The sequence below is a fragment of the Enterobacter sp. PL1 genome (assembly GCF_945957325.1).
GTDB lineage: Bacteria > Pseudomonadota > Gammaproteobacteria > Enterobacterales > Enterobacteriaceae > Enterobacter > Enterobacter roggenkampii.
In genome coordinates this window covers 55,560-170,124 of sequence record NZ_CAMFKT010000001.1, presented here as the reverse complement: position 1 = coordinate 170,124, position 114,565 = coordinate 55,560, and the positions used below count along the sequence as shown (strand labels likewise).

General features: G+C 55.1%; 108 protein-coding genes and 7 pseudogenes (2 of these 115 only partly in view). 40 read left to right on the top strand and 75 right to left on the bottom strand.

Annotation, left to right across the window (positions count from 1 at the left end; all coding sequences use genetic code 11):
* The 4 genes in view from N6P30_RS00900 to N6P30_RS00885 are tightly spaced (at most 28 nt apart) and all read left to right on the top strand, a layout consistent with a single transcriptional unit that may run on beyond the window.
* Positions 1-378 carry the 3' portion of an ABC transporter ATP-binding protein gene (locus tag N6P30_RS00900; RefSeq protein ID WP_023292329.1) on the top strand. It extends 342 nt beyond the left edge of the window, so 378 of the gene's 720 nt are visible here — the last part of the coding sequence; its start codon lies off the left edge, out of view; the stop codon is at positions 376-378.
* Between the two features lie 28 nt (positions 379-406).
* The gene (locus N6P30_RS00895; RefSeq protein ID WP_023292328.1) at positions 407-1,564 is read left to right on the top strand and encodes a branched-chain amino acid ABC transporter substrate-binding protein; all 1,158 of its coding nucleotides are present in this window, start codon (positions 407-409) and stop codon (positions 1,562-1,564) included.
* A gap of 17 nt (positions 1,565-1,581) precedes the next feature.
* Positions 1,582-2,064 carry an L-2-amino-thiazoline-4-carboxylic acid hydrolase gene (locus N6P30_RS00890; protein ID WP_021240208.1) on the top strand — a complete coding sequence of 161 codons (483 nt, stop codon included), beginning with the start codon at positions 1,582-1,584 and terminating at the stop codon, positions 2,062-2,064.
* Positions 2,061-3,287 (top strand): Zn-dependent hydrolase, encoded by a 1,227-nt coding sequence (locus tag N6P30_RS00885; protein ID WP_023292327.1) that lies wholly within the window; start codon positions 2,061-2,063, stop codon positions 3,285-3,287. The genes N6P30_RS00890 and N6P30_RS00885 overlap by 4 nt, the downstream gene beginning before the upstream one ends.
* Before the next feature lie 66 nt (positions 3,288-3,353).
* Here the strand turns inward: N6P30_RS00885 and N6P30_RS00880 are convergent, their stop codons facing one another.
* Positions 3,354-4,841: an MFS transporter gene (locus N6P30_RS00880; protein WP_023292326.1), complete on the bottom strand. Its 1,488-nt coding sequence runs from the start codon at positions 4,839-4,841 to the stop codon at positions 3,354-3,356.
* 117 nt (positions 4,842-4,958) lie between these two features.
* On the opposite strand from N6P30_RS00880, the gene N6P30_RS00875 reads away from it, so the two are divergent.
* From N6P30_RS00875 to narI, 6 genes are all read left to right on the top strand, one after another.
* Positions 4,959-5,534, top strand: coding sequence for a TetR family transcriptional regulator (locus N6P30_RS00875; RefSeq protein WP_021240211.1), 576 nt, complete (start codon positions 4,959-4,961; stop codon positions 5,532-5,534).
* Between the two features lie 207 nt (positions 5,535-5,741).
* Positions 5,742-7,130, top strand: coding sequence for a NarK family nitrate/nitrite MFS transporter (locus tag N6P30_RS00870; RefSeq protein ID WP_023292325.1), 1,389 nt, complete (start codon positions 5,742-5,744; stop codon positions 7,128-7,130).
* Positions 7,131-7,157: 27 nt separating this feature from the next.
* Positions 7,158-10,898 carry a nitrate reductase subunit alpha gene (locus N6P30_RS00865; RefSeq protein WP_023292324.1) on the top strand — a complete coding sequence of 1,247 codons (3,741 nt, stop codon included), beginning with the start codon at positions 7,158-7,160 and terminating at the stop codon, positions 10,896-10,898.
* The gene (gene narH, locus N6P30_RS00860) at positions 10,895-12,439 is read left to right on the top strand and encodes a nitrate reductase subunit beta (protein ID WP_008501747.1); all 1,545 of its coding nucleotides are present in this window, start codon (positions 10,895-10,897) and stop codon (positions 12,437-12,439) included. Before N6P30_RS00865 ends, narH begins: the two co-directional genes overlap by 4 nt.
* Positions 12,439-13,134: a nitrate reductase molybdenum cofactor assembly chaperone gene (gene narW / locus N6P30_RS00855; RefSeq protein WP_023292323.1), complete on the top strand. Its 696-nt coding sequence runs from the start codon at positions 12,439-12,441 to the stop codon at positions 13,132-13,134. Before narH ends, narW begins: the two co-directional genes overlap by 1 nt.
* Positions 13,131-13,811, top strand: coding sequence for a respiratory nitrate reductase subunit gamma (gene narI / locus N6P30_RS00850; RefSeq protein ID WP_023292322.1), 681 nt, complete (start codon positions 13,131-13,133; stop codon positions 13,809-13,811). The genes narW and narI overlap by 4 nt, the downstream gene beginning before the upstream one ends.
* A gap of 86 nt (positions 13,812-13,897) precedes the next feature.
* On the opposite strand, the gene N6P30_RS00845 is transcribed toward narI, so the two are convergent.
* Both N6P30_RS00845 and nhoA read right to left on the bottom strand, forming a co-directional pair.
* A complete protein-coding gene (locus N6P30_RS00845; protein WP_023292321.1) occupies positions 13,898-14,347 on the bottom strand; it encodes a hypothetical protein in 450 nt (149 codons plus the stop codon).
* A gap of 46 nt (positions 14,348-14,393) precedes the next feature.
* Entirely contained in the window at positions 14,394-15,239 is an 846-nt protein-coding gene (gene nhoA, locus N6P30_RS00840; protein WP_023292320.1) for an N-hydroxyarylamine O-acetyltransferase, read from the bottom strand.
* A gap of 108 nt (positions 15,240-15,347) precedes the next feature.
* On the opposite strand from nhoA, the gene N6P30_RS00835 reads away from it, so the two are divergent.
* The gene (locus tag N6P30_RS00835; protein WP_023292319.1) at positions 15,348-15,920 is read left to right on the top strand and encodes a flavin reductase family protein; all 573 of its coding nucleotides are present in this window, start codon (positions 15,348-15,350) and stop codon (positions 15,918-15,920) included.
* A gap of 35 nt (positions 15,921-15,955) precedes the next feature.
* Here the strand turns inward: N6P30_RS00835 and fusA are convergent, their stop codons facing one another.
* Positions 15,956-18,055 (bottom strand): elongation factor G, encoded by a 2,100-nt coding sequence (gene fusA, locus N6P30_RS00830; RefSeq protein ID WP_023292318.1) that lies wholly within the window; start codon positions 18,053-18,055, stop codon positions 15,956-15,958.
* A gap of 160 nt (positions 18,056-18,215) precedes the next feature.
* On the opposite strand from fusA, the gene N6P30_RS00825 reads away from it, so the two are divergent.
* Positions 18,216-18,515 carry an ArsR/SmtB family transcription factor gene (locus N6P30_RS00825; RefSeq protein ID WP_008501755.1) on the top strand — a complete coding sequence of 100 codons (300 nt, stop codon included), beginning with the start codon at positions 18,216-18,218 and terminating at the stop codon, positions 18,513-18,515.
* Here N6P30_RS00825 and N6P30_RS00820 read toward each other — a convergent pair.
* Together N6P30_RS00820 and N6P30_RS00815 are read right to left on the bottom strand one after the other, a co-directional pair.
* Entirely contained in the window at positions 18,508-19,149 is a 642-nt protein-coding gene (locus N6P30_RS00820) for a helix-turn-helix domain-containing protein (RefSeq protein ID WP_023292317.1), read from the bottom strand. The two genes, N6P30_RS00825 and N6P30_RS00820, sit on opposite strands and share 8 nt — an antisense overlap.
* Before the next feature lie 121 nt (positions 19,150-19,270).
* Positions 19,271-20,602, bottom strand: coding sequence for a 2-hydroxycarboxylate transporter family protein (locus N6P30_RS00815; protein ID WP_023292316.1), 1,332 nt, complete (start codon positions 20,600-20,602; stop codon positions 19,271-19,273).
* A 415-nt stretch (positions 20,603-21,017) separates the two neighbouring features.
* On the opposite strand from N6P30_RS00815, the gene N6P30_RS00810 reads away from it, so the two are divergent.
* Positions 21,018-22,703, top strand: a complete 1,686-nt coding sequence (locus tag N6P30_RS00810) for an NAD-dependent malic enzyme (RefSeq protein ID WP_023292315.1) — start codon at positions 21,018-21,020, stop codon at positions 22,701-22,703.
* 44 nt (positions 22,704-22,747) lie between these two features.
* Here N6P30_RS00810 and N6P30_RS00805 read toward each other — a convergent pair whose 3' ends face one another.
* The 11 genes and pseudogenes from N6P30_RS00805 to N6P30_RS00755 all read right to left on the bottom strand — a co-directional run bounded on the left by N6P30_RS00805 (position 22,748) and on the right by N6P30_RS00755 (position 33,019).
* Positions 22,748-23,749: a Kdo(2)-lipid IV(A) acyltransferase gene (locus N6P30_RS00805; protein ID WP_023292314.1), complete on the bottom strand. Its 1,002-nt coding sequence runs from the start codon at positions 23,747-23,749 to the stop codon at positions 22,748-22,750.
* Positions 23,750-23,933: 184 nt separating this feature from the next.
* Positions 23,934-24,164: a tautomerase PptA gene (gene pptA / locus N6P30_RS00800; RefSeq protein ID WP_008501760.1), complete on the bottom strand. Its 231-nt coding sequence runs from the start codon at positions 24,162-24,164 to the stop codon at positions 23,934-23,936.
* A 38-nt stretch (positions 24,165-24,202) separates the two neighbouring features.
* Positions 24,203-24,820 carry a glutathione S-transferase family protein gene (locus N6P30_RS00795; RefSeq protein ID WP_023292313.1) on the bottom strand — a complete coding sequence of 206 codons (618 nt, stop codon included), beginning with the start codon at positions 24,818-24,820 and terminating at the stop codon, positions 24,203-24,205.
* Between the two features lie 40 nt (positions 24,821-24,860).
* Positions 24,861-25,748, bottom strand: a complete 888-nt coding sequence (locus N6P30_RS00790) for a transporter substrate-binding domain-containing protein (protein WP_058673361.1) — start codon at positions 25,746-25,748, stop codon at positions 24,861-24,863.
* Between the two features lie 9 nt (positions 25,749-25,757).
* On the bottom strand, positions 25,758-26,531 hold the full coding sequence (locus N6P30_RS00785) for an amino acid ABC transporter ATP-binding protein (RefSeq protein WP_023292311.1): 774 nt from the start codon (positions 26,529-26,531) through the stop codon (positions 25,758-25,760).
* Positions 26,515-27,441, bottom strand: a complete 927-nt coding sequence (locus N6P30_RS00780) for an amino acid ABC transporter permease (RefSeq protein ID WP_023292310.1) — start codon at positions 27,439-27,441, stop codon at positions 26,515-26,517. Before N6P30_RS00780 ends, N6P30_RS00785 begins: the two co-directional genes overlap by 17 nt.
* A gap of 9 nt (positions 27,442-27,450) precedes the next feature.
* Entirely contained in the window at positions 27,451-27,960 is a 510-nt protein-coding gene (locus N6P30_RS00775; protein ID WP_008501765.1) for a GNAT family N-acetyltransferase, read from the bottom strand.
* A 9-nt stretch (positions 27,961-27,969) separates the two neighbouring features.
* A pseudogene (locus tag N6P30_RS00770) lies at positions 27,970-30,233 on the bottom strand (NtaA/DmoA family FMN-dependent monooxygenase).
* A 16-nt stretch (positions 30,234-30,249) separates the two neighbouring features.
* Positions 30,250-31,371 (bottom strand): amidohydrolase, encoded by a 1,122-nt coding sequence (locus N6P30_RS00765; RefSeq protein ID WP_021240231.1) that lies wholly within the window; start codon positions 31,369-31,371, stop codon positions 30,250-30,252.
* Positions 31,368-32,369 carry an LLM class flavin-dependent oxidoreductase gene (locus N6P30_RS00760; RefSeq protein WP_023292307.1) on the bottom strand — a complete coding sequence of 334 codons (1,002 nt, stop codon included), beginning with the start codon at positions 32,367-32,369 and terminating at the stop codon, positions 31,368-31,370. The genes N6P30_RS00765 and N6P30_RS00760 overlap by 4 nt, the downstream gene beginning before the upstream one ends.
* A 110-nt stretch (positions 32,370-32,479) precedes the next feature.
* On the bottom strand, positions 32,480-33,019 hold the full coding sequence (locus tag N6P30_RS00755; RefSeq protein WP_058673360.1) for an AAA family ATPase: 540 nt from the start codon (positions 33,017-33,019) through the stop codon (positions 32,480-32,482).
* Between the two features lie 341 nt (positions 33,020-33,360).
* Between N6P30_RS00755 and N6P30_RS00750 the strand changes: the two genes are divergently transcribed.
* On the top strand, positions 33,361-34,896 hold the full coding sequence (locus N6P30_RS00750) for a methyl-accepting chemotaxis protein (protein ID WP_023292305.1): 1,536 nt from the start codon (positions 33,361-33,363) through the stop codon (positions 34,894-34,896).
* Here the strand turns inward: N6P30_RS00750 and N6P30_RS00745 are convergent.
* The gene (locus tag N6P30_RS00745) at positions 34,893-35,291 is read right to left on the bottom strand and encodes a cupin domain-containing protein (RefSeq protein ID WP_023292304.1); all 399 of its coding nucleotides are present in this window, start codon (positions 35,289-35,291) and stop codon (positions 34,893-34,895) included. The genes N6P30_RS00750 and N6P30_RS00745 overlap by 4 nt on opposite strands.
* Before the next feature lie 108 nt (positions 35,292-35,399).
* Between N6P30_RS00745 and N6P30_RS00740 the strand changes: the two genes are divergently transcribed.
* Positions 35,400-36,314: a LysR family transcriptional regulator gene (locus N6P30_RS00740; RefSeq protein WP_023292303.1), complete on the top strand. Its 915-nt coding sequence runs from the start codon at positions 35,400-35,402 to the stop codon at positions 36,312-36,314.
* Positions 36,315-36,618: 304 nt separating this feature from the next.
* A complete protein-coding gene (gene ansP / locus N6P30_RS00735) occupies positions 36,619-38,115 on the top strand; it encodes an L-asparagine permease (RefSeq protein WP_008501774.1) in 1,497 nt (498 codons plus the stop codon).
* A 93-nt stretch (positions 38,116-38,208) separates the two neighbouring features.
* Here the strand turns inward: ansP and N6P30_RS00730 are convergent, their stop codons facing one another.
* A complete protein-coding gene (locus N6P30_RS00730) occupies positions 38,209-39,270 on the bottom strand; it encodes a YncE family protein (protein ID WP_023292302.1) in 1,062 nt (353 codons plus the stop codon).
* 241 nt (positions 39,271-39,511) lie between these two features.
* Between N6P30_RS00730 and pqqU the strand changes: the two genes are divergently transcribed.
* Complete coding sequence (pqqU, locus tag N6P30_RS00725; RefSeq protein ID WP_023292301.1) at positions 39,512-41,626, top strand: TonB-dependent receptor PqqU; 2,115 nt, start codon at positions 39,512-39,514, stop codon at positions 41,624-41,626.
* Between the two features lie 119 nt (positions 41,627-41,745).
* Here pqqU and N6P30_RS00720 read toward each other — a convergent pair whose 3' ends face one another.
* The 3 genes from N6P30_RS00720 to N6P30_RS00710 form a co-directional block, all read right to left on the bottom strand.
* A complete protein-coding gene (locus N6P30_RS00720) occupies positions 41,746-42,414 on the bottom strand; it encodes a GntR family transcriptional regulator (protein ID WP_023292300.1) in 669 nt (222 codons plus the stop codon).
* 255 nt (positions 42,415-42,669) lie between these two features.
* Positions 42,670-43,710: an NADP-dependent oxidoreductase gene (locus N6P30_RS00715; RefSeq protein ID WP_021240240.1), complete on the bottom strand. Its 1,041-nt coding sequence runs from the start codon at positions 43,708-43,710 to the stop codon at positions 42,670-42,672.
* Positions 43,711-43,775: 65 nt separating this feature from the next.
* Positions 43,776-44,351, bottom strand: coding sequence for a helix-turn-helix domain-containing protein (locus N6P30_RS00710; RefSeq protein ID WP_008501301.1), 576 nt, complete (start codon positions 44,349-44,351; stop codon positions 43,776-43,778).
* A gap of 148 nt (positions 44,352-44,499) precedes the next feature.
* Between N6P30_RS00710 and N6P30_RS00705 the strand changes: the two genes are divergently transcribed.
* Together N6P30_RS00705 and N6P30_RS00700 are read left to right on the top strand one after the other, a co-directional pair.
* A complete protein-coding gene (locus N6P30_RS00705; RefSeq protein WP_023292298.1) occupies positions 44,500-45,018 on the top strand; it encodes a GNAT family N-acetyltransferase in 519 nt (172 codons plus the stop codon).
* Entirely contained in the window at positions 45,015-45,464 is a 450-nt protein-coding gene (locus tag N6P30_RS00700) for a DMT family transporter (RefSeq protein ID WP_023292297.1), read from the top strand. Before N6P30_RS00705 ends, N6P30_RS00700 begins: the two co-directional genes overlap by 4 nt.
* Positions 45,465-45,467: 3 nt before the next feature.
* On the opposite strand, the gene N6P30_RS00695 is transcribed toward N6P30_RS00700, so the two are convergent.
* Both N6P30_RS00695 and N6P30_RS00690 read right to left on the bottom strand, forming a co-directional pair.
* Complete coding sequence (locus tag N6P30_RS00695; RefSeq protein ID WP_023292296.1) at positions 45,468-45,701, bottom strand: YdcY family protein; 234 nt, start codon at positions 45,699-45,701, stop codon at positions 45,468-45,470.
* 100 nt (positions 45,702-45,801) lie between these two features.
* Positions 45,802-47,400 (bottom strand): ABC transporter substrate-binding protein, encoded by a 1,599-nt coding sequence (locus tag N6P30_RS00690; RefSeq protein ID WP_023292295.1) that lies wholly within the window; start codon positions 47,398-47,400, stop codon positions 45,802-45,804.
* Positions 47,401-47,683: 283 nt separating this feature from the next.
* Between N6P30_RS00690 and N6P30_RS00685 the strand changes: the two genes are divergently transcribed.
* From N6P30_RS00685 to N6P30_RS00675, 3 genes are read left to right on the top strand one after another with little or no spacing between them, the layout of a single operon-like run.
* Positions 47,684-49,033: an SrfA family protein gene (locus N6P30_RS00685; protein WP_023292294.1), complete on the top strand. Its 1,350-nt coding sequence runs from the start codon at positions 47,684-47,686 to the stop codon at positions 49,031-49,033.
* A gap of 4 nt (positions 49,034-49,037) precedes the next feature.
* Positions 49,038-52,019 carry a virulence factor SrfB gene (locus N6P30_RS00680; RefSeq protein ID WP_023292293.1) on the top strand — a complete coding sequence of 994 codons (2,982 nt, stop codon included), beginning with the start codon at positions 49,038-49,040 and terminating at the stop codon, positions 52,017-52,019.
* Entirely contained in the window at positions 52,016-54,193 is a 2,178-nt protein-coding gene (locus tag N6P30_RS00675; RefSeq protein WP_023292292.1) for a virulence factor SrfC family protein, read from the top strand. Before N6P30_RS00680 ends, N6P30_RS00675 begins: the two co-directional genes overlap by 4 nt.
* Before the next feature lie 70 nt (positions 54,194-54,263).
* Here N6P30_RS00675 and N6P30_RS00670 read toward each other — a convergent pair whose 3' ends face one another.
* From N6P30_RS00670 to N6P30_RS00630, 9 genes are all read right to left on the bottom strand, one after another.
* The gene (locus N6P30_RS00670; RefSeq protein ID WP_023292291.1) at positions 54,264-55,019 is read right to left on the bottom strand and encodes an alpha/beta fold hydrolase; all 756 of its coding nucleotides are present in this window, start codon (positions 55,017-55,019) and stop codon (positions 54,264-54,266) included.
* An 86-nt stretch (positions 55,020-55,105) separates the two neighbouring features.
* Positions 55,106-55,279 (bottom strand): GhoT/OrtT family toxin, encoded by a 174-nt coding sequence (locus N6P30_RS00665; RefSeq protein WP_013096478.1) that lies wholly within the window; start codon positions 55,277-55,279, stop codon positions 55,106-55,108.
* A gap of 182 nt (positions 55,280-55,461) precedes the next feature.
* A complete protein-coding gene (gene patD, locus N6P30_RS00660) occupies positions 55,462-56,886 on the bottom strand; it encodes an aminobutyraldehyde dehydrogenase (RefSeq protein WP_021240249.1) in 1,425 nt (474 codons plus the stop codon).
* Positions 56,887-56,910: 24 nt separating this feature from the next.
* Positions 56,911-57,717, bottom strand: a complete 807-nt coding sequence (locus N6P30_RS00655; RefSeq protein ID WP_023292290.1) for an ABC transporter permease — start codon at positions 57,715-57,717, stop codon at positions 56,911-56,913.
* Entirely contained in the window at positions 57,707-58,651 is a 945-nt protein-coding gene (locus N6P30_RS00650) for an ABC transporter permease (RefSeq protein ID WP_023292289.1), read from the bottom strand. Before N6P30_RS00650 ends, N6P30_RS00655 begins: the two co-directional genes overlap by 11 nt.
* 1 nt (position 58,652) lies before the next feature.
* A complete protein-coding gene (locus N6P30_RS00645) occupies positions 58,653-59,666 on the bottom strand; it encodes an ABC transporter ATP-binding protein (protein ID WP_023292288.1) in 1,014 nt (337 codons plus the stop codon).
* Positions 59,667-59,683: 17 nt separating this feature from the next.
* On the bottom strand, positions 59,684-60,829 hold the full coding sequence (ydcS, locus tag N6P30_RS00640; RefSeq protein ID WP_023292287.1) for a putative ABC transporter substrate-binding protein YdcS: 1,146 nt from the start codon (positions 60,827-60,829) through the stop codon (positions 59,684-59,686).
* A gap of 271 nt (positions 60,830-61,100) precedes the next feature.
* On the bottom strand, positions 61,101-62,510 hold the full coding sequence (locus N6P30_RS00635) for a PLP-dependent aminotransferase family protein (protein WP_021240253.1): 1,410 nt from the start codon (positions 62,508-62,510) through the stop codon (positions 61,101-61,103).
* Between the two features lie 82 nt (positions 62,511-62,592).
* On the bottom strand, positions 62,593-62,781 hold the full coding sequence (locus tag N6P30_RS00630) for a hypothetical protein (protein ID WP_008501286.1): 189 nt from the start codon (positions 62,779-62,781) through the stop codon (positions 62,593-62,595).
* A 459-nt stretch (positions 62,782-63,240) separates the two neighbouring features.
* Here N6P30_RS00630 and N6P30_RS00625 point away from each other — a divergent pair, with 459 nt between their 5' ends.
* From N6P30_RS00625 to hslJ, 6 genes are all read left to right on the top strand, one after another.
* Positions 63,241-63,612, top strand: coding sequence for a hypothetical protein (locus tag N6P30_RS00625; RefSeq protein WP_023292286.1), 372 nt, complete (start codon positions 63,241-63,243; stop codon positions 63,610-63,612).
* Positions 63,609-64,103, top strand: a complete 495-nt coding sequence (locus tag N6P30_RS00620) for a YbjP/YqhG family protein (RefSeq protein WP_225828769.1) — start codon at positions 63,609-63,611, stop codon at positions 64,101-64,103. Before N6P30_RS00625 ends, N6P30_RS00620 begins: the two co-directional genes overlap by 4 nt.
* Positions 64,104-64,224: 121 nt before the next feature.
* Positions 64,225-65,625: a cytochrome ubiquinol oxidase subunit I gene (locus tag N6P30_RS00615; protein ID WP_021240254.1), complete on the top strand. Its 1,401-nt coding sequence runs from the start codon at positions 64,225-64,227 to the stop codon at positions 65,623-65,625.
* The gene (gene cydB, locus N6P30_RS00610; protein ID WP_023292284.1) at positions 65,625-66,635 is read left to right on the top strand and encodes a cytochrome d ubiquinol oxidase subunit II; all 1,011 of its coding nucleotides are present in this window, start codon (positions 65,625-65,627) and stop codon (positions 66,633-66,635) included. Before N6P30_RS00615 ends, cydB begins: the two co-directional genes overlap by 1 nt.
* A complete protein-coding gene (locus tag N6P30_RS00605; RefSeq protein ID WP_008501283.1) occupies positions 66,635-66,763 on the top strand; it encodes a DUF2474 domain-containing protein in 129 nt (42 codons plus the stop codon). Before cydB ends, N6P30_RS00605 begins: the two co-directional genes overlap by 1 nt.
* 126 nt (positions 66,764-66,889) lie before the next feature.
* Positions 66,890-67,327, top strand: coding sequence for a heat shock protein HslJ (gene hslJ / locus N6P30_RS00600; RefSeq protein WP_008501282.1), 438 nt, complete (start codon positions 66,890-66,892; stop codon positions 67,325-67,327).
* Here hslJ and N6P30_RS00595 read toward each other — a convergent pair whose 3' ends face one another.
* Complete coding sequence (locus tag N6P30_RS00595; RefSeq protein ID WP_008501281.1) at positions 67,328-67,594, bottom strand: DUF333 domain-containing protein; 267 nt, start codon at positions 67,592-67,594, stop codon at positions 67,328-67,330.
* A 272-nt stretch (positions 67,595-67,866) separates the two neighbouring features.
* Here N6P30_RS00595 and nifJ point away from each other — a divergent pair, with 272 nt between their 5' ends.
* Together nifJ and ompC are read left to right on the top strand one after the other, a co-directional pair.
* Positions 67,867-71,391 (top strand): pyruvate:ferredoxin (flavodoxin) oxidoreductase, encoded by a 3,525-nt coding sequence (nifJ, locus tag N6P30_RS00590; protein ID WP_023292283.1) that lies wholly within the window; start codon positions 67,867-67,869, stop codon positions 71,389-71,391.
* Between the two features lie 388 nt (positions 71,392-71,779).
* Positions 71,780-72,889, top strand: coding sequence for a porin OmpC (gene ompC, locus N6P30_RS00585; RefSeq protein ID WP_021240257.1), 1,110 nt, complete (start codon positions 71,780-71,782; stop codon positions 72,887-72,889).
* Between the two features lie 338 nt (positions 72,890-73,227).
* On the opposite strand, the gene N6P30_RS00580 is transcribed toward ompC, so the two are convergent.
* The 7 genes from N6P30_RS00580 to N6P30_RS00550 form a co-directional block, all read right to left on the bottom strand.
* Positions 73,228-73,305, bottom strand: a complete 78-nt coding sequence (locus N6P30_RS00580; RefSeq protein ID WP_223239581.1) for a hypothetical protein — start codon at positions 73,303-73,305, stop codon at positions 73,228-73,230.
* 68 nt (positions 73,306-73,373) lie between these two features.
* Entirely contained in the window at positions 73,374-73,796 is a 423-nt protein-coding gene (locus N6P30_RS00575) for a GFA family protein (RefSeq protein ID WP_008501278.1), read from the bottom strand.
* Positions 73,797-73,798: 2 nt separating this feature from the next.
* Positions 73,799-73,996, bottom strand: a complete 198-nt coding sequence (locus N6P30_RS00570) for a hypothetical protein (RefSeq protein WP_008501277.1) — start codon at positions 73,994-73,996, stop codon at positions 73,799-73,801.
* Between the two features lie 39 nt (positions 73,997-74,035).
* Positions 74,036-74,485, bottom strand: a complete 450-nt coding sequence (locus N6P30_RS00565) for a hypothetical protein (protein WP_023292282.1) — start codon at positions 74,483-74,485, stop codon at positions 74,036-74,038.
* A gap of 178 nt (positions 74,486-74,663) precedes the next feature.
* The gene (locus N6P30_RS00560) at positions 74,664-75,017 is read right to left on the bottom strand and encodes a DUF1294 domain-containing protein (protein WP_032676794.1); all 354 of its coding nucleotides are present in this window, start codon (positions 75,015-75,017) and stop codon (positions 74,664-74,666) included.
* A 94-nt stretch (positions 75,018-75,111) separates the two neighbouring features.
* Positions 75,112-76,635, bottom strand: a complete 1,524-nt coding sequence (locus tag N6P30_RS00555; protein ID WP_023292280.1) for a cyclic diguanylate phosphodiesterase — start codon at positions 76,633-76,635, stop codon at positions 75,112-75,114.
* Between the two features lie 202 nt (positions 76,636-76,837).
* Complete coding sequence (locus N6P30_RS00550; protein WP_126287803.1) at positions 76,838-77,047, bottom strand: hypothetical protein; 210 nt, start codon at positions 77,045-77,047, stop codon at positions 76,838-76,840.
* 288 nt (positions 77,048-77,335) lie between these two features.
* Between N6P30_RS00550 and N6P30_RS00545 the strand changes: the two genes are divergently transcribed.
* Positions 77,336-77,746 carry an ASCH domain-containing protein gene (locus tag N6P30_RS00545; RefSeq protein WP_032663431.1) on the top strand — a complete coding sequence of 137 codons (411 nt, stop codon included), beginning with the start codon at positions 77,336-77,338 and terminating at the stop codon, positions 77,744-77,746.
* A 33-nt stretch (positions 77,747-77,779) separates the two neighbouring features.
* Here the strand turns inward: N6P30_RS00545 and N6P30_RS00540 are convergent, their stop codons facing one another.
* Entirely contained in the window at positions 77,780-78,295 is a 516-nt protein-coding gene (locus N6P30_RS00540; protein ID WP_023292278.1) for a GNAT family N-acetyltransferase, read from the bottom strand.
* 94 nt (positions 78,296-78,389) lie between these two features.
* Entirely contained in the window at positions 78,390-79,124 is a 735-nt protein-coding gene (locus N6P30_RS00535; RefSeq protein ID WP_023292277.1) for a YnfC family lipoprotein, read from the bottom strand.
* Between the two features lie 133 nt (positions 79,125-79,257).
* Between N6P30_RS00535 and N6P30_RS00530 the strand changes: the two are divergent.
* Positions 79,258-79,347, top strand: a pseudogene (locus tag N6P30_RS00530) (hypothetical protein); the annotation flags it as partial.
* A gap of 35 nt (positions 79,348-79,382) precedes the next feature.
* Positions 79,383-80,318, top strand: coding sequence for a tRNA 2-thiocytidine(32) synthetase TtcA (gene ttcA / locus N6P30_RS00525; protein WP_008501267.1), 936 nt, complete (start codon positions 79,383-79,385; stop codon positions 80,316-80,318).
* A gap of 42 nt (positions 80,319-80,360) precedes the next feature.
* On the opposite strand, the gene dbpA is transcribed toward ttcA, so the two are convergent.
* From dbpA to N6P30_RS00505, 4 genes are all read right to left on the bottom strand, one after another.
* Complete coding sequence (dbpA, locus tag N6P30_RS00520; RefSeq protein ID WP_023292276.1) at positions 80,361-81,734, bottom strand: ATP-dependent RNA helicase DbpA; 1,374 nt, start codon at positions 81,732-81,734, stop codon at positions 80,361-80,363.
* 27 nt (positions 81,735-81,761) lie between these two features.
* Positions 81,762-81,926, bottom strand: coding sequence for a hypothetical protein (locus tag N6P30_RS00515; RefSeq protein ID WP_304665500.1), 165 nt, complete (start codon positions 81,924-81,926; stop codon positions 81,762-81,764).
* A gap of 291 nt (positions 81,927-82,217) precedes the next feature.
* Complete coding sequence (gene zntB / locus N6P30_RS00510; RefSeq protein WP_023292275.1) at positions 82,218-83,201, bottom strand: zinc transporter ZntB; 984 nt, start codon at positions 83,199-83,201, stop codon at positions 82,218-82,220.
* A 155-nt stretch (positions 83,202-83,356) separates the two neighbouring features.
* Positions 83,357-84,499: a methyl-accepting chemotaxis protein gene (locus N6P30_RS00505; protein ID WP_023292274.1), complete on the bottom strand. Its 1,143-nt coding sequence runs from the start codon at positions 84,497-84,499 to the stop codon at positions 83,357-83,359.
* A 457-nt stretch (positions 84,500-84,956) separates the two neighbouring features.
* Here N6P30_RS00505 and N6P30_RS00500 point away from each other — a divergent pair, with 457 nt between their 5' ends.
* The 4 genes and pseudogenes from N6P30_RS00500 (at position 84,957) to N6P30_RS00485 (ending at position 89,293) form a co-directional block, all read left to right on the top strand.
* The gene (locus N6P30_RS00500; RefSeq protein WP_008501262.1) at positions 84,957-87,080 is read left to right on the top strand and encodes a putative bifunctional diguanylate cyclase/phosphodiesterase; all 2,124 of its coding nucleotides are present in this window, start codon (positions 84,957-84,959) and stop codon (positions 87,078-87,080) included.
* 92 nt (positions 87,081-87,172) lie between these two features.
* Positions 87,173-88,407 (top strand): annotated as a pseudogene (locus tag N6P30_RS00495) (diguanylate cyclase).
* Positions 88,408-88,481: 74 nt separating this feature from the next.
* Positions 88,482-88,622 carry an Ecr family regulatory small membrane protein gene (locus tag N6P30_RS00490; protein WP_021240268.1) on the top strand — a complete coding sequence of 47 codons (141 nt, stop codon included), beginning with the start codon at positions 88,482-88,484 and terminating at the stop codon, positions 88,620-88,622.
* Between the two features lie 422 nt (positions 88,623-89,044).
* Positions 89,045-89,293, top strand: a complete 249-nt coding sequence (locus tag N6P30_RS00485; protein WP_019705237.1) for a DinI-like family protein — start codon at positions 89,045-89,047, stop codon at positions 89,291-89,293.
* Positions 89,294-89,700: 407 nt separating this feature from the next.
* Here the strand turns inward: N6P30_RS00485 and N6P30_RS00480 are convergent, their stop codons facing one another.
* Both N6P30_RS00480 and N6P30_RS00475 read right to left on the bottom strand, forming a co-directional pair.
* On the bottom strand, positions 89,701-90,123 hold the full coding sequence (locus N6P30_RS00480; protein WP_032717765.1) for a hypothetical protein: 423 nt from the start codon (positions 90,121-90,123) through the stop codon (positions 89,701-89,703).
* Between the two features lie 77 nt (positions 90,124-90,200).
* Positions 90,201-90,371 (bottom strand): annotated as a pseudogene (locus tag N6P30_RS00475) (helix-turn-helix domain-containing protein); the annotation flags it as partial.
* A 17-nt stretch (positions 90,372-90,388) separates the two neighbouring features.
* Between N6P30_RS00475 and N6P30_RS00470 the strand changes: the two are divergent.
* A pseudogene (locus N6P30_RS00470) lies at positions 90,389-90,484 on the top strand (hypothetical protein); the annotation flags it as partial.
* Between the two features lie 172 nt (positions 90,485-90,656).
* Here N6P30_RS00470 and N6P30_RS00465 read toward each other — a convergent pair.
* Together N6P30_RS00465 and N6P30_RS00460 are read right to left on the bottom strand one after the other, a co-directional pair.
* Positions 90,657-90,875 (bottom strand): annotated as a pseudogene (locus N6P30_RS00465) (hypothetical protein); the annotation flags it as partial.
* Positions 90,876-91,295: 420 nt separating this feature from the next.
* Positions 91,296-91,970 (bottom strand): annotated as a pseudogene (locus N6P30_RS00460) (IS1 family transposase); the annotation flags it as partial.
* A gap of 222 nt (positions 91,971-92,192) precedes the next feature.
* On the opposite strand from N6P30_RS00460, the gene N6P30_RS00455 reads away from it, so the two are divergent.
* Positions 92,193-93,038: a glycosyltransferase family A protein gene (locus N6P30_RS00455; protein ID WP_071549009.1), complete on the top strand. Its 846-nt coding sequence runs from the start codon at positions 92,193-92,195 to the stop codon at positions 93,036-93,038.
* A gap of 1 nt (position 93,039) precedes the next feature.
* On the top strand, positions 93,040-94,983 hold the full coding sequence (locus tag N6P30_RS00450; RefSeq protein ID WP_025713551.1) for an HAD family hydrolase: 1,944 nt from the start codon (positions 93,040-93,042) through the stop codon (positions 94,981-94,983).
* A 418-nt stretch (positions 94,984-95,401) separates the two neighbouring features.
* Here N6P30_RS00450 and N6P30_RS00445 read toward each other — a convergent pair whose 3' ends face one another.
* The 24 genes from N6P30_RS00445 to N6P30_RS00330 form a co-directional block, all read right to left on the bottom strand.
* Complete coding sequence (locus N6P30_RS00445) at positions 95,402-95,872, bottom strand: tail fiber assembly protein (protein WP_228707679.1); 471 nt, start codon at positions 95,870-95,872, stop codon at positions 95,402-95,404.
* A gap of 1 nt (position 95,873) precedes the next feature.
* Positions 95,874-96,539 (bottom strand): hypothetical protein, encoded by a 666-nt coding sequence (locus N6P30_RS00440; RefSeq protein WP_053090488.1) that lies wholly within the window; start codon positions 96,537-96,539, stop codon positions 95,874-95,876.
* 52 nt (positions 96,540-96,591) lie between these two features.
* Positions 96,592-97,188: a YmfQ family protein gene (locus tag N6P30_RS00435; protein ID WP_025713554.1), complete on the bottom strand. Its 597-nt coding sequence runs from the start codon at positions 97,186-97,188 to the stop codon at positions 96,592-96,594.
* Positions 97,185-98,333, bottom strand: a complete 1,149-nt coding sequence (locus tag N6P30_RS00430; protein ID WP_073546086.1) for a baseplate J/gp47 family protein — start codon at positions 98,331-98,333, stop codon at positions 97,185-97,187. Before N6P30_RS00430 ends, N6P30_RS00435 begins: the two co-directional genes overlap by 4 nt.
* Positions 98,323-98,772, bottom strand: coding sequence for a phage GP46 family protein (locus tag N6P30_RS00425; RefSeq protein ID WP_047719064.1), 450 nt, complete (start codon positions 98,770-98,772; stop codon positions 98,323-98,325). The genes N6P30_RS00430 and N6P30_RS00425 overlap by 11 nt, the downstream gene beginning before the upstream one ends.
* Positions 98,769-99,350: a phage baseplate assembly protein gene (locus N6P30_RS00420; RefSeq protein WP_073546087.1), complete on the bottom strand. Its 582-nt coding sequence runs from the start codon at positions 99,348-99,350 to the stop codon at positions 98,769-98,771. The genes N6P30_RS00425 and N6P30_RS00420 overlap by 4 nt, the downstream gene beginning before the upstream one ends.
* On the bottom strand, positions 99,347-100,432 hold the full coding sequence (locus N6P30_RS00415) for a phage baseplate assembly protein (protein ID WP_073546088.1): 1,086 nt from the start codon (positions 100,430-100,432) through the stop codon (positions 99,347-99,349). The genes N6P30_RS00420 and N6P30_RS00415 overlap by 4 nt, the downstream gene beginning before the upstream one ends.
* Positions 100,429-101,829, bottom strand: coding sequence for a DNA circularization protein (locus tag N6P30_RS00410; protein ID WP_049268058.1), 1,401 nt, complete (start codon positions 101,827-101,829; stop codon positions 100,429-100,431). Before N6P30_RS00410 ends, N6P30_RS00415 begins: the two co-directional genes overlap by 4 nt.
* Before the next feature lie 46 nt (positions 101,830-101,875).
* A complete protein-coding gene (locus N6P30_RS00405) occupies positions 101,876-103,729 on the bottom strand; it encodes a hypothetical protein (RefSeq protein ID WP_049268059.1) in 1,854 nt (617 codons plus the stop codon).
* 141 nt (positions 103,730-103,870) lie between these two features.
* Positions 103,871-104,149, bottom strand: a complete 279-nt coding sequence (locus N6P30_RS00400) for a phage tail assembly protein (RefSeq protein WP_049268061.1) — start codon at positions 104,147-104,149, stop codon at positions 103,871-103,873.
* 1 nt (position 104,150) lies between these two features.
* Positions 104,151-104,522, bottom strand: coding sequence for a phage tail tube protein (locus tag N6P30_RS00395; protein WP_000896639.1), 372 nt, complete (start codon positions 104,520-104,522; stop codon positions 104,151-104,153).
* Positions 104,523-104,525: 3 nt separating this feature from the next.
* A complete protein-coding gene (locus N6P30_RS00390; RefSeq protein WP_073546089.1) occupies positions 104,526-106,037 on the bottom strand; it encodes a phage tail sheath subtilisin-like domain-containing protein in 1,512 nt (503 codons plus the stop codon).
* Positions 106,034-106,219 carry a DUF2635 domain-containing protein gene (locus N6P30_RS00385; protein WP_021543312.1) on the bottom strand — a complete coding sequence of 62 codons (186 nt, stop codon included), beginning with the start codon at positions 106,217-106,219 and terminating at the stop codon, positions 106,034-106,036. Before N6P30_RS00385 ends, N6P30_RS00390 begins: the two co-directional genes overlap by 4 nt.
* Positions 106,220-106,221: 2 nt before the next feature.
* Entirely contained in the window at positions 106,222-106,767 is a 546-nt protein-coding gene (locus N6P30_RS00380; RefSeq protein ID WP_073546090.1) for an ATP-binding protein, read from the bottom strand.
* On the bottom strand, positions 106,764-107,123 hold the full coding sequence (locus N6P30_RS00375; protein ID WP_049267342.1) for a hypothetical protein: 360 nt from the start codon (positions 107,121-107,123) through the stop codon (positions 106,764-106,766). The genes N6P30_RS00380 and N6P30_RS00375 overlap by 4 nt, the downstream gene beginning before the upstream one ends.
* 4 nt (positions 107,124-107,127) lie before the next feature.
* The gene (locus tag N6P30_RS00370) at positions 107,128-107,508 is read right to left on the bottom strand and encodes a hypothetical protein (RefSeq protein ID WP_223362246.1); all 381 of its coding nucleotides are present in this window, start codon (positions 107,506-107,508) and stop codon (positions 107,128-107,130) included.
* Position 107,509: 1 nt separating this feature from the next.
* Entirely contained in the window at positions 107,510-108,559 is a 1,050-nt protein-coding gene (locus N6P30_RS00365; RefSeq protein ID WP_021543308.1) for a major capsid protein, read from the bottom strand.
* 98 nt (positions 108,560-108,657) lie between these two features.
* The gene (locus N6P30_RS00360) at positions 108,658-109,065 is read right to left on the bottom strand and encodes a head decoration protein (protein ID WP_073546092.1); all 408 of its coding nucleotides are present in this window, start codon (positions 109,063-109,065) and stop codon (positions 108,658-108,660) included.
* Positions 109,065-109,655 (bottom strand): hypothetical protein, encoded by a 591-nt coding sequence (locus tag N6P30_RS00355; RefSeq protein WP_073546093.1) that lies wholly within the window; start codon positions 109,653-109,655, stop codon positions 109,065-109,067. The genes N6P30_RS00360 and N6P30_RS00355 overlap by 1 nt, the downstream gene beginning before the upstream one ends.
* Before the next feature lies 1 nt (position 109,656).
* The gene (locus N6P30_RS00350; protein WP_073546094.1) at positions 109,657-110,523 is read right to left on the bottom strand and encodes a S49 family peptidase; all 867 of its coding nucleotides are present in this window, start codon (positions 110,521-110,523) and stop codon (positions 109,657-109,659) included.
* A complete protein-coding gene (locus N6P30_RS00345; protein WP_073546095.1) occupies positions 110,520-112,157 on the bottom strand; it encodes a phage portal protein in 1,638 nt (545 codons plus the stop codon). The genes N6P30_RS00350 and N6P30_RS00345 overlap by 4 nt, the downstream gene beginning before the upstream one ends.
* Complete coding sequence (gene gpW / locus N6P30_RS00340) at positions 112,157-112,420, bottom strand: gpW family head-tail joining protein (protein ID WP_000483310.1); 264 nt, start codon at positions 112,418-112,420, stop codon at positions 112,157-112,159. Before gpW ends, N6P30_RS00345 begins: the two co-directional genes overlap by 1 nt.
* Before the next feature lie 8 nt (positions 112,421-112,428).
* Positions 112,429-114,555 carry a phage terminase large subunit family protein gene (locus N6P30_RS00335; RefSeq protein ID WP_073546096.1) on the bottom strand — a complete coding sequence of 709 codons (2,127 nt, stop codon included), beginning with the start codon at positions 114,553-114,555 and terminating at the stop codon, positions 112,429-112,431.
* Positions 114,497-114,565: the end of a hypothetical protein gene (locus tag N6P30_RS00330; RefSeq protein ID WP_099721601.1), read on the bottom strand. 513 nt of this gene lie beyond the right edge of the window; the window shows 69 of its 582 coding nt (coding positions 514-582); the start codon falls outside the window, past its right edge; the stop codon is at positions 114,497-114,499. The genes N6P30_RS00335 and N6P30_RS00330 overlap by 59 nt, the downstream gene beginning before the upstream one ends.

Genomic DNA, 114,565 nt, shown 5'->3' with positions numbered 1-114,565 from the left:
GAGATGAACGAAATTTTCGAGCGCTTCCCGCGTCTGGGCGAGCGCCAGCATCAGCTTGCCGGGCTGCTGTCCGGCGGCGAGCAACAGCTGCTGGCCCTTAACCGCGCCCTGCTCAGCCGCCCGCGCCTGCTGATCCTCGACGAGCCGTCAATGGGCCTTGCCCCGAAGATGGTCGAGAACATATTTGCCGTTATTGCCGGGCTGCGCGAGCGCGGCGTCGCCCTGCTGCTTATCGAACAAAACGCCCGGCTCGCGCTGGAAGTGACCGACAGCGCGTGGGTAATGGACAGCGGCAGCATTGTTCATCATGGCGAATCGACAGCGATGCTCAACGACGACCAGATTGCACAGATTTATTTGGGCGAAATGCCCGTTTAACCACACCAGCCAACATCAGGGAAATACAATGAAAACAGTAAAAATCAGTGCGCTCAGCGCCGCTATTCTCCTCGGTGGTTTTGCCTCAACGTCCGCGTGGGCCGCTGACGGTGAAACCGTGGTCATCGGTCTGGCAGGCCCGCTGACCGGCCCGTCTGCCCGTATCGGGAAAGATCTGGAGAACGGCGCGCAGCTGGCTATCGATGACATCAACAAGCAGCACCCGACCATCGGCGGCAAAGCGGTGACCTTCAAACTGCAGTCCGAAGACGATCAGTCCGACCCGCGCACCGCCGTAGCCGTCGCGCAGCGTCTGGTGGACAGCGATGTGGCGGGCGTGGTCGGCCACTGGAACACCGGCACCAGCATTCCGGCGGCCCGCATTTATCACGATGCAGGCATCGCCCAGGTGGCGCCGGTCGCAACCGGTCATGCCTATACCCAACAGGGTTTTGACACCAGCTTCCGCGTGATGGGCCACGACGATGACGGCGGCCAGCTCGCCGGTCAGTACGCGGTTAACACCCTGAAAGCCAAACGCATTGCGGTGATCGACGACCGTACCGCATTTGGTCAGGGTCTGGCAGACCAGTTTATTAAATCGCTGGAAGCGCAGGGCGTGAAAATTGTCGATCGTCAGTACGTGGATGACAAAACGGTCGATTTCAGCGCCGTACTGACCGCCATCCGCAGTAAAAACGCCGATCTGATCTTCTTCGGCGGCGTCGACAGCCAGGCCGCACCGCTGGCGCGCCGCATCAAACAGCTGGGCATGAACGCCACGCTGATGGGCGCAGGCGGATTCGTCAGCCAGACGTTCCTCAAGCTGGCGCAGAAAGAAGGCGAAGGCGTTGTGGCGCTGGAGCCGGGTCTGCCCGTTGACCAGATGCCGGGTGGTAAAGCGTTCGAGCAGGCGTACCAGTCCCGCTACCACACCCATATCGAACTGCACGCCCCGTTCGCCTATGACGCCACCCGCGTGCTGGTGGCGGCGATGGAAAAAGCAGACTCCGTTGAGCCGTCCGACTATCTGCCCGCCCTGCGCGCCATCAGCTATTCCGGCGTCACCGGACAGATCGCGTTTGATAAAGAGGGCAACCTGAAATCGCCGTCGTTCACGGTCTATAAGGTTGTCGACGGCAAATGGCAGCCGCAGACCGTGCTGGGCGGCGCAAAAGCGAAGTAACGCAGCGAGGCAATGTGATGAGTGATAATAACGAGCTGGGCATTCTCGCCCGCCGCAAAATTGAAGCCGAAATTATTAAGCCAATTTATGAAATCCTGGTGCGCGAGATAGGGAAAGCCCGCGCCCAGGCGGTGATTGGTGAGGCCATTGAGCAGGCCGCGATTGACGCTGGCAAAGGGTTTGCCAGCAAAGAACCCAACGGCGCAAACATCAAGAGCTTTATCGCCCTGCAGTATCTGTGGGAGAAAGATAACGCCCTGGAGGTGAAGGTGATTGACGCCGACGACCAGCAGTACAACTACAACGTGACCCGCTGTCGCTACGCGGAGATGTACCACGAGATGGGGCTGGGCGAAATTGGTCACCTGCTCTCCTGCGCGCGCGATGAAAAATTCATCGTGGGCTATGCACCCGACGTAGAGCTAACCCGCACCACCACCATTATGCAGGGCGGCGCGTGCTGTGATTTCCGTTACCGCAGCAGTAAGGACAAGCCATGATCCGCGTCAACGCCGAACGGCTGTGGTCAACGCTTGAGATGATGGCGCAGATCGGCGGCACGCCCGCCGGTGGCGTCACCCGTCTGGCACTGAGCGAGGAAGATCGCGTTGCGCGTCATCTGCTGCGCGACTGGGCGCTGGACGCCGGTTTTACCTGTGACGTCGACAGCATGGGCAATATGTTTATCCGTCGTGCGGGGAAAAATCCGCAGCTTGCCCCGGTCATGACCGGTTCGCACGTGGATACGCAGCCGCTGGGGGGGAACTACGACGGGGTTTACGGCGTGCTGGCCGGGCTGGAGCTGCTGCGAACGTTCAACGACCATCACATTGAGACGGAACGTGACGTTGTGCTGGTCAACTGGACCAACGAAGAAGGCGCGCGCTTCGCGCCAGCCATGCTCTCTTCAGGGGTCTGGACGGGGCAATTTAGCGAAGCGTACGCCCATGCCCGCGCCGATCACGATGGCATCACCGTGGGTGAAGCCCTGGATAACATCGGCTACCGGGGTGAAGCCCCTGCCCGCGCGTTTCCGGTTTACGCCTGCTACGAGCTGCACATCGAGCAGGGCCCGATTCTGGAGGACGAAGGTCTGGATATCGGGCTCGTCCGCGCGGCAATGGGCCAGCGCTGGTTCACCCTGACGCTGGACGGATTTGCCGCCCATGCAGGAACGACGCCGATGCACAGCCGCCGCGACGCGCTGACCGCCTTCGCGGAGCTGGCGCTGAAGGTGGAGGAGATTGGCTATCGGCATGCGCCGGACGGACGGGCGACGATCGGTATGGCGCAGGTTACGCCAAACTCGCGCAACGTCGTGCCGTCTCGGGTGGTCTGCAGCGTGGAGTTTCGCCATCCGGCGCAGACGGCGCTGGAAGCCATGGAGGCAGCGCTGCATAAGGTGGCTGAAAGCCTGAGCCTGCGCGGGGTGGCGGCTGTCGTTGAGCGCATCTTTGACTACGCGCCCATCGCGTTTGATGCCGAATGTCTGGCCCGCACGGAGAAGGCCGTGGCGGAACTGGGCTACTCGGCGAAACCGATGGTCTCCGGCGCGGGACACGACGCCTGCTATGTGAGCAAAATTGCCCCTGCCAGCATGATTTTTATCCCCTGCGTGAAGGGCATCAGCCATAACGAAGCGGAAAGGATCCTGCCGGAGTGGTCGGAAAAAGGGGCGAACGTGCTGTTGCACAGCGTGTTGGCCGCGGCCCAGGAACAATAAACCGAGTGGCGCGGCTCGGACAACCGCGCCCGTAGGCCCGGTAAGCGCAGCGCCACCGGGCGTGTTTTACCCCTTCGGCACCTTCGCCAGGCTGAACCAGATCCCCACTGCCAGCAACAGCAGCATTCCGCCCGCACTCCCCAGCGCCACGCTGTGGGAAGTAATAAACGCACTTTTCGCCGCCTCAATCACCGGCTCCGCGAGGGACGGCGTCAGATCCTGCGCCACCTTCATCGCTTCACCAATCGATGACGAGGCTTTATCGACGAGCGAGGCATGCAGCCCCTGCGGCAGCGCAATCGACGCCGAGAAGCTGCGGGTCAACAGCAGGCCAAAAATGGCGATCCCCAGCCCGGCCCCCAGCTCATAGGACATGGTTTCAATGGCTCCGGCGGCAGCCGCCTTCTCTTTCGGCGCGGCCGCCATAATGGCCGAGGTCGAGGCCAGCAGCGCGCTGGCGGCACTGAAGCCGAGCAGCACCATCAGCCCCCACGCCTGCCACTGCTGCGTGCTGAAGTCGAGCGTCGACAGGCCGATAAAGCTGACCGCGCTCAGCCCCATGCCACCCGCAGCGACAATGCGTAGCCCCAGACGGCCCACCAGCACACCGGCAATCGGCCCGCTGAATCCGCTGGCCACCATTACCGGGAGCATAAACATGCCCGCCTCGAACGGCGTAAAGCCATGGACAAACTGCAGCTCCTGCGCCATCAGCAATTCAAAGCCCACCAGGGCGATCATCGCCGTCATCGCCATTACCACGCCGCTTAAAATGATGCGGTGACAGAACAGGCGCATGTCGATCATCGGCACGCGGGCGCGAAGCTGGATGCGCACAAAAATAAACAGCATCACGGCACCCGTCAGCAGGGTACACGCCACCAGCCACGGCGCCAGAGCGCCCTTAAGCGCGGTTTTGGCGCTGTAGACCAGCAGCAAAATCGCCACAATCAGCATGATGGCATGGCTGATATTCAGCGGCTGCTCCGGTCGGCCCTGCTGACGGGGGACAAAACGCGCGGCCAGCGACACCACCACCAGCACAATCGGTACGTTGATCAAAAACACCGATCCCCAGTAAAAATGCTCCAGCAGCATACCGCCAATCAGCGGGCCAAACGCTGCCCCGCCGGAACCGACCGCCGCCCAGACGCCGAGCGCGATGTTGCGATCTTTCGCGTCGGTAAAGAGCGTGCGGATCCCCGCCAGAGTGGCAGGAATGATCATGGCCGCACCAATCGCCAGCGAGGCGCGCGCCGCGATCAGCCACCCTGCTGAGGGGGCAAACGCTGCCGCCAGCGATGACAGGCCAAACAGCGTGCTGCCGATCATCAACAACCGTTTAAAACCGATGCGGTCACCCAGGGCGCCCATCGGCAGCACCATTCCCGCCATCACCAGCGAGTAAATATCGATGATCCACAATAATTCATTGCCGCTGGCGCCCAGCGTCATGCTCAATGTCGGCGCCGCTACGTGCAGCACCGTCGCGTCAATCGCCACCGGGATATACACCAGCACGATAATCACTAACGCTAACCACTGACGAAACATAAATTTCCTTTTCATCTCAAACCTGGACACATGTCCAGATTGCGATCCTACGTAAAGTTGAACGCGCGTCCAGCTTTTTGTTACACTCGTTTCATTCCTATTGAGAGTAGTGAAAAAATGCAATATTTGAGCAAGGAAGAGAGACGGGAAGCGATCCTGCAGGCCGCGATGCGCGTGGCGCTGGCCGAGGGGCTGGCAGCCATGACGGTACGGCGAATTGCCGCTGAAGCGGGCGTCGCGACCGGACAGGTCCACCACCACTTCGCCTCCGGCGGCGAGCTAAAATCGCTGGCCTTTGTGCGCGTGATCCGCGAGCTGCTGGATGCCGACGTGGTGGGTGAAAACGCCAGCTGGCGGGAACGGCTGCACAGCATGCTCGGCAGTGACGACGGCGGGCTTGAGCCTTACATTCGCCTCTGGCGGGAAGCTCAAATTCTCGCCAGCCGGGATCCTGAAATCAACGCGGCTTACGCCCTAACCATGGAGATGTGGCATCAGGAGACCGTGGCGATTATCCGCGCCGGGGCGGAGGCCAACGCCTTTACGCTTACCGATCGCGCGGAAAATATTGCCTGGCGATTGATCGGGCTGGTTTGTGGGCTTGATGGGATCACGATTTTAAATATGCCCGAAATGGACGATGCGGCGTTTAATAAGCATCTCGATAAACTTATCTCCCTCGAATTGGGTTAATACTCCCAACGGAGTATTATTTACCGCGAGTTTTACAATTAGTAACACATTAAGCGAACCCATATTTCCTTTCGAATCTCAGGGGTTCGCTTTTTTATCTATCCTTTCAGTTGTATCCAAAAACATCCAATAAACCAACCAGCGCACTCACATCTATCTAACTGTTTTCATTTGTTTTCTCTTCATTCTGGCGAGCAAGAGGGTGATATGTCACAACAAAGTGAGAAGAGTAATCCGCATCTGTTAAGTAACTGGAAACCGGAAAATGTGCAATTTTGGGAAAACAAAGGAAAACATATCGCGCGAAGAAACCTGTGGATTTCTGTCGCCTGTTTGCTGTTAGCGTTTTGCGTCTGGATGTTATTTAGCGCCATTGCCGTCAATCTGAATAAAGTCGGATTTAATTTCACCACCGATCAACTTTTTATGCTAACGGCATTACCTTCTCTCTCCGGCGCGATATTGCGCGTCCCCTATTCGTTTATGGTGCCCATATTTGGCGGACGCTACTGGACGGTATTGAGTACCGTCATCCTGATCATTCCCTGCGTCTGGCTGGGGATGGCCATTCAGAACACCGCGACGCCTTACTGGATCTTTATCGTGATTGCCCTGCTCTGCGGCTTTGCAGGCGCCAACTTTGCCTCCAGCATGGGCAACATCAGCTTCTTCTTCCCCAAGGCAAAACAGGGTAGCGCGCTCGGTATTAACGGCGGGCTCGGCAACCTGGGCGTCAGCGTGATGCAGCTGGTCGCGCCGCTGGTGATCTTCCTGCCGATGTTTACCTTCCTGGGCGTGGAGGGCGTACCGCAGGATGACGGTTCCACCCTGTGGCTGGCCAATGCGGCCTGGATATGGGCGCCGCTGCTGCTGCTGGCCACCCTTGCGGCCTTCTTTGGAATGAACGATATCGCCAGCTCCAAGGCCTCTATCGCCAGCCAGCTCCCGGTGCTGAAGCGCTTTCATCTCTGGCTGCTGAGCCTGCTCTATCTGGCGACCTTCGGCTCGTTTATCGGTTTCTCGGCGGGCTTTGCCATGCTGTCAAAAACCCAGTTTCCGGACGTCAACATTCTGCACCTCGCCTTCTTTGGCCCTCTAATCGGTGCGCTGGCGCGTTCGGCGGGCGGAATGGTCTCTGACAGGCTGGGCGGCGTGCGCGTCACGCTGATTAACTTTGTTTTTATGGCCCTCTTCAGCGCCCTGCTCTTCCTGACGCTGCCCGGTTCTGGCTCCGGCAGCTTTGTCGCGTTCTATCTGGTCTTTATGGGGCTGTTCCTCACCGCCGGGCTCGGCAGCGGATCGACCTTCCAGATGATCGCGATTATCTTCCGCCAAATCACGCTCGACCGCGTCAAAAAACAGGGCGGCACGGACGAGCAGGCGCAGCACGAAGCGGTGACAGAGACCGCCGCCGCGCTGGGCTTTATCTCCGCTATCGGCGCCGTTGGCGGGTTCTTCATTCCCAAAGCCTTTGGCACCTCGCTGGCGATGACCGGATCGCCGGTCGGCGCCATGAAGGTGTTCCTCGTGTTTTACATCGTCTGCGTGCTCGTTACCTGGCTGGTGTATGGCCGCAAATCCGCAAAACAAGAATAACTACACGTCCGAAGCAGGAGAAATGTCATGAGCAAACTGTTGGATCGCTTTCGTTATTTCAAAACAAAGGGGGACAGCTTCGCCAACGGGCACGGGCAGGTATATAACACCAACCGCGACTGGGAGGACGGCTACCGTCAGCGCTGGCAGTTCGACAAGATCGTGCGCTCCACCCACGGCGTGAACTGTACCGGCTCCTGCAGCTGGAAGATTTACGTTAAAAACGGCCTCGTGACCTGGGAAACCCAGCAGACCGATTATCCGCGCACCCGCCCTGACCTGCCCAACCACGAACCGCGCGGCTGCCCGCGTGGCGCAAGCTACTCGTGGTATCTCTATAGCGCCAACCGTCTTAAATACCCGCTGGTGCGCCGCAGGCTGATTGAGCTCTGGCGCGAGGCGCTGGCGCAGCATACCGATCCGGTGCTGGCCTGGGACGCCATCCAGAGCGATCCGCAAAAGGCGCAAAGCTACAGGAAGGCGCGGGGTAAAGGCGGGTTTATCCGCTCGAACTGGAAAGAGCTGAACCAGCTGATTGCCGCCGCCAACGTCTGGACCATCAAAAACTACGGCCCGGACCGCGTGGCCGGTTTTTCCCCTATTCCGGCGATGTCGATGGTCTCCTACGCCGCCGGCACGCGCTATCTTTCCCTGCTGGGCGGTACCTGCCTGAGCTTCTACGACTGGTACTGCGACCTGCCGCCGGCGTCGCCGATGACCTGGGGCGAGCAGACCGACGTGCCGGAGTCCGCCGACTGGTACAACTCCAGCTACATCATCGCCTGGGGCTCGAACGTGCCGCAGACCCGAACCCCGGACGCCCATTTCTTCACCGAGGTGCGCTACAAGGGCACCAAAACCGTCGCCATCACGCCGGACTTCTCGGAAGTCGCGAAGCTGAGCGACCAGTGGCTGTCCCCCAAACAGGGCACCGACAGCGCCCTCGCCATGGCGATGGGCCACGTGATCCTCAAAGAGTTCCACCTCGATAACCCGAGCGATTACTTCCTCAACTACTGCCGCCGCTATACCGATATGCCGATGCTGGTGCTGCTGGACGAGCAGGAAGACGGTCGCGTGGTGCCGGGACGTATGCTGCGCGCCTCGGACCTTGTCGACGGGCTGGGGGAAGCCAATAACCCGGAGTGGAAGACCGTCGCCTTTGATATTGCCGGAAACCTGGTAGTACCAAACGGCTCCATCGGCTTTCGCTGGGGAGAAAAAGGCAAATGGAACCTGGAGCCACAGGCTGCGGGCCACGACACCGAACTGACGCTGTCGCTGCTCATTACCCACGACAGCGTGGCCGATGTCGCCTTCCCCTACTTTGGCGGCAACGAGAACCCGCATTTCCGCAGCGTGAAGCAGGATCCGGTGCTGACGCGCCGCGTGCCGAGCAAAACCCTGACCCTCGCCGACGGCAGCGAGAAACGGGTAGTCAGCGTTTACGATCTGGTGCTGGCGAACTACGGTCTCGATCGCGGTCTGGAGGACAGCAACGCCGCAGAGAGCTATGACCAGGTCAAAGCCTATACCCCCGCCTGGGGCGAGCAGATCACCGGCGTGCCCGCCCGGCTGATTGAAAAAATCGCCCGCGAGTTTGCCGACACGGCGCACAAAACCCACGGCCGGTCGATGATCATTCTCGGTGCAGGGGTGAACCACTGGTACCACATGGACATGAACTACCGCGGGATGATCAACATGCTGGTCTTCTGCGGCTGCGTCGGGCAGAGCGGCGGCGGCTGGTCGCACTATGTCGGCCAGGAGAAGCTGCGCCCGCAAACCGGCTGGCTGCCGCTGGCCTTCGCGCTGGACTGGAACCGTCCGCCGCGCCAGATGAACAGCACCTCCTTCTTCTACAACCACGCCAGCCAGTGGCGCTACGAGAAGCTGACCGCGCAGGAGCTGCTCTCCCCGCTGGCGGACGCCTCGAGGTTCACCGGCCACCTGATTGATTTCAACGTCCGCGCCGAGCGCATGGGCTGGCTGCCGTCGGCGCCGCAGCTCAACCTCAACCCGCTGCACATAAAGGCCCGCGCGGACGCGGCGGGCATGACGCCGCAGGAGTACACCGTTCAGGCGTTAAAATCGGGCGAGATCCGCTTCGCCTGCGAGCAGCCGGACAGCGGTAAGAACCACCCGCGCAACCTGTTCGTCTGGCGCTCTAACCTGCTCGGCTCGTCCGGGAAAGGCCATGAGTACATGCTGAAATACCTGCTCGGCACCGAGAGCGGGATTCAGGGCGAGGATTTAGGCTCGACCGACGACGTGAAGCCTGAGGAAGTGGAGTGGCAGACCGCCGCCGTTGAGGGCAAGCTCGACCTGATGGTGACGCTCGACTTCCGCATGTCCAGCACCTGCCTGTTCTCGGATATCGTCCTGCCGACCGCCACCTGGTATGAAAAAGACGATATGAATACCTCGGACATGCATCCGTTTATTCACCCGCTCTCGGCCGCCGTCGACCCGGCGTGGGAGTCCCGCAGCGACTGGGAGATCTACAAGGGCATCGCCAACGTCTTCTCCGAGGTCTGCGTCGGGCATCTCGGCACCGAAACCGACGTGGTGCTACAGCCTCTACAGCATGACTCCCCGGCGGAGCTGTCGCAGCCGTTTGATATTCAGGACTGGCGCAAAGGGGAATGCGATCTGATCCCCGGTAAAACGGCGCCGAACATCGCGGTGGTCGAGCGTAACTATCCGGAAACGTACGAACGCTTCACCGCCCTCGGCCCGCTGATGGACACGCTCGGCAACGGCGGAAAAGGCATATCGTGGAACACGCAGAGCGAGGTCGATTTCCTCGGCAAGCTCAACTACGTCAAGCTCGACGGCCCGGCGAAAGGCCGCCCGCGTATTGAAACTGCCATTGACGCTTCAGAGGTGATCCTCGCCCTTGCGCCGGAAACCAACGGCCAGGTGGCGGTGAAGGCCTGGGAAGCGCTCGGCGAGCTGACAGGGCGCGATCACACCCATCTGGCGCTGAACAAGGAAGACGAGAAGATCCGCTTCCGCGATATCCAGGCGCAGCCGCGTAAAATCATCTCCAGCCCGACCTGGTCCGGCCTGGAGAGCGAGCACGTCTCCTATAACGCGGGCTATACCAACGTTCACGAGCTGATCCCGTGGCGTACCCTTTCCGGCCGCCAGCAGCTGTATCAGGATCATCCCTGGATGCGCGCGTTCGGAGAGAGCCTGGTGGCCTATCGTCCACCGATTGACACCCGCAGCGTCACCCATATGCGCGAGATCCCGCCGAACGGCTTCCCGGAAAAAGCGCTCAATTTCCTGACGCCGCACCAGAAATGGGGCATTCACTCCACCTACAGCGAAAACCTGCTGATGCAGACCCTGTCGCGCGGCGGGCCGATTGTCTGGATCAGCGAAACCGACGCCCGCGAGCTGGGCATTGAGGACAACGACTGGATCGAGGCCTTCAACGCCAACGGCGCCCTCACCGCCCGCGCGGTGGTCAGCCAGCGCGTGCCGCCGGGCATGACCATGATGTACCACGCTCAGGAGCGCATCCTGAACATTCCGGGCTCAGAGGTGACCGGACGGCGCGGCGGGATCCACAACTCTGTCACACGCGTCTGCCCGAAACCGACGCATATGATCGGCGGCTACGCCCAGCTGGCGTACAGCTTCAACTATTACGGCACCGTCGGCTCCAACCGCGACGAGTTCATCATGATCCGCAAAATGAAAAACATTAACTGGCTGGACGGCGAAGGTCGGGATCAGGTCCAGGAGGCGAAAAAATGAAAATACGCTCACAGGTTGGCATGGTTCTGAATCTCGATAAATGCATCGGCTGCCACACCTGCTCGGTCACCTGCAAGAACGTCTGGACCGGGCGTGAAGGGATGGAATATGCGTGGTTCAACAACGTGGAGACCAAACCGGGGATCGGCTACCCGAAAAACTGGGAGGATCAGGAGGAGTGGCAAGGCGGCTGGATCCGGGGCATTCACGGCAAGCTGACCCCACGCCTCGGCGGCAAAATGGGCGTGCTGTCGAAGATTTTCGCCAACCCCGTCCTGCCGCAGATTGACGATTATTACGAACCCTTCACCTTTGACTATCAGGATCTGCACCGCGCCCCGGAGGGGGATCACCTCCCTACCGCCCGCCCGCGCTCGCTGATTGACGGCAAGCGGATGGACAAAATCGTCTGGGGCCCCAACTGGGAGGAGCTGCTGGGGGGCGAGTTCGAAAAACGCGCCCGCGACCGCAACTTCCAGAAGATCCAGAAAGAGATGTACGGCCAGTTCGAAAACACCTTCATGATGTATCTGCCGCGCCTGTGCGAGCACTGTCTCAACCCGAGCTGCGTGGCCACCTGCCCGAGCGGCGCGATCTACAAGCGCGAAGAGGACGGCATTGTGCTGATCGACCAGGACAAATGCCGCGGCTGGCGCCTGTGCATCAGCGGCTGTCCCTACAAGAAAATCTACTTCAACTGGAAGAGCGGCAAGTCAGAAAAATGCATCTTCTGCTACCCGCGCATTGAGTCCGGCCAGCCGACCGTCTGCTCGGAAACCTGCGTCGGGCGCATCCGCTACCTCGGCGTGCTGCTGTATGACGCGGACCGTATTGAAGAGGCGGCCAGCACCGAGCATGAAACCGATCTGTACGAGCGCCAGTGCGACGTGTTCCTCAACCCGAACGATCCGGCGGTGATTGAGGAAGCGCTGAAGCAGGGTATTCCGCAGAACGTGATTGACGCCGCCCAGCGTTCCCCGGTCTACAAAATGGCGATGGACTGGAAGCTGGCTCTGCCGCTGCACCCGGAATACCGCACCCTGCCGATGGTCTGGTACGTGCCGCCGCTGTCACCGATTCAGTCCTACGCGGATGCTGGCGGCCTGCCGCAGAGCGACGGCGTTCTTCCCGCAGTCGAAAGCCTGCGCATTCCGGTGCAGTATCTGGCGAACATGCTCAGCGCGGGCGATACCGGCCCGGTGCTGCGCGCGCTGAAGCGCATGATGGCAATGCGTCACTACAAGCGTTCCCAGACCGTGGAAGGTGTGACCGATACCCGCGCCATTGAAGAGGTCGGCCTGACCGAAGCGCAGGTTGAGGAGATGTACCGCTATCTGGCGATTGCCAACTACGAAGACCGCTTCGTGATCCCGACCAGCCACCGCGAAATGGCGCGCGACGCCTTCCCGGAGAAAAACGGCTGCGGCTTCACCTTCGGCGACGGCTGCCACGGCTCCGATACGAAATTCAACCTCTTCAACAGCAGCCGCATCGACGCGATCAACATCACCGAGGTGCGCGAACACGGGGAGGGAGAGTAATGCAGATCCTCAAAATCATCGCGCTGCTGATCGAGTATCCCGATGAGACCCTGTGGGAAAACCGTGATGAAGCGCTTTCGTTAATTGCGCAGGACGCGCCCATGCTGCTGCCGTTTGCCCGCCAGCACCTGAGCGCCCCGCTGCTGGATAAACAGGCCGAATGGTGTGAGGTGTTTGAGCGCGGTCGCGCAACATCCCTGCTGCTGTTCGAGCACGTTCACGCCGAGTCCCGCGATCGCGGCCAGGCGATGGTCGACCTGATGAGCCAGTATGAGAAAGCGGGTCTTGAGCTGGACTGCCGCGAGCTGCCGGACTACCTGCCGCTCTACCTGGAATACCTGAGCATCGTATCCGATGACGAAGCGCGTGACGGGCTGCAAAACGTCGCACCAATTCTGGCGCTGATCGGCGGCCGCCTGAAGCAGCGAGGCGTGGCGCACTATCAGCTGTTTGACGCCCTGCTGGCGCTTGCGGGCACGCGGCTTTCCAGCGACAGCGTGGCGAAACAGGTGTCCGGTGAAAAACGGGATGATACCCGTCAGGCGCTTGACGCCGTGTGGGAAGAGGAACAGGTGAAGTTTATCGAAGACAACGCCACATCGTGCGACAGCTCGCCGATGCAGCAATATCAACGACGCTTTAGCCAGGACGTCGCGCCGCAGTACGTGGACGTCAGCGCCGGAGGCCCAAAATGACACACTACCTGAACGTGTTTTTCTATGATATTTACCCCTACATCTGCGCCACCGTCTTTTTCCTCGGCAGCTGGTTGCGCTACGACTACGGGCAGTACACCTGGCGCGCCTCGTCGAGCCAGATGCTCAGCAAGCGCGGGATGAACTGGGGTTCTAACCTGTTTCATATCGGGATCCTGGGGATTTTCTTCGGGCACCTGTTCGGCATGTTAACCCCGCACTGGATGTACGCCTGGTTTTTACCCGTCGCGGTTAAGCAGCAGCTGGCCATGATTGCGGGAGGGATCTGCGGCGTGCTGACGCTGATTGGCGGGTCGATGCTGCTGATTCGCCGCTTGTTCAACCAGCGGGTGCGTGCCACCTCCACCACGCCGGATATCATCATTATGAGTATCCTGCTGATACAGTGCATTCTGGGGCTATCGACCATTCCTTTCTCCGCGCAATATCCTGACGGAAGCGAGATGATGAAGCTGGTGGGCTGGGCGCAGGGGATCGTGACGTTTAAGGGCGGTTCATCAGAAATGCTGAGCGGCGTGGCGCCGATCTTCCGCGTGCATCTGGTGTTGGGGATGACGATCTTCCTCATCTTCCCCTTCACCCGCCTGGTGCACGTGTGGAGCGCGCCGTTTGAGTACTTTACGCGGCGGTATCAGGTGGTGAGATCGCGCCGTTGATTTGTCGGGTGGCGGCTACGCCTTACCCGACCTACGTTCACACGCCCGTAGGCCCGGTCAGGTGTAGACGCCACCGGGCCGCAATGTCAGAACAAAGCACTTCCGCTGACGACTGAAATAACCAACAGCAGCAGCAAGACTGTGACAATCAGACCAAAAGCCAGTAACGCCGCATGAAAAGCGAGCGTGGCCCCGGAAAAAAACAGTGCACCACTCACCCCCCATCTGTTCTCTTTGCGCATCCCAGCCGTGAAGGCAAGCCCTAATGCCACAACGGATAAAATTATTCCGCTATTGATAAGAATGCTGTCGATATCGAACGCTTTCTTTTTTGCCTCAACGACCGGCTGTTCTCCCTTTATGCCAGCAATGATCCCTTTTTTTACCGCCGAAACCTTTTCAGCCACAACAATTTCAAGGGTCGTCGATTTTGTCGAAAAAGGACCAAAGGTGAACTGCACTAATGAGAGAAGCAGTGCAATAACCCCGAGTAACATTCCCACTGAACTGAATTTATTCCGCAACAAGATTTCCATATCAGCATGCCTTTGATGATGTTTAAACTAACCTGCCGGGTGGCGGCTATTTCCCGGCCTGCGGATGCGTATCAAACCCCGCCATCACCGCCGTCAGCTCGGCCAGGGTAAAGCCGTGCTTCGGGTCATCAACGCCCAGGCCAAACCGCTCCTGCAGCAGCTTATACAGCGCCTCCGCATCCGGCAAATGAATCTGCTCCTCCACATGACCGTTCTGCCAGTGGGTAAAGTTGAAGTTGGTCAGCGTCAGCTTGCCGCCGTCCGGCAGATGGCGGCACATCAGCAGATGATGGCGGAAATGCGACTGCGGCCAGTGCGCCGACCAGAAATTTCCCATCACGTAATCACTGAAATACTGCGTCGTCAGGTCAAAGTGGTACATCGACTGCCAGTGCTCGTGGTGACGGAACTGCAGCACCCAGTCGTTGCCTTCGCTCAGCAGACGATACAGACCGTGCGGCGTCCCCTGCTCCTCGTTAGCGAGTAAACGAATCGGCGCCGTCAGCGTCTGGCCGCCAAACCCCACGTCGGCGATCCAGCGCTCGCCGTTCAGCTCAACCAGCAGCAACCGGTGCGTGCGTGGCGGCATTTGCGGCGGGCTCGCTAATACCACGCGCCCCAATACGCTGCGCACGGTAAACCCGACGTCACGCAATACCCGCTCAAACAGGCCGTTTTGCTCAAAGCAGTATCCCCCACGACGGGCGGTCAGCAATTTGTCGACCAGACACTGGTCTTCGAGATGAATTTCGCGCGGCAGGACGACATCGATATTCTCAAACGGGATCGCGCAGTTGTGATGTAAATGCAGTGCGCGCAGGGTGTCTATATCAGCAGAAGCCGGTTGCTTCCAGCCGATGCGGGCGAAATAGGCGGTCAGAAAGGGGGACATATATCAGTTTCCTTTGATAGTGATGCTGTGTTTATAAACTAATTCTACGCGCTCACTTTGATTTACGTGCTTTTTCGTCATACTCATCGTTACAGATGAGGAGATCCTATGAGCCACTTTCGCCCTGTTGAATTACGTCATGCCAGCCGTCTGCTCAACCACGGTCCTACCGTACTGATTACCAGTCGTGATGAAACGATCGACAGACGTAACGTTATGGCCGCCGCATGGTCCATGCCCGTTGAGTTTGAACCGCCACGCATCGCGATAGTCGTGGATAAAAGTACCTGGTCACGCGAGCTGATCGAACGCAGCGGGAAATTTGGCATCGTCATTCCCGGCGTGGCGGCGGCCAACTGGACTTACGCGGTGGGCAGCGTCAGCGGGCGCGACGAGGACAAATTCAACTGTTACGGGATCCCGGTCGTGAATGGCCCGGAGCTCGGCCTGCCGGTCATTGAAGAGAAATGCCTGGCGTGGATGGAATGCCGGTTATTACCCGTGACCTCTGCGGCAGAGAAATACGACACGCTGTTTGGTGAAGTGGTTTCAGCGGCAGCGGATGAGCGGGCGTTTATTGCCGGACGCTGGCAGTTTGACGGGGATAAGCTCAATACCCTGCATCATCTTGGAGCCGGGACGTTTGTGGCGAGCGGGAAGATGGTGAAGGCGCTGGATTGAGAAAACCCTCCCCCTATTGGGAGAGGGTGACCGTACTACTTCGCACGCCGTGCAATAATCTCATCCGCAACATTCCGCGGGGCTTCCGCAAAATGGTGGAACTCCATCGTATACGTCGCGCGTCCCTGGGACATCGAACGCAATGTCGTGGCATAACCAAACATCTCCGCCAGCGGCACGTCAGCGCGGATAATCTGGCTGCCGTACTGCTCTGCCATCCCCTGCACTATGCCGCGTCGGGATGAGAGATCGCCCATGATGTTACCGGCGTACTCTTCCGGTGTTTCCACCTCCACATGCATGATCGGCTCAAGAATCACCGGATCCGCCCTGCGGGCCCCCTCTTTAAAGCCGAGGATCGCCGCCATGCGGAACGCCATCTCCGAGGAGTCGACGTCGTGATACGAGCCAAACGTCAGCGTCGCTTTGACATCAACGACCGGATAGCCCGCCAGCACGCCGCTGTTCATCGCTTCCCGCAGCCCTTTCTCAACGGAAGGGATATACTCGCGCGGCACCACGCCGCCCTTGGTGGCATCTTCAAATTTAAAACCACTTCCGGGCTCCAGCGGCTCCAGACTCAGGACCACATGGCCGTACTGCCCTTTACCGCCGGACTGTCGGACAAATTTGCCTTCGATGTCCTTCACCGTTTTACGCAGGGTTTCACGGTAGGTCACCTGCGGACGACCGATATTTGCCTCGACGCCAAACTCACGCTTCATGCGGTCGACGATAATCTCAAGGTGTAGCTCACCCATCCCGGAGATAATGGTCTGACCGGACTCTTCGTCAGTGTGCAGGCGGAAAGACGGATCTTCCGCCGCCAGACGCTGCAGCGCGATCCCCATTTTCTCCTGGTCGCCTTTGGTTTTCGGCTCAATCGCCAGCGAGATCACCGGGTCCGGGAACTCCATGCGTTCAAGCGTAATGACGGCGTTCGGATCGGTGAGCGTGTCGCCGGTGGTCACGTCTTTCAGCCCCACGCAGGCCGCGATATCCCCGGCGCGCAGTTCATCCACCTCGTGGCGATCGTTGGCATGCATCAGTACGATTCGCCCGATGCGCTCTTTCTTCCCTTTTACCGGGTTATACACCGCGTCGCCTTTACGCAGCACGCCAGAGTAGACGCGGATAAAGGTTAGCTGCCCGACGTACGGATCGCTCATCAGCTTGAACGCCAGCGCCGAGAACGGCTCATCATCGCTCGGGTGACGCTCCGCGTGCTGCCCTTTTTCATCCACGCCATCAATGGCGGGGACGTCCAGCGGCGACGGCATCAGTTCGATCACGGCATCCAGCATGCGCTGCACGCCTTTGTTTTTGAACGCGCTGCCGCACAGCATCGGCTGGATTTCCCCGGCAATGGTGCGAATACGTAGCCCTTTGATAATTTCCGCTTCCGTCAGGTCGCCGGTTTCCAGGTATTTGTCCATCAGTTCATCGCTGGCTTCCGCCGCCGCAGAGACCATTTTTTCCCGCCATTCCTGGGCGGTACTGACCAAATCGTCCGGCACGGGGGCATAGGTAAACACCATGCCCTGCGTCGCATCGTCCCACAGAATGGTGCGCATCTTGATGAGATCCACCACGCCGGTGAAGTGATCTTCGGCCCCCACCGGGATGACAATCGGCACCGGATTGGCCTTCAGGCGTTCCTGCATCATCCGCACGACGCGGAAGAAATCGGCACCCGGACGGTCCATTTTGTTGACGAAGGCCAGACGAGGTACGTGATATTTATTGGCCTGACGCCAGACGGTTTCCGACTGCGGCTGCACGCCGCCCACGGAGTCATACACCATCACGGCACCGTCGAGTACGCGCATGGAACGTTCCACCTCAATGGTGAAATCCACGTGCCCCGGGGTGTCGATGATGTTAATCCGGTGCGGCTCATAGCCTCTGTCCATGCCTGGCCAGAAGCAGCTAACCGCCGCGGAGGTAATGGTGATCCCGCGCTCTTGCTCCTGCGCCATCCAGTCAGTGGTTGCCGCGCCATCGTGTACTTCACCCAGCTTGTGGCTCATCCCGGTATAAAACAGGATGCGCTCGGTGGTGGTGGTTTTACCGGCATCGATATGCGCGGAGATACCGATGTTGCGATAACGTTCGAGAGGGATGGGTCGGGGCATGATATTTCCTTAGTCAGTATGACGTGTTTGTGACGACCAGGATGGTCGTGCATTCGTTCGTTTGCTATAATAGTCCTATTGTACGAGTATTATCGAACTATTTTTTAAGGGTTGACCTATTGTTGATATAGCTCAATCTGACGCCATACGCAGGAAAACGATGATCCCTAACCACCCTGAAACTGAACAAATACTGCTGGAAAATGTGCTCTTTGCCCTCGGCAACCCGCTCCGGCTATCGATTATTCGCCGGCTCGCCGACGGCAGCGAACTGAGCTGTAACGCGCTGCGCCCGGAGGACGTGGTGAAGTCCACGATGACCCATCACTGGCGCGTATTGCGCGACAGCGGGGTCATCTGGCAGCGTCCGCAGGGACGCGAAAACATGATTTCATTGCGACGAGACGATCTGGATACCCGTTTTCCAGGGCTGATGGCGATCCTGCTGCAGGTTAAGTAATTTGAGTCCCTTCCAGGCGATAGACCGGGACCTGCCGGGTTGTTTTGGTAAGCGTATCGAACACCTCGGCGTTGGACGTCACGATCCGCATCCCTGTTTTGCGTAACCGTTGTACATCAGCCGCGATGCGCTGAATGCCAAACCAGAAAAGCCCGTCAAGCGCGGTTACAGACAGCCCCTTGTCCAGCGCCAGTTTGAGGCGTTCCTTTGGCGCTTTCACCTGCTGGGCAATTTGTCGGTAAGACGCTTCCGTCGCGCCCGTGGCGTCACTGCGCTGGATCCGCGTCTTCAGGTGATAGGTAAACTCGTCAGGTATGCCGTCCAGATCCCGTTTAAGGCTGTAGACGCAGCCAAAGCGCTTGCCGTTAAAAAGAACATTTTTCTGACTGAGCTGAAGCTCTTTCCTGACGGCATCAATCAACTGGGGCGCACGGGTGAGAAGCAGCCTGAAGGGCAGCTCGAAGCTGGTGACGTAATCCACATTAAGCAACGCGAGGCGCAGCCGCTCCTCTGCACCGGCCTTTTGCTCACGACACTCCTCCAGAACCTCTGCCCACTGGCGCGTCAGGCGCTCCGGTTCGGCAGCTTCGGTCAGGAGATATTTTTCAATCTGATAATCAACTCTTCCGGTCATCGTGTGGTATCCCGTCGCTGTGGCTGCGGTAATTCTATACAGCGCGGTGAGTTTTATAAAGGACTGAACCGCAGCGACACGCTGTAAATGTCGTTGCGATTCAGTATCCTGCCGATTCGAATCAGTGCGCCATAATCCAGCCCATCAGCAGCGTGGCGAAAATCACCGTTGAGGCACCGCCAATACGCGTCGCGATCTGCGCGAACGGCATGAGCGACATGCGGTTGGAGGCGGACAGAATGGCCACATCTCCCGTACCGCCCAGCCCACTGTGGCAGCAGGTCACAATTGCCGCTTCCACCGGATACATATTCAGACGCGACGCAATCACGTAGCCGCTCAGCGCCATCGCAATCACCACCGATCCGCATACCACTACATAGCCCACCGAGAAGACCGACACCACGCTTTCGAGCGGCACGTATAGCATCCCGAGGCCGATCATCAGCGGCCAGACCAGCGCAGCCGAAACGAATTTATAGCAGCTGTGCGCCCCCTGCTCCATTGAGGCCGGGATCACCCTGAAGTATTTACACAGGACGGCAATCAGGATCATCAGCACCGGGCCGGGAATATGGACCAGTTTTTCAAACAAGCCTCCGACGATGAAAAACGCGCACACCATCAGCAATCCGCCGCCCATCAAATGAAAATCCGTCTGCTGAGCGCCAGGCGCCCCGGCGAACAGGCTGGCGTCGTCTTTACTCCGCGTGAGCATGCCGTTTCCCGAAAGCGAAGGACGTTTCGTCCCGAGACGCGCCAGCGAGCCGGCGCAAATAATGGCGAAGATATTTCCGACGACCGCAGCGGGAGCCAGCTGCGCCACGTAGACGTCCGGCGTCTGCCCCAGGATTGCCGAATAGGCCAGAGACAGGGGCAAAATCCCCTCGCCAATTCCGCCGCCAATGATGGGCACAATGATAAAGAAGAACGTATGGTAAGGCGTAAACCCAAACAGCGTTCCCACAATAAGCCCGCTCAGCACGGCCATCAGTGTCCCCGCCACCAGCGGAACAAACATGCGCATCATGCCCTGGATCAGCAGCACCCGGTTCATCCCCAGAATGCTGCCGACCACCAGGCAGGCGATGACGAAATAGAGCAGATTCGCCTCCTTCATCAGCAGATGCACCGTATCAAGGGTTTGTTTCCCGAATGCGCCAAAATAGACCAGCACGGAAGGCACCATCAGACACAGGATCGCCGGGCCGCCGATGTCCTTCAGCACGGGGATTTGACGGCCCACTTTGGCAAACGCAAAACCAAGGGTCATGATGACCGCCAGTCCGCCAATCATATTTTTCGGCAGCAGCCCTGCCCAGGCGGACGTCGCCACAATCGCGGCAATCCCGACGAACAGCATCAGCGGAACCGCGCCCACCTCGGTCGTGTTCAGCCCAAAAGCAAAACGCGAGGTCGACAGCGCGGAAGTCGGTACAGGATTATCTTTCATATAATCACCTGAAATTTGTGTTCGGATATACAGAGTAAGGAATAAGCGGAAAACTATTCCTGATTCGAATAAATGTTCTTAAATAGAAAATAATGACTTTGGTGGCCTTTTCTCAAAAACAGGCTCAGCGTGAAATTAACATGGGCTTTCGAAGAGAAATGTGAACACAACAGCCCTTTCCTTTTAAATAATTTAATTCATTATTATGTAACTAAAGTTATTCATGACATTCAATGCAATTCTTTTGAAATTAATAAAACCAGAAATAATGTGACCCTTATCACTCCTGCTACGTTAGCTAAGCGCTAAATTAGCTCCCCAACAAAACACAGAAAACTCCGTGTCTTTATCATCCTTAAAGTCACTGTTTCTGCTCGTCTTATTTCTGTTTCGTTTAAATATTCAGGAGTTAACCATGTCTCGTAAAGACGTTCTGTACACGCCTTATAATGGCGCCGTACTGCTGGAAAACCCGTTATTAAATAAAGGCCTCGCCTTTATTAAGGAAGAACGGGATAATTTTAATCTGCATGGATTATTGCCGCATAACGTTGAAACCATTGAGGAGCAAACGGAGCGTGCCTGGGTGCAGTTCTGCCATTTTAAAAGCGATATTTCCCGCCATGTTTATTTGCGCAATATTCAGGACACCAATGAAACCCTCTTTTACAACCTCTTGCGTTCGCATCTGAAAGAGACGTTACCGATTATCTATACCCCGACGGTGGGTGAAGCCTGCGAGCATTTCTCCACGATTTATCGCCGCGCGCGCGGCTTGTTTATTTCATGGCCTAACCGCCACCGCATTGATGAGATGCTGCAAAGTTTCTCGCGCAACGACGTTCGGGTGATTGTGGTAACGGACGGAGAACGCATTTTAGGCCTCGGCGACCAGGGTATCGGCGGTATGGGCATACCGATTGGCAAGCTGTCGCTGTATACCGCCTGCGGAGGGATCCATCCGGCCTCCACCCTGCCGATTATGCTGGATGTCGGCACCAATAATCAGCAACACCTCGACGACCCGATGTACATGGGCTGGCGTCACCCGCGCATCAGCGATGACCAGTACGCTGAATTTATGGATATGTTTATCAGCACGGTTAAGGCGCGCTGGCCCAACGTCCTCCTGCAGTTTGAAGACTTTGCGCAGAAAAACGCCACCCGACTTCTGCAGCGCTACCGCGACCAGCTGTGCTGCTTCAATGATGATATCCAGGGCACGGCAGCCGTCACCGCCGGTACGCTGATCGCGGCGGCGCACGCGGCGGGGACGCGCATTCGCGACCAGCGCGTGGTGTTCCTGGGCAGCGGCTCTGCCGGATGCGGGATTGCTGAAAAAATTGTGGCGCTGATGGTCGATGACGGCCTGAGCGAGTCGGAAGCCCGCAGCCGGATCTTTATGGTCGATCGCTTCGGCCTGCTGACCGACGATATGACCAACCTGCTCGATTTCCAGAAAAACCTGCTTACCGCGCGCGACGCCGTTAGTCGCTGGCAGGTAGACTCGCAAAATATTTCCCTGCTGGACGTGGTGAAGAACGCGCATCCCACGGTGATGATCGGCGTTTCAGGCCAGCCGGGGCTGTTCAGCGAAGAGATCGTCAAAGAGATGCATCGCCACTGTCCGCGCCCGATTATCATGCCGCTCTCGAACCCAACGTCACGGGCGGAGGCCCAGCCGCAGGACCTAATCGCCTGGACCCAGGGTGCCGCGCTGGTGGCCACCGGCAGTCCGTTCGCCCCGGTATTCTGGGAGAATGCGCACTATGAGATTGCCCAGTGTAACAACGCCTATATCTTCCCGGGCCTTGGGCTTGGCGTGCTGGCCTGTAACGCGCGCCGGGTGACGGAAGAGATGCTGATGGCAGCAAGCCGCAGCCTGGCCGCGCAGTCTCCGCTCGTGACCACGGAAAGAGGAGGATTGCTGCCGCCGGTAGATCAGATTGAAACGGTCTCACGCCAGATTGCCGTTGCCGTCGCCCGGGCCGCCATTGAACAAGGCGTGGCGCCAGCGTTAGATGATGAAACCCTGATGGCGCGTATCGAGAAAACCTGGTGGCAGGCGGACTATGCACCGTACCGCCGATCCGCGCTGTAGCGTCGGTCATGCCCTCACCGCAGGGTGAGGGCATCGCTGTGGTGTCAGTGCTGTATGCCTGAACGGTCAGAAAAATCGCTGGCGGTGAGACTTTCACCCCGAGTTGCCGCCTGTTTCAGACGGGCATACCGGTCAGGTACCCCTTCAGGACGGGTTTTGAAGCGACGGTGCAGCCACATATATTGTTCAGGCGCCATGCGTACGGCCTGCTCAATTGCCCTGTTCATCTGCGTCGCCACGGCTTCTTTATCGCCGCCCTGCATCGCCTCGCTGATATCCTCCAGAATAATCAGCTCGTAACCGGTGCCATCCGCCCTGCGGCGCGGCACAAAGGGGATAACGGCAGGGTTAGCGCTTTTGACCAGCATATAGCTGCCCGCCGTCGTCGCGGCATCCGGCACCGCAAAGAACGGCACAAACACGCTGTTGGTTTTGCCATAGTCGTGATCCGGGGCGTACCACAAAATTTCATTCTGCTTCAGCGCGCGGATCATGCCCTTTAAATCATGGCGATCGAGCATGGTTTTGTTGGAGCGCAGGCGCCCGCGCGTCTGAAGCCAGTCCAGCAGAGCATTGTTATTAGGACGATAGACCCCGATACCGGGGTTAAGCAGGCCAAATATCCGCGCGCCCAGCTCAAGGGTCAGAAAATGTATCCCTACCAGCACCACGCCTTTTCCCTGCGCCCTCGCCTTTTCCATGTGCTCATAACCCTGCACGGTAAAACATTTCTTTACCCGCCAAGCAGGCCAGAACCATGCCATTCCGGTTTCGATTACCCCCATTCCAACCGATTCAAAATTACGCTGCAGCAATGACTCGCGTTCATCCTTTTTCATCTCCGGGAAACAAAGCTCCAGGTTGCGGCGGGCAATCTCAACGCGGCGAGGCAGTAAGCGCATCGCCAGTCGACCCAGGCCATGACCGATTCTGAACAGAAGCGGATAAGGGAGCAGCATGATGAGCCACAGAGCCGCAATGCCGGCCCAGCTTAGCCAGTAACGGGGATGAAGAAAGGCGAATGAAAAACGGGGTAATTTTGTCATCAGAAAATTATCCTTTAACGTGTCTGTCCTTAATTGATTCTGTTGGAGATCTTTCCTAAGGATGAATAATATGCCAGTCAGAAACGTTAATTGTAGCGGATAAGACAAAACGCATTTTTATCGATTTTTGCGAAAAACGGGAAGACGAGCCGGGAAGGATTTATCCGCTCCCCGGCAGAAGATCTTACATCGAATACCCGGGCTTCTTAATAAGCTCCTCCAGCTTCGGTCCAATTTCGGTATCCCAGACCTGCGCCTTCCAGTCTTCAGGCGCGATCTGCTTCAACGCCACCGACACGGAACTGTCTTTGCTGTTGAAATGGCGAATAATCACGTCAGCAATATCTGCCGCCAGGGCAGCTTTCTGTTCGTCGTTTAAATCACGGGGAAAACATTTAATATCTACGTGTGGCATGTGCAGGCTTCCGGTTGTGAAATGTGGGTTCCACGTTATCAGATAATTTTGTTTGCCTTTAACACCTTGTGCAGTTCCGGTCGCTGGCATACGGCGTCCGCAATCGCCGTGAATTTAGGGGTATTTTCGGCAAACCAGGCGTGACGGGGCCCCCAGGTGCGCGCCACCGCAATATACACATCCAGCAGCGTCAGCCGTTCCCCCAGCGCAAACGGGGCAGCCTTAAGCTGGCTTTCGAACCACAAATAGAGGGATTTCCGGTATTCGATGCAGTTTTTCTGCAGCTGTTCCGGCGCATCCGGCACCCAGCGTTCGGGATAGTCTGCATAGGTAAACGTGGGATAGACGTTGGCTACGAACCAGATGAGCAAACGCTGAAACGGCTGACGTTCAGCCTGCCCCACGGGCGGGGCGAGCTCGGGACACCGGTCGAGCACCATCAGGGCAATCGCCGCCGTTTCGGTCATGATGGCGCCATTTTCCAGCTCCAGCGTCGGCACCTGACACAGCGGATTGAGCTTGTGCAGCAATTCACGCTGGGGACCGGGCTGGTCAAACCCGTCCACGTTGATAAATTGATAAGGGATATCAGCCAGGGTCAGCATCACCTCACTGATTGCCGAGCCCCAGCCGGGTACGCCATAAAGTTTAATCATGTTGCCCCCTCAGGAGTGAAATCCTAAGTGTAGAGCACCATTAGTATGTTATCCCAGGCGGGTTGACCTCCGATTGCGTCACCGCTTCGCCCTGCTCGCCCCAGCGCGCCAGCACCTTCTGGTACTCTCCGCGCTCAATCGCACCGTTCAGCGCGGCCTGCAGGGCATAAACCAGTTGATTGCCTTTTTTGGTCGTGGTGGCGACATAAGCTTTCTTCGGCCCTAAACCGACCACGCGGGTTTTACCGGTGAGCGCCGCTTTGTAAGCTGAAACCGACTGGGGGCCAAAGAACACATCCGCCCTGCCGGACTGGATATAGAGATTGCCCGAGGCATCGTCGTGAAGATAGACCGGCAGCGCAGGCACCCGCCCCGCCTTTTTATTTTCTTCGTTCCAGCCCAGCAGGATGCGCTCCTGATTGGTACCCGAGCCGACAATCACCCTTTTCCCGGCCAGATCTTCCGCGCTTTTGATTGACTGAATCTCGCTGGTGGATTTCACCGAAAACGCCAGCGAATCGACGCGGTAGGTCGCAAAATCAAACTTCTCTTTACGCTGTTCGGTCACCGCAATGTTCACCAGCGCCACGTCGTAGCGCCCGGAAACGATCCCCAGCGGCCAGTCTTCCCACGCCGTCGGCACCAGCTTTAGCTTCAGCCCCAGGCTGCCCGCCAGCAGGCGGGCAATATCCGGGTCGCTGCCGATCCGCGTGCGGTTATCGCTGGCCAGCAGCGCCAGCGGCGGGGAGTTCAGCATCGAGACGGCGACCGTCAGCGTACCTGGCTCAACGAATTTATAACCGGCGGGGATCTTCGCCACGGCCTGCCGATCCACCGTCACCGGCAGCGGCTGCTCGTTGGCTTTCAGATCGATGCTGGCGTGGCTCGCCGTCGTAAAAAGCAGTCCTGCCAGAAGGCCATATTTCATCTGCGCTCCTTACAGCACTTTTGACAGGAACTGGCGCGTTCGCGCGTGCGACGGGCGGTTCAATACCGCGTCGCTGCTGCCCTGTTCCACGATTTTTCCGTCGACCATAAACACCACCTGATCCGCCACTTCCCGGGCAAAGCCGATCTCGTGAGTGACCACCACCAGCGTAGTGCCGGACCGGGCCAGTTTTTTGATCACGTCCAGCACTTCCCCTACCAGCTCCGGATCCAGCGCCGAGGTGGGTTCATCAAACAGCATCACGCGGGGACGTAACGCCAGCGCGCGGGCAATCGCAATGCGTTGCTGCTGGCCGCCGGAGAGATGGCGGGACCAGGCATCGGCTTTGTCCCGCAGCCCGACCACGTCCAGCAGGCTGTACGCTCTTTCCACCGCCTCTTTTTTGCTGAGCTTTTTATGCGCGATGGGCGCCTCAATCAGGTTTTCCAGCACCGTGAGATGGGGAAAGAGATTGAAGTTCTGAAACACATAGCCCACGTTGACGCGCTGTTTGAGGATCTCTTTCTCCTTCAGCTCGTAGAGCTTGTCGCCCTGGCGACGGTAGCCAATGTAGTCCCCGTCGATCTGAATAAAGCCTTCGTCGACGCGCTCCAGGTGGTTTATGGTGCGCAGCAGCGTCGATTTTCCCGACCCGGACGGCCCGAGGATGACCGTCACGGACCCGGGTGGGATCTCAAGCGACACGTTGTCGAGCGCCTTATGGCGACCAAAATACTTGCTGACGCCAGTGATTGAGATATGTCCTTCAGGAGAGGCTTGCATGGATAGGCTCCTGTGCTGGCGTGGTGGTGACAGAACGGGTACGACGGGCGGCACGGTTCTGATTAACCGCAGAGCGGCGTTCGCTGCGGGCAAGTGCGCGTTCAACACCGTACTGGATAGCGGACAGGACGGTGGTGATCGCCAGGTACCAGGCGGCACCGACCATCAGCAGCGGGATCACCTCCTGCGTGCGGTTGTAGATCATCTGGATGGTATAAAACAGCTCCGGCATTGCCAGGACGTAGACCATCGCCGTGCCCTTGGCGAGGCTGATGATTTCATTGAACCCCGACGGCAGGATGGTGCGCAGCGCCTGAGGCAAAATGATGCGCACCGTGCGGCGCCAGGCCGGCAGGCCGAGCGCGGCGGCGGCCTCATACTGCCCGTGATCGACCCCGAGGAAACCACCGCGAATGATCTCGGCGGTATAGGCGCTCTGCACCAGCGTTAGCCCCACCACGGCGGTAGAAAATTGCCCCAGCACGTTGATGGTTTCAAAGCTGCCCCAGGTGATGCCGGTGAACGGCACGCCGAGCGAGAGCGTGTCGTAGAGATAGGAAAAGTTGTACAGGATAATCAGCACCACGATCAGCGGCAGCGACCGAAACAGCCAGATGTACGCCCACGCCAGGCTGCTCAGCAGCCAGGATGACGAGAGTCTCGCCAGCGCCAGCATGCCGCCAAACACCACGCTCAGCGCGGTGCCGATCAGCGTCAGCAGCAGGGTCTGCCCGACGCCTTCGAGGATCACCGGGTCGAAGAACCAGCGGGCGAACACCGCCCACTCCCAGCGCGGGTTAAAGGCGACTGACTGAATCACGACCGCCAGGACAAACAGCGACACCGCGGCTCCGACGGCCCGCAGCGGATAACGTGCCGGGACCACCTTAATGGTTTCAACGTTGCTCATCGTCGTTCCTCATGCGGTTTTACTAAACGCTTCACGTACCAGCGTTTTGGTGAAACGCAGCCGACCGTCAAACGGCGGCTGGCTATACTCTTCCGGATCGCGGTTCAGATCGAACTGCGGCTGATAGCCCTGGCTAAGATAGAGCCTGACCGCTTCCGGCTGACGAAAGCCGGTTGTCAGGTAGATCTGACTGTACCCTGCCAGCACCGCCCTGCGCTCCAGCTCCTGCACCACGCGCCCGGCAAGCCCCTGCTGACGCAGGGTTTTGTCCGTCCAGATGCGTTTGATTTCCGCGGTGCGTTCGTCGAACGGTTTGTACGCGCCGGTGGCGATAATCTTCCCGTCGCGCTCCAGGACGATAAACAGCCCCTGCGGCGCCAGATACCACTCGGTGAGCTCCACTTCCGCGTCTTTAGAAAAGTAGTCCCCGTAGCGGGCCGCATATTCACCGAACAGCCCCTCGATAATGGGCTGAAGCTCGGCATCTTCCGGTGAAACATCACGAAATCGTTCGCTCATCACGCCTCCTTAATCGCCCAGGCCCGCCGGGTTCACTTCGGACTGCGGAATGCGTTCAACCCCTTCACCCCAGCGGTTCAGCACTTTGTCGTAATCGCCGTTTTTGATGACGCCGTTCAGCGCGGTCTGCACCGGCTCAACCAGCCCGCTGCCTTTTTTCAGCGTCACCGCAATGTGCGCCGCCTTCGGCCAGCCGCCGTCGACGCTGCCCACCAGTTTGGTTTTCCCGTTCAGCGCCGCTTTCCAGGCGCCAATCACGTTCGGGCCAAAGTAGGCATCCGCGCGCCCGGACTGCAGCGCCAGGGTTTGGGCCGCATCGTCTTTGGTGTAGATCGGGGTAAAGGGCTTCAGTCCCTTCTTCAGGTTTTCGGCATTCCACGCCAGCAGGATGGCCTCCTGGTTGGTGCCGGAGCCGACGATAATCTTCAGCCCGGCGATGTCTTCCGCCTTCTGCAGCGACGTAATCGGGCTGGTGGATTTCACGTAAAAGCCGAGGGAATCCTTACGATAGGTAGCAAAATCAAACTTCTGTTTGCGCTCTTTAGTGACGGTGATGTTGCTGATGGCGGCATCGTATTTCCCGGACGCGACGCCCAGCGGCCAGTCTTCCCAGGAGGTGGGCACCACGTTCAGCTCCAGCCCAAGGCTGTCGGCCACCAGACGGGCGACGTCAACTTCGCTCCCCAGCAGCGTTTTGTTGTCGTCGGAGAAGACCGTCAGCGGCGGCTGATTGAGTCCCGCCACCGCCACGGTAAATTTCCCCGGCACGGCAAAGCGATAGTCTTTCGGCAGCTGTGCCACCGCCTCGCTATTTTTCGCGGTGTTAATCGGCGTTTTATTGGCCTCGATGCTTACACCGGTGCCGTTAATATTGACGTTCTCTGCCCAGACGGCAGGGGTAAAGGCCAGCGCGAGCGCCAGAACAAGCGATGATTTCTGCATAGCGGGGTTCTCTTTTATTGTTGTATGTACTGGTTTTTCGGTTGGTCTAAGCCAAGGCTTTCGCGCAGCGTGGTGCCCGGGTAGTCGGTACGGAACAGGCCGCGAGACTGAAGAATCGGTACCACCTGCTCAACAAAGCGCGGGAAGGTGTCCGGCGTACCGCCCTGAATGATGAAGCCGTCTGCGGCATAACCTTCAAACCAGGCCTGAAGGCCGTCAGCCACCTCCTCCGGCGTGCCGGAAAAGCGCGGGCGCGGCGAAGCGGCTTCAAGCGCCACCTGACGCAGGGTTAAGCTGCGTTCTCGGGCGTTACGCTTGATTTCATCCGTGGTGCTGCGGAAGCTGTTTTTGCCTAAGTCGCCGATATCCGGGAACGGCTCGTCGAGCGGATACTGGCTGAAGTCGTGATGTTCGAAATAACGCCCGAGGTAATTGAGGGCGTCATTAATCGACACCAGCGCCGCCGTGGTCTGGTACTGGTGTTCCACGTCATCGGCATCTTTCCCCACAATCACGCTAACGCCCTGGAAAATATGGAGATCCGACGCGCGGCGGCCGTTTGTTTCCAGCTGCTGTTTTACGTCCTGATAAAAGGCTTTAGCCTCGTCGAAGGTCTCGTGGTGGGTGAAAATGGCGTCGGCATGTTTCGCCGCCAGCTTTTTCCCGTCGTCCGACGCCCCGGCCTGAAAGACAATCGGGCGACCCTGCGGCGTGCGGCCAATATTCAGCGGACCGGCGACCTGGAAGAAGTCACCGTGGTGATCGAGCGTATGCAGTTTGGCCGGGTCAAAAAACTGGCCGCTCTCTTTGTTGCGGATAAACGCGTCGCCCTCCCAGGAATCCCACAGCCCTTTCACCACGTCGAGATACTCATCGGCAATGCGGTAGCGCAGCGCATGCTCGGGGTGTTTTTCGCGGGAAAAGTTCTTCGCCGACCCCTCCAGCGGTGAGGTCACCACGTTCCAGCCCGCCCGGCCGTTGCTCAGGTGATCGAGGCTGGCGAACTGGCGCGCCGTGGTAAAGGGCTCGCTGTAGGAGGTGGATAAGGTTCCCACCAGCCCCAGGCGCGAGGTGATGCTGGCCAGAGCGGAAAGCACGGTTAACGGTTCAAACCGATTCAGAAAATGGGGGATCGATTTCTCGTTGATATAGAGACCATCGGCCACGAAGAGAAAATCGAGCTTCCCTTCCTCAGCCTTTAACGCCGTTGCTTTCACAAAGTCGAAATTAATACTGGCGTCGGCAATCGCCGCAGGATGGCGCCAGGCGGACATATTCCCGGATACACCATGCAGAATGGTGCCCAGCCGCAGTTGTCGGGTTGCAGACATCTTTACCTCTCCTGAATTAAACGTGTTGCAGGGCTTTTTCCGCAAGCTGTGCAAAATAGCGGGCGGCGGGCTCAATCAGTGCTTCATCCGGGTTAAAGGCCGGGTGATGTAAACCAAACGGGCTGTTGCTGCCAATGCTGACAAACGCGCCGGGAACAGACTGCAAATAGACCGCAAAATCCTCCCCGCCCATATGCAGTTCCGCGTGCCGGGTTTCATATCCGGCCTCACGCGCGACCGAGGTGGCAAAATCAGCCCAGCGCTCGTCATTCACCAGCGCGGTAGGTCCGGCATACCAGGTGATATCAATCTGTGCGCTGAAGGCGCTGGCAAACCCGGCGGCAATTTCACCCACGCGGGCTTTCACATTCTGCTGCACTTCCGTGCGATGGGTACGCAGCGTGCCTTCCAGCTCGACGCTTTCCGGCAGCACGTTCCAGGTGTTGCCGCCTGCGATGCGGGTCACGCTCAGCACCACCGAATCCAGCGTGTTGACGTTGCGGCTGGCGACGCTTTGCAGCGCCGTTACCAGCTGGCTCGCCAGCACGATGGCGTCGTTGCCTTCGTGCGGACGTGCGGCGTGCGCGCCTTTACCGGTAATGCGGATCACGAAGCGGTCGACGTTGGCGTAGAACGGCCCGCCGCGGGTGGCGAACTCACCAACCGGCAGGCCAGGCTCGTTGTGCATACCGAAAATCGCGCTGACATCGCGCAGGGCACCGGCCCGCACCATGCTCTTCGCACCGCCAAAGTTCTCTTCAGCAGGCTGAAACAGGATGCGCACCCGGCCGTTAAGCGAGGCCTCCCGCTCTTTCAGCTTTAACGCGGCGCCGAGGATGACGCTGGTGTGGATATCGTGTCCGCAGGCGTGCATCACCCCGGCATGCTGTGAGCTAAACGGTACGCCGCTGCGCTCCTCGATCGGCAGCGCGTCAATGTCGGCGCGCAGCGCAACCAGCCTGCTCCCCGTCCCGATTTCCGCCACCAGCCCGGTCGACAGGTCGTAAGGCTGTGGGGCGATCCCGGCATTCGTCAGCCACTGGCGCAGGCGCGCGGTGGTTTCGACCTCCTGGCCGGACAGCTCCGGGTTCTGGTGCAGTTCGCGGCGCCAGGCAATCAGTTGTTCGCCAAAACTCATACGGTGACCTCCTTGTTAAGACGCGCCCCGGCAAGCAGGCGCAGCGACGCGACGCGCGTAGTCCCCTCCGCCACCGGCGTGTCGATGATAAATTCGTCAATGCCCCACTGCTGGTGCAGCGCGTTGAGCTGTTCCACTACCGACTCAGCGGTGCCCGCCAGCAGCGACTGCGCCCGGCGTGCAATGCGCACCGGCTCACTGCCCGCCTGGCGCGCAAACGCGTAGGCCTGCTCTTCGCTGGCCACGGTGACACGCTGCCCGTTTGCCAGCTCAACGCCCCACACTTCGACCTTCTGCGCCAGCGCGTCTGCCTCGGCCTGCGTCTGCGCGACAATCGCCTGCACCGCCACTATTACGTCCCGCGCGCTGTTCTCACGCCAGGTCGATACCACCTCGCGCAGCAGGTCCGGGTCACCGTTCAGGTGTGCGGCAAACACAAAGTGCCAGTCGAGCCTGGCGGCGAGCAGCGCGCTTTCGGTACTCGCGCCCAGCAGGAAACCCTCAGCAGGCAACGGCGGCAGCGGCGTGGCGCGGACGGCCTCTTCAATAGCGTGATGCTCAGGACGGATCCAGCGGTCGAGCTGGGCCAATTGTTCGGCGAAGCTGCCCTTTTCCTGTTGATTCAGGCCCTGCTGCAGCGCGCGGGTTGAGAGCGGTAATCCACCGGGGGCTTTCCCGACGCCGAGATCGACGCGGCCAGGCGCCAGCGCGGCCAGCACGTTGAAGTTCTCGGCGACTTTATAGGGGCTGTAGTGCTGAAGCATTACGCCGCCAGACCCGACGCGAATGCGCGTGGTTTGCCCGAGGATCCAGGCAATCAGCAGCTCCGGCGAAGGGCTGGCAAGCTGTGGGGTGTTGTGGTGTTCGGCAATCCAGAAGCGGTGATAGCCCAGATTTTCTGCCTGCTGCGCCAGCGCCAGGGTACGCGCCAGTGCATCGGCAGCCGTTTCGTTTTCAGCGATGGGGCTTTTATCCAGAATGCTGATTCGCCATGACATGTTGCGTTCTCGTTTGACTTAACATGTCGACATTATTAAAGGCGCATTTCACCACTGAGAAACAATTAATTTACATTTGGTTTGCCGGAAAACAGATATATAAAACCCTGCTAAGAATAAGACTTTAAGGAGGCAATCAGCGTTTCCACCTGCTCCCGACGGGTAATGCGGACGAAGCGAATATGGCTATATTGCGGGTTTTGCAGGTCGGCTTCATAACGCGTGCGGTTGTTACGCCAGGTTTTCATCGTCCAGATGATAATGGATTCTCTGCTGAAGAACGCGCGTCGGAAACTCTCTTTGTTTCCCGTTCCCGGCCAAAGCTCGTGTTTATGCCAGGCCCGCTTTATTGCTCGGGTGACGGCCTGCCAGAGGGTGCGGGTAAACCCATAATCCACCCAGACCACCACATCGACATCGCGCCATTTCAGCGGTCGCGTGCGGTTGTAGTTACCGTCGAGCACCCAGTCTGACGAAGCCTGTAGCGCCTGCGCCAGCTTTGCCTGAAACTCGTCGTCCGGCGTGCCCTGCCAGTCAGAGCGCCAGTAGAGTCTGTCCATCTCGATACAGGGAATAGACAGCGCGGTCGCAATCTGCTTCGCCAGCGTGCTTTTTCCGCTCCCGCTGGTACCGATGACGTTAATTTTCACATCAGCCTCCCTGTATTTACGAAAATGTGACCAAATGATAGCGTTTTCATCCTGTTAACGAAACGCTATTTCAGCATGACAATTTTTCCAGAGAGACGATCTCCCTCTTGCAGTTTGGCTTATGTCATTTATTTAAGCCGATTCAAAATAACACCCACTAAAATATTTTCAATTTTATTACATTCGACAACATTAACAGATTAAAAATAATGAATGCCGGGTATTTCGGAGAGTCTCAATTTCAGCGAGAATATATCCAGGCCGTTATTAAAATAATCATACTTATCTTGCCGGAGCGCTTTCCGGATTTTTTATTCTTGCACAACATCATGGAGTTACTCATGAGGCGTAACACCCCCGTTACACAAAACGAGTATTTGCTTAACGCCGGTTCGACGTTAATGTCCACCACCAATACAAAAAGTCATATTACCTATGCTAACTCCGCTTTTATAGAAGCCAGCGGATATAAAGAAGAGCATCTTCTGGGGGAGCCGCATAACCTCATCCGCCATCCCGACATGCCTGCCGAAGCGTTTGGCGACATGTGGTTTACCCTCCAGCAGGGTGAGACCTGGACAGGTCTGGTAAAGAACCGTCGTCATAATGGCGATCACTACTGGGTGCGGGCCAACGTGACGCCGGTCTGGCAGGGGGAATCCCTGACCGGCTATATTTCGGTGCGCAATATCCCCTCACGGGAGGAGATCGCGGCGAGTGAAAATCTGTATGCAAAAGTACGTAATAATGAATTAAAACATCATCGTTTTTATAAAGGACTGTTCGTTCGGCGCGGTTTATTTTCCTTTTTGTCGCTCTTTAAATGTCTCAGTACCGGAAAACGAATTCAGCTTGGTATTACTGTGACGGCATTACTTTCATGCCTGGCGATGTATTTATTCCGCGATCGTCTCGTTCAGGCCGCCACTCTGGTGCTGCTTTTTTCTGCGCTGTCCTGTTATCTCCATGCGCAGATCGCCCGGCCGGTAAAATCCATTGTTCAACAGATGCAGCGCGTGGTTTCAGGACGTAAAACGGACTATTACCATTTTGACAGAATCGATGATATCGGGCTGATGATGCGCCTGGTGAATCAGTCTGGTTTAAACCTGAACTCGCTGGTTGATGATGTCGGGGCGCAAATCAGCGGTATTGGCACCATCAGCCAGCAGGTCGCGAAAGAAGGCGCGGCGCTGCAGGCGCGTTCTGAAGAAACCGCAGATTTCTTGCAGCAAACCGCATCTGCGGTGGAAGAGATCGCCAGCGCCGTGAAGCAGACGGCCGAAACCGCGAACGAGGCGATTCAGATGGCGGATCGCACCCGCGACAGCGCCCACTGCGGCGAAGCGATGATGAAAGAGACCATCGGTATGATGCAGTCCGTTTCGCAGGATAACGGCCAGATCGTCGATATTATCAGCGTTATCGATCGTATTGCCTTCCAGACCAATATTCTTGCGCTGAATGCCGCCGTGGAAGCGGCGCGCGCGGGTGAAGCCGGCCGCGGCTTTGCCGTGGTCGCGGCTGAGGTGCGCAATCTTGCGCAGCACTCCGCGACGGCGGCGAAAGAGATCAAAGCGCTGATCGAGAAAAACGTTGCCAGCGTCAACGCTGGCGTGGAGAAGGTGGGACAAACCGAATCACAGCTGACGGTTATGATCGACAACGTGCTGCGGGTCTCCTCCCTGATTAAGGAGATCGGCCACGCTACGCAGGAGCAAACCCAGGCGCTGACACTCATCAACGCCTCCCTCTCCCGTATCGGCGCAATGACCCAGAGCAATACGGGGATGGTGGATAACGTCACTCACGCCGCGAATCACCTGACGCAGCGGACGACGCGCCTGAAGCAGGCAATTGCCGTTTTTGGCGGTTAGCCGTTCGGGTACTGCTCGTCGGTCACTTTTTCCAGCCATGTTACCGGGCTGCCGTTTACCGCTTCGGCGATGGCAATATGCGTCATCGCCGTTTGCGCACTTGCGCCGTGCCAGTGCTTCACGCCGGATGGGATCCAGGCGATATCGCCCTGATTCAGGATTTCCGCCTCTTCGCCCCACGCCTGTAGCCAGCCGCGACCCTGCGTCACAATCAGCGTTTGTCCCAGGGGATGCGTATGCCAGGCCGTGCGCGCGCCCGGCTCAAAGGTTACGGTTGCCCCGCCGACGCTGGCAGGTTCGGTCGCCTGAAAGGGCGCGTCAATGCGAACATCCCCGGTGAACCAGGCTTCCGGTCCTCGTACTGAAGGTAATGAACCGCTGCGGATAATTTTCATCTTTTGCTCCTCGTTGACTGTTGCGTTAACAGTAGCGCAAAGCACTCCGCAGCATTAGGGTGCATAATCAGATAGGACACATGACTGAAACTCATAAATAGAACCGCGATGCTAAAAGATAATTTCAACGATCTGCTCTCCTTTATGGTGGTGGCCCGCGAGCGCAGCTTTACGCGCGCAGCGGCGCAGCTGGGCGTCTCGCAATCGGCACTGAGCCATGCGATGCGCAAGCTTGAAGCACGATTAGACGTTCGCCTGTTAACCCGCACAACCCGCAGCGTGGTTCCGACACCCGCGGGTGAGCAGCTTTTTTCGCGCCTCAGCCCGCATCTGCTGGAGATCGAACAGGAACTCACGGCGCTTCGCAGCAGCCGCGACAAACCCGCAGGCGCTATCCGCATCGTCGCCGGCGAGCACGCGATGGACGCCGTCCTCTGGCCGGTACTGAAGGCTTTTATGCTGCAATATCCTGACATTAACGTCGAAGTGACGGTCGACAATGGCCTGACAGATATCGTCGATGGCCGCTTCGACGCGGGGGTTCGCCTGGGTGAACAGGTGGCAAAAGACATGATTGCGGTGCGGATTGCGCCGGACATGCGCATGGCGGTCGTCGGCTCCCCGGATTACCTGGCTCGTTTTGGCGTGCCGCTCGTGCCGGAGCAGCTGGGTGAACACCGCTGTATCAATCTCCGCCTGCCCACCCGAGGGGGATTGTATGACTGGGAATTTGAGCGCGACGGGCGCGAGCTTCGCGTGCGGGTTGACGGACAGCTTACGCTCAATAACCTGTCGCAGCGCATCGACGCCGCGGAGAATGGTCTCGGATTAGCCTACGTGCCCGAGTCCTCGGTTCTGGACGCTCTGAATCAGGGACGGCTGATCAGGGTCCTTGAATCGTGGTGCCCCACGTTTGAAGGATACCACCTCTATTATCCGAGCCGTCGGCAGCACACAACCGCGTTCAGGTTACTTCTCGATGCCCTGCAGCAGCAAAAATTTATACCATCTGGTAATAATTAAGAGAATCTGATGATTAAATAATCAACCCCGCCATTGTTTTGACTAAAAAATCATCACGTTTCAGCGTGTTGTGATCCCCGTCTGCTCTGACCACACGATTTCCTTCGACGTGCATCACTTTCGGCACGGTTATATTTTGCGTCGCTTATGAATTGCAGGTAGGATGCCTCGCCATGTTTCGCCTTATCCATACGCAGAATGACTGGGAAGGCGACATGTGTTTGCGCAGAAGCAATCGTTTGTATTGCGCTCTGCCAGGCAGGACTATCACGATAATGGTTCAGACAGGCAAACAGGTAACTCAATGAAAACAAGCAATAAAAGCGCAGCCGATCATCACGCTGCTAAACGTCGCTGGTTGAACTCCCACGAAGAGGGCTACCACAAAGCGATGGGCAACCGTCAGGTTCAAATGATCGCCATCGGCGGCGCTATCGGAACGGGTCTGTTTTTAGGTGCGGGTGCACGTCTGCAGATGGCTGGCCCGGCTCTCGCCCTGGTCTATCTGGTGTGCGGGATCTTCTCTTTCTTCATTCTCCGCGCGCTGGGCGAGCTGGTACTGCATCGCCCTTCCAGCGGCAGCTTCGTCTCTTACGCCCGTGAATTCCTCGGTGAAAAAGCCGCTTACGTCGCGGGCTGGATGTACTTCGTCAACTGGGCGATGACCGGTATCGTCGACATCACCGCCGTTGCGCTGTATATGCACTACTGGGGCGCGTTTGGCGATGTGCCGCAGTGGGTCTTTGCGCTTGGCGCCCTGGCGATTGTCGGCACCATGAACATGATCGGCGTGAAGTGGTTCGCGGAGATGGAGTTCTGGTTTGCGCTGGTTAAAGTGCTGGCCATCGTGGTGTTCCTGGTCGTGGGTACCGTCTTCCTCGGCAGCGGTAAGCCGCTGGATGGCAATGCCACCGGCTTCCACCTGATAACCGATAACGGCGGATTCTTCCCGCACGGTCTGCTGCCTGCGCTGGTGCTGGTTCAGGGCGTCGTGTTCGCCTTCGCCTCCATCGAGCTGGTGGGCACCGCAGCAGGTGAATGTAAAGATCCGCAGACGATGGTACCAAAAGCCATCAACAGCGTGATCTGGCGTATCGGTCTGTTCTACGTCGGTTCCGTGGTGCTGCTGGTGCTGCTGCTGCCGTGGAACGCCTATCAGGCGGGTCAGAGTCCATTCGTCACCTTCTTCTCGAAGCTGGGCGTGCCGTACGTGGGCAGCATCATGAACATCGTGGTCCTGACCGCAGCGCTCTCCAGCCTGAACTCCGGTCTTTACTCTACCGGCCGTATCCTGCGCTCCATGTCGATGGGCGGTTCCGCACCGAAGTTCATGTCCAAGATGAGCAAGCAGCACGTGCCGTACGCCGGTATTCTGGCGACGCTGGTGGTCTATGTCTTCGGCGTGTTCCTGAACTATCTGGTGCCGTCTCAGGTATTCGAAATCGTTCTGAACGTGGCGGCACTGGGGATTATCGCGTCCTGGGGCTTTATCGTGGTCTGCCAGATGCGTCTGCGCAAGGCGATTAAAGAAGGAAAAGCCGCTGACGTCAGCTTTAAGCTGCCTGGCGCGCCGGTGACCTCCTGGCTCACCCTGCTCTTCCTGTTCAGCGTGCTGGTGCTGATGGCCTTCGACTACCCGAACGGCACCTACACCATCGCGACCATTCCGCTGCTGGCCGTGCTGCTGATTGCGGGCTGGTTCGGCGTGCGTAAACGCGTTCATGAAATTCACAGCACCGCGCCGGTTCATCCTGACGATGAAAAACACGACGCCCCGCTGGTAGAAGAGACCTCGCGTTAATAAAAAAGCCGGGTGGCGGCTTCGCCTTACCCGGCCTACATTTCATGGTTTTGTAGGCCCGGTAAGCGGCAGCGCCACCGGGCAAATCCCATCTTACAGCGCGATACGCATCACATCGTCAGGCTGGGTAGCTTCCTGCTGGCGGGTGGATTTCTGTTTCACCGTCACGTACAGGGTTTTGCCATCCGCAGAGAGCGCCAGACTGTTCGGGTAGACCGGCGTGTCGAAGGTTTTCGTCACCTTATACGATTTCGCGTCAATCACGCTCACCTTGCCGGCTTCACGGTGCGTCACGTAGGCTTCATTGCGGGTCGGGTTAAACAGGACCGCCAGGGATGCCGGCGCGGCGATTTTCTCGATCACGCTACCGTCTTTCAGGCTCACCACCAGCACTTCCGGCTGTTTTGAATCGGTCAGGAACGCGCGCTGACCGGCAGTGTCGAGGCTCAGGTTCAGGTAGAAGTGCTCTTTCCCGTCATCCTGCACCTTTTTACGGGCAATAATTTTATTGCTGGCCGTATCAATCGTCACCAGTTCGCCGTCCGCATTCGTGGTGTACAGACGTTTCGCCTGCGCATCCAGCGCCAGGCCGGTGCTGTAGGTGCCTGTATTGGCAATGGTTTCTTTCAGCTTCAGCGTGGCGCCATCCACGACCCAAATCACGCTCTCTTTACCGACACCGGTGATGTAAATCGTGTTGCTCGCGTCATCTGCCACCAGCTGGCGCGGCTGCAGCGGTTTGACGGTTTCGCTGCGCTGACGCCCGTCCAGCACCAGCCGCCCTTTTACGTCACCCGTTTTTGCATCAATCGCGGTTACCGCGCCGTTGATCGTATTGCCGAACCACAGCGTCTGAGTCGCCTTGTCAAAGGTGGCACCAAAGGGTTTCAGATCGCTATGGATTGCCTGCGTCACGTCCAGCGTGACCGGATCAAGACGGTAGACAACCCCGCCCTTGTCGGTTTTACGGCTTTGCGAGGTGGCCACCCACAGCGCATTCTCCTGCTGGCTCACGGCCATTTCATACGCCCCTTTGCCCACCGCTTTACGCAGTACCTCTTCGGCGGCATGCACCTGGAACGTCCCGGCAAGCAGTAAAGTGGCAGACAGCAGCGACAGGCTCAGACGCGGCGAGCACAGTTGACGTAAAGACATATCAATTCCTTTTCTGAAAAGTGGGGTTGGGCTGACATCACTTCCGGCAGACAACGTCATGGCATTGTCTTTTGATAATGAGAATAGTAATCATTAATGGGTTAAATGTGGAGTTTTTCTTTCCCGCTTCGCCTTCCATTAACGCAATGTGCGGTTATAGTTTTCAAAACTTTTACAAAACCTTTAACATATATGGACATGTTCCATTTGGTTCGTTTATACACCACAACCGGTTTTATTCATGAAAATCATTTCTGCCCGTAAGGCTTCTCTCCCGCTGCTGCTGGTTCCTGTTATTTTTGCGCCGCTCACCGCCGTGAGCGCAGAGGAACAGACCATGATCGTCAGCGCCACGCCGCAAACCGTATCGGAGCTCGATACTCCGGCCGCGGTCAGCGTCGTCAATGGCGACGATATGCGCCAGGCCGCGCCCCGCATTAACCTGTCTGAATCCCTTGGTAGCGTACCCGGGCTGCAAATTCAGAACCGTCAAAACTACGCCCAGGATCTCCAGCTTTCGATGCGCGGATTTGGCGCCCGCTCAACCTTCGGGGTGCGCGGTATCCGTATGTACGTCGATGGTATTCCAGCCACCATGCCGGACGGACAGGGTCAGACCTCCAACATCGACCTTTCCAGCGTGGAGAGCGTTGAAGTGCTGCGCGGTCCCTTCTCTGCCCTGTACGGCAACGCCTCTGGCGGCGTAATCAACATCAACACCCAAACCGGGCAGCAGCCGCCAACCATTGAAGCCAGCAGCTATTACGGCAGTTACGGGACCTGGCGCTATGGCATGAAAGCCACCGGCGCGATGGGTGACGGCACCCACGCCGGGGACGTGGATTACACCGTCTCCACCACCCGCTTCACCACCAAAGGCTACCGCGACCACAGCGGCGCGCGGAAAAATCTCGCTAACGCCAAACTGGGTGTACGCATTGACGACGCCAGCAAGCTGACGCTGATTTTCAACAGCGTGGACATGAAGGCCAACGATCCGGGTGGACTGAATTACCAGGAGTGGCGTGACAACCCGCGTCAGTCGCCGCGCGGCGATCAGTACAACACCCGTAAGACCATCAAGCAGACCCAGGCCGGCCTGCGCTACGATCGCCAGCTCAGCGCTCAGGACGACCTGAGCGTGATGATGTACGCCGGCGAGCGTGAAATGACGCAGTATCAGTCGATTCCGTATCAGCCGCAGCTAAAAGCCACTCACTCCGGCGGGGTGATTGATATGCAGCGCCACTATCAGGGCGTGGATACCCGCTGGACACACCGCGGCGAGCTGCTGGTTCCGGTGACCTTCACCACCGGTCTGAACTACGAAAACATGAGCGAAGACCGTCGCGGATACGAGAACTTCGTGATGCGCAACGGCGTGCCGGACTACGGCGTCAAAGGCGATAAACGTCGTGACGAACGCAACCTGATGTGGAACGTCGATCCTTATCTGCAAACGAGCTGGCAGCTGACGCAGAAACTCTCTGTCGACGCGGGTGTCCGCTACAGTTCGGTCTGGTTTGATTCCAACGACCACTACGTTACGCCGGGCAACGGCGATGACAGCGGTGACGCGAGCTACCACAAGTGGCTCCCGGCGGGCGCCGTGAAGTATGCGGTGACGGATGCGTGGAACCTCTACGCTGCCGCAGGGCGTGGCTTTGAAACGCCAACCATCAACGAGCTCTCCTATCGCGCCGATAACCAGGGCGGTCTGAATATTGGCCTGAAGCCGTCCACGAATAATACGTATGAAGTGGGCAGCAAAACCCGCATCGGCAACGGCCTGCTGACGGCGGCGCTGTTCCGCACCGACACGGATGACGAGATCGTGGTGGATTCCAGTTCCGGCGGCCGTACAACCTATAAAAATGCCGGGAAAACCCGTCGTCAGGGTGTCGAAGTTTCCCTGGATCAGCAGTTCGCGGAGAACTGGAAGCTGAAGATGGCCTGGACGTACCTGGATGCCACCTACCGGACTAACGTCTGCAGCGACGCAGACTGTAACGGTAACCGTATGCCGGGGATTGCGCGCAACATGGGCTTCGCCTCGTTTGGCTGGCAGCCGGAGGAAGGCTGGTATGCGGGGACAGACGTGCGTTACATGAGCGATATCATGGCCGACGACGAAAACACCGCGAAAGCGCCGTCCTATACGGTAGTCGGGCTGAATACCGGGTATAAATTTAACTACGGCAACTGGGGAATGGACGTCTTTGGCCGCGTCGATAACCTGTTCGACAAAGAGTACGCGGGCTCGGTAATTGTCAACGAGTCCAACGGTCGTTATTACGAGCCTGCACCAGGCCGAAACTATGGCGTCGGGCTGTCGGTCTCTTATCGCTTCGAGTAAGCAAAAAGAAAAGTTTATTTTATAAATGAAATAACCCTCCTGATGGCATTAAGCCATCAGGAGTTATTCACCAGATAAATAATTAGCGGCGGTATATAGTCGCTCTAATAAATAATCTCTCAGTTAAAATATTGTCGCTGTAAAAGAGAATCTGCTTCATCAATCAACTTATCAATCGCCTTCTGGCTCGCATCAACATCTCTCCGCTCAAGGGCCGAAAGAAGCTCGTCATAGTGATACGTTGCCGTTTTGATGTCGTTAAGTTCGTGATGCAGGTAGTTCATGCAGGGCCCGATGCGGACCCATAGCTGTTCAATTAAGGCATTAAGCGTAGGCATTTCCGCATACTGATAAAGCGTAAACCTGAAGATACGATTCGCATGCAATGCCTGCTGAACGTTTCCATTGCGCATGGCATCATGGAAAGCCTCTGACATTTTGCGCAACGCCTCCAGCTTGCCGTCTGACATCTTCTGGCATGCTGCGGCGACCGCCATTGGCTCAAGCTGTTTTCTGATGGCGTTAATCTCGTTATAACGCTCCAGCGTCACTTCAGGGACCAGGAATGCCTGTGCGGGCGTGGCGTGAAGCGCGCCTGAGGAGACCAGGCGCAACAGCGCTTCGCGGACCGGCGTAATACTGGTGCCTAATTTATCAGCAATCTCTTTCGTAATCAGTCGTGCTCCTGGTTTGAGAGAGCCTGTAATTAACGCCCCTTTCAAACTGTGTTCAACCTGCATGGTAAGGCTAACCCTTTGGGCTTTTTCTAAGTGATCCAAATCAAGCATGTGGAATTCCTGTAGCTAAAACTTAATGCTATTTTTAAACGCCAGTTTTAATAAAACGGCGCCGGTACGATATATCCTGTATCGTCATGCCTGGTGGTGGGAAGTACAAAAAACAGCAAAAAAAGTAAACGTCATTTTTTTTATCGTTTTCGGGCTCATCGGGGATGATGGCGCGAAAAGTCATGTCCAGTAATTAAAGACAATATATCGTATCTTCACAAATAAATATGGCGGGAAACCCCGCCATATTGCGCTTTATTTATTGTCACTCGCGACGCGAATCACGACTTTGCCGAAGTTTCGTCCTTCCAGCAGGCCAATGAGCGCCTCGGGGGCGTTTTCCAGCCCGTCCGTGACCTGTTCGCGATAGTGGATTTTTCCCTCCTGCACCCAGCGCCCCATCTCTTCCTGGAACTCATGGATGCGATGTCCATAGTCCTGGCCGATGATAAAGCCCTGCATCCGAATGCGTTTCTTGAGAAGGGTCGCCATCAGAAGCGGCAGGCGGTCTGGCCCGTCAGGCAAGCCCGTCGCGTTGTAGCCGCTCACCAGGCCACACACCGGCACGCGCGCGGAGGTGTTGAGCAGGGGCAGCACGGCGTCAAACACTTTCCCGCCGACGTTTTCATAGTAGACATCAATGCCGTTCGGGCAGGCCTGCTTGAGCTGGTCGGCAAAATCCGCGGCGTGGTGATCCAGACACTCGTCAAACCCGAGCACCTCAACGGCATGGCGGCATTTCTCTGCGCCACCGGCGACGCCGACCACCCGGCAACCTTTGATTTTGCCGATCTGTCCAACCGTCGCGCCAACCGGGCCGGTCGCCGCCGCCACCACCAGCGTTTCACCCGCTTTCGGTTGCCCGATATCCAGCAGCCCCATATAGGCGGTAAAGCCCGGCATACCCAGTACGCCCAGCGACCAGGAAGGATGAGACGGATTTTCGCCCAGCTTCACCAGGCCGCTGCCGTCTGAAAGTTCATACTCCTGCCAGCCGCTGTAGCCCAGCACCCATTCACCGGCTTTGTAGTCGGGATGGTTTGACTGTTCAACGCGGCTGACCGTTCCCCCCACCATCACCGCACCGAGCTCAACCGGCGGTGAATAGGATGGCGCGTCGCTCATGCGACCCCGCATATAAGGATCCAGCGACAGCCAGACGGTACGAAGCAAAAGCTGCCCCGCCCCTGGTTCCGGAACAGGCTGCGTTTCCAGACGAAAATTTTCCGCGACCGGTGCGCCCTGTGGACGAGAGGCCAGCACCCAGCGGCGGTTATGCGAAACAGAGTGATTCATCAGGATCTCCTTCTGGTACAAATGTCATTACAGCCTGGCTCACGTTCGGCGTTATCGCATTAGCATTACGAGCCAGACTGATTGAGGCGTACAACCAGATAGATGCAGGTTTCATTCGTCTCGTTGATGAACCGGCAGTCATTAGGCGGCCCCAGCTCCAGACAGTCTCCGGCGTGCATCTCGTGGCGGGTGTCGCCCTCCTGAAACACCAGTTCACCGGACTGCAGCCAGATAAGCTGACGCGCCAGCGCGTAAGAAGAGGCCGGCATCGGAACATCGCTGCCCGCAGGCAGTTCCACCTGAACAAGGTCGATGGGCAGATCGGTACGGGGAGAAACATGGCGGCGGAGGTAGTGCGTCTGCGGGTCGCGCCAGACGGGCTGATTTGCCAGGCGCAGCAGCTTGCCCTCCTGCATTTCGGCCCGGGCAATCAGCGTTGACATGCTGATGCCAAACGCGCCCGACAGGCGGGCAAGCAAGGTGGCTGTCGGGCTACTGTCCCCGCGCTCGATTTTATGGATCATGGCGCGGGAGACGCCTGCCCGGTCCGCCAGCTCGCTCAGGGACCACCCGCGAGACTCGCGTTCAAGGCGAATTCTTGCGCTAATCCGTTGATTCATTGTGTCTGTTATGGTGTTCATGACGTCATACTATAGTGTATGAACGGCAATTCAATGGGCTTTTGATAACAAAAAAATATGGCTTATGCCGTAGCGATCGGGCGATACAGTTGTGTAATATCGTAGCGATAACGTAATACTATAGTGAACAACACACAGAGGCTTCATCATGATCGTTCGTCATGCCTGCAAAGAAGACTGCGCTGCGATAGGCGAGATTTACAACCACGCGGTGCTGCACACTGCCGCGATCTGGAACGATAAAACCGTCGATACCGATAACCGAATCGCCTGGTTTGAGGCGCGCTCGCTTGCGGGCTACCCGGTTCTGGTGAGCGAGGAAGACGGCGTAATCACCGGCTACGCCTCTTTCGGCGACTGGCGCGCCTTTGACGGCTTCCGTCATACGGTTGAGCACTCGGTCTACGTCCACCCGGCCCATCAGGGCAAAGGGATTGGCCGCACGCTGATGAAGGCGCTGATTAACGAGGCCCGCGCCATCGGTAAACACGTGATGGTGGCCGGGATTGAAGCGCAAAACCATGCCTCGATTCATCTCCATGAAACGCTCGGCTTTGTGACGACCGGACAAATGCCGCAGGTGGGAACCAAGTTTGGCCGCTGGCTGGACTTAACCTTTATGCAGCTGCAGCTGGACGAGCGCAGCGACCCGGACGCGATCCCATGAATCAGTCACTGACGCTGGCGTTTCTGGTGGCGGCGGGCATTGGCCTGGTGGTGCAAAACACCCTGATGGTGCGTATCACCCAGTCCTCCTCCACCATTCTTATCGCGATGCTGCTGAATTCGCTGGTCGGCATCGTGCTGTTTGTCAGCATTCTGCTGCTGAAACAGGGCGTCGCCGGGTTCAGCGAGCTCGCCGCAACGGTGCGCTGGTGGACGCTTATCCCGGGGCTGCTGGGGTCGTTTTTTGTGTTTGCCAGCATCAGCGGCTATCAGAACGTTGGCGCGGCGACGACCATCGCCGTGCTGGTGGCAAGCCAGCTGATTGGCGGGCTGGTGCTGGACGTGCTGAGGAGCCAGGGCATCCCGCTGCGCGCCCTGATCGGCCCGGTGTGCGGCGCGGTGATGCTGGTGGTCGGGGCCTGGCTGGTGGCGCGACGCCAGTTTTGATGGTTACAGTATGGTGCCGCCTTTCGTCAGCTGTTCCTCACGCGCGTCCATCTCCTCTTTATGCTGCTTACCGTGGTGCGAAATCGCGGTGCGCAGACGCTGCTGCTGAGTGTAGCGCTCTTCACGGCTCAGCTCCGCATCATCGCTTAATTCAATCAGCAGTTCGTTCATGTGGGTAATCACGCTCTCTTCGATGGCGGCATCGACGCGGGCGATAACTTCGTTTAAATGTGACATTGTCACTCCTCGTTATGTGCCCGGTGGCGCTACGCTTACCGGGCCTACAGGTGCCAAATGTAGGCCGGGTAAGGCGGAGCCGCCACCCGGCTAAAAAGGCTTAGTTCAGCTTCGCTTTTGAGAAATCGCTGCCCATCAGGCTTACGCTGTACCCGCTCACGTTGCTGCGGGTCGCGTAGAACGTTTTCCCGTTTGCGAGCGCAATCCACGGCGCCTGCTGATAGAAAATCTCCTGCGCCTGGCCATAAAGCTTCGCGCGCTCGGCCGGGCTGCTGGTCAGCTTCGCTTTTTGTACGAGGGCATCATACCCCTTATCGCACCAGCGCGCGGCGTTTGAGCCGGTTTTAATGCTGTTGCAGCCGAGCAGCACGTCGGCAAAGTTGTCCGGGTCGCCGTTGTCGGACATCCAGCCAAACAGCGCGGAGTCATGCTCGCCTTTACGCATTCCGGAGAGATATTCGCCCCACTCGTAGGAGACAATTTTGGCCTTCACGCCGACTTTCGCCCAGTCGCTCTGGAGCATCTCCGCGATACGACGCGAATTCGGGTTATACGGACGCTGCACCGGCATTGACCACAGCGTGACTTCCGCGCCCTTCTCCAGACCCGCCTGCTTCAGCAGGGCTTTCGCTTTTTCAGGATCGTAGCTGTAGTCCTTCAGGTCTTTATTGAAGCCCAGCATATTTGGCGGGATCGGCGATTTTGCCACCGTGCCCGATCCCATAAAGACCGCATTAACGATGGCCTTCTTGTCGGTCGCGTAGTTGAGCGCCTGACGCACCAGCACGTTATCAAACGGTTTTTTCTCGGTGTTAAACACCAGATAACCGACGTTCAGCGCATCGACGGCGTGCAGCGTCAGGTCTTTGTTGTTCTTGATGGCGTCAAACTGTACCGGGGATGGCGCAGGAACGATCTGGCACTCGTTGGTCTGCAGCTTCGCCAGGCGGGTTTCCACGTTTGGCGTAATGGAGAAGATGAGATGCTTCGTCGGCACCTCGCCTTCCCAGTAGTTCGGGTTCGCGACGTAGCGGATCAGCGAATCCACTTTGTACTGCTGCAGCACGTAAGGCCCGGTACCAATCGGCCAGGTGTCAACGTTTTCAGGCGTGCCTTTTTTCAGCATCGCGTCGGCGTATTCCGCGGAGAGAATCGAGGCGAAATCCATCCCCCAGTCGGCCAGAAACGCGGCGTTGGGTTCACTCAGGGTGAACTGAACGTGGTAATCATCGACCTTTTTAACGTCCTGGATCAGCTTATCGAGACCCACATCGTTAAAGTATTCGTAGTTGCCCTGCGACACGTTGTGGTACGGGTGTTTAGGGTCTTTCTGGCGCATGACCGAGAAAATAACATCATCGGCATTAAAATCGCGCGTCGGTTTGAAGTATTTGTTGCTGTTGAACTTCACCCCTTTACGCAGGGTAAAGGTATAGGTCTTGCCGTCCGGGGAGATTGTCCAGGACTCCGCCAGCGACGGCACCGGAGTATTTTTCACCGGGTCGAAATTGATCAGGCGGTTATACAGCACCTGAGAGCTGGCCACAAAAGACGGGCCAGAGCTGGCGATTTGTGGGTTGAAGGACTCGGGGGAGGCTTCTGAACAGTAAATAAGGGTGTCGTTGTTTGCCGCCCATGCGGCACCGGCTGGTAACAGCGCGCTCAGCGCAAGGGCGAGCAGTGTTTTCCCTGTAGACATGGTTATAACCCTGACAGTTTTATTATATAGGACAGTAATAACAGCACAGGCGTTTTGACCTGGCAAATAACGAAACACTATCAGGTTATTCTAAAGCCGCGGTTTTTGCTGTTTTAACCGCCAGCAGCCAGAAAGACGATTTGTCTTAAGTGCCATTATTCGTCAAGCACAACCGTCACTTTCTATGCCGCAAGAAATCGGCGCTTTTAGCGTCTCTTCCTCCGTTTGGTTGCGTCCTCGGTTCGTTAAAGTAATGGTGTGAAGAAGTATATGGGATCAAATCGTGGCAAAAACTCTTTTACGCAGCGGTAATCTGGATGATTTTCAGGCCGTTGGCGGCGGCGGACAAGCCGTTTTCGAATCAGCGTTGCAAATCCGGGAAGCGCTCCGGTTGCGCAAACAACAGGCCATCGTCGACTGTCTGGCGATTCCTCAGGTCAACGACAGCGGCGACCGCGTGGACTGGTATTCCCCGGTTGAAGGGAGCGTAACCAGCTGGAAAGCGGCCGATGAAGATGATCGCTATCGCGCCCTGCGCTATCTGGAAAACACGCTCGCCAGCGTCGAGTCATTAAGCAAGAAATGCCTGCAGTCGCCCAAAACCGCGCAACAGCTCTTTGGCTCTCTGCTGTCGAAGGCATTTCAGTTCCCGGGCGAAAACTTCCTCTTCCTGGTGGACGGAAAGCCGGTCATCAGCTTCTGGGGATTTGTAAACCTCAACGAGAACGCGCGCGACGATGTCCTCGACTGCCTGCGTGAGTCCCTGATCCCTGAGCCAGCCCCTGTTGTGATTGACGATCCTGAACCCGAGCCTGAGCCAGAGCCGGTGATGACCTTTGAGCACGCTGACGAGCCGCTGGTCGCCCCGTCCACCGTGGTGCGTATTACGCCGGAGGAGCTGTATGAGCCCGAACCGGCCCCCGTCGTTGCGCAACCAGTCCAGGAACCTGTTCCGGCGAACATCGTGAAAAAGCGCCGCGTTCCCCTGTGGACCCTGCCGGTTGCCGCCGTGATCGTTGCCGCCGTTACCGCCCCGCTGCTGTGGCCAAAACAGGCGCCTTCCGCTGAGCCCGCCCCGGCGCCCGCACGAGAACCCGTGGAGATTGCGCCAAAGCCGATCAAGGCGGTTGAACCGCTGGCGATGAAGCTACCGCTGCATCAGGCGGAGGTCGTGGCCAGCAAAGAAAAAGAAGCGGCTCCGGCTGAAGCTGCGCCACAACCCGCTCCGGTGGTGATTGTCGCCATTCCGAAAGACGCCATGGTGATGGAAGCGAATCAGGTGAAAGCGGGATCGACGCGCTTCCTGAACGGCACCTGGCGCGCCATCCTCGACGTGAAGGATCCGGTGACCGGCAAGCCGCCTTCGCTGCGCTATCAGATCCAGAACAATAAAGGTTTCGCCCGCGTTGTCCACGGCGACAACATTGTCTGCCGCGCGGAGGTCTTCTCCGGGCTGCACAGCAATGGCGAACTGATGATTAAGAGTCGCGGTACTGCCCGCTGCACCGACGGTTCCCGCTACCCGATGCCGGAAGTGGCCTGTAAAGCAGGCACCAGCGATATCGCAGAATGTCGCGCCCGTTATGATGCCAACACCGTCGTCCCACTGACGTTCAAGAAAGCAGGTGCCTGATCCTATGCTGGTAAATCTTTGCGACTATAAACAAAGCGTCACGCTTATTGCCAACAGCGGCGTGCAGTTCCTCGATTTCGGTCTGACGCCGCAGGACTCCGCCAGCAACGGGCGCTTCGTGCGTAAAACCGCGAACGGCCCGCTATTGCGCCTCGATTTCGACCTGGTCAACGGTCGCTATACCCTGCCGGGCATGAACGGCGGCCAGCCTGAAGTGGTCAAGCCGGAAACCACTATCCCGCTGCATCAGTCGCTGGCGGTACTGGATGGCGTCTGGCTTCCGGTTCCGTTCCTGCGCTTCAACCCGCCGCGGACCTTTGTTGAAGGGCCGGATAACTGGGCGCGCGTTCAGGTGCGCAAGCTTGACACCCCGGACACGGCAGGCAATACCCACCGCGTGACCCTCGCGCTTGACAGCCAGATTGCCGACCATGCCACGTCCGCGCTCTCTCCGGTGGAAAACGATATTCTGAACGGCACCCGCTTCGCGCTGGCCTGGCGCGATAACGAGGTAGACAGTTTCCTCGATCAGACCTGGATTGACGGCTGGCTGCGCGAGGCGTTTACCCAGTATGCCGACGGCGTTGAGAACCGCTCTGAACGCGACCTGCAGCAGGCGATGCGCAGCTTTGAGTATCAGGCCCACTGGCTCAACCTGCTGACCATGCTCGGTGAACAGCTCACCGTGCCGGAAGTGAAATTTGTCACCCATACGCTCAGCACGCCTGCCATTCCGGTCGACCTGATCCTCGACGTGGGCAATACCCACACCTGCGGCATCATTATTGAAGACCACGGCGATGCCAACGATGGGCTGCGCCAGACCGCCGAGCTGCAGGTCCGCTCGCTCAGCGAGCCGCAGTTCCTGAACGAGCCGCTGTTCACCAGCCGTCTCGAGTTTTCGGAAGCGCGTTTTGGCAAGCAGCACTTCTCGGTGGAAAGCGGTCGCGAAGATGCCTTCGTCTGGCCGTCGATTGTCCGCGTCGGCGATGAGGCCCGCAAGCTGGCGATGCAGCGTCTGGGCACCGAGGGCAACAGCGGTATCTCCAGCCCGCGTCGCTACCTGTGGGATGAAACCCCGGTCGTGCAGGACTGGCGCTTTAGCCAGATGAACAGCAAGACCCAGCGTGAACCGCTTGCCACCGCGTTCCCGCTGATGAACCTGATGAACGATGACGGCGAGCCGCTCTTCACGCTGCCGCAGGACGAGCGCCTGCCGGTCTTCTCGCCGCAATACAGCCGCAGCACCCTGATGACCCACATGCTGTGCGAGCTGCTGGCACAGGCGCTGGGGCAGATCAACAGCGTCGCCACGCGCCTGCGCCTGGGCTTCCCTGCCTCGCCGCGCCAGCTGCGCACGCTGATCCTGACGCTGCCCTCCGCCATGCCAAAGCAGGAGCGCGAGATCTTCCGTCGCCGCATGTTTGAAGCCATCGCCATTGTCTGGAAAGCGATGGGCTGGCACCCGCAGGATGAGGATTTTGTCACCCGCAAACAGCAGGAAAAAAGCGTGGTGCCGGTACCGGAAATCCAGATGGAGTGGGATGAAGCCAGCTGCGGTCAGCTGGTCTGGCTGTATAACGAAGCCATCTCCCGCTTTGGCGGCCAGACCGAGGCCTTCTTCGCCTCCCTTGCCCGTCCGGACCGTGAGCCTGAGCCGGGTAGCCAGCCGGGACGCGCGCTGCGCGTCGCGTCCATCGACATCGGCGGCGGCACAACGGATATGGCGATCACCCATTACCAGCTGGACGACGGCTCCGGCAATAACGTCAAAATCACCCCGCAGCTGTTGTTCCGTGAAGGCTTTAAGGTGGCGGGCGACGACACGCTTCTGGACGTGATTCAGCGCTACGTATTGCCCGCCCTGCAAACGCAGCTGCAAAAATCCGGTATCGCAGACGCCTCGCTGCTGATGGCTTCACTGTTCGGTGACTCCGGGCGCATTGATACCCAGGCCGTACTGCGCCAGCAGACGGCGCTGCAGCTGTTTATGCCGCTTGGCCATGCGATTCTTGCCGGGTGGGAGTCCAGCGACGTTGACGATCCTCTGGCTGGTCTGCACGCCACCTTTGGCGATCTCCTGCCACAGAAGCCGACCCGCAACGTGATGAACTATCTGCAGCAGGCGATCGACCATGCCCTGCCTGCGGGTTCTGACGCTTTTGACCTCTTCGCCGTGCCGCTGCACGTCAATTTCCGCGAAATGCAGGATGCGATGCTGGCCGGGCAGTTTACGCTGGCCTCCCCGCTCCACGCGGTGTGTGAGGCGATCTCCCATTATAGCTGCGACATTCTGCTGATCACCGGACGCCCGGGCTGCCTGCCTGGCGTTCAGGCGCTGATTCGCCACCTGCAGCCGGTGCCGGTCAACCGCATCGTCTGGCTGGATAAATACCAGGTGCATGAGTGGTATCCGTTCAGCCAGCAGGGGCGCATTGGCAACCCGAAATCGACCGCTGCCGTGGGGGCCATGCTCTGCAGCCTGGCGCTTGACCTGCGTCTGCCGCGCTTCAACTTTAAAGCCGCGGACATTGGCGCGTATTCCACCGTGCGCTATCTGGGCGTGCTGGATAACACCGTCAATACCCTGCGCGAGGAAAACGTCTGGTATCAGGATATCGATCTTGATAAACCCGGTGCGAAGCTTGACGCGCGTCTGCACTTCCCGCTGCGCGGTAACGTCACCCTCGGCTTCCGCCAGCTGGCGAACGCGCGCTGGCCGGCCACGCCGCTCTACACGCTCAGCATTAACTCGGCCGAACTGGCGAAAGCGATTGCTGGCGACGGCGTGCTGAACGTGCGGCTCAAGCTCTGCGGCGGCAGCAAGCATGAAGGCCCGGAGGCCTTCGAGCTGAGCGATGCCTGGCTGCAGGACGGCACGCCGGTGGCGCCTGACGCCTTAACCTTCAAACTGAATACCCTGGCCGACCGCCGACACAGCGGCAGCCACTACTGGATCGACAGCGGGAGCGTATACCTGAAATGACAGCGACGACCACCACCACTCAGGCCTTAATCGGGTGGATCAACGAGACGCGCCTGAACGCCCCCGTGCTGGATAACGATGCCGACGCCCTGCTTGCCCGCATCAACGCGGCGCAGGCGCGCGAGCAGGCCATTGAACGCGCCATGACCCGCCAGAGCAGCATCGGGCTTTACGGCCATTCGCAGAGCGCGAAAGCGCACCTGCTGTTGTCGCTGTGCGGCAGCGGCAATGGACGCCTGAACGTGACGCCAGGCCAGCGCACCTTTGACTATTTTTCGCATATCAATCCGGGACATGCCCTGACCAACATGGCCGTCCGCTTCACCCGGGAAACCCCGGAAGCGCTTGACGAGGCGTTTCCGCTGCGCCTGAGTCTGGTCACCGAGGCCGAGCTGGTGCAGCTGTTTATTGCCCGCACGACGCTGCACCCGCAGATGCGCGCGGTGGATAAGGCGGTCATCGAGACCCGCCTGGAGAAATGGCGCGGCCTGCGCCAGCCGCAGAGCGTGCCCGGCATCACGGCGCAGGACGTGGGGGCGATTGCCCGCTTCTGGCAGAGCACGGTACCCGCCGCGAAACAGCAAATTGATGATGCCCTGTGGCACGAGTTCGCCCAACTGGTGCCTTCGCTCGATCTCAGCACCCGCGCCAGCGTGTGGTCGCTGCTGTGGGGCGAGCAGCAGGAACTGACCCAGCAGTGGTTAAATCTGGCCCATGTGCTGCACCAGACCAGCCATGCCAGCGAGATTGCTGCCCCCCTTAGCCTGCTGGTGGACAGCTTCGGGCTGCCTGGCGAAGGGTTCCTGACGCACGACGGCTCGGTAGCGCTGCAGAATACGCAAGAGACGCTTCTCCATCCGCTGAACAACGGTGAGATGCTGAACGCCATCAGCCTCCCCGTCGATGTGCTGGCCTTCCTGACCCGTGAACTGGTGCTTCCGGTTGAGAACGGCGCGCTGGATAATGTCGATATCATTGATATCCCTGTGTTTGAAGACCGCCATGCCGATCCGCTACGCCAGGCAAAATCCCAGTGGCTGCTTGAGCACTACCGTCAACAGCTCCAGCCGGATGTGCTGGTCATCTGCAACGCGACGGCGCAGCACGAACAGACGGCCAAAAAAGCAAAAGTGTTAATGAACTGGGTCAGGGAGACGCAGCCTGCGGAAGAATCTGCCCTGCCGGGTCTGGTATGGGCGATCACCCCGCACGACGCTCGCTTTACCACCCGGCAGAATCTCGATGAAGCCGTACAGCATCTGCTCGGGAAGCCCGGCCTGCGCTGGGGCACGCTGCAGGCTCTGGACAGCCACAGCATGCAGCGCGTCATTGAGTGGCTGTCTCAGGCCACGCTGCCCGCGCAGCGACAGAAGCGTCTCGGCACGCTCAAAAACGCGCTGCGTCTGGAGCTCTCGGCGATGATGCAAAGCTACCTGGCACCGCTGGTTGAGGAGCCAGGTATCCGACGCACTCAGGCAGAAAACATGGTGCGCACGCTGCAAAGCAGTGCCGCCCGCCACGGCGAGCTGCTTGAAGGCCTGCTGCCGCCGCTGAAGGCCTTTGAAACGCTATTGGCCGTTCAGCAGCCGCGCGAGGAGCAGGTCAACGGGCTATTTACGGATACCATTGACCTGTTTGCCGAGAACGCCCAGGAAAGCGCCGGTCTGTACCAGACCAAAGACAAAGCGCGCCTGGCGCACAAAGTCTGGATAAATCATCTGCGCCAGTGGAGCCGCAACGAGGCGACAGCCGCCCGTCTTGGGCTGGATCCTGCGGTGTTACAGCAAATTGCGGATGTGCTGGTGGTCACCAGCTACCGGCTGGATCTGCCTCAGCAGCTGCAGCGAATTGTCGAAGCGGATAAGAGTAGCGCTGCGCAACTGCATGCCGTGATGGGCAATTTCGTTGGCTGGCTGGGTTACGACAAGACCCCCGTGGCGACGCGCCCGGCAAGCCGCATCCGCAAGGGGCAGGCCATCTTCGTCACCCCGGTGGTGAGCAGCGCCGAGCCCCGCCTGACGCGTCTGGGCGAACAGCCGGTCCATGCGGCTACCGCGTACGTTTACGACTGGCTGGTCGCGCTCTATAGCCGCGCGATCGAGAACATTGATTACCATCACCCGCATGATGTTCAGCCTGACGCTCGTCAGGCACTACGTGCTTTAATAATGTAGCCGCCTTCTTGCCGGGTGGCGCTGCGCTTACCCGGCCTACATTTCGCAACGATGATAAATTGTACAATAATTACATCGTCATACACCCGGCTAATGCCTGCGCCAGCGCAGAGGGGTTTTCCCACGACATAGAGTGCCCCGCCGCAGGGATAATTTTTACCTCAACGCCTTTCTGTTGCAGATTTTCCACATCGTCATCCGGCAGAGAGAGCTCGCCAAAAATCAACGTTACCGGGCAAGGAAGTGACAGGAACTGCGCTTCCCATTCCGGTTCAACGCCCGCCACCAGGCCAGATGCACCGCGCCAGACGGCATAAGCCGCATTGCTCTGCAGGCACCCTGCCCACGCCGTTTTTTCTGCGCTGAGCATGGCGTCGTAACCCTGCTCCAGAAACTGTTGCTCGCTTTGCGCCGCGATTGACCGGCTGAACATGCCCCCACCCGCATGAAAATTGGGTTCTGACACCATCAGCCCCTTCACGCGCGTAGCCAAAAGCCCCGCCGTTTCGATAGCAATACTGCCGCCCATGCTGTGGCCGTATAACCAGAAGGAATCCAGTTTAAGATGGTCAATCAGCTCCGCCACAACGTGCGCCTGGTCGGTGGTTTTATAGCTGTAGTGCTCAGGCTTATCGCTGTAGCCGCTGCCGGGCAAGTCGATGAGAATGGCTCTGCGTGCGCCAAACAGCGGGTCACGAACGACGCGGGGATATTCATAGGAAGCGGCGCAGCCCAGCCCGTGAATGAACACCACGGGATCGCCGGAGCCGGGCAAGTCGTGCCAGCGTACGGTGCAACCGGCCTGCTGCGAGTAAAAACTGTTCATAAGCACTCCTTTTACGATGCACTGTGTATTTATACAGTTATCGCATCAGGAATGCTATGTTCATCTTTTAAAACTGGAAGCGTGCTTCAGAAAAGCGAGACCAGCAGCGCAACGGGAAAGCTCATTGGCCAGGTTGACCCCACCAGGAAAGCGCTCAGCAGGCGGATACGTTTGCGGTCTTTTGAGAGGAACCAGGTGATTAACGCGCAGATGGAAGCCATGATTGCGTAAAAAACCAACATCTTTTGATACAACGTCATTCTGTATACCAGAGCCGAAAAAATAACCGCACGCAATATGCGTCATATGTTGACACAGATCAAGTTTTTTCGTTACAGAATAACCACTTAAAAATTATGGCTAATAACAATTGAGTATCTTACGTAACACATCTGGCGGGCAAAGAGAACGCCTGACCGCGCAAGCGGCCAGGCTGAGCGGATCAGTGTTTGATCATGACATGCCGGACAACCGTATAATCCTCAAGCCCGTAGACCGACATATCTTTCCCGTAGCCCGATAATTTCATGCCGCCGTGCGGCATTTCGCTCACCAGCATAAAATGGGTGTTCACCCAGGTGCAGCCGTACTGCAGGCGCGCGCTCAGGCGATGGGCACGCCCCACGTCTTTGGTCCAGACCGATGACGCCAGGCCGTACTGCGAATCGTTTGCCCAGGCCAGCACCTGCGCCTCGTCATCAAACTCGGTGACGCTCACCACCGGGCCAAACACCTCGCGCTGAACGATGGCGTCGTCCTGTTTTGCTCCCGCCAGAAGGGTTGGCTGGAAGTAGTAGCCCGCCCCCTCTTTTTTGCTCCCGCCGGTGACAACCCGGATATGGCCGAGCGCTTTCGCCTCATCGACGGCCTGACAGACGCGTGACAAATGGGCGGCCGAGCTGAGCGGTCCCAGTTCGGTCGAGGTGTCTTCCGGCGCCCCCATTTTAAGGCTGGCGACTGCGGCACCCAGTTTTTCAACCAGTTGGGCATAGATTCCCTTCTGGGCATAAATGCGGCAGGCTGCCGTACAGTCCTGCCCGGCATTGTAGAAGCCAAACGTCCGCACGCCTTCAACCACCGCATCCAGGTCAGCATCATCAAACACGATCACCGGCGCTTTGCCGCCCAGCTCCATATGGGTGCGTTTAATCGAGGACGCCGTATGGCCGATGATATGTTCCCCGGTCGCGATCGAACCGGTCAGCGAAACCATGCGGACCTTCTCGTGCCCGGTGAGCGGGTCGCCGACCGTTTTCCCGCGACCAAACAGCACGTTCAGAACGCCCGCCGGGAAGATATCTTTTGCCAGCTCTGCCAGCTTCAGCGCGGTCAGGGGCGTGATCTCAGAGGGCTTAATCACCACGCAGTTCCCTGCCGCCAGCGCGGGGGCCAGCTTCCAGGCTGCCATCATCAGCGGGTAGTTCCACGGCGCGATAGAGGCCACCACGCCCACCGGGTCGCGGCGAATCATCGAGGTGTGACCGTCAAGGTACTCGCCCGCTGCCAGACCGTTCAGGCAGCGAGCGGCCCCGGCAAAGAAACGGAAAACGTCGACCACCGCCGGAATTTCATCCCCCAGCGCGCAGTGCAGCGGCTTGCCGCAGTTGAGGGACTCGAGCCGGGCAAATGCCTCACCGTGCGCTTCAATCGCGTCCGCCAGCTTCAGCAGGCACTCGGCGCGGGTTTTCGGCGTCGTTTGTCCCCACGCCGCAAAAGCACGGTCAGCCGCCAGCACCGCCGCGTCGACCTGGGCCGCTGACGCCTCAGCAATCTCCAGCAGCACCTCTCCGGTGGCCGGGTTATAAACCGGCTGTTTTTCACCTTCTCCGGCAACCAGCTCACCGTTTATCAGCAGATGTTTTTGCATAGCATTTTCCTGTTGAATTCACTGTTATTTCCCGCTGCCGGCAATGTTTTCGCCGTCGCGGGTTAGCCACCAGGCTCCCAGAATGGGGATAGTTGTCACCAGCATCACCAGCAGAGCCACGACGTTGGTGACCGGCACGTCACGCGGACGCCCGAGCTGGTTGAGCAACCACAGCGGTAACGTGCGCTCGTGTCCCGCCGTAAACGTTGTGACGATGATCTCGTCAAACGACAGGGCAAACGCCAGCATTCCCCCGGCCAGCAGCGCGGAACCCAGATTGGGCAGCACCACGTAGCGAAAGGTTTGCCACCCGTCAGCCCCGAGATCCATCGACGCCTCCACAAGGCTCCAGGAGGTGCGTCTGAACCGGGCAATCACGTTGTTAAACACCACCACCACGCAGAAGGTGGCGTGTCCGACCACGATGGTGAAAAACCCCGGCTCCAGGTTAATCGTTTTGAAAGCCGTCAGCAGCGCCAGGCCGGTTATGATCCCCGGTAACGCAATCGGTAACAGCAGCAGCAGAGAGATCGCATTCTTGCCAAAAAACGCGCTTCGCCACAGCGCTGCTGCAGCAAGCGTGCCAAGCACAAGGGCTATCGCGGTGGAAAGCGCGGCAATTTGAAGTGACAACGTCACGGATTCGATAATATCGCCGCGCCCCGCCGCCACGCTAAACCATTTCAGCGTCAGCCCCTGTGGCGGAAAGCTGAAGGCGGCGTCTTCGGTGTTGAAGGCATAGGTCGCGATAATCAGCAGCGGGAAGTGCAGGAAGATGACGCCTCCCCATGCTGCCACTTTCAGGAACAGCGGTGCGCGTTCAGAGTGCATCGAATGCTCCCAGACGTTTCACGAACGCCAGATAAAGAGAAATCAGCACGATAGGTACCAGCGTGAACGCGGCGGCCATCGGCATATTGCCGATAGCGCCCTGCTGGGAGTAGACCATGTTACCAATGAAGTAGCCCGGCGGCCCCACCAGCTGTGGAACGATGAAATCCCCCAGCGTCAGGGAAAAGGTGAAGATTGAACCCGCCGCAATGCCCGGGATGGCCAGCGGCAGAACGACATAGCGGAACGTCTGACGGGGACGCGCGCCGAGGTCGGCCGAGGCCTGCAGCAGCGAGGCCGGCAGGCGCTCCAGCGCCGCCTGGACGGGCAGGATCATAAACGGCAGCCAAATGTAAACGAAGACCAGAAACCGTCCCAGCCCGGAGGTGGACAAGGTGTTGCCGCCAATTGCCGGGAGCGTCAGGATTGAGGTCAGAATCGGCTCCAGTCCGAGATGGCTGAGAAACCACTGTGCCACGCCGTCCTTCGCCAGCAGCAGCGTCCAGGCGTAGGCTTTGACGATGTAGCTCGCCCACATTGGCAGCATCACGGCGATATAGAAAAAAGCCTTCCACTTGCCGCTGGTGTATCGCGCCATGTACCAGGCCATCGGGAACGCAAGGATGGCGCTGGCAATGGTCACCGCAATCGCCATCGTTAACGTGCGCAGGATGATGTCGTAGTTTGCCGGATTGAAGAGCGCCTGAATGTTCGCCAGCGTGAGATCCGGCGTGACCGCCATGGTGAAATCGTCAAAGGTGTAAAACCCCTGCCACAGCAGCGTCAGCAGCGACCCTAAATAGACGATGCCAAACCACATCAGCGGCGCAAGCAGAAGCAGGAACAGACCGAGCGACGGCTTTCGCCAGAACAGGGCCGTCATGCGGCTCAGACGGCCGCGCGGGGCGGGAGGATGCGCAACGCTCATATCCATTTCACCTCTCCTCGTGAAGGCGGATCATCGCATCGCGCGACCATGACGCCATGACCGCCTGCCCAGGCGCAATGCCGCTCAGCGGCGAGGCGTCACTGAAGTTAGCGTGGCTCACCAGCAGTTTGGCGCCATCGGCGAGCTTCAGCTCCAGACGCGTGGCAGCCCCCTGATACTGAACAGCCTGCACGACGCCCTGAACCTGAACGTCACCCTGTTCATTAAGGCGAATATGCTCCGGGCGCAGGGAAAAGGTGCCCTCCATGCCGCAAAGCGTCTGCGCAAGGCCCGCATCAAAAACGTTGGAGGTGCCGACAAAACCGGCGACAAACGGCGTGCGCGGACGCATGTAAAGATCGCGTGGGGTATCCACCTGCTCGATGCGCCCGTTATTGAACACCGCCACCCGATCCGACATGGAAAGGGCCTCGCCCTGATCGTGGGTGACAAAAATAAAGGTGATGCCGAGTTCCTGCTGAAGCTTCTTCAGCTCGAACTGCATCTGTTCCCGCAGCTTGAGATCGAGCGCCCCTAAAGGTTCATCCAGCAGCAGGACGCGCGGTTCATTCACCAGCGCGCGGGCAATGGCGACACGCTGACGCTGGCCGCCGGAAAGTTGCGACGGTTTGCGGGCGATGGCAAAGCTCAGGCCCACTTTTTCCAGGGCATCACGGGCCTGGGCATGGCGTTTTTTCTTGTCGACGCCTTTGACCATCAGCCCGTAGGCAACATTGTCGAGGATCGACATATGCGGGAACAGCGCGTAGTCCTGAAACACGGTGTTCACGTCCCGCTCCCAGGGGGGCAGTTCGCTCGCCTCTTTGCCGAAGATGGAAATCGTCCCGCCTGACAGCTGTTCAAAACCGGCGATCAGACGCAGGCAGGTGGTTTTGCCGGAGCCCGAAGGCCCCAGCATGGAGAAAAACTCTCCGTCGCGGATCGCAATGGTGACCCCATCCACCGCCCGGACGTCGCCGTACAGACGGGAAACATTGTTAAACTCGACTGCGTACGTCATGTTCTGCTCCCGGGCAATTAACGACCGCCCATGATGGCGATGTAATCCTGCGTCCAGCGGCTGTAAGGGACAAATTTGCCGCCTTCTGCGATGGGGGTTTTCCAGAACATGATTTTGTCGAACTCATTATAACCGTTTGTTTCGCAGCCTTTATCGCCCAGCAGCGTGCTGGCTTTACACCCTTCCGGCACCACGGGCAGGGAGCCAAACCATGCGGCCAGATCGCCCTGCACTTTCGGCGTCAGCGACCAGTTCATCCATTTGTAGGCGCACATCGGGTGTTTAGCCTGCGCGTGCAGCATGGTGGTGTCCGCCCAGCCTGTCACCCCCTCTTTCGGGAAGACGGTGGCAATGGGCTGGTTCTCGGCCTTCAGGGCATTCGCCTGATACGGCCAGGCGCTGGAGGCCACCACGCCCTCGTTTTTGAAATCGCTCATCTGGACGGTGGTGTCATGCCAGTAGCGGTGGATCAGCGCATGCTGGTCGCGCAGCACTTTCAGCACGGCGGCATACTGTGCTTCGGTGAGCTGGTAAGGGTCTTTGATACCCAACTGCGGCTGGGTCGCTTTGACGAACAGCGCCGCATCGGCGATATAAATCGGGCCGTCATAGGCCTGCACGCGTCCCTGATTGGTTTTACCGTCCGGCAGATCCTGTTTAGTAAAGACCACGCTCCAGCTGTCCGGCGGCGTCGGGAAGGTTTTGGTGTTGTACATCAGCAGGTTTGGCCCCCACTGGTACGGCGTGCCGTAGACTTTACCGCCGACGTTAAACCATTCCCCTTTCACAATCCGCTCGTCGAGGGTTTTCCAGTTGGGGATAAGATCGGGGTTAATCGGCTGGACGCGTTTGCCCATGATCAGCCGCAGGGAGGCATCACCTGAGGCGGTCACCAGGTCATATCCCCCTTTCGCCATCAGGCTGACCATTTCATCCGACGTGGCCGCCGTTTTGACGTTCACCGCACACCCGGTATCTTTTTCAAACTGGGTGACCCAGTCGTAGTTTTTGTCCGTCTGTCCGCGTTCGATGTATCCCGGCCAGGCGATAATATCCAGTCGACCTTCCCCGTCGCCGATGACCTTTGGTGGTTCTGCGGCTTGCGCTGTCATGATAGTCATGCCGAGCGCGCACAGGCTGCTGCGGGCAAATTTTTTGCTCATAAGAGTTACTCCTGTCGCAATGAAATTTAGCGGCAGCCGTGCCGTAAAAATATCTCCCTTATTAAACGTAGACCGCGCAAATGCGCCGCACCGTTCGGCTTCAGGAAATTTCATCAAGGTGTGACCGAGGGCGCATTCCCCGTTAACTGGATTATAGACAAGGGGTTAGGCGCGAGAGACGGTATGCAGATTTCCTATGACGGGTCACCGCGAAATAGTCGCAGCGCCGTCATCAGGATAAGAATTGATTATTTAAATAACGGAGAAAGGATTATTCCAGCATCGTGCTAATTAATTTTCCTAACTGAATGACCGCCTGCTCTTCCCGCTCTCCCCAGGCCCAGGAGGTATTAAAACGAAAGAACGGCGTCCACGCGTCAGAGGTGGAAAACATTTTTCCGGGAGCAATGCTGATGTGGTGCGTTAAGGCCTTTTCGCTCAGCAGCCCCGCGTCCAGCTGTGCCGGCAGTTCCAGCCATAAAAAGTAGCCGCTGTCGTTATGGTGAATTTTGACGCCCGCAGGCATATGGCGAAGAAGTGACTGCCAGGCCTGCTGCTTTCGCTCGGCCAGCGTACGCCGCAGGCGGCGCAGGTGGGCGTCGTAGCGTTTGGTCGCCAGGTAATCCACCAGCGCCAGCTGCATGGGAGAACTGGTTGAAAGCGTGCTCATCAGCTGCAGCTGCTGAATGCGCCGCGCGTGTTTTCCTGCCGCCACCCAGCCGATGCGAAAACCGGCCACCAGACATTTCGAAAAGGACGAGCAGTGTAGCGTCATGTCCTGACGATCCCACGCTTTCGCCGGGAGCGGCTTTTCACGTCCAAAATAGAGCTCGCTGTAGACGTCATCTTCAATCAGCGGGACGTTGTGCTGGGTTAACAGGGCGACAAGCTGGGCTTTTTTCTCCGCGCTCAGCGTGAAGCCGAGCGGGTTTTGGCTGTTAGTCATGATCCAGCAGGCTTTAACCGGGTATTCATTCAGCGCCTGCTCTAAGGCATTGAGATCGATCCCCTCGCGAACGTCCGTCGCAATCGACAACGCTTTGAGCTTCAGGCGTTCCAGCGCCTGCAGCGCACCGTAAAAACAGGGGTTTTCGACAATCACCCAGTCACCCGGCTCGGTTACCGCCTGAAGGCTAAGATTCAGCGCTTCGAGCGCGCCTGCGGTGATCACGATCTCTTCCGGGGAGATGTTCATCCCCTGCTGCGCGTAGCGGCGGGCAATGGCGTGGCGGAGATCGACGTTTCCCGGCGGCAGGTTCTCAATCACGCTCATCGCCGTCGCGGTTTTGCTGACGTTTGCCAGCGAACGGTTGAGCTGCTGAAGCGGGAAAAGCCTGGGGTCGGGAAACGCGGAAGCAAAAGGAACAACGGACGGGTCGCGGCTGGCCTGTAAGACGTCGAAGATGTAGGTATTGATATCCACCGCTTCGTCACGCATCACCTGAGCGGGTGGCGCAGGCTGTTGTGCGGTCGGGCGCGAGGCAACGTAATAGCCCGACTGCGGTCTGGCGACAATGCGCCCCTGACTTTCCAGCATCTGATACGCGTGGCCAACGGTCATAAAACTCATGCCGCTGCTTGCCACCTGCTCTCGCAGGGAAGGCAGCTTATCGCCCGGCAGCCATACGCCAAGCTCAATCTGCGAGATAATTTGTTGCGCCAGACGCTGGTATTTTTTCATCAGATTCTCCTTAAGACCGACAGTGTATATCAGCAGGAGAAAAAGAGAAGATTTAGCGAACTGTTATAGTCTGGAAGATGAATTACTTACGGTATTCGGTCACGTGGCTCTGAGCGGAACGCGCGGCGGCCAGGTGGTCGAGCGTAATCATCGACGATTTGCAAAAAATGCATTTCGCGCCAAACGGGTTTTTCTCAGACACGTCAAAGGCTGAGGTGCGGTACTGCGAGCCATGACAGCATGGGCAGCGAAAATGGATATATGAAGTCATAGGTTTCTCCTGAAACGTAAAAACGTAAATTACTAATGGGCCGATTGGGCATAATGGTTTTAAACAAAACGAATCGGAATGTAGATAAAGACCCAAGAGAGGCTGCGGAGAGGCACAACGTGATGAGAACTGCTTTATAAAACTACGTCAGATATTTATTTGGACTCAAAACCAGAAGGCCATTAACGCACGACGCTGACGACAAAGCAAGCGGTTTAATGCGGAAAAATCATAAAAAGAATGTTTTTATTCCCTGATGCTCGTCCATGTTATTAAATATTGATGTTTACAATCCCCGGCCAGACATACATAACCACATGAAATATAAATATAATATATAACATTTTTTGCCTACTCATATCATCAACCACAGAGTATTAACAACAGGCTGATGAACACTCTGCTACTTGTCTTGCTCAAGCAGGAATTTCGCTCTTACCTTACAGAAAGGAACTATCAATGAGTTGGAATAAAGACGCGGCTGTTTCTTACCTCCGCTCGCATGCGCTTGGACACTCTCATAACGAATGCGCGAAGTTTACACGTCGTGCCATAATCGCTGGCGGCATTACGCTTGAACGTACACATGATGCAAAGGATTATGGACCAAAACTTTTGCGTGCAGGATTTAAAGAGGTTCCTCCTGGTTCAACGTTGCTTAGCGGAGATGTGGCTGTAATTCAGCCCTATCCCGGGGGAAACTCAAGCGGCCATATGACAATGTTCGACGGCACTCGGTGGATCTCAGATTTTACCCAGCTCAGTATGTACCCCGGGCCGGGTTACCGCCGCGCACAACCAACCTATAAGATTTACAGGATGAGTCGATGATGAGGGGGATTATAATTACTCTGGCGTTATTATTATCAGCTTGTACGTGCGTACCTCAGCAGAGTGCTGCCGAACGGGCAGAAGAATTTTACTCCAACTATCTGACATTTTTTGCGGAAAGTGATGGTGAATACCCTCAGCTTAGAGAGTACGTTGCGGCAGATACGCTATCCCGACTTAACGAGATAGAGTCTATTCCTGAACAGGAAATCCTGGGGTCAGATTATTTCGCTTATGTTCAGGATTATGATCCCTCTTGGGTGAAGCGGCTCGAGGTTGGTGCGCCGCATCAATTCATCAATGGCGAAGTTCTTCCTGTCCGGATTGGTATTGAGAACGGCGGGTTTCTTAATCTTGAAGTCTATATGCGTCGTGAAGACGGAAAGTGGAAAATTTACCGCGTGAGTGACGTAACCGATCGCTACGAGCACCCCATATTTAATGCCGGAGCAATTACTCGGGCAAAGTCATTAGCGAAAAGCGGACTTTAAGCACATCTATAAATAATACACTGGGCAAACTGTTATAGGTAAATATGCCGGGTCTGTTTCTGCAACCCAGAGCTGGCGAGGCTTAGAATGGCATCGACATAATTACATCGCGGAGTTTTGCATGTTTGGTTTGGATGCTTTTCACCTTGCGCGGATACAGTTTGCCTTTACCGTATCCTTCCACATTATTTTCCCGGCCATCACCATTGGTCTCGCAAGCTATCTTGCCGTGCTCGAAGGGCTGTGGCTGAAAACAAAAAATCCGGTCTGGCGCTCGCTATACCATTTCTGGTCGAAGATTTTTGCCGTCAATTTTGGCATGGGCGTGGTCTCCGGGTTGGTGATGGCCTACCAGTTTGGCACCAACTGGAGCGGCTTTTCGCAGTTTGCGGGCAGTATTACCGGCCCGCTTCTGACCTATGAAGTGCTTACCGCCTTCTTCCTCGAAGCCGGGTTCCTCGGCGTGATGCTGTTCGGCTGGAATAAAGTCGGGCCGAGGCTGCACTTCTTTTCCACCTGCATGGTGGCACTGGGGACCATTATTTCCACCTTCTGGATCCTCTCCTCCAACAGCTGGATGCAAACCCCGCAGGGCTATGAGATCGTCAACGGTCAGGTGGTACCGGTGGACTGGTTCGCCGTGGTGTTTAACCCCTCCTTCCCTTACCGCCTGCTGCACATGTCGATAGCCGCGTTCCTGAGCAGCGCCCTGTTTGTTGGCGCATCCGCGGCATGGCATCTGCTGCGCGGGAATAATACCCCCGCCATCCGGGCAATGTTTTCAATGGCGCTGTGGATGACGCTGATTGTCGCGCCCCTCCAGGCCATGGTGGGCGATATGCACGGGCTGAACACCTTAAAGCACCAGCCCGCGAAAATTGCCGCCATTGAAGGGCACTGGGAAAATCCGCCGGGCGAGCCGACCCCGCTACTGCTGTTTGGCTGGCCGGATATGGAACAGGAGCGCACCCGCTTTGGGCTGGAGATCCCGGCGCTGGGAAGCCTTATTCTGACACACAGTCTGGATAAACAGGTTCCGGCGCTCAAAGAGTTTCCAAAGGAAGACCGCCCAAATTCCACCATCGTCTTCTGGTCGTTCCGCATTATGGCGGGCCTGGGCATGCTGATGCTGCTGCTTGGGGTAACGGCACTCTGGCTGCGCTATAAAAAGCGCGTTTATTCTTCCCGTCCTTTCCTGTGGTTTGCCCTGCTGATGGGGCCCTCCGGGCTGATTGCTATTCTGGCCGGGTGGATCACCACCGAAGTGGGCCGCCAGCCGTGGGTGGTCTATGGGCTCCAGCGCACGAAGGATGCGGTTTCTGCCCATGGCGATTTGCATATGAGCGTGAGCCTGCTGGCCTTCTTCGTTGTTTACACCTCGGTATTTGGCGTGGGTTACAGCTATATGGTGCGCCTCATCCGAAAAGGCCCGCAGCCGCATGAATCTTTCGCCACCGAGTCCGACGGACGTCCGGCGCGCCCGCTTTCTGCCGTCACAACTGAACATAAGGAGCAGCCGTAATGGGTATCGATCTTTCCATTATCTGGTTTGTGATCATCGTCTTTGCCACGCTGATGTATATCGTGATGGACGGTTTTGATCTGGGGATTGGCATTCTGTTCCCGGCCACGCAGAACGCCGACGATCGCGATGTGATGGTTAACAGCGTCGCGCCGGTCTGGGACGGGAATGAAACCTGGCTGGTGCTTGGCGGGGCCGCCCTGTTCGGCGCCTTTCCGCTGGCCTACGCCGTGATTATCGATGCCCTCACCATTCCGCTCACATTAATGCTGATCGGTCTTATTTTTCGTGGCGTAGCGTTTGAGTTTCGCTTTAAAGCCACGCCAGCACACCGTCCTTTCTGGGATAAGGCGTTTATAGGCGGTTCCATTCTGGCGACGTTTACCCAGGGCGTGACGGTGGGCGCCGTCATTAACGGCTTTACCGTCACCGGCCGGGCCTATACCGGCGGCCCCTTTGACTGGTTTACCGCGTTTAATCTGTTTTGCGGCGCGGGCCTGGTGGTGGCCTACGCGCTGTTAGGCTCGACCTGGCTGGTAATGAAAAGCGAAAATGCATTGCAACAGCGGATGCGTCAGGTATCGAAAACCCTGTTACTCGTACTGCTGGCGTTTATTGCGGCGATCAGCCTCTGGACACCGCTGGCGCAGCCGGCCATCGCGGCGCGGTGGTTTACGTTGCCGAACCTGTTCTATCTGCTGCCCGTCCCGGCCCTGGTGGTGATTTTTAGTTTGTATCAGTGGCGCTGCCTGAATAATCCCGACAGCCATAGCCGACCGTTTATCCTGACGCTGGGGCTGATCTTCCTCGGCTTTAGCGGGCTTGGGATCAGCATCTGGCCGAACATCATTCCACCGTCAATCACCCTGTGGCAGGCCGCCGCACCGACGCAAAGCCAGGGCTTTATGCTGGTCGGCGCGCTATTGATTATTCCCGTTATCCTGGTCTACACCTTCTGGAGTTACTACGTATTTCGCGGCAAAGTTCAGCATGGGGAGGGTTATCACTGATGCAACAACCGGTCTGGAAAAGATTACTGTGGCTGGCCATTATCTGGGGCGGCAGCGTACTGGCGCTGGCTGCGGTCAGTATGCTCTTCCGTATGCTGATGACGGCGGCAGGGTTTAAATCACATTAACGTCATCCCGGGCAACCGCTGCGTTGCCCGGCTCCTCCCCGCACTTTCAGATAAACCCCATTAACGCATGGCAGAGTATCGTTACACTGGAAAAAGATTCACAGTGTTTATAGTTTGAGAAGAAAAATGAAAAAGCTCATTGCGTTAAGTGTTATCAGTCTTGTCCTTACCGGCTGCGTTAATCCGGGTAAAGCCTCCGTTCAGCCGGAGCAACTTAAGAACCACCGCTTTGTGCTGGAAAGTGTGGACGGTAAGGCCGTGAAGACCGCGACAACGCAACCTGAGATCGGTTTTAGCGCACTGCCAGATATCAGCCTGGTGAATAACATCAGCGTTTCTGGCCAGATGTGTAACCGCTTCAACGGACAGGGGAAATTGTCCGAAGGCGAGCTGAAGGTGAAAACGCTGGCCATGACGCGCAAGCTCTGTAGTGAGCCGCAGCTTAACGAGCTGGATCAGGCCATCGGCGACATGCTGCGCAAAGGTGCGCAGGTCGACCTGACGGAAGACCAGTTAACGCTGGCGACAGCCGATAAAACGCTGATGTTTAAGCGTGCAGAATAATCAGTAGTTACCGCAGGTTCCAACGGCAAGCGACTGTTCACTACAGCGTTTGCCGTTTGGCAAGGCGCACATCCCAATAGCTGAACCATCAAGCTGGCGAGCTACCGACAGCGAACCGCCAATCATCGCGCAGTTGGCCTGACCGGAGCTGGACATCGCGGCTTTCATACCCGGCACCACGTGCGCGGCCGTTGCCTGCTGGACAGGTTCACTGCTGCATGCCGACAACAATAATGCGGCACACCCTACCAAAAATGCTGAGCGCATGCTCTCTCCCCCATGAATAATGCGAAACCTATGCATAATAGGCATCCCATCCCGTGTCGTCGAGAGCGGAAGTGCGTATTTATGCGCTCCTGAAACAATTTCTCGCAATTTTTCTGCCAAAAGTTTGATCTACACATTGATGGCAGGAATAACGAGGACACAAAAGCGAAAATCGAAAAATCCCCCGTTTGCTAGAATACACAGATAATATTCAGGGTTTGTTGCCGTAATACAGACCCCTATTTTTTTGCGCAATGTAAGGGTGTTGTCCTATGCAAACTATTGACGGTAATGGTGCAGTTGCCTCAGTCGCGTTTCGCACCAGTGAAGTTATCGCCATCTACCCGATTACGCCAAGTTCTACCATGGCTGAGCAGGCGGACGCCTGGGCGGGTAACGGGTTAAAAAACGTCTGGGGCGATGTCCCGAGAGTGGTTGAGATGCAGTCGGAAGCCGGTGCGATTGCCACGGTCCACGGCGCGCTTCAGACCGGCGCGCTTTCCACGTCGTTTACCTCTTCCCAGGGATTGTTATTAATGATCCCGACGCTGTACAAACTTGCCGGACAACTGACTCCCTTCGTTCTGCACGTCGCTGCGCGTACCGTTGCCACCCACGCGCTCTCTATCTTTGGCGATCATTCTGACGTGATGGCCGTTCGCCAGACCGGCTGCGCGATGCTGTGCGCCAGCAGCGTTCAGGAAGCCCAGGACTTTGCCCTGATTTCGCATATCGCCACGCTCAAAAGCCGGGTGCCGTTTATTCATTTCTTTGATGGTTTCCGTACGTCCCACGAAATTAACAAAATCGTCCCGCTGGCTGACGAGACAATTCTGAATCTGCTTCCGCAGGCGGACATCGACGCGCATCGCGCCCGCGCCCTGAATCCGGAGCACCCGGTGATTCGCGGCACGTCGGCGAACCCGGATACCTATTTCCAGTCACGCGAGGCCACCAACCCGTGGTACAACGCGGTTTACGACCATGTTGAACAGGCGATGAATGACTTTGCTGCCGCAACGGGTCGGGAATACAAACCCTTTGAGTATTACGGCCATCCGCAGGCGGAACGGGTCATTGTGCTGATGGGATCGGCCATTGGCACCTGCGAGGAAGTTGTTGATGAGCTGCTGACGCGCGGCGAAAAAGTTGGCGTGCTGAAAGTGCGTCTCTATCGGCCGTTCTCGGCGAAACATCTCCTCTCTGCGCTGCCGGAAAGCGCGCGTACCGTTGCGGTGCTCGATCGCACCAAAGAGCCGGGCGCGCAGGCGGAACCGCTGTATCTGGATGTGATGACCGCCCTGGCCGAGGCCTTTAATCATGGCGAACGTGAAACGCTGCCGCGCGTGATCGGGGGGCGTTACGGTTTGTCCTCCAAAGAGTTCGGACCGGACTGCGTGCTGGCGGTCTTCAACGAGCTCAGCGAAGCGAAGCCCAAGCCGCGCTTTACCGTCGGCATTTATGATGATGTGACGAATCTGTCCCTGACGTTGCCGGAAAACACCCTGCCCTCGACCGCCAAACTCGAGGCGCTGTTCTATGGTCTGGGCAGTGACGGCAGCGTCTCCGCGACCAAAAACAACATCAAAATCATCGGGAACTCCACGCCGTGGTACGCCCAGGGGTACTTCGTCTATGACTCCAAGAAAGCCGGCGGCCTGACCGTTTCCCACCTGCGGGTGAGCGAACAGCCCATCCGCTCTGCGTATCTAATTTCTCAGGCTGATTTTGTTGGCTGTCACCAGCTGCAGTTCATTGATAAGTACCAGATGGCCGAGCGCCTGAAGCCTGGCGGTATTTTCCTCCTGAATACGCCATACAGCGCGGATGAAGTCTGGTCGCGCCTGCCGCAGGAAGTGCAGGCGGTGCTGAACCAGAAAAAAGCCCGTTTCTATGTGGTTAACGCGGCGAAAATTGCCCGCGAATGTGGCCTTGCCGCGCGTATTAATACCGTTATGCAGATGGCCTTCTTCCATCTGACGAATATCCTGCCGGGCGACAGCGCGCTGGCGAAACTGCAGGGCGCGATTGCCAAAAGCTACAGCAGCAAGGGCCAGGAGCTGGTCGAGCGTAACTGGCAGGCGCTGGCCCTGGCGCGCGAGTCGCTGTTTGAGGTCCCGCTGCAGCCGGTCAATGCCGCAAGCCCGAACCGCCCTCCGGTGGTGTCTGATGCGGCACCTGATTTCGTGAAGACCGTGACGGCGGCGATGCTGGCCGGGCTGGGTGATGCCCTTCCCGTCTCTGCCCTACCGCCGGATGGCACCTGGCCGATGGGCACCACCCGCTGGGAAAAACGCAACATCGCCGAAGCGATCCCCATCTGGAAAGAAGATCTGTGTACTCAGTGCAACCACTGCGTGGCGGCCTGCCCGCACTCTGCCATTCGTGCCAAAGTAGTGTCGCCGGAAGAGATGGAGGCCGCCCCGACCAGCCTGCATTCCCTGGATGTAAAATCCCGCGATATGCGCGGACAGAAATACGTTCTGCAGGTCGCGCCGGAAGACTGCACCGGCTGTAACCTGTGCGTCGAGGTTTGTCCGGCGAAAGACAGGCAGAACCCGGAGATTAAAGCCATCAATATGATGTCGCGTCTGGAGCACGTCGAAGAAGAGAAAGTGAATTATGACTTCTTCCTGAATCTGCCGGAAATCGATCGCAGCAAACTGGAACGCATTGATATTCGCACTTCGCAGCTGATCACGCCGCTGTTTGAATACTCCGGTGCCTGCTCGGGCTGCGGTGAAACACCGTATATCAAGCTGCTTACCCAGCTGTACGGTGACAGGATGCTGATTGCCAACGCCACCGGCTGTTCGTCTATCTATGGCGGCAACCTGCCCTCTACGCCGTATACCACTGACGCCAACGGCCGCGGTCCCGCGTGGGCCAACTCGCTGTTCGAGGATAACGCCGAATTTGGTCTGGGCTTCCGCCTGACCGTTGACCAGCACCGCGCGCGCGTGATGCGCCTGCTGGAGCAGTTTGCCGGGCAGATCCCCGCCGGGCTCAATGACGCGCTTCACGCCGACGCGACGCCAGAGGTACGTCGTGAGCAGGTTGCAGAGCTGCGTCAGGCGCTTCAGGGCGTGGCGGGCGCTGAACAGCTGCTGACCGACGCGGACGCCCTGGTCGAAAAATCGATCTGGCTGATTGGCGGCGACGGCTGGGCTTATGACATCGGCTTTGGCGGGCTGGACCACGTGCTAAGCCTGACCGAAAACGTCAATATCCTGGTGCTGGATACGCAGTGTTATTCCAACACCGGTGGTCAGGCGTCGAAAGCCACGCCGCTGGGTGCCGTCACGAAATTCGGTGAGCACGGGAAACGCAAGGCACGCAAAGATCTCGGGGTGAGCATGATGATGTACGGTCACGTTTACGTCGCGCAAATCTCGCTGGGGGCACAGCTTAACCAGACGGTGAAGGCGATCCAGGAGGCGGAAGCGTATCCCGGCCCGTCGCTGATCATTGCCTACAGCCCGTGTGAAGAGCATGGCTACGACCTGGCACTCAGCCACGATCAGATGCGACAGCTAACCGCGACCGGCTTCTGGCCGCTGTACCGGTTCGATCCGCGCCGTGCGGACGAGGGTAAATTACCGCTGGCGCTGGATTCGCGTCCGCCGTCAGATGCTCTGGCCGAGACGTTAATGCAGGAACAGCGCTTCCGTCGCCTTAACGCGCAGCAGCCGGAAGTGGCCGAACAGCTATGGAAAGACGCTGCGGCGGATCTGCAAAAACGGTATGACTTCCTGGCGCAGCTGGCGGGTAAAGCCGAAAAATCGACCAGCGACTAGTCTCTCTGCCCGGCGCGTCCGGGCATTTTTTTGCCATAAAAAAACCCGGTGTATTCACACCGGGCGAATCCAGATAATCATTAAATATCTATTTAGTTCCCTAAATATTATTCATGCGAATTATGGATAAATAATCTTAAAGGCATATAACGCCATCAAGAATAGCTTAATTCACACCTGATTAATAATTTTAATTTATTATGTTTAGCCTTAAAGCATTCACCAAACCAATGACCATTACCGTTGATGTATTCAGTTTAGATTTTACTTAGTTCGTAACAATTATAATTTATTACTCTTACACGGGAGTGATTTAGCATGAGACAACTTTCGCATTCGGAAAGTTCAACAGGTAATTAAATAAAAACAACCGCAAAGGAATATCAAAATGCAAAGAAAAGTACTGGCCCTGATGATTCCGGCTCTGTTAATGGCTGGCGCAACTCATGCAGCAGAGATTTATAATAAAGACGGTAACAAATTAGATCTGTACGGAAAAGTAGATGGTCTGCACTATTTCTCCGATGATAAAGGCGCTGACGGGGATCAAACCTACATGCGTCTGGGCTTTAAAGGCGAAACCCAGATCAACGACATGATGACTGGCTACGCACAGTGGGAATACAACATTCAGGCCAATAACACCGAAGGGTCTGATAACCAGTCCTGGACGCGTCTGGCCTTCGCCGGTATCAAAGTGGGCGACTATGGTTCCTTCGATTACGGTCGTAACTATGGCGTACTGTACGACGTGGAAGGCTGGACCGATATGCTGCCTGAGTTCGGCGGCGACTCCTACACCAAAGCCGACAACTTCATGACCGGCCGCGCCAATGGCGTAGCAACCTACCGTAACACCGACTTCTATGGTCTGGTGCAGGGTCTGAACTTTGCGCTGCAGTATCAGGGCAAAAATGAAGATGCCAGCAACAATCAGGAAGGCACCAACAATGGTCGCGACACGCGTCACGAGAACGGCGACGGCTTCGGTATCTCTACCACCTATGACTTCGGCATGGGGATTACCGCAGGTGCAGCCTACACCTCTTCTGACCGTACCAACGAGCAGGTGATGAATACCACTGCGGGCGGTGACAAAGCAGATGCATGGACTGCGGGCCTGAAGTATGACGCCAATAACATTTATCTGGCAGCCATGTACTCTGAAACCCGCAATATGACGCCTTACGGTGATAATACCGACGCCGTGGCCAACAAAACCCAGAACTTCGAAGTGACCGCACAGTACCAGTTCGACTTCGGCCTGCGTCCGTCCCTTTCCTACCTGCAGTCTAAAGGCAAGGACCTTGGCAACGGCCAGGGCGACCAGGATCTGGTTAAGTACGCTGACGTCGGCGCAACCTATTACTTCAACAAAAACATGTCCACCTACGTTGATTACAAAATCAACCTGCTGGATGAAGATGACAGCTTCTACAAAAACAACGGCATCGGCACGGATGATGTCGTGGCACTGGGCCTGGTTTACCAGTTCTGATTGCCAGAGCCCGCATCAGTATGCGGGCTCACCCATCTCTTGACGTTCATCACAAAAAGCAGGTTCTGAAATCACGTGGTTGAGGGTAAGTTGAGGTAAAGCTGTTTAAACTCAGGTGATAGCCTTTCCATCACTAAGGATAACAGCGTTGTTTGGTCGTGTATCCGTTGTCGTACTAACTCTTTTAGCGCTCATCTGGATGGCGTTAATTTTTGATTTTGCTGATATTGTCGGGCATCTCAGTGCTGTGTTGAACCACCTGGATGGCGGTTAACAGTATTCCCTGAGAAATGAAAAGCCACCAGCAGTGCCGGTGGCGGGAAAACGCACAGGTTGCGTTATTTTTTTACGGGTTGAGGCTTTTTATCACCTGATTCAGGGGCCTCACGCGGATCGTCTTTTTCAACACAAAGCATAGTTTCTCCTGTTTCAGATAACCACCCTCCACTATAGCCAGGCTAATTACAGAGTGGCCAGGCGGCAATTACGCCTGACCTGTTCCTTTCTTGCGAAAAGAGAGGTAGCCAAACACCCCGCTATCTCCATCCGAGGGATGGTTAACCCCGTCCATCACCGTCACTTCAGGGAAATCGAACGGTGAGACGTTATCAAAGCAGGCCACATTCACGCCATATTCGTTTGGATTAGAACGCCGCTGATGGAACGTGTAAATTCCGCACACCGAGCAGAAAAAGTGCCGTGCCGTTCCCGTATTGAAGCGGTACTCCGTGAGCTTATCCTCACCTTTGGTCACGGTAATCCCTGACAGCGGCGCAGAGACGACGACCGCCCCCCGCATGCGACAAAAGGAACAACTGCAGCGCCGCGCGGTATTCAGGCCATCCGTTAGCGCAACGGTAAAGGCCACCGCGCCACAATGGCACTGCGCATGACGAATATCAGCCATGGCTAGATCCCCTTCCTCACCAGGTCAGCAGCCTTGACGAAAACCTCATCTTCTACACCATCGCCTTTCTGCCTGCCGAGCCTGACCAGCTCATCAACAATGCTGTCGCGATCGATTGGTTTCTGGGCAGAAACCAGCCCAATAACGGCCGCCCCAATCGCCAGCCCCACTAATCCTGTTTGTTCGTCTTTGTTCTTCATACTCATGCTCCTGATACAACAAACAAGCGTAGCATGATTTTAAAAGCGCGGGGTTAGCCCGTATTTTGGCGCTTTGATATTTGCTGCCCAAATTTTGATATCGTTTTGCAGGAGAATAGTGAAATCAGATTTCAGATGCGTCACCATGCCATTGACGCTTTCCGCATCCACCACTGAAAAATGTTCAATTCTGTTCTTTCCTATTTGAACACAATTATATTTGGCGGGCAGCACTTTACCATTCACATTAAGCGGCAGGTTATTCTCACCACAGCGGCCTTCCGTAATATATGACACCAGCAAATTAGCGGATTTTTTCCCAGGCTGGGATACGCTCACCATGACGGGAAAACCTTCTGAGGTCTGCGTCATATCGTAAAGCACCGCATTTTTCATATACCAGGTATTATATTCCCGCTCCTGAAAAGCGGACCAGGCAGGTGCAGAATAAAGCACCAGCGCTGCCAGCGTAATAGAGACTATTTTCATGGGATGTTGTCGTCCGTGTAGTTGCACGTATTATTCAGATTGTGCAAAAAACAGCAACAACTTAAGAATAGTCCTACTACTATTGGCAGTGATGGAGGATTTATTCACGACGCGCTATCCGAATGACCGTTCTTATCAACGTAGTGCTGGCATCTGAAAAACTCAGGTTAACTTGATGTCAAAACGGCCATAAAGAAGAAACAGGCGAGAAATGGTAAACCGCCGCCATCACGGCGATGCTAACGACAATGCTTAAGAAAAAGTAGGTTTTAAACGGCTGCTTTTGTGTTTTATGGCGAAAGAGCTGTTGGCCCACAATCGCGCCAGGCCAGCCGCCCGTTACGCCAAATACCAGCAGCGTGGCTTCCGGAACCCTGCGCATGCCTTTCCGCGCCGCTATTTTATCGGCGCCATACATGACCAACGTCAGCATATTGATCAGCAGAAACCACATAGCCAAAGGGCTCGAGGTAAAAAGACTGCCGATCGCAGCAAAGAGCAGGAGTAAATAACAAACGCGATTGAGGGTCATAGTACTGGCCAGAGAAGTGTTGAGCGGTTTTCGACGCCGCATTATACGCTACTTATGAATGTATCGGGCGGGAATTGCTGACAACGGGACAAAGTCACTCCACCCTCACTTTAACCTTTGGCTTCGATAACAGAATTTTTATCAACTCCTTAAAAGGAACGGGTTTGTAGAAGAAGTAGCCCTGTAAAAACGTGATGTTATTGCGCATGAGGTAATCAAGCTGTTCCTGGGTTTCAACCCCTTCCGCCACAATACGGATTGACAGTTTTTTTGCCAGTTCCAGTACCGAATCCAGGATCAGGGTGGAATCCTCATTCTCATTAACCCTGGCAACAAAGCTTTGGTCGATTTTGATGTAATCAATGTGCAGGTCCTGCAGGTAGGACAGGCCGGAATATCCCGTTCCAAAATCATCCAGGGCAATGGCAAACCCTATTTCATGTAGCGCATTCAGGGTCTTAACGAGATGTTCATCTACGTGGAGAGGTTCACGCTCGGTCACCTCCACAACGAGATTAAGATCCTGTTGAACAAAGCTGCGCTTGTAATTCAGACACTCTTCAAAAAAGGTAGAGGCAACGATATGAGACGCACTGAAGTTAATCCCGACATGAAATCCTTCCGGCAGCAGCGTAGAAATAGCATTCATCTGCGTTGCAACCTGACGCATTAAGCTTTGGGTTAGTGGAATTATTAGCCCTGTTTTCTCAGCAAGAGGAATAAATGACGAGGGAGAAATAAACCCGGATTGCGGATGCTTCCATCTTGCCAGCACCTCTACACCGCGCAAGGTGCCCTCTTTTCCGCTCACGACGGGCTGGTAATAGGGAATAATTTCATTTCTGTAGATGGCGGTACGCAGCGATTCTTCCGGTGAAATATCCTTAGACAGATATCGCTGCAGAAGATAAGCAGAAAGAGAGGAAACGAGCAGTAGAAATAACACCACTCCACCGGCCTGGTCGAATAATCGCGTCAGGCTAAAAAGAGGCGGAGCGTTAAATTGAATCGCGAAGGCATAATCAGCGGCTTTTACCGTCAGAACATCGTTGTTTGAATGGGCTGCCGTCAAGACATCGCCTGATTGGCCTAAACGACGATTGCCGACCAGCAGCGAATACGCCACGCCACGTAGTGGCATATTCAGCGCATCCCGGATATGGCTGTCGCTGATGCTCACCATGATTCGGCTGCCGGCATGATTTGTCTGGTATAAGAGAACCGGCAGGCCGTTGACCGTACTTTTCGATGGAACAAGTAGCAATGGCGCTTCAGGCAGCGCTGAGCCGTTAACCAACAACACGCGGTTTCCCGGCAAGGAGGAGCACCATACCACATCTTTTTTCAGAATAACGATCGTTCTCAGATGGGGTTGTAATGCCGCTTCAGTGCCGAGCCGATACTGTCCTTCAGCATCACACTCATTCTCAGCAAGCCGCATTGCAACCTGGGTCGCATGATGCGCTTCTGTAAGAATAACGTGCATATTCCTGACGACGTAGTGCGCCCCGGCAAGGCTGTCAGCCCGCGCCGAGTACCAGACCTGGATATTGATGATAAAAACGCCCAGCACAAAAATTGCCGTGGCTGCAGCTATGGAGATAGGTGCATGGCGCATTCAGGGTTCTCGACTCGAGTGACGTTGCCGCTTCGGTGATGCTGAAGTGATTGAATTATCTTCGCCTTAAGCATGGTTGATAAAGAAAGAAATACCATGTCCGCCGTCAGAAATTTTCCCCAAACCAGGCTCCGTCTTTGCACCTTCTCAAATGGGTAAATAAAAAGGCCGCCGAACGGCAGCCCTGGTTGTTAAGTGCTTATCAGTATTGCTTTATTGTCTTGACCGGCGTTCTTTCTGACCAGTCAGGCCGCTCGCCAGCCATGATTGCACGCTGTTGTGATGGCGTCACAGACTGCGTTATTTCAGGCATCGACTTGTATTCAGGTTGCTTAGGTGGGTTGAGAACCAGATCGGAGCTACAGCCTGACAGCAGCAAAACCGCCAGTAGAGATGTATTAAGCTTGAACACGCTAACCCCTTCCAATGGGATAAAAGTTACAGAAAATGCGTGGTGCCGATAGCATCCCGATGACTCGTTACTGATTATAACGTCACGCGCCGGGCTGCAGGCAGCAGATTCACCACACAGATACCCCCATAAGAATATATTTACACAACCAATGCATGCAACCCTTTGTATTCCAGCCAGCCTGTGTTCAAAAGTAGAAGTAAAGCCGATTACGCTTCAAATATCGAGGGAGTTTATGCTAAAACCGCTATTATGTTTCTTATGGTCAAGGGTTGAGAAGGGATTTCAATGGTTAAGGTTGAGGAATTAAAAATGAAGTACCCAGGCGCAGCGGCCTGGCAAATGGGTGACAGCCCGGAACTGGCGAACGCGCTTGCGGACCTGATTAAAAAAGGGCTCAAAACGGCCACCTGCGGATCTTTTGCCTCGTACTCGCAGGATGTCTCTGCTCCACGGATAGGAAGCTACAACATAATCCTTGATGGTCAGAATGTCCCGGTCTGTGTGATCCGGCTGGTTTCCATGCGACTGGTGCGTTTTTGCGATGTTAATGAGGAATTCGCTCGCAAAGAGGGTGAAGGTGATTTAAGCCTTGAATACTGGCGGAAAGAGCATCAGCGATTTTTCTTCCGCGAAGGCCATTTTTCTGAAGATATGGAACTGATCGCAGAAGAATTTGAATTGGTTGAGGTGCTGTAAGCTGAGATAAAGTGGCAGTGATGTGTCGCTTAATTAAGCAGGCTTACTCATGTTAAGCTCGTACACAACGCATTCCGTATCGTAATGCCGCTCTATGGCTTTATAAGACATACCTAACCTTTTCATTACACGCTGCGATGCGATATTTTCTGGATCGGCCACGGCCACCAGATAAGATGCTCCCACCCGTTCTACAGCGTAATCAACGATCGCTTTCGCTGCCTCTGTAGCATAGCCTTTGCCATTGTGTTCAGGCACGAGGCGCCAGCCAATCTCTAATGGTGCCCCCTCCACGTTCGCCAGGTGCTGGAGGCATGCCGCACCAACGATCGCACCAGTAGATTTCTCTCTGATAGCCCACCACGAGAAGTGATACTTATCCCAGCGAGCCTGCACCTTTCTGATGCCCTCCCAGGTTTCTTCGGGCGTTTTAACGATACCCTTATTGATATAGCGCATCACCTCAGCATCACTATCCATTACCCTTAAGCCTTCATAATGTGAATCATTAAAGGGTTCCAGGATTAAGCGGACCGTTTCTATATTCATCTTAAATTCCTCTTACATTAAGCCAGTGCCTTCATTGAACTCGTCCCGATAAAACACCATGACGCCGGAGGTAGCTTATTGGAATCGTTTTAATCTAGTAGAATTCAACTTTCGTATGTGCTGTCATTGAAACTGGTTTCGGTGCCGGATTACCTGCGTTCTGTACTGTGGCATTACATATTTCAGGCACAAGCATTTCGTTATAATGACAAGAGCTGGTTGCTGTATACCCCTCCGAGAAAACTGATGAGTTTATTAGTTTATAATCAAGAGGCTTTCTTTTTTTATCAACATAAGATATTTCATTTTTAGACATAACGCTTTCTGAACTATAAAATTCAGAGCGCGTCAAATTATCGTCTTCATCATAAAAATGTTCAGATATTTTTTTGCCTAAAAAATAGGTGTCTTTAATTAATCCATTCGGGTAAAGAGTGTAACGCAACTCGTCACCATTTTCATTTTCACTCAAAATGTGACATTTTTCATCAAGTTGTATTGAGAAAGGCTTGCCATCTCTATGGCCAATAAGACTTCCATTTGTATATTTTAGAATGGTTTCATGCCCAGAAGAAACATTATCAAGGTTTAAGCTATCAACACAACCATTTTTATTCAGTCTGATGGAGATTTTATAAGTGATTTTTCCATTCTCCTCAACATCAGTATCTAAGGATTTAACAGCCCCCTTAACTGGATTGAAATCAAACCTAGTCGATAAGTTATAAAGTAGAGGTATGTAGTAATTTTCTGCAAAAGCCATACTTGAAAATAAGAAAGTACAAAGGAAAAGAGTAGAAGTTTTTATCATTTTTAAATCTAAGCTCAAGTTACCCTCAAATTAAGTAAGCTCATTACAGCATGCTTACTGCTAATCTTCAACATTGATACTGGCGGAGATGATTGCGCCACAACTGCGCCGTTTGCCGTAAAGTCGCTATCGTATCCAAACGTCTGAACGCTACCCTTTATCACGTATCGGCGCCAGATTTCACGCAACAGTAAAACGTGCTGGCATTCGCCGCCGGAATCCGTACCATACGCGGCATACAATTTTTGCCCCTGCTGGCTCCGAAGGTATTACTCAATGCAACAGAATCAAGAGATTAACAAAAAAGAGCAATACAACCTGAATAAACTGCAAAAGCGACTGCGCCGTAACGTGGGCGAAGCCATTGCAGACTTCAACATGATTGAAGAAGGCGACCGCATTATGGTTTGCCTGTCAGGGGGTAAAGACAGCTACACCATGCTGGAGATCCTGCGTAATCTTCAGCAAAGCGCGCCGGTGAATTTTTCCCTGGTGGCGGTCAACCTTGACCAGAAACAGCCGGGCTTCCCGGAGCACATTCTGCCGGAATACCTCGAAAATCTGGGTGTTGAGTACAAAATCGTCGAAGAAAATACCTACGGTATTGTGAAAGAGAAAATTCCTGAAGGGAAAACCACCTGCTCTCTGTGCTCTCGTCTGCGCCGCGGTATTCTGTATCGCACCGCGACCGAGCTGGGCGCGACCAAAATTGCCCTGGGCCATCATCGCGACGATATCCTGCAAACGCTGTTTCTCAATATGTTCTACGGCGGCAAGATGAAAGGTATGCCGCCTAAGCTGATGAGTGATGACGGTAAACATATTGTGATCCGCCCGCTTGCCTACTGCCGTGAAAAAGACATTGAGCGTTTCTCTCAGGCGAAAGGGTTCCCGATCATTCCATGTAACCTCTGCGGCTCTCAGCCGAACCTGCAGCGTCAGGTGATTGGCGACATGCTGCGCGACTGGGATAAGCGCTATCCGGGACGTATCGAAACCATGTTCAGCGCCATGCAGAACGTCGTCCCTTCCCATCTCGCGGATGTGGAACTGTTCGACTTTAAAGGCATCAATCACGAGTCAGAAGTCGTGAACGGCGGAGATTTGGCGTTTGACCGGGAAGAGATCCCGATGCAGCCAGCAGGCTGGCAGCCGGAAGACGATGACAATCAGTTTGAAGCGTTGCGTCTGAACGTGCTTGAAGTGAAGTAAGCGGTTAGCGTCTCAGAAACACCGTCTGAGACGCTTCATGCTTTATTTCAGCAGACGTACGCGGCAGGTTTTACCCTTAATTTTCCCGTTTTGCAGCTGCTTCCATGCCTTATGGGCAACCGCCTGGCGAACCGCGACGTAGACATGCGCCGGATGGACAGCAATCTTACCGATATCCGCCCCGTCCAGCCCCACATCCCCGGTCAGTGCACCGAGTACATCACCAGGACGCATCTTGGCTTTTTTACCGCCATCAATGCACAGGGTCGCCATTTCGGCCTCCAGCGGCACAAGGCTGACGCCGGCTGGGGGATTCATCCAGTTCAGCTTAATCTGCAGCATCTCAGAGAGAATATTGGCGCGCTGCGCCTCTTCAGGTGCGCAGAAGCTGATCGCCAGACCGCTGTTTCCTGCGCGCGCGGTGCGGCCAATACGGTGCACGTGCACTTCCGGATCCCATGCCAGTTCAAAGTTCACGACCAGCTCAAGCGATTTGATATCCAGACCGCGCGCAGCGACGTCGGTCGCCACCAGCACGCGGGCGCTGCCGTTCGCGAAACGGACCAGCGTCTGATCGCGATCGCGCTGTTCAAGATCGCCATGCAGCGACAGCGCGCTCTGCCCGGCGGCATTCAGAGCATCACAAACCGACTGACAGTCTTTTTTGGTGTTACAGAACACCACGCAGGAGGCAGGCTGATGCTGGCTCAGTAATTTCTGCAGGAGCGGGATCTTCCCCTGCTGCGAGGTTTCAAAGAACTGTTGTTCGATGGCGGGCAGCGCATCTACGCTGTCGATTTCAATGGTAAGAGGATTTTTCTGCACGCGCCAGCTGATGGCGGCGATAGCTTCCGGCCAGGTTGCGGAGAACAGAAGCGTCTGGCGATCGGCCGGTGCGAAACGGATCACTTCGTCAATGGCCTCGCTGAAGCCCATATCCAGCATCCGATCGGCCTCATCCATCACCAGCGTTTGTAGCGCATCCAGTGAGACCGTGCCTTTTTGCAGGTGATCGAGCAGGCGTCCCGGCGTCGCGACAATAATGTGCGGCGCATGCTGAAGCGAATCACGCTGGGCACCGAACGGCTGCCCGCCGCAGAGGGTTAAAATCTTGGTGTTTGGCAGGAAACGTGCCAGGCGACGCAGTTCACCCGCAACCTGGTCTGCCAGCTCGCGGGTCGGACACAGCACCAAAGACTGGGTCTGAAAAAGCGCCGCATCGATATGCTGCAACAGGCCAAGGCCAAAGGCCGCCGTTTTCCCACTGCCCGTTTTCGCCTGCACGCGCACGTCACGGCCCTCAAGAATGGCGGGTAAGGCGGCCGCCTGAACAGGCGTCATCGTGAGGTATCCCAACTCGTTGAGGTTAGCGAGTTGGGCATCGGGCAGAACATTCAGGGTAGAAAAAGCGGTCACAATTGTCTCTCGTGGTGATCTTTGCGGTCAGATGGCGCGTATCCTCGCAGATCTCGCGGTCCGATGCGACAATTTAATCGGTTCTTCATCGGGCGGCGGGTCGGGCATCGGCTGGGGACGCGGGATGGGATCGGGCATAGGTACCGGATCGCTGGGGATAGGATCGGATTGACGCGATTGTGGCAGTAGCAGAGCGTTAAGGATGCTCATCATTCCCTCCATAATTTGCTGTCATCCCTTTTAGGGTAGACGCTCAGAATCAGGAGGCAAAAAAAAGCCGACTATGAAGTCGGCGTCGTACGAATCAATTGTGCTATGCAGTAATTCAAAAAAGGAAGTAAGACAATATGGAGCGCAACGCCCATCGCTTGACGTTGCATTCACCTGCGGGAGTAATATTGCACCTTACGGGGTAGATGTTTATTGACTTCGCTCAATTAAAAGAGCGTTTTAATCCCGGAAAAAGATGAAAAAAGCGTAAATTTACAGCCATTTACTACGATGCAACCACCATGCAACACCCCCAATCAAAACAACTAACATCACGCAAAACGCCGTAAAACCGTAGCGATAAGCGCCACCCGGAATTCCGCCCAGGTTGACGCCAAACAACCCGGTCAGAAACGTGCTCGGTAAAAACACCATCGCCATCAGGGACATCGTATAGGTTCTTCGCGCCAGCGACTCCTGCATCACCTGCGCGATTTCGTCCGCCATCACCGCCGTTCTGGCAATACAGGAATCAATTTCATCCAGCCCGCGGCCCAGCCTGTCGGCAATATCCTGCATTCTGCGTCGATGGTCGTCGTTCATCCAGGCGAGCCTTTCGCTGGCCAGCCGCGCATACACGTCGCGCTGCGGCGTCATGTAGCGGCGCATAACAATCAGCTGCTTGCGCAATAAGGCCAGAAAACCACGCGGCGGGATCTGCTGATCGAGCAGGTTATCTTCCAGGTCGATGATTTTGTCGTGCAGCTCTTCAATAAACTCACTGGCGTGATCGGTAAGCGCGTCACAGACGTCCACCAGCCAGCTGCCGCAGTCGATCGGCCCGGTGCCCTCTTTCAGATCGTTGACGATGTCATCCAGCGCCAGGACCTTACGCTGTCGGGTGGAGACAATCAGCCCATCGTCCATATAGACCCGCATCGCCACCAGCTGATCCGGACGTTCATCCGTGCTGCCGTTAATACAGCGGAGGGTAATCAGCGTCCCGTCACCCATGCGGCTTACGCGGGGCCGCAGGCTTTCACCCGCCAGCGCATCGCGCACGTTATTGGGCAAGAGCGGGGTCGACGCCAGCCAGTCAGCGCTGTCCGGATGGGTATAGTTCAGATGCAGCCAGCAGGGATGCGCACTGTCGATCACATCATTATCTTCCAGCGGTCGGGCACCGCCGCGGCCGTCCAGCACCCACGCAAAAACTGCGTCAGGAACGTTAAGTTCAGATCCTTTAATGCTTTCCACAGCACCTCCACCTTTTTAACTCTTTCGGTGTCAGTCTAGCTTTCATGAGGGGTTAAGCAACAACTATGTATTCCATCGCGCTGAAATCGCTCGGGAATTGAGCTGGGTGGGCAGATGTATGAAAAAAGCCTGGCATGCCAGGCTTCGTGTCGCTTTCAGAGAGAGTGTTCTGGCTGCTGGAGGAAGGAGGGGGAGCCGGTCGGTAATGGGGACGAAGACCCGTGATCCAATCTAAAATTCCGCGTGCGGGCCTGGAGTTCAATCACCTGATTGCGCAGTACATCCGAGGAGCCGTTGAGTTCCTCCGCCATCGCCACGTTGCTTTGCGTGACCCGCTCCAGCTCCGATAGCGCCAGCGTGATCTGGGAAATACCTTTCTCCTGCTCAGACGTCGACGCGGAGATTTCATCCATTAAGCGACTGACGTTTCCCGAGCCCGTCACGATTTCATGCATATTCTTCTCTGCCTGCGACACCACGGTCGCGCCCTGCGTGACGTTACTGCTGGTGACTTCAATCAGCGCTTTGATATTCTTCGCGGCCTCTGCGCTGCGGTGCGCCAGGTTTCTGACCTCTTCCGCAACGACAGAAAAACCTTTTCCATGGTCGCCCGCTCTTGCCGCCTCAACGGCCGCGTTGAGCGCCAGAATATTGGTCTGGAACGCAATGCCGTCAATCAGCGAAATAATCTCCGTCATCTGCTGGGCGCATTCGGTAATGGACTGCATATTGTTGGCAACCTGCCCCATCAGCTCCCCGCCCTTACGCGCCTGCAGCGTCGCCATATTCGCCTGTTCGCTCGCCAGGCGGGTGTTATCGGCGTTATTTTTAGTGCTCGCCGCCATTTGCTCCATGCTGGCTGCGGTTTGCACTAAAGACGCAGACTGCTGTTCGGTTTTGACCGAGAGCTGAGCGCTACGTGTTGAGAGCTGATCCGATAAGGTCATGGCGGTTTGCGATGACGCCCTGATCTCGCGCACCAGCGTCGCAATGTTGCCGGACAGGCTGTTGATCCCGGGAATGAGTCGCCCCGCACAGTTATTGCCAAACTCCGGGATAGAAACCCCCAGGTTGCCGGCAGTCACCTCTTCAATACTTTTCTTCACCGTATTGATCGGCGTCACAAGATACCGGGTCATATAGACCCAAAGCAAAAATAGCGCAACGAAATTGATAGCGTTAAGGGAAATAAAGAGAGAGGGCTTGCTGGAAATTAGAACAACGACACCTGCGTTTACCAAAAATAGCGATAAAAGGAACCCGATAATAAAGGTTCTGACACTAATATTTCTTAGCATGATGATACCCACATTTTATATTTTGGTCGGCATCTAGACTTATAGCATTGGCACAAACGTTTTTCCTCGGAAACTTCACGGGTTTGTTGTTTCGCCGTTAGCAGCCTGGGATTTAGCTTAAGTCAGATGAAAAAAGCGTATTAGTGAAAATGTTCTTCGCAGCATGCTGTGATACTGGTCTGCCGCCACGTTAAGCGATACCATCCGCTGCGGCGAACCGATACAATCGCCGTTATATTTAAGGAGCTTTGCTACTATTATTCGCTCTTGTTTAGCAATGCTTAATACGTTAACAATGAGAATATATTTTATATTCTTAATGCGATGTAGAGTATTAATATGACTGGTCATGCTTCACGATAAATAACTAATATTGTTTGAATGCGCATGTTCGTTGCCAGATTAAGATGTGCCCGGCAGGCGAAATCGGTAACCCTCTCAGGCGTGGGATTGCATAATGCTCAATATATCGTGGGACCCTGTGTTAATCGCTATCTCTTATCTGGTGGCATTTATCGCCTCCTTTGTGGCGCTGGACAGTGCCGGAAAGATCCCCCTTTCCAGCCGAAAGGCTGCCCTGTTCTGGCGCATTGCCGGGGGTATGACGCTGGGGATCGGCATCTGGTCGATGCACTTTATCGGCATGCTGTCGATGCAGATGCCGATGATGATGCGCTATGACCTCTGGTTAACCCTTGCGTCTCTGGGCGTCGCGATTATTGCGTCGACCACGGCCCTTGATATTGCCGTCGCGGGAAAAAAACGTTCTTCGTTTCGACCGATCGTTGCCACGGCTATCCTGAGCGCAGGCGTGGTATCTATGCACTATATCGGTATGGCTGCCCTGATGCTGGATGGCAGCATTATCTGGGATCGCCGTATTGTGGGGTTGTCGGTGGTCATTGCCGTGGTGGCGTCCGGCACGGCGCTGTGGCTGGCTTTCCGCCTGCGAGACAAAGGGGTTTTTATCGAGCGCCTTCTCGCCGCCCTGGTCATGGGTGCCGCCATTTGTGCGATGCACTATACCGGCATGAGCGCTGCGCATTACCCGGAAATGTCGCATACCCTCCCCGGCGGGATCGGCGAGCTGGGGTTATCCATCTGGGTTTCTGTCACCACGCTCTGCCTGCTTGGCGTGATGTTAATTATTTCCCTTATCGATTCTCACCGTCGCACCGGCCGGCTGACGGATAATCTTCGACAACTCAATCGGCAGCTTGAGCTCCAGGCGCGCTTTGATGCGCTCACCGGACTCGCGAATCGCCATCAGATGGATCTCCGCATGCAGGACTGCCTGCGCAGCGCGTTGCTGAGCAACAGGCAATTTGCCGTTATTTTCCTGAACGTCGATCACTTCAAACGCGTCAACGATACCTGGGGTCACAGCGTCGGCGATGAGTTATTGATCACCGTCGCACAACGCATCACTTCCCGGCTCTCGCGTGAGATGACCCTGGCAAGGCTCGGAGGAGACGCTTTTATCCTGCTGGTGCCGGAATGTGACGACGACAAACTCAACGCCCTGCTCGCGTCGCTGCTCGAGGATGTGCGACGTCCTCTTTCGATCTGTGGTCATACGCTTAACACGACAATGAGTGCAGGCGTCAGCCTCTATCCTCAGGATGGCGAAACGCTGCATGAACTGAAACTCAAAGCAGATGCAGCCCTGCATCACGTCAAAGACGACGGCCGCAACGGCTGGGCGCGTTACAGAACCGAGATGTCGACAGCAATCCCGGCAAAACCCGGTTTTCTTCAGGAGCTCTCTCAGGCGCTTGAGCGCGATCAGTTTGAACTGTGGTACCAGCCAACCTGGTATGCGCAAGAGAAGACTATCCATGGTTTTGAAGCCCTGCTGCGCTGGCGGCACCCTGAGCAAGGCGTTGTGCTGCCTGGTCTGTTTATCCCCTCGCTGGAGCAAACCGGCTTAATTATTCCGGTGGGCAACTGGGCCATTGAAGCGGCATGCCGACAGCTGCATTTCTGGACTGAACAAGGGTTCAGCCAGTGGACGTTATCGCTCAACTTATCCCCCGTCCAGTTCGAGCAGCCGGACATTTTCCACATTGTATCGTCGATGCTGGAAAAATATAACTTGTCCCCGTCCAGGCTGATCCTTGAGGTCACGGAGAGCACCGCGCTGAAAAATCTCGACCGCAGCATTGAGTTGCTCAACGCTTTTAATCATGCGGGGATCACCGTCTCGATTGATGATTTTGGTACGGGCTACTCCAACCTGCTGATGCTGAGCGTGCTGCCGGCAAAAGAGCTCAAGATCGACAAAAGCTTTGTAACGTCGATGCTGGAAAATGAAAAAACCTACAAGCTGGTTGAAACCATTATGAGTATCGCCCGCACCATGGAGATGAACGTGGTGGCAGAAGGGATTGAAACGGAAGAACAGCAGGCGGTTCTCACCCGTCTCGGCTGCGACTACCTGCAGGGTTACCTCTTCTCCCGCCCCTTACCTGCCGAACAGGTGCCGTGGCTGCTTCTGCAGATAAACTCAGAAAGGCAAATTATCCCCCTTAATAAAATTCAAACGGACGCCGCATTTATTTCACAAAAAAACCATGCCTGACGGGGTTTAGTAGAGTATGTTTCAAAGCAGAACACACGAGTCACGTCTGTCATGATTGTCAGGCGTATTAAGCCGATGAACAGGAAATGCCTATGTCGCAAAACGGTTTTGAAGCGCTGAACGTCATTAAAACACCCGTGTGGCTTATTTCACCCGTTTCGGAAGAGATCATTTTTGCGAACGTGGTCGCAACGCAGCTTATGGGAGATAAGACGCTCGATCAGCTGCGTAAAGGCATCTATTCCGCGAATGCACAAGCTCTCCTGTCGATGTATGTACCTGAACTGAAAACCGAGCAGGAGATCGTCGAAATCTGGACAATAAGAAGCCGGGATGGGCTGGATACGCCGTTAAGCTGTCGTCTCTCGCTTGCCCGTTACGCCCCCTGGGGGGATGTGATTGTCTTCGAGGGGATCGCCCAACATATCCTCTCAGGACTGAAGGCCAGCCGCTCCGCAACCTACCGGCGAAAAAAACAGGGGTTTTACGCCCGTTTTTTTCAGACCAACAGCGCGCCGATGCTGTTAATCGATCCTGCCCGCGATGGTCAGATTGTTGATGCCAACCTGGCTGCGCTCAATTTTTACGGTTACTCGCATGATGGTATGTGCAGCAAGCATACCTGGGAAATCAATACCCTGGGGCGAGACGTGATGCCCATTATGACCGCGATTGCCGCGCTGCCCGGCGGCCATAAGCCGCTCAACTTCGTTCACCGCCTTGCCGATGGTTCCACCCGCCATGTTCAGACGTATGCCGGACCCATTGAGATCTACGGTGACAAGCTGATGCTGTCATCATCCACGATATCACCGAGCAAAAAAGACTGGAGCAAGAGCTGGAACATGCCGCGTTACGTGACTCCATGACCGGGTTACTCAACCGACGCCAGTTCTACGCGATTACCGACCCCAACAATCTCAATAATCGACCTGCCCAGCAGCAGTTTAGCCTGCTGCTGGTGGACACCGATCACTTCAAAAACATCAACGACCTGTTTGGTCATTTGAAGGGCGATGAGGTGCTTATTGCCCTCTCCCGAACGCTGGAAGCCTGTAGTCGGGAGAACGACATGGTGTTCCGCTGGGGGGGCGAAGAGTTCGTCATCCTGCTGCCGCATACCTCTCTCGACTCCGCGTTGCAGATTGCCGAGTCGATCCGTGCAGCCGTTGCCCGCATTACGATTCCGGGCTTACCACGGTTTACCGTCAGCATTGGCGTGGCGCGACATAACCCGGGGGAGACGATTGATGAGCTGTTTAAGCGTGTAGACGATGCGCTGTATCGCGCTAAAAATGATGGGCGCAATAAAGTCCTTGCAGCATGAAACTGGAGTATACGGGAAAGCCCCGCTACAATGCCTGCCTCGAATAAATTAACGTCAGGTGGGTAAAATCTGCAATGGGCAAAACAGAAATAATACTCACCTTAATTATTTTGCTCCTTATTATATTTGGCTTCTGGTTTATTTTTAGCGGGGAAATCTGGTATCTCGTCGAGTTTCTCGAAAATAGTCTTTACCCGACCTTCGACGCCCCTTAACGCACGTTTAATATCGTGTTTCACCTACCGAATTTGTCAGGTATCTGCCAGCCTGACGGCCGCGTAAGATACGCGTCGTTATCCTCCAACTACGTTGATAACGAATCACTTATTCACTTGCTTATGTTGCCCGTGCTCTGACGGGCTTTTTTATTTCCGGCATTTCAGCCACGCCAGGCTATATCTTAATCATCTTTAATGACAAGGGAGAGGAATGATGAGCAAGAAGATCCTGATGCTGGTGGGCGATTACGCCGAAGATTACTTGAACAAACTCACAACCAACTGATTTAAAATAAAATTAATTAATACTCGCCTAAAGTATGTACTTAATTATGTACTCACAAACCTAAACAATCCATTTGACTAGTAATCATCTCTCGTTAAATACTGTATATCCAACCAGCACAAAGGTGATTATCATGCGTGTAGAAATCAGCATTGCCAAAGAGAAAGCCGCGAAAATGCCAAAGGGGTCAATGGAGGCCTTGAAAGACGAAATGACCCGTCGAATCAGCAAGCAATATGACGACGTTGAAGTGATCGTGAAAACAGCCAGTAATGATGGACTGAGCGTTTTGTGGGCGACTGATAAAGAAATCGCCAAAGAATTTGTAGAGACCACTCTAAAAGACGCCTGGGAGACGGCTGACGACTGGTTTGTGTGTTGAGTTATGGGTATAGTGCCTCCCGACTGTACGGCATGAACACCTGCAGTTACCCTACTCGGCAGGTCTTATATACGGCTGCCGGGTGGGTTTTTACACCAAATCCTCACCCAGCCTCATGCAGTATGCTATCCGGGAAATCTTTATAAATCGTCTTCACCCCCTCCGAGCATATAGGCCACAGACACAATGTTTTAACTGCTCAGACCAGAAATATCTGGAAGCTTTAGGCATCTTCATGGAAGATAGACGAGCGCAAAGACGCACACAGCAATGATGTTATGTAGTATTTTCCCCTTGAGTGTGCCTGCTCAAGGGGATTTTTTATCGCCGTATTGTACTGGCAAATATTTGTAAATAGTCTTCACCCCCACGCCTGTCACATCGGCCACACGCGACTGGACAGGCGGTTAGTCCGGTATGTTTCTCGCGCTACTACTGCTTACGTTAACGTCTGGTAATGATCTAGCGGCGCGACGTAAAGCGGCGTTGAAAGCAATTATAGTGACCGGCCGGCGATGGTACTTCACACGGTTAGAATGACTCTGAAATAAATAAACATCTTCTGGATAGCGTTGTCTTCTACGAGCAATCATCGCCTCCACTGGAGGGGGTGATTTAACACGTAGCTCCTTCAGGTGACCCTGTTTTCGTATCAGTATCAAGTCACCATCAATATCATCATATCGAATACTCAGCAGCCTTCCAGCGCTTAAACCCGTGTGAAAAATTAACGCCCACAAGTCAGCCCATGTATCTGAGATGGAAACAAGATTGCTGTTAATAGTTAAAAATTGCTCAAAACTTATTGTTTTCTTACCGTTCACGAACAAACCAAACTGTTTTCAAGGCTGAATGAATTGATTAAGCCAAACGTAACATATCAGGAAAAGTAGTGAAATCTTTGTCTTCAAGTCGCCGGGAGGTACTTGTAGATTGTTTTCACGTCCACGCCTGTCACATCAGCCACCTGCTGCCGGGTAGCGCCGTTCTCCAGCATTCTGCGGCACCGCTCCACCACTTCTTCAGTCATTACCCGGCGGCGGCTGCCGACTCTCCCTGGCACGTGCGCAGCACCGAGGAGATCCTCGCCGCGCTATGATTTATATTGGGCTTCCCCAGTGGTCGCACCCGAAATGGATGCGCCTTGGCATCACCAGCCTTGAAGAGTACGCCCGCCACTTTAACTGCGTGACGCGGTAAATTTAAAAATCGACAAATATCGTCCAGGAGCGCCATTTTTAATGGCTGGAGATAGCATCCAAAATTTGTTGTTTGCAATATTTGGAGAATTTTATCGATTTCTCATGCCCCACTCATGCCCCAAGACGCCTGCCATGCGAAATCTTCCATCAATTGACTGCAACTAAACAACCGAGTTGTCCTGGCGCACATCGCAGATAGTAAACGTCACGACGCCGATGACAGTAACATCGTCCAGGGCTTCGCCCTCGATCGCTTCTCCATCTTCGGTAATCAGCGACCTTCCTCTCAGCGTGGCAAGCTCCGTCCCGCCGCCGTGCTGGATCAGAACCTGACTACCCTGCTTTGGCTTCAGGGAGATATCCAGCACAACGTAACCGCCTTATGAGAAGCGAGAACCAACCGAGGAAAAATCTGCCGGGAGAATTTGTGCAGCTGTCTGTGTGGTTGCGGTTAGAGCGTCTTTTCTACATCGATAGAATTTACCAGCACATGCAATCGGGAACGATGCAGAGGTGCCGATATATTTTTGCGTTGGTGCCACCGGTAAGGCTGTGACCACTTCCGTATATGCCACCGCCACCAGATGCCATAGAATCACCTCTTAAATGCTGATGCCACGGCGGGCGTAGTAGTCCTTGAAGTACTCGTAAATTGAATTTATTTCCGTATCAGATAATACACGGTCAAAAATCAATGCTGCGCCGATATCAGATGCGTCAACGACCTCACTGGTAATATTTCGACCAATCCTGTATTTCAGTTCAGGGTTTACAATGGCTTCAAATGTATCCGCCGGGGAATAGTCCACTTTCAGGTAATGCCCGATGACTTTGTCATGCAGCTCCACCGATTTTGAGAACGACAGTGACTTCCGTCCCAGCCTTGCCAGATGTTGTCTCAGATTCAGGTTATGTCGCTCAATGCGCTGAGTGTAACGCTTGCTGATAACGTGCAGCTTTCCCTTCAGGCGTGATTCATACAGCGGCCAGCCATCCGTCATCCATACCACGACCTCAAAGGCCGACAGCACTCCAGTGTGGCCAGAGTGCGTTCACCGAAGACGTGCGCCACAACCGTCCTCCGTATCCTGTCATACGCGTAAAACAACCAGCGCTGGTGTGATTTAGCGCCGACGTAACCCCACTGTTCGTCCATTTCCGCGCAAACAATGACGTCACTGCCCGGTTGTATGCGTGAGTTTACCGACTGCGGCCTGAGTTTTTTAAGTGTCGTAAAATCGTGTTGAGGCCAACGCCCATAATGCGTGCACTGGCGCGACATCCGACGCCATTCATGGCCATATCAATAATTTTCTGGTGTATACGGGCTGAGAGGCGGTGTAAGTGAACTGTAGCTGCCATGTTTTACGGCAGTGAGAGCAGAGATAGCTCTGATGTCCGGCAGTACTTTTACCGTTACGCACCACGCCTTCAGTAGCAGAGCAGGAGGGACCACTGATGGAGATGGAAGCCACGGCAGCACCTCAAAAACACCATCATACACTAAATCAGTAAGTTGGCAGCATTACCCCCACATTTTTTTGTTGCAATGCACACATAAAAAGATAACAATTGGTTACCACTGTTACTATGTGGACATATACAACTTGTTCAATTTCGCCATTTGGTTGCGATAGCCAAGGGCGGTAGCGTAGTATTTTACATATAAGCAAAAAATTAATATATAAGCAAATCAAATGGAAAAGATATTAACGATAGTACGACATAAACCAGGTAGGTTCCGTTTTTTATTAAGAGCATTACATTCTGTTTATAACCAAACATTCAAGGAAGTAAAAGTAGCAATATATTGCATGGGTGCTGAACAGGATCTCTCTAAAGATGAGTATTCGTATATTAACACAATCCAGGAAAAATATAACCTTAGTCTAATACCGTTCAATCAAGATGTATCAGAAATAATTAAAAAAAGTGATTGTGAATATATATGTTTTTTAGATGATGACGATACCTGGGCTCCAGAGTATCTATCTCGCATTTCAAGTACGCTTACAGCGACACGTCTTAAATACCCGTCAATCAATGCCATAGCATGCCACAGTAATAAAGTGGTAGAGGTTGCGGAGAGAAATAGAATAATTATTAACACAACATCCCCATGGAATCATTACTTAGCAGTTGGCCCGCTTAGTTTTGATGTAATTCATTACAAGAATAGCCTTCCAATTTCATCATGTTTTTTTGTTAAGAACTCAATATTTAATATTATAAATAAACATAACTTTTCTTCGCCATCTTTCTTTTGGCCCTTCTTAATTGATTATTTATCACAAAATGATCTTTGGATTCTTCCAGAACCTTTAGCATTCTATCATTTTAGAGAAAGTACCGATTTCAAGTACGGCAATTTCACAGAGATTAACAGAGAAGAATGTGAGATTGATTATAGATTAATGATTAACAATATGATGAGAGATAGCAAAAACTCTACGCTATTAAACACACTCCTATCAAACCTAACTAATAGCAATATGGTATATAAACTATCCAACATTGAAAACAAATTAAATGAAAGAAAATAAAATGAATATAGAAAAATATGACACGGTAAGCTTTGATATATTTGACACATTAGTTAGCAGGAGAATATATCGCCCAGCAGATCTTTTCTCACTAATGCAAATTGAAATAGCCAATAATTCTAATATTTTATTATCTGGCCATGAAGAAATAATAGATAACTTCGCTGAAATGAGGGTCCAGGCCGAAGTTTCAGCGAGAGCTAAACGAGTCAATAAATTCGGAGGTGAACCAGAAGTTACTATTTTTGAAATATATGATGAAATTAAAGAGTTAAACGTTGGCATCTCAAAAGAAATTATCAACCAACTTATTCAACTGGAAATCAGCACTGAAAAAGCAGTATTATATAAAAATAATTCAGGATATAAACTATTTCAGGCAGCAGTAAAAAATGGCTCAAAAATAATTATAATAAGCGACATGTATTTCCCAACTAGTATTTTAAAGGAATTGTTAATTTCATGCGGCTATAATGTTGATAACATCCCCATATACTCATCAGGAGAAATGCGCGCATCAAAAAATAGCGGGGAATTATATACTCTTATAAAAGAACGTGAGAAACCTCGTCAAAATTCTTGGCTACATGTTGGAGATAATCCTCGTTCTGATATAAGTAATGCTAAAAAACATGGAATCCATACAATTCAAGCGGACTGGTCTGAATACGAGCATGGCACATCTTTTCATTGGAGAGCAAAAGATGTTGTTGGCGAATCATTATATAAAGCTTTATCACTTAAACAAACCTCATCATTTTACACAAAAGATCCATTAACTGAGATTGGTTTTAAAGTATTTGGGCCTTTACTTTTAGGCTATATATCATGGATGTCAAACCAGTTAAAAGTCCATAAAATTGATAAAGCTCTTTTCCTTGCTCGTGACGCACACTTAATTTACAAAATTTATAACAAATACTTTTCAGACGATCAGATAGAAAGCGAATATGTGTATATTTCTCGTGCCTCTTCTTATATGATAGGTATGACAGATTGGCCAATGCATAGAATATGGCATCTTTTTGGCGGTAAAAATAAAAAGAGTCTAAAGAAAATTCTTTCTATAGCTGGATTAGACGCCAAAAAATATATTTCAGATATACACAACGTTGGTTTTCCCAACGAGGAATATATACCTAAACAAGGTGATGAACATAAAGTTCACTGGCTAATAAATAAACTATTTTCTAATATCTTATTAAAAAACACTCAAAATAGAAATGAGTATTCTGGTTATTTTAAAAAAGCTTGTGGTGAACATAAAAATATTGCATTGATAGATGTTGGCTGGATGGGGAATATACAATCCGTTTTCGCTCGCTCACTTAGCGATGGCTGGGCTACTAAGAATATACACGGATTTTATTTGGCAACATTTCATGGTGCAAATGATAACCGCTCAATATACAATAAAATGTTTGGTTGGTTAGCGAACTACGGTATACCTCAAGAAAAATGTGATCTTTTCTTTGCTGGTGGCATTGAACTGATGGAGTTCGCTATGGCTGACAACACAGGCTCCACAATAGGTTATAAAAAGACTGCTGACGGCATTATCCCCGTAAGAGAAAAAAACAGTGATTCTGAGGTTAGCTATTTAAATAAAGCACAGCGACTTCAGTCAGGAATCATTGCTTTTTTCGAATATTTACATCCTTTATTAAATAAAGAAAATATTGATGAGTTAAACAGTACAACACTGTCTGAGCCATTCTTTCAATTAGTCTCTAATCCAACAACCTACCAAATTGAGGCATTGTCGTCACTCACTCATTCAGAATCGGTTGGAGGTAACGCGGAAAGGATTATGCTGGCAAAAAAACTACCTTTAAAAGAAAGGCTGTTCCCCGGTAAAATTTACGCATCAGAATTAGAGACCAGTTACTGGAAAGAGGGCTTCAAAAGATTAAACAGAAAGAAATTTTGGGCAAAATACAACTAATCTAAATCCATTATCTTTAAGAAGATTGATAATACTATAGGTTGTGTGTCGATAGCATCAATCTGCTTAAAAGCAATATCAATCCCCTGGCCGGTAACTCTTGTATACGGTTACCGGACAAAACATACAGCTCACCAGTCAACAACTGGACAGCCGCTAAGCCAAAGAGATTGAACTCACCTCACCGGGGGTATAGACTTGCCTTGATTCACAACAAATTGATTTCTTGAAAGAGATTTCTCTACCTCCCGGTTCCCGACCGTGAGGGATTTTTTTTGCCAAACGTGCTGATATTCCCCCTTAACCCTTTACTTTATATGGCTATACCATTAGTATGCGCGCCGCTTTGTTATAAGAGGCGAGACAGTAGCAAGCATCATCATTTTGCCCTTCGGTAATACGAAGGGCTTTTTTGTCCTTAACTGATTGTTGGCTCGGTAGGCCATGTGATGCTTTCAGGATCGGAGGTGTCCACGACCTGAAGCGCTTTAATGTAAGCCATCCATTCCGTCAGACTAGCCTTATCGTCGTCGCTGATTGTTCCCAGCAGTAGCTCTGTTTGCCATACTGAGATGGTGTCTTTAGCAAAACTAATTAGCTTGGACCGATAATTTTCAGCAGCCGCTACCTCATCAGATGCCTTTTGTGTTACTGCCGCTGCCGTCATCTCCCAGGAATTGGATTCAGAGTTCCAGGTATAATATTTGTCTGGCCTGGCTTCTGAAATGACCATTACTCCATTTGATAGATACACATGCTTATTCGCATTTACAGCCTCAAACAGTTCAGAGTATTTTTCACTGGTTATTTCTTGCGCATCTGACGGTAGATTGTCGCCATACGTTAATGAATCGTCAAAGAATGATTGAGTTGTTACTGAAAATTTCACTTTAATATCCAATTGCAATATAAGAACCAGACATTGAGGCAGAAGCCTCACGACAAGAAACACCAAAGGTGGCACCCGTATTAGTTTTCGCTAAATTCCAGGCTATCTCCTGAACGCCTGCGCCTGGTACATCAGAAGATCCTCCCGTAATAACCTGAAGAACTCCCGTTGGGAACGTAATCGGCCATGTAACATAAATCGACGAGTTTTCATAAACATTATCGGTACCGGCAGACGATGAGGTTTTCCCGGTGAACGTCCCCCACTGTAAAATCAAAGTGGAGGAATTACCGCTGACTGAAATAGGGATTTTGATATATCCACTACTGGACAACACGCCAGTAGCAAGGTCGGATTTTTCTGCCAATGCCGTATCGATACCAAGATTCGAGAGGGCCTGAGCAATTGCCTCTGAACCATCCGCCGCAATATCAGCAAACGGGTTTGAGCGGCTGAGAAACATTTTTGTCAGCGCCTGTAATACCTGTGTCGAATCATCTGGGTCTAGATCCATCCCGGAACTCTCAACAACATTCACCAGTTCAGTCTGAATCACGTTAAACCACGCAGCAACAAGCCGTGTTGGCGAAATACCACCAGCAACATTGCCGTCGGTAAACAATCCATCAAGCGCTGTTGACGGCTCAACATCACTAATTTTGAGCATGGAGTATCCTCACTTCATTAAGCGATAGTTTTCAGAAAAAGAGGGTTGGCTGTTACTGGGCGTAGCCGAACAGCAGATTAAGGTGTGAAGGCGCTATTTTGCTAAGTGTGCATTCGAGTTGTTTATTGCCCCAGGCACGCAAAGGATCGCCGCAATAAGCCTGACCCGCTACGGTATATTTGATTGTCGTTTCAGGGGCAGTAATTAACCACGTAAACGGCCATTCATCACCGTTCAGCGCATCTCCACACACTGACATTCCGGCCATTGCCGGGCGAAACTGCGTTATCTTGATGGTATATCCCAGCGCTTCGGCAACACCGATATAGTAGGCCCGGTTCAGGCCGCCGTTACTGATAAATTTTGCCACCACCGCGCGCTGTCGATCGCCAATACTGCTTATTTCGCCGATAGAGCAGTCATCAGGTAATCCCAGCGTACTTTCCCATTCCGGAAGCATCATTGTTGCCGTAGACGGGAAAGCCCCGGTAATCAGCCCCTGAGCACTCGAATCAGATCGGGCGAACGCTCTCCCCAGCGCTTTCAGTACGGCATACTGCACGCTACCTTTTTCGCGTGGCCATGCGCGCCCGTTTGGTAACAGGGAATGTAAACTCTGTGCATAATCATCCTGTGAATACAGGCTCATGAGAATATCACCTCCCCGAGAACAGGAAGCTCCCCGATGGCCAGCACAATATTAGCTGCCGGCTGCTCAAGCGAATACCCTGTTGTGCCGCTTACGGAGCTGATTACCCGGTTGAGATCTGACAGATAAATTTTCCCCGTTCCGTCCGGGTTACCTTCATCAAAAAACAGGTCATTGATGGCATCTTTGATAGCCTGCACAACGGTGCTGTCAGCACTCTGTATACCCGCTATATCAAAGTTAACTTCGCGCCGGATTGGTGAACACACATAGTTAAGGGAGGTAACAGGCGCAAGCGGATACATATAATCGGCAACTCTCCCCTGATCCCCGGTGGCTTTTACCGCCCCCCACTCTTCCAGTTGAGAGACACCGTCAGTACCTACAGGGAATCCATGATTGGTTTTATCATCGCCGTCGCACATGATGTAAATCACCACGGTACCCGGCCCCATCCCCCGGCGCCGTATCCATGCCCTGGTGATCCCCGACACGGATAAAGCCCAGCTTTTATAATCAGTGTCACTCCCGCCCTGCGGGGGATTCTGATATGCCAGCAGACCACGTAAACGGAAATCCTCTTCACTTTCAATGTTGGCGCCGCCGGTGGCGGGCTCAATCAGCGTAACCGAGCTGTCTATGCCGGGGGCATTAGCATCCAGTGTAAGAATGGTGCCAGCATCGGCATTTCCGGAAGCCCCGCCTCCAGTCACATCGTCTGTAATATCCGGCAAAACCGCTGTTACGGCGACCGTCGCACTGCCAGCGGTGTTAATCGTTATGGCGCTATCGGTTGTGTACTGGTAACCATCATCACGGTTTAATACGGCCCCTTTTGACAGTGTCTTACCCGGTGTCCCGGTAACGGTCGCTGCCGGAGAACGTGCCGCAGTGGCGGCTTTTCGGTATATCTGCTTAAGTGCCATCCATCCTGCAAGCCACTCATCGGTAGAGGTGAATGGCGTGCTCTGACGGGCAATATAATCCAGGTAGGCATAGTGCAGATGGGCCATGCCCGCATCCATATCAGCGAGCACCTTAAGGTTTCCAAACCGTAGCAGCGCGCCGACGCTTTCAAGCTCTGCCTGCATAAACTGGCGATTCTCTTCGCGCAGTTCGCTCAGTGTTTTCCGTTTAAATGGCATTATTCAGTTGCTCCCATAGCCAGAAGAATTTGAACTCCTGCCAGTCCCCCGCCGGCGGCAAATACCGGATGATGAGGTTCAGCCTGTTCGGGAAAACAATCTCTGACTGAGCCTCTATAGCTGCAGCAATACCATCCGACTTCATCCAGGCCAGAGCCTCTTCGGCGTAATCTTCAGCTCTCATCGCCACTTCGCGCGTCAGTTTTTCACGCCGCAGTAGCCACAGCCTTGAGCCAATATTTAGGTCGCTGTCCAGATCCCCCCACCAGCCGCGGCGGTCAGTTCCTTCATAATCATCATCAGCGCGCGCCAGTCCGTCAGTAAACAAACTGATAATAATGGCCGTGTGCATATCATTCTCAGATGTCAGTACGCCGTTACCGGTTTGCCAGTCAGCATGAATGGCATCCACATCCCAGAATGAGGAAATATCACTCATACCTGACTCTCTGTTTTTTCACTGGTAACGGTGCTGTCACCGGACTGAACTTCCTTAACGTCATGGTCATGATCATTGTGAGCATCGCGTAACGCTTTTAACGTTGTGGCATTCGTCTCGCAGTTATCGATGATGTCACCCGTCACCAGGAGTTTTGGTGCGACCAGCTTTACCTGCTCTGTTGCCGTCGCGGTAATGTTTCTGGCATTGTTGATCTCTACATCTTTGCCTTTTGCATCAATGAAAATTCCCGCCTCGGTCAGATGAATATTCATCCCCTGCTGGTTATAGACTACGGTTTCGCCTGGCTTAAGCCCGGTATACCGGAAGCTTTGATGGTTGGAAGCAATGACGACGGGACTGGAGCGGTCTCCGCCGAGGAAGGCAATGACCACATCCGATCCCGCCGGCAACCCCGATGAAAAACCAAAATCAGAGAGCCGTGGGGCGCTGGCCACTTCCAACGGAGTCTGGTACTGGATTTCCTGCACAGCCCCGCTATCTTTCTGCGTGGTAATACGGCCAATGCCCAGCATGCCGGCTATGCGCGTGGCCGATTTCTTTAAATTTTGATTCATTGGTTTAGTCCGGGTATTTGCTGATAGAAAGCGTACGGCTGGACACTGAAAGCCTCCGGCGGCATCAGATAAAGTCGTGCATGGGTGCCGTCACTGTCTCTGATATAAGTTACCTCAGCGATAAGCATTTCCGTGTCAGGCAGCTGAAGACTGGGGATGTTGACCGGGATGAGAGTGTTTGGCTCCCATAATTTCCCGGACTTATCGCGCCATGAGTCAATCGTCACCGTCAACTGGCGGGAACGGCCATATCGGCGGTTCATCTCCCAGTCAATAGCGCGCTGTGCCTGTTGGGAAGCCATCAGCGTACTTTCAACAATAATGATCCGTTTTCGGTAACGCATACTGGCGGCCTCCGGATCGCGTGCCGTCGCCAGCGTCACAGAGTCATAAGCCGTATCCGGCGAAAATCCTGCTATCGGAGAGATGCTCATCGATACGCCGACATAATCAGAAAAGCGGTCAGCCATCGAACGGCGGTAATAAGCCTGTTCAATATTTACCCCTTCAGCGATACCGCTGGCTGCGCGCGCTGTCCCCACCCGGGTCAGAAATAAGTTTCCGTCAGGCTGATCGTAATAAAGCAATGCCGACCAGCGGGAAACACGATCAAGAATTTCCTGCGGTGACTCCCCCCAGTTCAGGGAAAATTGTGGGACTTTCACCAGGTCATCAACGTCTGTACTTACCTGAATGTTGTAATGGGATGCGAGGCGGGACGCTATCTCAAGCGCATTGCTGTTATTAATGACGTTATTTGGCCATTCTGCGGAGCAATCCACGAGATCTGCGCACTTACTACGGCCTGAGGCTCTGACCTCATGGCGCGAACGGGAAATAGCAGGCGACCAGTCATCAACATAACCCGTCACGACCAGATCGCTACCGAGCTTTACCTGACAGGGCATTCCTTCCTTTACCAGTTGCTTCTGGTCGCTGCCCGGAAAATAGTCCATCAGCCCCAGGTCAAAATCGGAGGGGAAACGCTCAATGCCACGGGTCACCCGCACAGAATCCCACCCCTCAATGATTTTCCCGCCCACTGTGAGAGAGACGATCTCCTGATCGTTGTCCGTACTCATTGTCTCAACACCTTCATCGTCGTCGGCATAAATGCAGGATGCGGAACGCTGGCCTCCTGTATGAGTTCATTTGCACGCGAGGCATCCTGATAGAGTCGATTTGCCAGTACCAGAGCAGGAACCGGCGCAGCCGTATTGATTTGCATCAGCTCACTCAGCCCGGATGAAATCTGAGCCATGGCATTCAGGAAAGCGGTTCTCACTCCCATCAGTGCCGAGTAGAGATCGTCATCGCCACGGTCACCCGCCAGTAGTAACGCCGTATCCATTTGCGCGGCTACGCGTTGCGTGATGTCTTCGGCCTCATTACGGCTGGTAGGGTTATAATCGGCGGCAGCATTCGTCATTGCCCCGGTACACAGCACAATGATCAGCGTGTTAATTGTGCCAGCCAGTTGCTGGCTGCTTTCGGAGCGCTGGTATTCGGTACTGGTTGAAGCCGCCAGTTTTTCAAACGCGGCAATTTTGTCACTTACCCCGCCGGCACTGGCCAGTATTCGATTGATCACATCGGCAACGCCCTGAACCAATTCATCGACCGATACAGATTCACTCAGTACAGCGGTTGTATCCAGTACACCCTGGCGGTCCATTACGGCCCGGGCGGAAACCTGTTCAGACAACGCCTGATAGGCTTCTGAGTCATCGGCATCACGCTTGCCGTTAATACCCGACGAACTCCCGCCCACGCTCCCCTTGCTGTAACGCCCGTAACGATTATTACCGAACGTAGAATTCAACACGTTGCTGACGTTTGTTACTTCACTGATGGTGTTATCCACCATATTGGTCCAGAACGTCACGGTTCCCTTGATAGTCTGAATCCCCTGCGACACACCACGGATCTCGCTTTTAATTCTTGCGAGAGTACTGGCAACTGCCGTACTGACCAGCTTCAGATAGTTGGTGCCAACGGTATCCCCCGCGGCGGCGCTGTCGGTAACAGCGAAGACCTTTAACCCCGACTCAATTACCATCAGAGTAAATTCAAACGAACGGCCGTTTTCGGCAGAGCCGGAGAGTCGTAAGCCGTTCTCGGGTATGGAAACGGTCATCTCCCCCAGAGTGGGATGGATAAGCGTGCCACTTCCTCTGGTTTCACAGGCATCAATCAATGACTGCCGCTGGGAAATAACATCACCGCCGCCATAAACCAGGCTGTTTTGAACAAGAAAGCCGCGGATAATAAATCGCCGTGTCCCGCGCCCCATATCCTCAATCCAGGCAGTATCACGGTAGGGATATTCATGAACCGCCTGCCGCCGGCCATGACTGCCTTCCTCGTTCACCACAGCAAAAGGCACGCCCCGAAACGAGCCGGGACGTAGTTGGCTCAACCAGTCCTCGCTACCGCCTCCCCCCATCAGAGAAGTTATTGCATCCTGGATAATTGCCATCAGGCCTCCTGAATTAAAAAACCGCCAGGGTGGCGGTTTAATAGGGTTAGTAATTCATGGCGGTTGTTATTCTGCCGTTATCCTCGACGTTATAGGTTTTCTTCTCACCCTTATCGTTGACCAGGGTGATTTCCAGCTTCATTTTCTGGTCGGCCATCGCCTCTTTGAGAGACCGGGTCAGGTTTTCACTGACCGGATCTCTCCCATTACCGGAAGCTGTCAGGATTGAGGAACTGTCAAACTTGTCCGGTTGTGGTACGAGGATGTTCTCTCTCTGCTGGCTGAGCACACGGCTGTCACGAAGACCAGACCAACGCGGATCACTGATAGCCGTCTGAATTGCCGCACGTATCTCATCTTCAGAATATGGCTGCGCCCCATTCTCATGCTGAATCATGGCCGCCATGACTGACTTCAGCACCTCCGGGTTATGCAGATCCATCTGCTGCCGGGGCTGAATACCTGTCGCGGCCGATACTGAATTGATATAGGACTGCGTATCATTTTCCGAGCGTGGCGCATAAGTGTGGATCACGCTGTTAAGCGTGTTATTCCCACGATCGCCATATAACATCAGTTGCCGGGCCATTGCCGCCAGCCCGTCGTTGCTGTTGTCATAAGTGACGAAACCACGATTCACCCCGGTCGCATTAGGCGCGATCCGGAGATTGCCCGGGTTATTATTTCTGAGGCCCAGTGCCTGGTTAGATGGCTGGCTGTAATTCACCTCTCCGCGTGGAGCTGCTGCACCTGCTGGCAGGATGACAGACAAATCATTACGGAGTTGTTCAGCTCTGTCACTGGCACCATATTGCGCGTCGTAGCGTTTCCGAACGGCATCCGTCATAAAGCCGGCATCCACCGCTCCGCGCTCGCGCCGGGAAAGGGTGTTATACAGCGCCTTATCACCCTGAATGCGGCGTAGCTTCCCGGCATCCTTGCTACTGATAAACCCCAGCGCATGCGACAGCCCGGTGAAATCGCCATTCGTGAACAAGTCGGTCACACCTTCAAGACCGTCTTTCACCGAGCCATCGGAAAGCAATCCCTTAAACAGAGAGTTTTTCGAACGGTTTTTCAGCCCATCCCATGCTGCGCCCAGCTCATTCATGGAGCCGTTAACCTCGGACAATTGCCGGTTAAGTTCCGGATCAACTGTCAGGCCAAGTTCATCAGATTTAGCCAGCAATGCTTTCATCCGTACGCCTTCACGCATCAACGCCAGCATTTCCGGCGTCAACCCGAGGGCATCGGAAACCGACTTCTGCTGGTCAGGTCGCAGGCTCGGGAAAACGCGCGCTATCGATTCCAGCGTTCTCAGCGTATCAACGGATCCATCGTTGTTTTTCTGGATCTGAACGCCAATCTGTGACAATGCGCCGAGCACCTGGCTGTTGGCACCGCTGGCGGCCTCCTTCAGGCTTTTAGCCATCCCCTCGATGGAGGAATTTGCACTGTCGCCATCAGCACCCAGTATCCGCATGGCACCGGACAGTCGGGAAAAATCGTCCACTCGCATACCCGCATTTTTCGCGGCAACATCGAGGTTATAGGCTTCCCTTGAGGCCTCATGGAAACCGTAGGCAATCTGTTTTAGCCCATATCCCGCCGCTCCAACCACACCCAGCGATGCCAGCTTACCGGAGAGCTCACCGACCATCTTCAGCGGCGGCACCATATCCCCGATATACTGCACGTTATCACGGGCATTTTTGGACAGATTTTCGAAGCGGGAAATAAAGCCGTTCAATCCATCGAGAGTCTCCTGTCCTCCTAACTGGAGTCCCTCTTTGGTTTTATCCAGCTTTGGTTCCAGATCACGGATAGCCTCATTGATACGTTCAATGGCTTCCGTCGCCTGGTCGCTGGCCACCAGCTCAAAGTCGAAAGAATTACTCATCGGGTTTGGTATTCCTGAGTTTATTGATACGGGAGGCCTGCGATACCCACCACTTCAGACGGGCATAGGTCATGCCCCATGCCCTGTCTTCTGTCCAGCGGAAATAAAATGTGACGTCAGCGGCCGTTTCCTGCCAGGCGGTCAGGGCTTCCAGGTCAAAAAACCGAGCAAAAAATCCTCACATTTTCGGAAGTCTATAAAATCCATCGGCTGAAGGACACTTTCCCGCGTATCCGCGACCAGCGAGATCAGCAGGCGCATCGCCGCCAGTGAAGTGGACGATGCCTGCTTTTCGTAGAACTGCTCGGCCTGGCTGAGTGTCGGCGCCTTCAGCTCCAGTTGCTCATAGCGTGTTTTTTGCGCCTCATCGACCAGAGGCTTGATGAGGGGAATGACTTTGGTGCGTTCAAGTTCTGCCATCTTAGTTCTCCGTTACGTCCCGGCCTTCCCAGCGAACATCAAACACTGCATCTTCACTTTCCACTTCCTGAACGTTCACCGTCCATAGCGCGCGACCGATAATAGTCTTTCCGTTCGCCAGCTCGGCGATCACGTTGACGTTCGTCTGTTTGTTAAAACCCAGTACGTTGGTACCGCCGCTGTCGCGAAGACGGGCAGAAATATACGGGGCAACCGGCTTTTCTTTGTAGCCATGCACACCGTCCATGCCTGTCAGCGTGGTACGGTTAACAGTGGAGGTCTGATACTTAAATGAGCCCTCCACCATAACGGTCACCCCGTTTACGGTGACATAAGCAGTACCTGCCAGGCGATTAGTGGTATCTCCAGCCATGTTTTATGCTCCTGTTGATTCAGCCTGCAGGCGGAACTGGTTAAGCAGCGCAAAGATGCGCAGCTGGTTCATAAGCGTTCCCGGCCACAACACATCGACGCGGTTCGGATTTGTTTTGTTCTGCTCCACGATAATGTTTCTGGCGAAGGCCTCAGCGTCCTGCGCGTAGCCGTTAAAGACCAGCGTCTGGTATTCCGCGATCTGATCGGCTCTGATGATGTTTGGCGTCACAATCGCCGCCCCCGGCGCAAAACGCGTGCCATCCGCGGCCAGCTTCATGCGACCAAATTTACTGGTCACTGCAGTGCGGAGATATCGCGTGACAAACATCAGGCTAAAGAGTGTTTCCACCTGCAGGTAACTGTCGTCTTCGTCGCCATAGCTGTTTTTCTGGTAGGTGGTAATCAGGTTTTCAATCATCACCGTCCCGTCATCACCCACGGTGTAAGTGGAGATGCCGCTGTACAGCAGGTTGTTGCGCTCTGTCAGCTCAAAGCGATCCGCCAGGTCCGGTGCCAGCACGCCATAAACAGGCAGACTTTGTAGCGGGCGTCCGGGGTCATTACGCAGGCTGGGTGCAGCGGCCCCTGTCAGTGCCGCCGCCCAGATATAACGCGGTGATGGTGAGCGGTACACGCCAAGCAGTGACTCATGCTGGTTATTACGGGTTTCCCCTTTGGTGCCTAGCTCGGCGTAAGTGCCGTTGGTGGTGGTGAATGCGTGGCCATAAAGCTGTTTATCCCATGCCCAGCGACCGGTTGCATCGTTCAGAAATTCTCTGATGGCGTCCAATGATGCGGTGTCATCATAAGGGTTGATGACAAAATCAAAGGTCTTATCCTGAAGGTTGCCCAGGGCATCAACAAAATCCGGCGCGCCGGCGCCACCGCTCATGCCCGTGATGGTGAGTGTCAGGCCCGCGGGCGTCACCTCACCACCCTGAACACCGAGATAATTCATCCTGAGATCAATACCATTGCCCAGCAACCCGGCATTTTTGGCCGTCAGTGTCACGGTATCCGTTGAATCGGCTTTTACAGCAGCTGTCACCGGCAGTTCCGTTTTGCGGGTAATCGCCGCGACCAGCGCAGTGGCAATCTGAGCCGGAGTGTCAGTCGCCAGTACGGTCAGTTGTACGCGAACGCCAGCAATATAAAGAGAGATAACGCCAGTTTCTGCCGCCTGTGTGGCAACCTTGATACTGCCAGTTGCCACTGCCATCGAATCCGCATCATCAGCCAGCGGAAGGATCCAGACCTCCGCAGCAGTATCGTTTTTTTGATACGCCGTCATCATGCCATGCAGCATCGAGCCTTTTCCGGTGAGTTCACCCACTGCATTAGGAGAGGAAACTTTTACCGGGATTTTTTCCTGTGCAGAGCCTGATGCCAGCATCTGACCAATCAACAGCGTTCGTTGTGTAGCCGTCGCCGTGTTGGCCATGGAGTTATCAAACTCCACATAAAAAAGCGGCACACGTAAATTGCCGGGAACTCGCGAAAATGGAACGGTCATTTAATTACGCCCTCTTTTTTTACGGCGTTTTTAACGCCCTTTTCCGGTACCAGACTGACGTCGCCATCCTTCAGGCGGCGACGCCAGAACGTATTATCAGGTACCTCCGCGCCATCTTTGGGCAAAGGCTCCCCCCTGACAGGGCAGCGAACGCTGAGCCCGTCCTTCGGTTTTACAAACATGATTACTCCTGAAGGTCTATTTTTACGCCCGGCTGCGGCGTACCGTCCGGCATGTCGATGGTGATGTCGATCCCCGCCAGCGGCACCGTATCGACCGGATAAAAGTCTTCCGGTCCCTGATAATGCTCAATATCAATTTCGATAAGCAGCTGGCCCATATGCGCCTCACCATCCGCATCAACATCAATCGTCGAGCGGACCTCCGCATATTTTTGGATGTTCCGGGTTAACTCGTAGCTGTTAATCACCGCCCTTTCTACCTGTTCCCGGAGCTCTTCCAGCGCAACCTCCGCGCGCATGGCGCCATCATCAGTGGTTTCACTGTCGTACTCCTGAACCCGGCCAGTAATGCGAACGGTGGTCAAAGAGGTAAAGGCCGGGACATTTCGCCCCTGCGCCTTTTTGTGATCAAATGGCGTCTGAACAAGCAGCGCGGGGTACAGGTCCGGCGAGGTTGCCCAGTCACGTGGGGAATAAACACGATAGGCGGCAGCCGTTTTATCTTTCAGCGCGGCCACGACCATGTGTCGTATTGCGGAAGCATTCATCGGGTTTTCGCCACATTGAGAACAAGACGCGAGCCGCCATGGCTGTCGGGTTCGACGTTGGACACAACAAATAACTGATTGATGACCTGACCTCCGACCGTTTTGATATACACACGGTCAGATACGGCAGGTTGCGGTTTACCCAGCTGACGAAATTCAGCATCACGTACCCCCAGCATCGGGCTGGAGGTGTTAATTTCTGAATCACCATCAAGGTTTTCTGCAACCTGCGCATAGCCACGGTCAAAAATACCGTTAATCGTAAAAGGAGTACCGTTGCGGGGACGGTACTCATGTTCATCGCCAAACACGCCATGGAGCGGACTCAGAAGATGTAAATCCCAGTCCACGCCCATCGGCTCACTCCGTTGTAATTTTCACACCACGCGCAGCAGATAACGCGCGCTGTCGCAGAGCATGGACATCGGCAATTACACCTGCTGCCAGCAGACGCTCGGCATCCTTACCGGAGACCGGAATAAGGGAGTTTTCCCGGTAGACCTCACCGTCATGGCGAATGCAATTCCCTTTCAGCACCACAAACTCAGGCTCCGCGTCTTCTTCCTGGTCATCTTCTTCAGCGGTATCCTCATCATCTGATGGTTCGCCGTGTTTATCGTCATGCTGTTGGGTCTCGTGAACGCTGCCACCTGCATTCAGCTCATCAATATTCAGACCATCATCTGCAGTTCCTTCCGCATTCAGATCATCGCCCAGTACAGTTTTGGTTGTTTTAGCCATATCAGACCACCGTCGCGCAGAGGGATGCATTTACCCGGCTCGGAATAACCAGCGGAGAGGATTGCATCAGAATAAGACGCTGGGCCGGATCTTCTTTCACCCAGGATTTTGGCGCATAGGCCAGAGGACCGTAGTTAAATGCCGGGTCAAGGATAACGCCAAAGGCGCGGGTACCCATCAGATCGGCGCCAGACATAATCACAGCGCCGTCGGGGATCATCGGCTTCTCGACATTATCAAGTGGGTCAATAAACCAGTCGTTATATAACCAGAGGTCAAAGTTACCCCAGCGCCCTTTATAAATAGCGCCCTTCATCGCCTGTGGGCCAGCATTAATCTGGTTACCAAACGGGCTCAGCGCCGGGAACGTGATGGCGTTATCTTTGATGGTGGTATCCAGTCGGAACGCCCGCCATGATTTGCTTGTGAACACCAGATCCGTTGCGACGGAACCGGATTCTTTCAGGAAAAGTGTCTGCCAGATTTCAATATCATCAGAGGGCTGGGTATTGGTGGCACCAGCGGCAACCGTCAGCGGCCACTTATCGGAACCACTCAGGGTAATAGTCAGATCCGGAGAGCGCCCGAAATCCACCACTTTGGTTTCATAGCCTTCCCCGGCAACCGTGACGGTACCGGACACCAGCGCACTCGCCGCCATCCACTCCAGGCGACGGTTGATCATGTCAATCTGATCAGTCATCTCAAACTGCAGGTTCAACATTTCGCGTTCTGCGGCTGTATATTCACCGCCAATACGCTCACCGATCTGACGGCGGATAGGTTTACGCAGGTCCGGCGCCCGCTTGTCTTTGATGTAAGCCGGTTTGAAAGTATTGGTCTGGTATTTACGGGACTCGACCAGCTTGCCCTCCACCAGTGGGGAGACAAATGGCGCCATACGACGCAGGCCGACATCCACGTCAATCGCCACTTCTTCAGTCTCATAAGTCACGACGTTCGGGAAGAAGCGATCAAGCAGCCAGTTCTGACTGGTTTTCAGGTTAGGAACGACCTGCACCAGCACACTGGTATCATAAATATTTTCCATATTCAGTCTCTTGCTAATGCCAGCCGCACGCTGGCATAAATTTTAAATGGGTCGGCGCCTGCCGTTTAAAGCATCCGCCAGGAGAGATGAGGGATAAATCAGGAGGTGGTTAAAGGCGCCTGGGCGCTGTCTTTCAGGAAGATGGCCAGCGGACGTAGTGCTGTTTTCAGTTCCGGCGCAGTCCAGGAAGTGTCAAAAATAATATGATTCTGGTTGAACTCCCCCATCAGATACAAGCCACCGGACTGATCGCCATGGGTGGAAGCGTCAACATCATCAACCAGAATCGCTGCCGGCGTCTCGCTACCATCCGTTGCGGTTTTCACACTGACTGTGTATTTACCACTGGCAGTGATCATGCCAAGCACAGTGCCACGCTTATACACGCCGCCGGTGATAGTGCCGGTATCGGTGACCAGTTGCAGCGTACCGGCAACCAACTGATCCGGCATAAACACTGAACTCTTCATGCCTGGTGCAAAGGCATTCTGACCAAATTGATCCATTATTTCTCTCCTTTAATGGAGTTGTAGAGGCCGGTCATCTGGTTTACCAGTGCCGATTTACCGCTCTCTTTCTTGCCACTGTCCGGATTCAGACGGGCCTGATGGCTGTCCTGCATCCGTTGGTCAAGTGAACGCTTGCGGGTTGTGGCTGGCTGTGAAGCTGGCGCGGTTGAAGCCAGAACATTGATAGCGGCAGCAGAGCTCATGCCGGTATTGAATGCCAGCGACGCAGCCAGTGAAGGATTCGCCGCAGCGTGCTTACTGCCGAAGATACGGGCACAACGTTTACGCTCGGCGGCGCGGGCATTTTTCACCGCCTTACTTTCTTTGCGGTTATCGTCGCCGTCATCTTCGGAATCGTCATCGTCTTCCGCCGCATCCGGGTCGTCACCGTCATCTTCAGCGTCATCATCACGCTCGTCGTCTTCCGCGTCATCTTCGCGTTCATCGTCCTCGGCATCATCTTCGCGCTCATCCTCTTCCGCGCGACGGCCTTTCGCTTTTTTGGCTTTTTTGTCTTCTTCCTCTTCGGAAGCAGTCGCGCCACGGCCAATGAGATGAGCAAAACTAAATGTCTTTTTCTTCGCCATTTCAGGCTCCTGTTTTTTCAAGTAAGTTTCTGAACGCAGCATCAGGAGGACATACCTCATCAGCCAGTCCAAGTTCCACACCATCAGCAGCCATAAAACAGGCAGCCTGAGTACTTTTGATAACCTTTGCGCTAATCCCCCGATTTCTGGCGACGGTATTCACAAACAATTCGCCCATGGTGTTGATATCCTGCTGAATAGCCGCCAGCGCTTCATCTGACAGTTCTCTCAACGGTGACCCCTCAGCCTTACGAGAACCGTAGGTGATGATGGTGACCTTGAGACCGTCATCTTTAATCCGCTGGGTCCAGTCAAGGTGCATGGTGATCACGCCGACTGAACCCACGCCGCCGGTGCGGGGAACAGAAATCCGGTCCGCTGCGCTGGCAATGGCATAGGCAGCGGAATAAGCGGATTCCGTCAGAATTGCATGAATGGGCTTTTTCCCGCGGGCGCCGTAAATGACATCGACCAGATCGAAACATCCCGCGACCTCGCCGCCAGGCGAATCAATATCAAGGCAAATCCCGGAAATATCGGGATCTTCCATGGCGGTCAGAAAGGCCTGACGAATGCCGTCATAGCCGGTCATGCCACTGTACGGACGCAGGCTACCCAGCTTTTGCACCAGCGTCCCGCTAATCGGGATAACCGCAACGCCCAACACATTGTCATAACCCGGATCGCTACGGGTTTCCCGCCCCCGGTTATCGTCATATCCATACCAGTCATCATCCATGGCAAGAGAGGATTCGATTTTACTGATGCCAAACCGGTCCATAACGGATGCCATGATGACTTCAGCTTTACTTGGGTGCAGCGCCAGCGGTGTATTAAAAAGGCGCTGGGCCAGATGAGGTAGATTCACTTTTCCTCCGGATCGGTAATTGTCTGGCTGGCGAACTGGTCCGCCTGCGCCCAACTCGGTAATGGCAGCCCGCGCTTCAGGCAGGACTCAATTTCCCGCTGGCGCTGGTCAAGAATTTCCTCCCAGTCTTCACCCACGTTTTCACCCACTTCAATTTCGAGAGTGGAAAGACCGGCATCGAGGCCAAGGATGGCGCCTTTTTTCTCCGCCACCGGATCCACCCATCCACGCCCCGGCCCCATCCAGCGCGCACGTGAATACGCCGCCCGGGCATCAACAAAATCGGGAGCATTAGTCGGAAGGGGTAAATCCTCGTTATCGTGAACTTCTTCAACGAAGGCGGTCAGAATGGGTTGTGCAAATCCAGTAGCAAAATCATCGCGCCTGCGAGTGAGTGTTTTCCATGCCTCCAGCAAGGAAGATCGCGCAGAGCTGTAATTCACATCAGACCAGTCCTGAGTAACCTGTTGAGGAGATAACCCCGTACCGGATGAGAAATTACGCAGCACTGCGGATTCAAACACTTCAAAGTTGCTGTACGGCCGGGCCGCATTGACCGTATTGATTTTTTCACCGGGGTACATAATTGGCATACGTGCGCCGTTCTGCAGCGTTAACCGACGGTCTTTGTGGAACTCGATACGTCCGTCCTGATATGCACCAAGACTGGTATCATCGAAATTCTCTCCCAGTGCCGCCTGGACCATTTCAGGGTCATAAGGCGATTCGATGTAGGCCGCAAAAATAGCGTTCAGGATCGCGGCTTCCAGCTCACTCTCGTCATATTTCACCAACATTTTCAGGCGCTGGATGACAGGGGTGAGAATTCCGTTACCCCGGTGCTGTGCACCACGTTCATGATCAAAGTCGTGAACGACATGAGGGCGCCCCCATGCGGTTTCGCGCGGGATTCGTCGCCATGTCATTGTTTTGGCGCCACTCCACCAGTCACCGATATGGGCTTCCCGGAAGTGGTAAGCGACGGGAGCTCCATCAGCATCTATTTCAACCCCGCCGCGGATATTCGGCATATCAAAATTCTGCTGCGGGTTGCTGAGTCTGTCAGGATCCACAATCTGTACTGTCGTAGCATAACGCCCTTTTCCACGACCCAGCCGATCAAGTCGATACTCCAGAACGGAGACGGCATCACCATCAATCAGCTTGTGTCGGAAACCCAGACGTAGCATTTGCGGCACCGTCAATTTGCGCTCAACATCGCAGTATCTGCCCGGATCATACGCCCATGTGCGCCAGTGTGAGGCAAGCGCTTTACCGTACTCTTCCGCCCAAACCGCGTCGAAGCTCTTATTGCCCGTCATCATCCGCAAAACCCGGTAGTCTGGTTTCATTATGGGCCTGAAGTTCGCTCCAACTGCATTATCCAGCAAACGCGTAACTGCGCCGTTCGCCCACCCATCATTTCGCACCAAATCCCGAGCACGGGAAACGATACGGTCACGGTAGATATTGATTTCATTATCCGGCGACCATAACGCGGGCTGCCAGTTTGCCAGTTGATCACTGAAGGAGTCCGCGGCGTCATATGGCACCCGGCTACCACCTGTCAACATTCTGGGTTTTGGTGCCTGATAAGGTCTTCCGTCCGGACCAAGGATTTGCACTTTATTCATCAGAATCTGAACCTCACTGGCTTCCGTGGCCGGGCGACAATTCCCAGTTGCGCCTGCAGCAACTGAATCAGCGCCAGCAGGTCGGCGAGAGAGCTTTGCTGATAGGAGACTGAGCGCGTCCCATCACCCTGCGTATAGGAGAATGAGACGCCCCGGCTGCCGGTAGTCAGATCGATATAAGCCTGCTGCGCTTTCTGCAGAGCGTCTCTGAGTTGCTCATCAGTCATCCCACCAGCAAGTAAGCTCGTGTTTCGGTTAAACATGGTTTTCCTTATTGCGGCAGAAGTTTCGAAATTTTCTTACGCTTAACGGGAGCGCTGATTTCCTCCACGATGGCGCCCGGTAACTCGTAATTGATTTTTTCTTCTGGCTCGACTGGCGCCGGCAGGAACTTATCGGGATCGGCCTGAAGGTTAGCGGCCCGAACATTGAGTTTTAACCCCATATGTTTGAGCCCGCACAGCGCGGCATAGCTGTATACGAGACAGTCGAGCGCTTCGTTCGCCCGGCCGGGAATGGGCTCCCAGACACTGAATCGCTGTCCGGCCACCACTTTGTAAACCAGTCGCTCTGCCAGTAGCTGGTTGAAATATCCGAGGTCACGATCATCCGGGAAATGCATATAGCCCGCACCTGCAGTACCTAAAGCAGGCGGTTCAAGATGCAGACGACCACGGACAACATCTTTAGCAGAGTTCACGCCAAGTATAATTGGCCTGAAGCTGGCTTTACTTTTCGATGTCGGTCGCTTGGTTGGCCAGACGGGGTTACGTTTGCCACCCTGCGCAGATTCGCCCTTGATAGCCCAGATGCGGCGCCCAAGGCGATCTTTGCAGAACTCATAAACCTTTTGCGTGTGGTGACCGCCGGAGTCCATACATGCAGCCAGAATATTCAGCCCTCGCCCGTCACCTCGTCGCCATATCTGTTTCAGATACGCATCGAGGCGCTTCCACGGTTCCTCAGTTTCCAGATCGCCATAAATGACGTCATGCGCAACTGACCACGATTCCTCGTCCCGGCCCCAGCCAGTGATCGTTATTTCGAATCGGTCATCCTGGGTATCGACGCCGGCAGTTAACAATGCCACGCCATCAGGAACGACGGCCGGGAAGACTTCGCGGCGCGCCAGCAGAACATCAACCGGGAGCTGTTTGCCGTGGTTCGGCCGGTGCGGTAATCCCATCTGGGTGTTCCACCAGGCCTGTTCCTTATCCGGATCCCCTTTCGCATCGAGGTATTTCTTCGCAATATCCGACGGCTTATCTTTCTGCCAGGGACTGAAGAGTTTTGACGCCTGGTACCCGGCATGGTGATTATCCAGCGCCTCGGCCCCGCAGTCCGGGCAAATCGCCCGGTATACGGCATGCCGTTCCGACTCCGACCAGCGCCAGATAGTATCAACACTCCCCTCATCGCCTTCATGCCATTTCTGGTCGTATTCCATTAATGGTGAGTGACGGGAACCACAGCATTCAAATGGTTTGGTCTGGTGCCAGCGAATTGTCTGTAATGCCCGCAGGCGCTCACCTTCCGACCAGCCAGCACCGCAACATTCACAATGGATCATGGCCGCTTTGGTCAGGTGCTTATCGCCTTCTTTCGGCCATTGAACATGTTTGAAGAAATCAAGGAACTGTCGGTGCCCGCAATGGGGGCAAACCACAGAGGCCCGCCGCTGATCTGAGTCTTCGTAACTGTCAGCAATCCGGCTTTCATCTTCAACCGTCGGCGAACAGGCCCGCACAGACAGCCAGTTAAGGCCAAATGTGGCGGTTCGCTCTTCCGCCAGTGCAATGGGATCGCCCTCACGGGTTATCGGGTATTTATCCACCTCATCCGCCAGCAGAACACGGATCGGACGTCGCGCAAGGTTATCGGGACTACCAGCGCCGGCCAGCGCCAGAAATCCGCCCGTGAAGGCTTTATACAGAATGGTTTCTTTCGAACTCTTCTGCTTTGAGTCACCTATGATGTTACGCAGAACTGGCGTCACCCTAACCAGCGGGCTGATACGTTCTTTGGAAAACTGCTCGGCGGCCTCTTCCTTCGGCTGCAGTAGCAAAATCGGGCATGGATCGAGGTGCGCGAAATAACCAAACAGGTTTTCCAGCAGCGCGGTTTTCATTAACTGGGTACAGCACATCACGGTAATAATGTGAACGCCAGATTCCGTCGCGGCCAGCATAGGACCGCGGGCAATTTCAACGGTTGATGTTTCCCAGTTCCCGGAGGTGCTGCCAGCTTCTTTCGCCAGCTTCCGGTAATCATCGGCCCATTGCGGGACGCTGATGCGTGGTGGCGGTGTCCACCCTTTCCGGACACTCAGTTGAAGACGCTCAATCTTCTGCTGGGTTAAACTCTGGTTCTCCGAGGACTGAGATATGTTTGTGGACATGTTCAATCAG

What these genes read in the sequence shown, in the direction of transcription:
- N6P30_RS00380 (WP_073546090.1), bottom strand. Translation starts at nt 106,767, where the DNA reads ATGAATGCTTCCGCAATACGACACATGGTCGTGGCCGCGCTGAAAGAT.
- N6P30_RS00630 (WP_008501286.1), bottom strand. Translation starts at nt 62,781, where the DNA reads ATGACTTCATATATCCATTTTCGCTGCCCATGCTGTCATGGCTCGCAG.
- N6P30_RS00565 (WP_023292282.1), bottom strand. Translation starts at nt 74,485, where the DNA reads ATGAAAATAGTCTCTATTACGCTGGCAGCGCTGGTGCTTTATTCTGCA.
- N6P30_RS00425 (WP_047719064.1), bottom strand. Translation starts at nt 98,772, where the DNA reads ATGAGTGATATTTCCTCATTCTGGGATGTGGATGCCATTCATGCTGAC.
- N6P30_RS00415 (WP_073546088.1), bottom strand. Translation starts at nt 100,432, where the DNA reads ATGAGTACGGACAACGATCAGGAGATCGTCTCTCTCACAGTGGGCGGG.
- N6P30_RS00615 (WP_021240254.1), top strand. Translation starts at nt 64,225, where the DNA reads ATGTTTGGTTTGGATGCTTTTCACCTTGCGCGGATACAGTTTGCCTTT.
- N6P30_RS00805 (WP_023292314.1), bottom strand. Translation starts at nt 23,749, where the DNA reads ATGACAAAATTACCCCGTTTTTCATTCGCCTTTCTTCATCCCCGTTAC.
- N6P30_RS00870 (WP_023292325.1), top strand. Translation starts at nt 5,742, where the DNA reads ATGTCACAACAAAGTGAGAAGAGTAATCCGCATCTGTTAAGTAACTGG.
- N6P30_RS00430 (WP_073546086.1), bottom strand. Translation starts at nt 98,333, where the DNA reads ATGCCATTTAAACGGAAAACACTGAGCGAACTGCGCGAAGAGAATCGC.
- nifJ (WP_023292283.1), top strand. Translation starts at nt 67,867, where the DNA reads ATGCAAACTATTGACGGTAATGGTGCAGTTGCCTCAGTCGCGTTTCGC.
- N6P30_RS00765 (WP_021240231.1), bottom strand. Translation starts at nt 31,371, where the DNA reads ATGAGTTTTGGCGAACAACTGATTGCCTGGCGCCGCGAACTGCACCAG.
- N6P30_RS00345 (WP_073546095.1), bottom strand. Translation starts at nt 112,157, where the DNA reads ATGAATAAAGTGCAAATCCTTGGTCCGGACGGAAGACCTTATCAGGCA.
- N6P30_RS00545 (WP_032663431.1), top strand. Translation starts at nt 77,336, where the DNA reads ATGGTTAAGGTTGAGGAATTAAAAATGAAGTACCCAGGCGCAGCGGCC.
- N6P30_RS00505 (WP_023292274.1), bottom strand. Translation starts at nt 84,499, where the DNA reads ATGCTAAGAAATATTAGTGTCAGAACCTTTATTATCGGGTTCCTTTTA.
- narH (WP_008501747.1), top strand. Translation starts at nt 10,895, where the DNA reads ATGAAAATACGCTCACAGGTTGGCATGGTTCTGAATCTCGATAAATGC.
- N6P30_RS00400 (WP_049268061.1), bottom strand. Translation starts at nt 104,149, where the DNA reads ATGGCAGAACTTGAACGCACCAAAGTCATTCCCCTCATCAAGCCTCTG.
- N6P30_RS00440 (WP_053090488.1), bottom strand. Translation starts at nt 96,539, where the DNA reads ATGCTCAAAATTAGTGATGTTGAGCCGTCAACAGCGCTTGATGGATTG.
- N6P30_RS00780 (WP_023292310.1), bottom strand. Translation starts at nt 27,441, where the DNA reads ATGAGCAACGTTGAAACCATTAAGGTGGTCCCGGCACGTTATCCGCTG.
- N6P30_RS00675 (WP_023292292.1), top strand. Translation starts at nt 52,016, where the DNA reads ATGACAGCGACGACCACCACCACTCAGGCCTTAATCGGGTGGATCAAC.
- N6P30_RS00865 (WP_023292324.1), top strand. Translation starts at nt 7,158, where the DNA reads ATGAGCAAACTGTTGGATCGCTTTCGTTATTTCAAAACAAAGGGGGAC.
- N6P30_RS00575 (WP_008501278.1), bottom strand. Translation starts at nt 73,796, where the DNA reads ATGGCTGATATTCGTCATGCGCAGTGCCATTGTGGCGCGGTGGCCTTT.
- gpW (WP_000483310.1), bottom strand. Translation starts at nt 112,420, where the DNA reads ATGTTTAACCGAAACACGAGCTTACTTGCTGGTGGGATGACTGATGAG.
- N6P30_RS00355 (WP_073546093.1), bottom strand. Translation starts at nt 109,655, where the DNA reads ATGGCGAAGAAAAAGACATTTAGTTTTGCTCATCTCATTGGCCGTGGC.
- N6P30_RS00790 (WP_058673361.1), bottom strand. Translation starts at nt 25,748, where the DNA reads ATGAAATATGGCCTTCTGGCAGGACTGCTTTTTACGACGGCGAGCCAC.
- N6P30_RS00810 (WP_023292315.1), top strand. Translation starts at nt 21,018, where the DNA reads ATGTCTCGTAAAGACGTTCTGTACACGCCTTATAATGGCGCCGTACTG.
- N6P30_RS00665 (WP_013096478.1), bottom strand. Translation starts at nt 55,279, where the DNA reads ATGACGTTGTATCAAAAGATGTTGGTTTTTTACGCAATCATGGCTTCC.
- patD (WP_021240249.1), bottom strand. Translation starts at nt 56,886, where the DNA reads ATGCAAAAACATCTGCTGATAAACGGTGAGCTGGTTGCCGGAGAAGGT.
- N6P30_RS00710 (WP_008501301.1), bottom strand. Translation starts at nt 44,351, where the DNA reads ATGAACACCATAACAGACACAATGAATCAACGGATTAGCGCAAGAATT.
- N6P30_RS00740 (WP_023292303.1), top strand. Translation starts at nt 35,400, where the DNA reads ATGCTAAAAGATAATTTCAACGATCTGCTCTCCTTTATGGTGGTGGCC.
- N6P30_RS00670 (WP_023292291.1), bottom strand. Translation starts at nt 55,019, where the DNA reads ATGAACAGTTTTTACTCGCAGCAGGCCGGTTGCACCGTACGCTGGCAC.
- N6P30_RS00405 (WP_049268059.1), bottom strand. Translation starts at nt 103,729, where the DNA reads ATGAGTAATTCTTTCGACTTTGAGCTGGTGGCCAGCGACCAGGCGACG.
- N6P30_RS00485 (WP_019705237.1), top strand. Translation starts at nt 89,045, where the DNA reads ATGCGTGTAGAAATCAGCATTGCCAAAGAGAAAGCCGCGAAAATGCCA.
- N6P30_RS00845 (WP_023292321.1), bottom strand. Translation starts at nt 14,347, where the DNA reads ATGGAAATCTTGTTGCGGAATAAATTCAGTTCAGTGGGAATGTTACTC.
- ydcS (WP_023292287.1), bottom strand. Translation starts at nt 60,829, where the DNA reads ATGAGCAAAAAATTTGCCCGCAGCAGCCTGTGCGCGCTCGGCATGACT.
- N6P30_RS00540 (WP_023292278.1), bottom strand. Translation starts at nt 78,295, where the DNA reads ATGAATATAGAAACGGTCCGCTTAATCCTGGAACCCTTTAATGATTCA.
- N6P30_RS00390 (WP_073546089.1), bottom strand. Translation starts at nt 106,037, where the DNA reads ATGACCGTTCCATTTTCGCGAGTTCCCGGCAATTTACGTGTGCCGCTT.
- N6P30_RS00720 (WP_023292300.1), bottom strand. Translation starts at nt 42,414, where the DNA reads ATGCTTGATTTGGATCACTTAGAAAAAGCCCAAAGGGTTAGCCTTACC.
- N6P30_RS00335 (WP_073546096.1), bottom strand. Translation starts at nt 114,555, where the DNA reads ATGTCCACAAACATATCTCAGTCCTCGGAGAACCAGAGTTTAACCCAG.
- fusA (WP_023292318.1), bottom strand. Translation starts at nt 18,055, where the DNA reads ATGCCCCGACCCATCCCTCTCGAACGTTATCGCAACATCGGTATCTCC.
- N6P30_RS00650 (WP_023292289.1), bottom strand. Translation starts at nt 58,651, where the DNA reads ATGGATATGAGCGTTGCGCATCCTCCCGCCCCGCGCGGCCGTCTGAGC.
- N6P30_RS00605 (WP_008501283.1), top strand. Translation starts at nt 66,635, where the DNA reads ATGCAACAACCGGTCTGGAAAAGATTACTGTGGCTGGCCATTATCTGG.
- cydB (WP_023292284.1), top strand. Translation starts at nt 65,625, where the DNA reads ATGGGTATCGATCTTTCCATTATCTGGTTTGTGATCATCGTCTTTGCC.
- N6P30_RS00775 (WP_008501765.1), bottom strand. Translation starts at nt 27,960, where the DNA reads ATGAGCGAACGATTTCGTGATGTTTCACCGGAAGATGCCGAGCTTCAG.
- N6P30_RS00895 (WP_023292328.1), top strand. Translation starts at nt 407, where the DNA reads ATGAAAACAGTAAAAATCAGTGCGCTCAGCGCCGCTATTCTCCTCGGT.
- N6P30_RS00815 (WP_023292316.1), bottom strand. Translation starts at nt 20,602, where the DNA reads ATGAAAGATAATCCTGTACCGACTTCCGCGCTGTCGACCTCGCGTTTT.
- N6P30_RS00690 (WP_023292295.1), bottom strand. Translation starts at nt 47,400, where the DNA reads ATGTCTACAGGGAAAACACTGCTCGCCCTTGCGCTGAGCGCGCTGTTA.
- hslJ (WP_008501282.1), top strand. Translation starts at nt 66,890, where the DNA reads ATGAAAAAGCTCATTGCGTTAAGTGTTATCAGTCTTGTCCTTACCGGC.
- ompC (WP_021240257.1), top strand. Translation starts at nt 71,780, where the DNA reads ATGCAAAGAAAAGTACTGGCCCTGATGATTCCGGCTCTGTTAATGGCT.
- N6P30_RS00875 (WP_021240211.1), top strand. Translation starts at nt 4,959, where the DNA reads ATGCAATATTTGAGCAAGGAAGAGAGACGGGAAGCGATCCTGCAGGCC.
- N6P30_RS00695 (WP_023292296.1), bottom strand. Translation starts at nt 45,701, where the DNA reads ATGTCACATTTAAACGAAGTTATCGCCCGCGTCGATGCCGCCATCGAA.
- ansP (WP_008501774.1), top strand. Translation starts at nt 36,619, where the DNA reads ATGAAAACAAGCAATAAAAGCGCAGCCGATCATCACGCTGCTAAACGT.
- N6P30_RS00635 (WP_021240253.1), bottom strand. Translation starts at nt 62,510, where the DNA reads ATGAAAAAATACCAGCGTCTGGCGCAACAAATTATCTCGCAGATTGAG.
- nhoA (WP_023292320.1), bottom strand. Translation starts at nt 15,239, where the DNA reads ATGTCCCCCTTTCTGACCGCCTATTTCGCCCGCATCGGCTGGAAGCAA.
- N6P30_RS00760 (WP_023292307.1), bottom strand. Translation starts at nt 32,369, where the DNA reads ATGTCATGGCGAATCAGCATTCTGGATAAAAGCCCCATCGCTGAAAAC.
- pqqU (WP_023292301.1), top strand. Translation starts at nt 39,512, where the DNA reads ATGAAAATCATTTCTGCCCGTAAGGCTTCTCTCCCGCTGCTGCTGGTT.
- N6P30_RS00655 (WP_023292290.1), bottom strand. Translation starts at nt 57,717, where the DNA reads ATGCACTCTGAACGCGCACCGCTGTTCCTGAAAGTGGCAGCATGGGGA.
- N6P30_RS00625 (WP_023292286.1), top strand. Translation starts at nt 63,241, where the DNA reads ATGAGTTGGAATAAAGACGCGGCTGTTTCTTACCTCCGCTCGCATGCG.
- pptA (WP_008501760.1), bottom strand. Translation starts at nt 24,164, where the DNA reads ATGCCACACGTAGATATTAAATGTTTTCCCCGTGATTTAAACGACGAA.
- N6P30_RS00360 (WP_073546092.1), bottom strand. Translation starts at nt 109,065, where the DNA reads ATGGATCAATTTGGTCAGAATGCCTTTGCACCAGGCATGAAGAGTTCA.
- N6P30_RS00795 (WP_023292313.1), bottom strand. Translation starts at nt 24,820, where the DNA reads ATGATTAAACTTTATGGCGTACCCGGCTGGGGCTCGGCAATCAGTGAG.
- N6P30_RS00885 (WP_023292327.1), top strand. Translation starts at nt 2,061, where the DNA reads ATGATCCGCGTCAACGCCGAACGGCTGTGGTCAACGCTTGAGATGATG.
- N6P30_RS00385 (WP_021543312.1), bottom strand. Translation starts at nt 106,219, where the DNA reads ATGTTTGTAAAACCGAAGGACGGGCTCAGCGTTCGCTGCCCTGTCAGG.
- N6P30_RS00450 (WP_025713551.1), top strand. Translation starts at nt 93,040, where the DNA reads ATGAATATAGAAAAATATGACACGGTAAGCTTTGATATATTTGACACA.
- N6P30_RS00370 (WP_223362246.1), bottom strand. Translation starts at nt 107,508, where the DNA reads ATGGCTAAAACAACCAAAACTGTACTGGGCGATGATCTGAATGCGGAA.
- N6P30_RS00645 (WP_023292288.1), bottom strand. Translation starts at nt 59,666, where the DNA reads ATGACGTACGCAGTCGAGTTTAACAATGTTTCCCGTCTGTACGGCGAC.
- N6P30_RS00395 (WP_000896639.1), bottom strand. Translation starts at nt 104,522, where the DNA reads ATGGCTGGAGATACCACTAATCGCCTGGCAGGTACTGCTTATGTCACC.
- N6P30_RS00560 (WP_032676794.1), bottom strand. Translation starts at nt 75,017, where the DNA reads ATGACCCTCAATCGCGTTTGTTATTTACTCCTGCTCTTTGCTGCGATC.
- N6P30_RS00455 (WP_071549009.1), top strand. Translation starts at nt 92,193, where the DNA reads ATGGAAAAGATATTAACGATAGTACGACATAAACCAGGTAGGTTCCGT.
- N6P30_RS00555 (WP_023292280.1), bottom strand. Translation starts at nt 76,635, where the DNA reads ATGCGCCATGCACCTATCTCCATAGCTGCAGCCACGGCAATTTTTGTG.
- N6P30_RS00750 (WP_023292305.1), top strand. Translation starts at nt 33,361, where the DNA reads ATGAGGCGTAACACCCCCGTTACACAAAACGAGTATTTGCTTAACGCC.
- N6P30_RS00785 (WP_023292311.1), bottom strand. Translation starts at nt 26,531, where the DNA reads ATGCAAGCCTCTCCTGAAGGACATATCTCAATCACTGGCGTCAGCAAG.
- N6P30_RS00880 (WP_023292326.1), bottom strand. Translation starts at nt 4,841, where the DNA reads ATGTTTCGTCAGTGGTTAGCGTTAGTGATTATCGTGCTGGTGTATATC.
- N6P30_RS00410 (WP_049268058.1), bottom strand. Translation starts at nt 101,829, where the DNA reads ATGGCAATTATCCAGGATGCAATAACTTCTCTGATGGGGGGAGGCGGT.
- N6P30_RS00620 (WP_225828769.1), top strand. Translation starts at nt 63,609, where the DNA reads ATGATGAGGGGGATTATAATTACTCTGGCGTTATTATTATCAGCTTGT.
- N6P30_RS00730 (WP_023292302.1), bottom strand. Translation starts at nt 39,270, where the DNA reads ATGTCTTTACGTCAACTGTGCTCGCCGCGTCTGAGCCTGTCGCTGCTG.
- N6P30_RS00825 (WP_008501755.1), top strand. Translation starts at nt 18,216, where the DNA reads ATGATCCCTAACCACCCTGAAACTGAACAAATACTGCTGGAAAATGTG.
- N6P30_RS00570 (WP_008501277.1), bottom strand. Translation starts at nt 73,996, where the DNA reads ATGAAGAACAAAGACGAACAAACAGGATTAGTGGGGCTGGCGATTGGG.
- N6P30_RS00745 (WP_023292304.1), bottom strand. Translation starts at nt 35,291, where the DNA reads ATGAAAATTATCCGCAGCGGTTCATTACCTTCAGTACGAGGACCGGAA.
- ttcA (WP_008501267.1), top strand. Translation starts at nt 79,383, where the DNA reads ATGCAACAGAATCAAGAGATTAACAAAAAAGAGCAATACAACCTGAAT.
- N6P30_RS00715 (WP_021240240.1), bottom strand. Translation starts at nt 43,710, where the DNA reads ATGAATCACTCTGTTTCGCATAACCGCCGCTGGGTGCTGGCCTCTCGT.
- N6P30_RS00500 (WP_008501262.1), top strand. Translation starts at nt 84,957, where the DNA reads ATGCTCAATATATCGTGGGACCCTGTGTTAATCGCTATCTCTTATCTG.
- N6P30_RS00835 (WP_023292319.1), top strand. Translation starts at nt 15,348, where the DNA reads ATGAGCCACTTTCGCCCTGTTGAATTACGTCATGCCAGCCGTCTGCTC.
- N6P30_RS00705 (WP_023292298.1), top strand. Translation starts at nt 44,500, where the DNA reads ATGATCGTTCGTCATGCCTGCAAAGAAGACTGCGCTGCGATAGGCGAG.
- N6P30_RS00890 (WP_021240208.1), top strand. Translation starts at nt 1,582, where the DNA reads ATGAGTGATAATAACGAGCTGGGCATTCTCGCCCGCCGCAAAATTGAA.
- N6P30_RS00490 (WP_021240268.1), top strand. Translation starts at nt 88,482, where the DNA reads ATGGGCAAAACAGAAATAATACTCACCTTAATTATTTTGCTCCTTATT.
- N6P30_RS00595 (WP_008501281.1), bottom strand. Translation starts at nt 67,594, where the DNA reads ATGCGCTCAGCATTTTTGGTAGGGTGTGCCGCATTATTGTTGTCGGCA.
- narW (WP_023292323.1), top strand. Translation starts at nt 12,439, where the DNA reads ATGCAGATCCTCAAAATCATCGCGCTGCTGATCGAGTATCCCGATGAG.
- N6P30_RS00365 (WP_021543308.1), bottom strand. Translation starts at nt 108,559, where the DNA reads ATGGAAAATATTTATGATACCAGTGTGCTGGTGCAGGTCGTTCCTAAC.
- N6P30_RS00580 (WP_223239581.1), bottom strand. Translation starts at nt 73,305, where the DNA reads ATGCTTTGTGTTGAAAAAGACGATCCGCGTGAGGCCCCTGAATCAGGT.
- narI (WP_023292322.1), top strand. Translation starts at nt 13,131, where the DNA reads ATGACACACTACCTGAACGTGTTTTTCTATGATATTTACCCCTACATC.
- N6P30_RS00420 (WP_073546087.1), bottom strand. Translation starts at nt 99,350, where the DNA reads ATGAATCAAAATTTAAAGAAATCGGCCACGCGCATAGCCGGCATGCTG.
- N6P30_RS00700 (WP_023292297.1), top strand. Translation starts at nt 45,015, where the DNA reads ATGAATCAGTCACTGACGCTGGCGTTTCTGGTGGCGGCGGGCATTGGC.
- N6P30_RS00820 (WP_023292317.1), bottom strand. Translation starts at nt 19,149, where the DNA reads ATGACCGGAAGAGTTGATTATCAGATTGAAAAATATCTCCTGACCGAA.
- N6P30_RS00680 (WP_023292293.1), top strand. Translation starts at nt 49,038, where the DNA reads ATGCTGGTAAATCTTTGCGACTATAAACAAAGCGTCACGCTTATTGCC.
- N6P30_RS00375 (WP_049267342.1), bottom strand. Translation starts at nt 107,123, where the DNA reads ATGGGCGTGGACTGGGATTTACATCTTCTGAGTCCGCTCCATGGCGTG.
- N6P30_RS00435 (WP_025713554.1), bottom strand. Translation starts at nt 97,188, where the DNA reads ATGAGCCTGTATTCACAGGATGATTATGCACAGAGTTTACATTCCCTG.